Source organism: Collinsella sp. An271, from assembly GCF_002159695.1.
Taxonomy (GTDB): Bacteria; Actinomycetota; Coriobacteriia; order Coriobacteriales; family Coriobacteriaceae; genus Collinsella; species Collinsella ihumii.
This window is the reverse complement of record NZ_NFJE01000007.1, coordinates 1-115,343: the sequence shown is the minus strand read 5'-3', so window position 1 is coordinate 115,343 and position 115,343 is coordinate 1. Positions and strand designations below refer to the sequence as shown.

The following is a 115,343-nucleotide window of genomic DNA, read 5'->3' as shown; positions in this document are numbered from 1 at the left end:
ACCACTGCGGCGCGGCCGGTATGCTGGCGCATCTCACGGGTGCCAAGGTCCTCATGAGCCGCGAGGACACCGAGTTCATGCGCGCCTGCCCAGAGGAGACGACGCATCTCGATGCGCGCCTGCATGCGCAGCCGTTTGAGGTTGATGGCTACTTCTCGGACGAGCATCCCGTCGAGCTGGGGGACATATCGGTGCGCACGCTGCTGACGCCTGGCCACACCTGCGGCTGCACGTCATTTTTCTGGGAAGTCGAAAACCCCGCGAACGGCGAGCGGTATACCGTCGCCATGCATGGCGGCGTGGGCGCGAACACCATGAACGACGACTATTACCGGACAAGCGCCTACCTCACCCCGGCGCTGCGCACGCGCTTCATCGACGATGCCGAGCGCATCGCTGCCATTCCGGTCGATATCGCGCTGCCGAGCCACCCCAACCAGATCGAGATCATGGATTGCGCGGGAACCTATACGGATGAGGGCCAGCCGTACCGGGATGCGACGGTCTGGGGAGACTTCCTGCGCGAGCGCGTGCGTCAGGTTCGCGAATACGACCCGGGTCCGCAGGAGCTTCAGCGTGCGTAGGGCTCCGTCGAGTGGCGTGAGGGAACATTCCACGGGTGCATAAAGATGGTTTGCAGACCATGGGACGGGGCGTGGCGCCCGCCTATAGTCTGAACCATGATCGGATACGGGAATCAAGAACACCGCAAGGACACGTGCACACCGTAAGGACACGAAGAAGCACGATAAAGCTCCTACCATAGAGGTAGCGAGACGAGGCGTCTCCCAGAACCTGCTTTCTCTCCCCTGAGGCGGGCGGACCTCAGCTTTTTTGCCACTTTTCCTCCTTTCATGGCGAAAAGGCTGAAGCCGCCCGCCTTTTTGTGTTCTTCAGGTCCGCGTGTTTAGCCTGCGATCACATCAAAGCGTCCGCCAACGGACCGTGAGTGGAGGCTCCACTGAGCGAGTAGTGAATGCTCATAGGTCCGCCCGCACGGGTGCCTGGGCGGCAGGAGTGATGCTCACGCGCCCGTCCCCATGGGTAGGCGCGGCAGCCCGGCGCGAACGCAGTTAATCAGTGCTTCCCTTGCGTTACACTGGGCGATGTCGTCTTTCGAGCGGAGGGGCTCCTATGGGCAAGAACAAGGCAAAGGGCAAGCGCCGGTCGCATGCAGCGCCCGTCGACACGGCTGCCATGATGGCGACGCTGCCGCAGGTCGATGCGTTGCACGATGTGCCCACCTTCGCCGACATGCATATCGACGATGCGCAGCGGGCCGCGCACGAGTCGTTCTGCGCTGCGCTCGCGGCGACGGATGCGCAGGCGGCCTCCGAGATGCACATGGGATGCGTCGTGCGCCTCGACCGCGGGTTCCCGCTCGTCGCGACCGCAGAGCGCGTGTTCCGCGCCGAGCACGCGGTGAGCTTCGCCAAGGGGCGCTCCGAGGGGGAGCGCCTGCTTCCTGCGGTCGGCGACGTCGTGACGGTTCGGCTGGCCCCCGGCCACGATATGGGCGTGATCGAGCGCGTGCTCCCGCGCAGGACCTCGTTCGAGCGGTGGCGGGGCAAAAACCGCGGTGAGAGGCAGGTGCTCGCCGCCAACGTCGATACGATCTTCATCGTGCAGCCGCTCGGCGCCTCCCGCGACACCTCGACGCTCGTCCGCGACCGTATCGCCCGCTCCCTTGTGCTCGCCTACGATTGCGGCGCCGAGCCGGTGGTCGTCTTCACCAAGGCCGATCGCTGCGACGCGGACGAGCTCTCATCCATCTTGGCCGATACGAGGCGTCTTGTCGGATCCGAGGTGCGGGTCATCGTCACGTCCTCGATGGAGGGGACGGGCCTGGACGAGATTCGTCTCTGCGTGCCGCACGGCACCTGCGCCATGATTCTGGGCGAATCGGGTGCGGGCAAGTCGACGCTGCTCAACGCGTTGCTCGGGCACGAGGCCATGGCTACGGGCGAGGTGCGCGAGCGCGACGATGCGGGACGCCATACCACCGTCGCGCGCGTGATGGTGGCGCTGCCCGAACCCTGCGGCGTGATGACCGATGCGCCCGGCCTGCGCAGCCTTCCGCTGGTGGGGCATGAGCGCGGCCTTGCCCGCGCGTTCCCCGAGATCGTCGTGGCGGCCCGCGCGTGCCGGTTCAACGACTGCACGCATACGCATGAACCGGGCTGCGCCGTGCGCGAGGCCCAGCAGGCCGGCGACATCGACGGCATCCGCCTCGAGGCCTTCCTCGCGCTCGCATCCGAGATGCGCGTCAGCGCGCAGAGCCTCGACCCCGACATCAAGCTCTAGGGAAACACCGACCAATGAATGGGTCATTTGGGGACGGGTTCGTTCCAACCCATCGGCGGCTTGCGCTGCCGCCGATGGGTTGGAACGAACCCGTCCCCAAATGACCCATTCCTTACGGACATCTAACACGTCTGTTTGATATGGGAAAGTCCCTCGTCAGATGGCGAGGGACTTTCTTTTTTCGATTCGGATGACCCTTCGATCCCCTCGGACAATTGAATCGTTCCGCACGGCAGGACCGAACAGGCGATGCGCGTGGCGGATACCCAGCAGGTGCCGATGAGGGGAGCGCTTCGTGAAACGCAGTGTCAGGCTCGCGATCAGCGTGGTTACGGGAATCGCGGCGGCTGTCGTAGCGCTGGCCTACGCCTCGTCGGTGCGACAGGAGGCGCAGGCTGCGCAGCAGGAGGCCCTCGCGCGCTATGGCGGCGAGCTCGTGGCCGTTTGCGTGGCCTCGCGCAACATCGAACCGGGCGACATGATCGACGAGGGGAACGTGGTCGTCGAGGAGTGGGTGACCAGCCTGCTGCCTCCCGAGGCCATGACTTCGCTGGGCGATGTCGCCGGTCGCGTCGCGACCTCGCACATCCCCGAGCGGGCAGTACTCTCACCGGTCTATTTCGAGACGCAATCCGGCTCGCTGGAGATTCCTGCCGACAAGGTCGCGGTGTGCGTGGCGAGCGATCCGCAGCATGCGGTGGGCGGATCGCTCGCGCGCGGCGACACGGTGGATGTGTACGTGTCCGATGCCGAGATCGCCGACCGCCTGCTGTCGGCGCGCGTGCTGGACACAAGCGCGCTCGCCCAGGGCGGCGGCGATCTGAGCTGGGTGACGCTGGCGGTCGATCCCGAGCGGGTGTCCGAGGTGCTCGCGGCGATGTCCGCCGGCCAGATCACGCTGGTCGCTCCCGGACGGGACGGCGGCGTATCGGATGACGCCGCTGACGAGGACGATTCGGCGGCAACCGATGCGGGCGATACCGAGCGGGCATCTGGTGGCGATGCGGTCAGCGAGGCGTCCTCGGATCAGACCGATGAGGATGCGCACCGTGAAGAAAGTAGGGATGGGGGCTCTGTCGGCTCGTCAGAAGACGAGGGGGCTTCCGTGGAAGAGAAGCGTGGTGATGCTTGATGGGATCGATGTGGCTGGCGTGCTGCAACGGGAGCGAGGCGCCCCGGGTTCGGCACGAGATCGAGGCGCGCGATGCGGGCGCACGGCTGCTGCGCGTCGATGATGCGGCGAGCCTGCTCGCGGTGGCACAGGTCATGGCGGGGATCGCCGCCGGTGCGGCGGTCTGCGTGCATGATGGCGAGGACGCTGAGGGAGCTATCGAGAACCTGGTGCGCCTGGAGCGCGCCGAGACCGTTCTGGCGTTTGTCGACGAGGCGGATGCGGGGCTCATCGCCCGCCTCTTTTTTGCAGGAGCAACCGAGGTCATCGCTGTTGGAGACGTGTGTGTTGACGGCGACGGCGAAAGGGCGTGTGCGGGAGAGGGTCCCGAGCCAGTTCTGCGGCCGGAGCGTGCAAGCGGCGATGACCTCGAGCTCGAAGTTCCGCCGTGGGAGTGTGCCGAGCCTGCGCGCGAGGATATCGGGGAAGACGCGTATGCGCGGACGCCGGGTGATTCCGATGACAAGAAGACGGAGGGCGCGGATGCGCGACCCGTCTCGGCCGGACCGACGGCGCCGGACGCGCCTGACCGGGCCGATGGGGGCGGAAAGCCCGTTGCGCGAGATGCCTGCGAGCCCAAGCCTGCAGATGGCGGTGCCGCGGAGCCCGGGGAGGATGCGACGGCGTCGCGACCGGTGCCGGACGCGGTGACGTTTTCGCCAAGAACTGGCGGGGCGGAGGTCGGCGGCGCACCGTTGGTGGTCGCCATCTCCGGTTTGGGTGGGTGCGGAAAGACGACGGTTGTTTCGGCCATGGCGTGGCAGGCGGCGCAGATGGGGTTGCGCGCGGCGGTCGTCGATCTTGATCTGATGTTTGGAAACCTGCACAACCTCATGGGGGTCGAGCGGGTGTGCGACCTGGGGCGGCTGGTCGATGCCGACGGCAAGCCGGTATGCTCCCAGGAGATGATCGAGGCGACGGCGATGCGGATCGCCCCGGGACTCACCCTGTGGGGGCCGTGCTTTGCCCCCGAGTACGCGGAGCTCATGGCGGCTCCCGTCGAGGAGCTGATCGGCGTGCTGCGCCACGAGGCCGATGTGATCTTCGCCGACACGTCGGTATTCTGGGGAGATGCGGTGGCGTCGGCCGTGTCGAGCTGTAACCGCTGCCTGGTGGTGGGGAGCGGCAGCGTCTCGGCGGAGACCTCCACGGTGCGCGCCGTCGCCCTGGCCACGCGCATCGGGGTTCCCAAGACGCGCATGACATGCCTGTTCAATCGGTTCGGAGCTCCCGGCTGCGACGAGGAGCGCGCCATGCGCTTTGAGATGGCGGTCGCCCTGCGCTCGCGTGCGCGCATTTCCGATGGGGGCCAGACGGTGCACGACCTGCTGTCGTTCGGCAAGCTCGGCGACCTCATGGCCACCTCGAACCCATTTACCCGCGACGTGCAGACGACGACCTACGGTCTGCTCAAGGAGCTCGGTTGCCCCTTGGAGGGGTGGGAGGGCCAGCAGCAGGCGCTCGGCGCGCAGAACGGCTCGCGCTCTCGCATCAAACTGCCCTGGAAGCATGAGGAAGGGGCGGGGCAATGAGCGTTCTCGAGCGCGTGAGGCGCGCGGAGCGCTTCGACGACGAGGGCGTCGAGGGCCTGGAAGGCCTGATGGACGAGCGCCTGCGCGAGGTCAAGCGAACGGTTAAGCGCGAGATGATGGAGCGCATGGGCTTTGCCGAGGTCGCGCGCATGGCCAACGCAGCGGATGCCGCGCGGTCGCGCGAGGAGCTTCGGCCGGTGATCGAGGCGGTGCTCAACACGAGCGAGACGGCGGAGGTCGACGCGGCGGACCGTGCGCGCATCATCAACGAGGTGCTTGACGACGTGGTGGGGCTCGGCCCCCTGCAGCCGCTGCTCGACGACGAGAGCGTGACCGAGATCATGGTGAACGGCTGCACGTCGGCGTTTTTCGAGCGCGGCGGAACGCTGCATCCCATGCCCGACGTGTTCGAGAACGACGAGCAGATCCGCATCATCATCGATCGCATCATCTCGCCGCTCGGCAGGCGCGTGGACGAGCGCAGCCCGCTGGTGAACGCCCGTCTGCCGAGCGGCTACCGCGTGAACGCGGTCATCCCTCCCATCGCCATCGACGGTCCGACGCTGACGATCCGCAAGTTCTCGGACCGCATCAGCTCGCTGGCTCAGCTCGTCGAGATGGGTTCGCTGCCCGACTGGTACGCAAGGCTGCTGTCGTGCGCGGTGTCGCTCAGGCAGGATCTGGCGGTGGCAGGGGGTACCGGCTCGGGCAAGACCACGTTGCTCAACGCGCTGTCGTGCGAGATCGGCCTCGGGGAGCGCATCGTGACCATCGAGGATTCCGCCGAGCTCAAGTTCTCGCGGCACCCGCATGTGGTCCGTCTGGAAGCGCGCGAGGCGTCGATCGAGGGCGAGGGCGCGGTGAGCATCCGCGACCTGGTGACCAACGCGCTGCGCATGAGGCCCGACCGCATCGTGGTCGGAGAGGTGCGCGGCGCCGAGTGCATCGACATGCTGCAGGCCATGAGCACTGGCCACGACGGCTCGCTGACGACGCTGCACGCGGGCTCCGCCCGCGAGGCGATCGTGCGCCTGACGCTTCTGGCGCGCTACGGCATCGACCTGCCGGGGGACCTGATCGAAGAGCAGATCGCGATGGCCCTCGACGGCATCGTCATGTCGGCGCGCCTGCCGGGCGGGCGGCGCTACGTCTCCTCGTTTGCCGGCGTGTCGCGCGCGGAGGGCGGCGGCGTGGAGCTGACCGAGTACGTGGCCTTCGATGCGGCGACGCGGACGTGGGAGCTCGTATGCGAGCCGCCGTTTATCGAGGAGGGGCTGCGGTCGGGTTTGTTGAGCAGGGAGGAGGTGGAGCGATGGAGGTCCTTGTGTCCTGCTGCGTAGGCGCGCTCGTCATGGTGAGCGCGGGCATGGCGCTGGTGACGGCAGGTGCGAGTGCCGCCACCCCCTATGTGCTCCAGACGGCCGCCACGCCGCTCGAATCTTTATGCGGGATGGCCCGGCGCCTGGGGTCGGCGCTGCTGGGCGGCAAGAGCTCCTCCGTCGTACCCGTTGCGCGCGCGTTGGGCGAGCTGCGCTTTGCGGCGTGGGGCCGGACGCGCCCGCTTGGGAGTGCGGACGACGCGACGCTTCTGGGGCTGGTCGTGATGATGAGCGCGGTGTCCGGCGTGGTCGTATCGGTGGTGGCGCATGCGCTGCCGGCGCTGCCGATCGGATTGGCGCTGCCCTCGGTGGTCCTGGTGGTGCTGTCATCGCGCAGGGCCCATCGCGAGGCGGGCCGTCTGGAGGAGGCGATGCCCGAGGCGTTCGGGGCGCTCGCCATATCGCTGGGGTCGGGTCACTCCCTGTCGCAGGCCATGCGCTACGTGGGGAGCCATGCCGAGGAGCCCGTCCGCTCGGAGTTCATGCGTGTCTCGTTCGCGGTGGATTGCGGGATCTCGGCGGTGGATGCGCTCGACGCCATGTTGGCGCGCCTGCGCGCCCCGGGGCTCGACCTGGTGGTGCTCGCCCTCAAGGTCTCCCAGAGAACGGGCGCCCCGCTGAAGGATTTGCTCGCGGAGGCGACGCGTATGGTCAGCGCGCGCATCGAGCTGCGCCGGATGCTGGACGTCAAGACGTCGCAGGCACGTCTGTCGGCACGGCTGGTCGCCTGCATGCCGGTCGGGATGCTGGCGGTGCTCTCGCTGATCTCCCAGGATTTCCGCGCCGGCTTGGCGATGCCGATCGGTGCGGCATCGGTTGCGTTGGCGCTGGTGCTCAACGTGGCGGCGCTCGTCGTAATCCACAAGATCATGAAGGTCGAGCTGTGAGAGGAGGTCGGTATGCAACAGGTTCTATGGGTGGGCGCCGTTGGTTTGTCGGTTGCGCTCTGCGCGTGGTTCGTGCTGGAGCTGGATGGGCGGAGGCTGTTGGGGTCGATGCGGGCGAGCGCCGCGCGCGTGGACGCGCTGCGTGCGGCGCGCAGAGGAAGGGCGGCGGGCGCGACGGTGACGCTGGGGCAGGTATCCGAGATGGTCGACGTGATCAGGCTCGGGCTGTCCGCGGGGTTGTCGTTCGATGCCGCGCTGGGAATGTATTGCGAACACAGCCGCGACGCGCTCGCGTCGCGTATGGCGCGCGCCCGCCTGGGCTGGCAGATGGGCATGGAGACGAGGGAGGAGGGCCTCATGGCCGTGGCGCGCGACGTCGAGGTGCGGCAGCTCGAGTCGTTTGCGGTGTCGGTCGGGCAGGCCCATGCGTTGGGGGCACCGCTTGCCGACACACTGGCACGGCAGGGGCACGAGATGCGCGCGGCGCACCGTGCGGCCGTGGAGCGCGAGATCGAGCGGGCTCCGGTCAAGATGCTGATCCCCACCGGCGTGCTCATCTTGCCGGCGCTGCTGCTGTCTATCGTGGGGCCGCTCATCGCATCGAGCGGGGCGGCATGAGGTAAGGAGGGTTCATATGGAACGGATGACGAAGCTGATCGGGTGCGTGCGGACGCAGGCGGCCGAGGTCGGGACGCTGCTTCGCGAGGAGCGGGCGCAGGGCACCATGGAGTACGCGATCTTGGTCGCGGTGCTGGTGGTTGTGGCCATCGCTGCGATAACGGCGGTCGGCCCCATGATCGGCGACATGTGGACGGCGATCGAGGACGGCGTCACGGAAGCGACCGGTGCGGTCGGATAGGGGCGTCGGGCCTCGTCGCATGCGGTGGGCGCTTTTCGCGCTGCCGGCCGCATGCCTTGCCGTGGCGCTTGGGGCGCTGTGGTGGACTCAGGGCGTGGCGGATATCGTCGCGCCCTCCTCGTCTGAAGCGACCGGGCAGCGGGCTGAGGACGCCCCGGGCGAGCGGAGCGCCGTCGAGACGGTCGATTCCGATGTCGAGCGGATGTTCGAGCGGGCGGAGGTCGTGATGGAGAAGGCCGTCGAGTCATCCGCCGATTCGTTCATATCCGATCTTGGCGCCGGTGCCGAAAAGGGAGCCCAGGGCGCGGCGGTGCGATGGTCCGAGCAGCGCGATCTGGTCGGGCCCGCGCAGGATGTGCTGTACGCCTATGCGGAGCTTCCCGAGGCCGAGCTCATGAGCAGCGGATACCTCGACCTCGCGGGGAACGTCTGGGTGGCGCTGGTCCAGGGCGGCCGGGAGTGGGTCGACATGGTGTATCTGGCGTCCAACGAGGAGCGAAGCGAGACGGATGTGCATATCGTCCGCCTGCGGGCGGAGATACCGGATAGCTAGGAGGGCGGGATGAGGAGATGGGGGCAATCGACCGCGGAGTTCGCGAAATCCGGCGTCTCGCCGTGCGCGCCGCAGGGGAGCAGCGGGCCCAGGGGACCCTCGAGTACGCATTGGTGTTCTGCATGCTGCTCGCGATCGTGCTGGGTCTGGCGGCCATCTGGAAAGCGGGCGAGCAGGGCCTGTTCGCCCGCTTGGTCGAGGATGCGGCCTCGCACGGCCTCGACCCGCTTGGCGTCTTGGACATCTTGCTGTACTGAGCTTGCGCGCGAGCGGTCGGCGCAGGCGACCGTCGAGGCCGCCTTCCTGCTGCCGACGTTTCTGGTGCTGTTGCTGTTGGCGCTGCAGCCGGTGTGCATGCTCTACACCCGCAGCGTGATGGAGTCGGCCGCCTCCGAGACCGCGCGCCTGATGGTCACGGCGCAGGAGGACAACGACATGACGCTGAAGGCGTTCGCAGTGCGTCGTCTCCAGGCCGTGCCCGATCTGGACATCTTCCATGCGGGCGGGCCCGCCTCGTGGGACGTCCGCCTCACGCGCGCCGAGGACACCGGCGGGGCGGTCGGCGTGTCGATCAAGGGGTACGTGACGCCGTTGCCGGTGCTCGGCGCGTTCGCCTCGGCGTTCGGCAAGACGAACATCTACGGCGATGTGGAGATGGAGGTGACGGTGGCATATGAAGGACGTCCGAGCTGGCTGGAGGGCGATTACGAGACGTGGATGGAGATGTGGGAGGAAGAAGAGGCGTGAGAAGGGCTCCGGCGGGGGAGCGGCCCGCGTGCGCTGGGGCATCGACCTGTTCATAGAGGACGGCGCGTACACGACGCTTGCGGCGGCGGTCACCATATTGGTGGTGCTGACGCTGCTGTTCTCCTCGCTCACGGCGACATGGAGCATGTCGCGTGCGGGAGATGTGCAGGTCAGCGCTGACGCGACCGCGCTTGCTGGCGCCAACGTGGTGTCATCGTACTGCACGGCGGCGACGGTGATGGACGCGTGCGTGCTGAGCCTGGGGCTCGCCGGGTTCATCACCTCGGGGACGGGGCTCGTGCTCACGCTGATCCCCGGCGCGGAGGCGGCGGGTGCCGAGACGCTGCACAAGGGGATACAGATCCTGAAAACGCGCAACACGTTCTCGCAAAGCGTGGGCAAGGCGCTCATGAAGCTCGAGAAGGCCCTGCCGGCGATCATCGCCGCCAACGGGACGAAGACGTGCATGGCGCAGACGACCGATGCGGTCGCGTATATGGGGACCGCGATTCCCGTGCCGTGGAAGTCCGATTCCGATTTCGGCGCGCTCGAGGAGGATGTCGAGACCGATGAGCTCGAGGAGGCGGGCGAGAAGCTCGAGGAATCGGCGCAGGAGATGCAGGAGGCCGCGAAGAAGACCGCGGAGGCCAAAGAGGAGGCGTGGCGCGCCGATTGCGGCAAGGCGGGCAAAAACATGCAGGAGCGCGCGGCCAGCCTTTCGGGCCTGTCCGCCATGGAGAATCCCGATTACCAGTCGAGCGTGAGCTGGCAGCCAAAAATCGCGCTCGACCGCGCGCGTGCGTACTACCGCTGGCGCCTGAGCAACGAGAAGCCCAAGAACAACTCGACCGAAGAGAAGGCGAACTCGGCGGCGCGTCGGGCGTTCTACCAGTTCGCGCGCGATGAGCTGCGCGATGCCGCGGTCGAGCTGCGCGGCGACCATGTGGTCTCGACGGTGCCGCTGCTGCCGAGAAACACCGAGGAGATTCGCCAGAGCTCCCTGTACCGGCGCGCCATGTGGCCCTCGACGATAGAGGACGGCGGCGTCACGCTGCACTACGGAACCGACTGCCCGGGCGCCAAGGGGGACGCGGGGCCGCAGCTCTCGCTGGCAGATGTCGAGCTCGGCAACGCGGTCGAGTGCCCGGAATGCGCGTTCGGCGTGGGCGACGTGGGAAAGACCCCAGCGGCATCGACGTCGATCGACAACGGTTTCGAATACCATCTGCGCGCGTTCACCAAGGCGCTCGATGCGTACGTCGAGTGCCGGAACCGGGAGCTCGAGCTTGAGCGCCAAACGAAGGACGAGGCCGAAAACGCAGGCAACGTCTTTCAGGACATCGCCGACGAGCTGAGCGTGATTCGGCCCAAGATCGCCCCGCCGGGACGCTACGGCTGCATCGGGGTGGTCGGCTCGGGCGAGATCGTGTCGCCCGAGCTGCTCGAGACCGATTTCTCGGAGGCGGTCGAGCTGGGGGAGCGCGGGGCGGTGTCGGCGGCGGCGCTCGCCCGCGACGAGGCGACGCTGCAAAACAACGTGCTCGCGAGCTTCTTCTCCTCGCTGGAGCGCAATGCCGTGCTCGGTGGCGTGGCGGGCATCCTCGGCGCCGTCATGGACCTGTGGGGCGTCCTGCTCGTGGGGTACAGCGCCGCCGGCGAGGGGCTCACCTCGCTGTTCGACCAGTTCGTAGCCGGTGCGGGAGGAATCGGGCTGGGCCCTATCGCCACGTTTCTGCAAGATCTCCTGGGCGCCGCGATTGAGGGGCTCGGCTTGCAGCCTGTCGACATGAGCCTCAGAAAGCCGGTGCTCACGGACACGACGAACGTGCTCGCGCGCTCCGATATTCCCACGCTGTCCAACGTCCAGTCGCTGGTGCGCAGGATTCCGGTCGGCACGACCGATCCCGGCGACATCGCCGAGGCGTTGACGTATATGCCCGTGGCCGAGATCACCTCCTACGAGTTCAGCCTGGGCGAGATCGAGTTCCCGTGGGGCGGGTCGATCCCGTTGACGATTCGGGTCAAAGACGTGATAGAGGCGGTGGGAGGATGAGCGGGCTCAAGGGCTGGATGGGCGAGGAGCGGGCACAGGCGACCGTGGAGATGGCGATCGTCGCGCCCGTGCTGATCGTGCTCGCGCTGGTTGCCTACAACGCGATGATGTTCGCTTCGGCCGTGGCGCGGTTCGACCGCGTGGCGCCCGACGTGGTGCTCGCGCACGCCGTCTCCCCGGTGGGCGACGGGGGCGCCGATGCCGTGACGACGACGGTGGAAGAGCAGCTCGCGCAGGCGATGGCGGAGTGCGGCGTCGAGGTCGAGGTCGTGCTCGAGGGGGAGGACGACCAGGGGCTGGGATCGCTGCTGACGCTCGTGGGCGTCACGCGGACCTACCGGTGCGTGATGCGCTATGCGCCCTGGCCGTCCGCGCTGACGATCGCCGGCGTGGACATGGGGGCGCCGCTGTATCTGGAGCACGAGCGCGCGGTCGTCATCGATCCGTGGCGCCCCGGGGTGGTGATGTAGCGATGCGAGGCGAGAAGGGTCGTGAAGCGCTTGAGCGCGCGCTCGATGAGCTGGGCTGGAGGCCTGCGGAGCTGGTGGTGGCGCGTGGATTCGCGCCAAGGCTGCTCGGCATGACGGTGAGGGGCCCTGTGGGGAGGGGCGGCCTGCCGCTGGTCATGGCGTTCCCCTCGTGCCGGTCGGTCCATACGTGCTTCATGCGCTACCCGCTGGACATCGCCTGCGTGGACGTGCGCGGGCGCGTGCTGGCACTGTACGAGGGCGTGCGTCCGTGGCGGATGGTGTCGTGTCCCGGGGCGGAAGCGGTGCTCGAGCGCGCCTCGCTGCTCGGGGCCGACGGCGGGCGGGTGTCTTGGTGCCGTGCTCAAGACGAGGCGCCGCGAGCATGTGCGGGCGCAGCCCCGTCAGGGGCGCTCGGAGACGGTGCATGGGGAAGCATGCTCGTTGACCTGCGGAGATGGCGTACGGTTCCGCTGTGCCGAAATTTCTGAATTTTCCCCTTGACCCAATTTCGGCATTTGCTAAACTGTACTAGCCGTCGCTTGCGACAGGCGATGTGGCCAGATAGCTCAGTTGGTAGAGCAGAGGACTGAAAATCCTCGTGTCAGGGGTTCGAATCCCTTTCTGGCCACCCTTTGATTGATGAGCGTCCGGCGGAAACGCCGGACGCTTTTTTATTCCGCTCGCAAGGAGGGGTCGGGATGGCAGAGAGAATCCGCGGCGTCAATCTGTCCGGCTGGTTTATCCCTGAGCCTTGGGTCACCCCGTCGCTGTACGCGGCAACGGGGGCCTCGAACGACGTCGAGCTGCAGCAGGCCATGGGTTCTGCGACGTACAGCGACCGCCTGCGCCAGCACTACGAGACGTTCATCAGCGAATTCGATTTCAACCGCATGTCCGCCATCGGCTTCAATGCCGTTCGCCTGCCGGTGCCGTGGTACGTGTTCGGTTCGCAAAGCGATGCGCTCGCGCACATCCCGGCGGTCGATTACGTGGACCGCGCCATGGAGTGGGCCGAGAAGTACGATATGACCGTCCTGCTCGACCTGGCGACCGTGCCCGGCGGGCAGGGTGACTCCAACGAGAGCGCCACCACGCCCGAGACCACGGCGGACTGGCACTCGACGTCCAACGGCCGCCATGTCGCCCTGAACGTTTTGGGCAAGCTCGCCGAGCGCTACGGCACATCTCCGGCGCTGCTCGGCATCGAGCTGCTCGACTCCCCGATCATGAGCGTGCGGCGCGGCCTTTTCAACGTGACGCAGGGCATTCCGAGCCACTACCTGCGCAATTACTACCGCGATGCCTACGAGCTCGTGCGGGCCCACATGCCCGAGGACAAGATCGTGGTGTTCTCCGATTCGGGCCATCCCGAGATGTGGAAGCGCTTCATGAGCGGCGCCAAGTATCAGAACGTGTACATGGATCTGCACCTGTACCACTACCGCGACGACACCGCGGTGGACATCACGTCGCCCAAGGGCATCTCCCAGGCCGTCGCGCGCAACCGCCGACTCATCAAGGAGGCGCGTTCCTGCGGGTTCCCGGTAATCGTGGGCGAGTGGTCCGCCGCCGCCGTGATGTCGAGCTCGACGGTGACCCCGGAGGGTCGCGACGCGTACGAACGCGTCTTCATCTCGAGCGAGCTTGCCAGCTTCGGCGAGGCGGCGGGCTGGTTTTTCCAGACGTGGAAGACCGAGAAGCGCATCCCCGCGTGGGACGCGCGCGTCGCGCTCTCGCCGCTTGAGCGCGCGATGATCGACTAGGCGGGGGTATTCGGCATGCAGTCCGGGCGCCTCTATATCGTGGGCACTCCCATCGGCAACCTCGGAGACCTGACTCCGCGCGCGGCCGACGCGTTCCGCGCGGCCGACGCCATATGCTGCGAAGATACCAGGGTGACGGCGAAGCTTTTGGCCCACCTGGAGATCTCCCGCCCGCTCATCCGGTGCGACGAGAACGTCATCGCGGCGCGCGCCCCGGAGATCGTGGAGCGGGTGCTTGCGGGGGAGATTGTCGCCTTCGCCTCCGATGCGGGCATGCCGAGCGTGTCCGATCCCGGCCAGGTGCTGGTCGATGCCGCGCGCGAGGCGGGGGCGGATGTGGAGGTCATCCCTGGTCCCTCCGCGTGCGTGACGGCGCTCGTGGCGAGCGGCATCTCGTGCGAGCACTTCTTCTTCGAGGGGTTCTTGCCGCGCAAGAACGGCGAGCGCGTACGCCGCCTGCAAGAGCTTGCGCTGGTACCGGGCGCGCTGCTGTTCTATGAGTCGCCGCACCGCGTCGCGGCGTCGCTCGATGCCATCGCGCAGGTGTTTCCCGCGCGCACGGTCGCGCTGTGCCGTGAGCTCACCAAGCTGCACGAGGAGGTTCTGCGCGATAAGGCCCCGCAGCTTGCCGATGCGGTGCGCGAGCGCGGTGAGCTGCGAGGGGAGATGGTCGTCGTCGTGGCGCCGCCCACGGCAGACGAGCTGTCCGGTCTTTGCGGTGCCGTCGCGGCGGATGCGCATGTCGACCCCGACGAGGCGCTTCGCGCCGACATCGAGCAGGCGCTTGCCGCCGGCGAGTCGACCTCGGCGCTCTCGAAGCGCCTGGCGCAGCAGTATTCCCGCAAGAAGCGCGACGTGTACAACCTGATCTTGCAGATGGACGAGCAGCGGTAGGAAAGCTGGGGTTGCGGGCGCCCGCGGGGTGCCTGACGGGCGAGAAGGCGGCCGAGCGGCGTTTCTCGGCCGTTCGTGTCGCGCAGTTTTCGGTATAGATTCCCGATCGTGGCCAATTTACCCGTCGAACCGGGAAGTTCGTTCTGGACTGCAGAAAAAGACAATATAATGTATATCGTACTGGCGCGCTCGGGACGTCTTTTCCCGCAGGGCTGGCAAGAGGGCACAGCTACTCTTCTGGAAGCAGGCGGAATAATAACGTTTAATATTAAGCACTTAGATGACGAGCTCCGGTTCGATGGGTAAATTGACCACGATTCCGAAAAGATAGCGCACGACACCCGCTTAACGGCGCACATGTCCCGCAACATCCGCGGTCTCTCCTTTTTCTGCCCAAGCCGAAGGGGCCCGTGCTGTTTGCGTTACAATGGCGAATTGATTGTGAACCCACTGCAACGTCAATGAGGGGGAGGTCCGCGCGTCATGAGCACGAAACCGTCCTATTACATCACCACGCCTATCTACTACGTGAACGCCGCCCCGCATCTGGGCACGGCGTACTCCACCATCATGGCCGATGTCCAAGCGCGCTTCCGCCGCGCCATGGGCTACGACGTCATGTTCCTGACCGGCATGGACGAGCATGGCCAGAAGGTCGCCGAGGCCGCGGCATCGCACGGCCTGACGCCGCAGGAGTGGTGCGACTCCCAGGCTCCGCTGTTCCACGCGCTGTGGGAGGAGCTCGAGATCTCCAACGACGATTTCATCCGCACCACCGAGAAGCGCCAGGAGCATGCGGTCCAGTACCTGTGGGAGCGCATGAAGGAGGCCGGCTACATCTACAAGGGCAACTACGACGGTTGGTACTGCGTGCCCGACGAGACCTACTTCACCGAGACCCAGGTCGAGAAGGCCGACGAGGAGCGCGGCACCAAAGGCCAGCACCTGTGCCCGGATTGCGGCCGTCCGCTCGAGCGCATTCAGGAGGAGAGCTGGTTCTTCAAGCTCTCCGAGTTCCAGGACCGCCTGCTCAAGCTCTATGACGAGCACCCCGATTTCGTGCAGCCCGATTTCCGCATGAACGAGGTTCGCACGTTCGTCGAGGGCGGCCTGCAGGACCTGTCAGTCTCCCGCAACAACATCGATTGGGGCATCCCGCTGCCGTTCGGCGACGGCCATGTGACCTACGTGTGGTTCGACGCGCTTCTGAACTACATGACGGCGGTTGGCTACGGCGTGGACACCGACGAGGCCCGCGCCGAGCTCGCATACCGTTGGCCCGCGCAGACGCATATCGTGGGCAAGGACATCATTCGCTTCCACTGCGTGATCTGGCCGGCCATGCTCATGGCCATCGGTGAGGCCCTGCCCGAGCACGTGTTCGCCCACGGCTTCTTGACCGTCCGAAACGAGCAGACCGGCAAAGCCGAGAAGATGTCCAAGTCCCGCGGCAACGCCATCGCCCCGCGCGAGGTCATCGACCTCATGGGCGTCGAGGGCTACCGGTACTACTTCATGACCGACGTGGTGCCCGGCTCCGACGGCGCGATCTCGTTCGGCCGCATGAAGCAGGTCTACAACGCGGACCTTGCCAACAGCTGGGGCAACCTCGTGTCGCGGTCGCTGAACATGAGCGCTAAGTACTTCGACGGCTGCGCTCCGGCCAAGCCCGCCGCGACCGACGCGTTCGCCAACCCGCTCGCGCAGGTCGCCGACGGCCTGGTCGAGCGCTATGCGGCCAAGATGGAGACGTTCGCCTACGGCGAGGCGGTCAACGAGGCCATGGAGCTCATCCACGCGGCCAACCATTACATCGAGGATTCCGAGCCCTGGGCGCTCGCCAAGGATCCGGCGCGCGCCGATGAGCTGGCGTTCGTGATCTATAACCTGCTTGAGGCGATCCGCATCTCCGCCCATCTGCTCGCGCCGTTCATGCCCACCACGAGCGCCGAGGCCCTGCGTCGCATCTCGTGCGCCGATGAGGCCGCGACCGACGATCTGGTCGCAGCGTGCGCATGGGGCGGCCTTGCCGGCGGCCAGCCGGTCGAGAAGGGCGACGCGCTGTTCCCGCGCCTGGTCGACTAGAACGACATCGCTCAGTTCGCTTCGCACCCGCCTGTACCCCGCATCGCCTAGAGCCCGGGGTGCGGGCGGGTGCTTTTTGCATGCCGCGGGGGAGGGGTTCGCGCCCGTCGCTGGTGCTGCCGCCTCGCTTATTCATGAAATAGTAAGGGTGTCAAATAAACGAATCCTGGGCAAACGCCGAAAAGGGCTCCGCTGATTCATGAATAAGCGGAGCCTGGGGCCAAGGAGCCGCCGGCCAGCTCGTTTTGCATCCCCGGGTCAAGCGGCAACGGCCCGCGCGTGCAGCGGGCTCATCGGGCTTTTGTGGGCCCGCGGTTCGTGGGGGATAATAGGCGGGATACACCGGCATGATGACGACGGAGACGACATGACGACATCGCCTTTGGCAAATCCCGGCGCCACCCGGGCGCTTCTTGAGACCTATGGCCTGGCGACCAAGCACAGGCTCGGCCAGAACTTCCTGATCGATAACCACGTGATCGAGAAGATCATGGACCTGGCGGCCCTTGACGGATCCGAGCGCGTGGTGGAGGTCGGGCCGGGCATCGGCACGCTTACCTTGGCCCTGCTGCAGGATGCGGCGCGGGTCGTCTCGATCGAGGCCGACGGGGAGCTCGAACCCGTGCTGAGGACCCATGCCCTCGAGCACGACAACTTCGCCTACATCATGGGAGACGCGCTGCGCGTCGCACCCGAGCGGATCGCGGAGGCGTGCGGCGGGGCGCCCGAGATACTCGTGGCCAACCTGCCCTACAACGTCGCCGCGACCATCATCCTGCAGTTCTTCCAGACCATGCCGGACTTGCGCAGCGCCGTCGTCATGGTTCAGAAGGAAGTCGCCGATCGAATCGCCGCGCACCCGGGGACCAAGACATATGGCGGCTACACGGCAAAACTCGGCCTGTATGCGGGTGTGACGGGCCGGTTCGAGGTCCCGCCGCGCTGCTTCATGCCGGCGCCCCATGTGGATTCGGCCGTCGTGCGCCTCGATCGCCATGAGGTGCCGCTCGCGTCGGAAGCCTCCGATGTCGATCGCATCTGCGAGGTCATCGATGCCGCGTTTGCCCAGCGGCGCAAGACGATCCGCAACTCCATGTCGGCATCGGGTTTCGATAAGGCGGCGCTCGATGCCGCGTTCAATGCGTGCGGCATCGCGCCGACGGCGCGCGCCGAAACGCTCGGGGTCGAGGACTTCGTGCGTCTCGCGGCGTGCCTGAGCGGGAAGTGGTGGGAAGACAATGAGTAAGCGGCACGGACAGTCGGGCCAGGTCGGGCTCGTCGAGCAGGATGCGCAAGGTGGAAGCCTCAACCCGACGCTTCGCCTGAGCCTGGCGTATATGAAGAAAAGCAAGGTGTTCGAGCTGCCTTGGGCGGGGGCGCCCGTGGCCGATACCCATGCGCACCTCATGAGCTTTTGGCGCGTCGATCCCGTGTCGGCGCTTGCGCGCGCGGCGGCGGCGGGCGTGGGCCAGCTGACGACCATCTGGGATCCTTTGTCGGATGGCAGGCATGCATCGAGTGCCGCCGAGTTCCATGCGCTGCTCGAGGGCTGGATCGCCGAGGCCCGTGCGCTGTTCGCGCAGGGCGTGGCAGCGGGCGCGGTGGACGAGGCTCGTGCGATGCCCGAGCTGTTCGATCACATCTCGTATCTCGCCGGTGTCCACCCGTACGGCGCGCCGCGCTACACCGATGCGGTCCACGCCCAGGTTGCCGAGGCGCTTGACGATCCGTGGTGCCGCGGCATCGGCGAGATCGGGCTCGATTACCATTTCGACGCCGACGATGACATCGAGGCGGCGCCGCACGATATTCAGATCCATGCCATGGTCCGCCAGCTTGCGCTTGCCCACGAGCATCGGCTGCCCGTCGAGCTCCATCTCCGCCATGAGGACACCGACGATGAGCGCAGCTCGCATGCGGATGCGTATCGCGTGCTGAGCGAGGAGGGCGTCCCGGAGGCGGGATGCGTGCTGCACTGCTTTGGCGAGGATCGGGCCACGATGGAGCGCTTTGCCGGCCTGGGCTGCTACATCGCGTTCGGCGGTGCGGCGACGTTCAAGCGCAACGAGGATGTCCGCGAGGCGTTTTGCGCCTGCCCGCTCGACCTCCTGCTGTTCGAGACGGACTGCCCGTACATGGCGCCGGAGCCCATCCGCGGCCTTGAGTGCGAACCGGCTATGATCTGTCAGACCGCCTTGACGCTGGCGGCGGCGCGCGCCGAGCGCACCGGGGAGCGCGCAGAGGATATCCTGCACGCCGCGTGGGAGAACTCGAAGCGTCTGTTCGGATAGCGGGCGGAGCGTTTTGGACGGGGCGATCCCGCTCACCCCGTCCTTGGGTCCCAGTCCGCCTCGTCTTACGACCGCCCTGCGAGAATGTCTCGGCAGTGGGCGCGCAGATGCCGGATCGTGCCGCGCATGTCCTCCTCTTTGGCCTCGGGATGGATGGCGCAGATGCGCAGGTAGGTCTTGCCGGCGAGTTCCGTCGTGAAGACGCCCGCGTATCCGCTCGCCACGACGCGCCGCGAGATCTCGCGATTGAGCTCGTCGAGCTCGGCGTCGGGATAGCCGGCGGGGGCGAAGCGGAAATTGACCATGGCCATCTGGGCGGGTGAGACGATCTCGATGTCGGGGTCCTTGCGGCACTCGTCCTCGGCCCACCGGGCGAGCGTGAAACCGTGCTCCACGGCAGAGGCCAGGCCGTCGGATCCCATCGCCTGAAGCGTGAACCACAGCTTGAGCCCGCGTGCGGGGCGCGTGAGCTCGGGTCCAAGGTCCCATGGGTTGACAAGGTCGGAGCCGTTCTCCAGGTCTCGCAGGTACTCGGGGTGCGTGCTGTAGGTCTTGAGCAGGTGCGTGCGGTCGCGCACGAGCACCATGCCGCACGAATACGTCTGGAACAGCCACTTGTGCGCGTCCCATGACAGCGAGTCGGCGAGCTCGACGCCGTCGAGCATGTCGCGATAGCGCGTCAGGAGCACGCTTGCGCCGAAGGCGCCGTCGACGTGCATCCAAAGATGCTGCTCGCGACAGATGCGCGCGATATCGCGGAGCGGGTCGACCGATCCCGTGTTGGTGCTGCCCGCCGTGCCCACGACGGCAAACGGGATGAGGCCCGCGCGCCGATCCTCGGCAATGGCCCGCTCGAGCGCCGCGGTATCCATGCGCCAGGCGCTATCGCAGGGAATGGCGTGCACGTGGTCGCGCGGGATCCCGATGATGTGCAGCCCCTTGGCGACCGAGCTGTGCGTCTGTTCCGACACATAGGTCACGCCGCGGCCCCATTGCCCATCTGCCAGCATGGCGTCGCGCGCGGTCGCGAGCGCGGTGAGATTGGCCATCGAGCCACCCGAGACGAACAGGCCGCCTGCGGTCTCGGCGGGAAAACCCGCCTTGCCCGCGAACCAGGCGAGCAGCGTGTCCTCGGCCACGCATCCTGCCGGGTAGTTGGCGAAGCTGCCCGCGTGGCGGTTGTATCCTGCGGCGATGATGTCTCCAAGCCACGAGATGGCAGTGGTGGGGCCGGGGACGAAGCCGAGGAAGCGCGCATGGTCGGCGTTGTAGCCGTAGCCGATGACGTCGTGCTCCATCTCGCGCACCACGTCGTCGAGCTCGCGTCCTTTGTGCGGGATGCCGCGACGACGGATGGCGTCGAGCGTGTCCTGGGGCGCTTCGCAGGACACAGGCCCCTCCGATAGGTGGCGGGTGCGTGCGAACAGCTCGCAGACGAAGCGCACGGCGGCGAGCTCGACATCCGGCTCGGTGGCAGTCCCTTTTGCGTACATGGCGGCGTCCTTCCCTCGATGTGTGACGGTGACCATCGTTGCAGCCGATAAGCTATTTGTACAATTCATAGTTCTGATATATCGTTCAAATAATTTGATGGCAGATGGGAGAGGGCGGACGATGGAGCTCCGACAGGTCGAGACGTTTCTGAAGGTCGCCGAACTCGGGAGCTTCTCGCGCGCTGCCGAACGGCTCGGATACACGCAATCGGCGGTCACCATGCAGATCAAGCAGCTCGAACGGGAGCTGGGCGCCCGGCTGTTCGACCGCATGCCGCGCGGGGCGCGCCTGACCGACCAGGGGAGAGCGTTTGCCTTCCACGCGCGCGAGGCGATCGCGGCGCTCGAGCGCGCCGCCGCGTCGGTGCGCATCCCGGATGCGGACGCCGACCAGCTGGTCGGCACGCTGCGTATCGGCAGCGTCGAATCCGTCGCGACGGCCCTGTTGCCGACGCTGCTCGCCCGATTCCATGAGCGGCATCCGCGTGTGGAGCTCATCGTGTCGACGGCTCGTCTGGAGCGGCTCGCGGAAGGGGTGCTCGACAACACGCTTGACGTGCTGCTCACCATGGACCGCAAGCTCAGCATCGCGCGGCTCGAGCGCACCGTATTGCGCGAGGAGCCCATCGTGTTCGCGGCGTCCTTGCAGATGGCGCAGCAGATCGGGCCCGTGCGCATCGATGAGCTGGCCGGGCTGCCGCTCGTGCTGACCGAGCGCGGCGAGAGCTATCGGCACGAGCTCGAGTGCCTGCTTGCGGAGCGCGACGAGCAGCTGCATCCCGTGGTGGAAACCGGCAATACCGAGACGCTGGTCCATCTGGCGGAGCAGGGTGTGGGCATCGCGTTCCTGCCGCGCTTCTCGGTGGCGCACTCCCTGCGCAGGAAGAGCCTGGTCGAGCTCGCATGCGATATAGAGCCCATTTCCATGTGGATTCAGGCGTTCACGCACGAGGCGAAGCCCGTCTTCCGCGCCATGGCTGCCTTCATGGAGATGCTACGCGTGCACTTTGAGTACACCGCATGAGCGCGCATGCGTACTAAGTTTAAGGGTTAACAGGCGGTCGGCGCCGTATGGAGCGGTGGCCGGCGAGACGAGGGGATGCGGGCATGGCCGAGATCGAGAAGAGGGCTATCGAGCAGGATGGCGCCGCGGCTGGTGGCCAGGCGGCGTCAGTCGCCGATACGACGCATCGGCGCTCAGTCGACCGCGATATCATGCGCAGCCTGCCGGGTACGCATGCGATGTACGGCATGATCGCCGGCGCGATCATCGCCTATGCGCTCTCGCTGGTCGGCACGGCGATCGACAGCGATCTGCTGTTCCGCGGCGGCAACATGGTGTGCTTCAGCCTGCTGATCATCGGCGGTCTTACGTATTTCCATTCCTATACAACGGCAAAGCGGCTGACGCGCGAGCGTCGCGCCGAGCAGGGTGCACGTCGCTAGACGGCAAGGGGGACCACGGCTCATGAGCAAGAAGAAGAGCAATGTCGACAAGATTCGCGAGGCGAAGGAGCGCGAGCGCGCAAACGCCCGCGAGCGCTCGGTGGATAACGACATCCTGTTCTCGCTGCCGGTGACCAAGGTGATGCTTGCGGCGCTTGCCGTCGCCATCGTGCTGTACGTGCTGTCGTATGTGGGCGAGGTGTTCGGCGTGGGCGCGCTTCAGCACTATGGGCACGTGGCGAGCTACGTGCTGTTCGCGCTGACCTTCTTTTTGCTGGTGGTGGCCCGTGTTCAGGCAAAGAAGCTGACGAGGGAGCGCCGCGGGCAGTAAGTCGTTCGGGGCCTGATGACACAGAGCGGACCGTTTGGCACGCTAAAGGGGGTTAGTAAAAGCCTTTAGCGTGCCAAACGGTCCGTTCTGTGTCATCAGGCCCTTCTTCGCCCCTTTCGCAAGACACGGCGGCCGATCGGTGTTTCCGCAAATCGCACCGGCCCCGAATATGTTCTGGACGATGCCCTGACATTCCAAACACTGCGCCAACAAACGTGCGCCTTTTGGTGCGCGGCCGTCCCCAGCCCTTACATAGATGAAAAAACGCGTCGCTCTGCTTACGAAAACCGACATCGATTTGCCTGAATCCCTACTGAGCAAGGGGCGTGTTATCGCTCCCACAGAGGTCGCGTAAACATCAATCAGCGCTTTGCAACGAATCGCGTGCGGCGATCTTTGGGCCGCGAACGGTGCGTACCATCTTCTCCGTCGACTCACGAGGCCTTGCGCCCCGCGAGAGCATGCATTCAGTCAGCCGGGCATCCGGCATCCGAGAGGAGAAGAAGTGCGCAATCTCACCGAAACTCAGCTGTCTCGTCGTTCCTTCCTTGGCCTGTTCGGCGCCAGCGCCGTTGTGGCCGGCCTCGGCCTTGCCGGTTGCGGCGGCAATGATGCCGGCAAGGGCGGTGCCGCCACCGGCACCGATTCCGGTTCCGCCAGCACTGCGTCCGATGGCGAGACGCTCGATAAGATCACGATGGTGTGGCTGCCCAACGAGTCCGCCGCTGAGTTCGACGCCGGCCGCGAGGAGTTCGGCCGCGTCCTGTCCGAGTACGCCGGTGTCGAGGTCGAGCTCATGACCACCACCGACTACAACGTCGCCATCGAGGCCATCTCCTCGGGCAAGGCCCAGATGGCCAACCTCGGCGCCGAGGGCTACATCCAGGCTCAGGAGAAGAACGAGAACGTCCACGCCCTGTTCACCACCTCCGACACCGAGGGCACGCTCGATGGTGCCAAGTACTACAGCCGCATCGCCGTGCCGGCCGACCAGATGAGCGAGTACGAGGACGCCGAGAGCGAGACCGGCTACTCCATCAAGAACATCAAGGGCAAGCGCATGAGCTTCGTCTCCCAGACCTCGACCTCCGGCTTCAAGGTTCCCTGCAACGCCATCATGACCGAGTTCCCCGATGACGTGACCTCCACCGACGAGCTGGCCCAGCCCGGCTTCTTCTCCCAGGTCCTGTTCGGCAACTCCCACCCCGGTTCCTGCGTGAACCTGCTGCAGGGCGACGCCGACGTGGCCGCCTTCGACGATATCGACGTCGACATGTACCTCGCGGTGCCCGAGGGCGAGCGCGACGCCGTAAACCAGCCCGGCTCCGTCTACGGCGTTGCCGAGGGTGCCGCCCAGCCCTTCGACCGCGTCCAGGGCAAGGAGTTCGGCATCATCCAGTCCACGCCCGTCCTGAACGGACCCATCGTCTACAACGCCGACGTGCTTCCCGAGGACATCAAGGACAAGATCCTCGAGGGCATGACCTCCACCGAGGTCGCCGACAACGAGCAGCTGTTCGCGCCCGAGGACGCCGAGGGCACCGGAGCTATCTGGAGCAAGGGCGACACCGCCGGCTTCATCGCGGTCGATGACGAGTGGTACGACCCCATCCGCGCGCTTGCGTAAATCGGTTGGTTGGGGACGGGTTCGTCTCAACCCATCTCCCGGAGGTTCGCGCAGAGGCGCACGCCGAAGGGGTGTTCCCGGCATGCAAAAGTGCACGCGAAAGGTACGTCCCCAATTTGCACTTTGCGCCGGGCGCCCCGTGGCGGGCGCCCGCGTTTTCCCATGCAGGTCTGCAGGTATCTGAGCAAAAGAGATGGAGAAGCATGAGCACATCGAATCATCTGCTGGTCATCGACGATCTGGGCAAAAGCTACGAAGCCCGTCGTCGCGGCGCTGCGGAGGGGACCGCGAGCGCGCTTTCGGGCGTGAGCTTCACGGCGGACCCCGGAGAGTTCATCACCGTGATCGGTCCTTCCGGCGCCGGCAAGTCGACGCTGCTGCGCAGCATCAACCGCCTGATCGAGCCGACCGAGGGCACCATCACCTTCGATGGGCGCGACATCACCCACCTCGGCCGCGGCAAGCTGCGCGAGGTCCATCGCGAGATCGCGATGATCTTCCAGAACTACAACCTGGTGTATCGCCTGACCGCCATCCAGAACGTGCTGCACGGTCGGCTTGGGTACAAAAACGCGCTTGCGGGCAGCCTGGGCCTCTACACCGAGGAGGAGAAGCTGCACGCCTTCGAGCTGCTCGACGAGGTCGGATTGGGCGAGTTCGCCTACCGCCGCGCCGATCAGCTGTCCGGTGGCCAGAAGCAGCGCGTGGGCATCGCGCGCTCGCTGATGCAGGAGCCCAAGATCATGCTGTGCGACGAGCCGATCGCGAGCCTTGACCCCAAGAGCTCGCGCATGGTGATGGATACGCTGCAGCGCCTGACCCGTCAGCGCGGGATTACGTGCATCGTCAACCTGCACCAGGTCGATTTCGCGCTCGAGTACTCCGATCGCATCATCGGCCTGCGCGCCGGCCAGAAGGTGTTCGAGGGCACGCCCGACGAGGCGACGCCGCAGGTCATCCGCAGCATCTACGAGGGTCAGATGGACGAGGTCGTCGACGTCTCCATCAACGCGCCTGCGGCCATCCCGACCCTTGTCGGCGAGGGAATGGCCGTGTCCGCCGAGGCCGCGGGAGGTGCGCGATGAGCGCCGCGCAGGCGGCTGCGCGCACAAGCGACGCCGCGGCCCCCGACCTGTCTTGGTTCCGCCGTCGCCAGGCGCGCACCCTCGCCGCGCTGGTCGCGATCGTCGTGCTGTTCCAGCTGTGCTCGCTGATCTGCAACTTCAGCCTCGGATACGCGGTCAGCTCCATCCCGGCGGCGTTCGTGTGGATGTTCCAGAACTTCGTGCCGACGGTCGAGTCGCTCGCCAACCTGCCGATGGTGGTGGAGCAGACGATCTCGACGGCACTCGATTCCGTGGCCGCCACGGTCATCGCCGCGGTCTGCGGCATCGCGTTCTCGGTCCTTGGCTCCTCCTCGATCGGCGTCGAGTGCGCGCCCGTGCGCGGCGTGATCCGCGCGATCGCGAGCATCTTCCGCAACATCCCGATGATCGCCTGGGCGCTGCTGCTGCTCCTGTCGTTCAAGCAGAACGAGTTCACGGGCTTCCTCGCGCTGTTCTTGACGACGTTCGGCCAGCTCATGCGCTTCTTCTTGGATACGTTCGACGAGATCCCCACAGGGCCCGTCGAGGCGCTGCGCAGCTGCGGCGCCTCCTACTGGCAGGTGGTGTTCCAGGCGGGCCTGCCGCTCGCAGTGGCCGACCTCATGAGCTGGATGCTCTACATGGTCGAGACCAACATCCGCTCGGCGACGCTCATCGGCCTGCTCACGGGCACGGGCATCGGTTTCGTGTTCAACCTGTACTACACGTCGTTTCGCTATGACACGGCCGGCCTGGTCATCGTGGTGACCATCGTGTTCGTGCTGGTCATCGAGGCGATTTCGAATGCGGCGAGGAGGTCGATGATCTAATGACGAGCGCAACTCTGACCAAGGGCGCGGCCGATGTGCTCGAACGCGACGCGCGCGGACACATCCGCCTCACCTCGGTGCGCGAGCGCAACCTCTCGGTGCAGCTCACCCTCATCGTGCTCGTGGCGCTCACCGTGGTGACGTTTGCGCGCATGGGGTACGGCACGGTCGACCTGCTCGCGGCGGCATGCCAGGCGTTCGCCGATTTCGGGGCGATGATGCTGCAGCCCGCTCTCGACCCGCCGTTCGGCGCGGGCCACTTCACCTGGGGCACCGTGATCGAGAGCGCGGTCATCACCGTCGCGATCACCGCGATTTGCACCGTGCTGTCGGCCATCGTGTCGTTCTTCTTGGCGCTTGCCGCGGCGGCGAACCTCTCGAGCCCGGTCGCGTCCAACATCGTGAAGGGCTTCGTCGCCATCATCCGTTCCATCCCGACCATCTTGTGGGTGCTCGTGTTCACGGTCGCCATCGGACTCGGCTCGGAAGCCGCGGTGCTCGGCATCTCGTTCCACTCTATCGCCTATCTGGTGAAAAGCTACTCGGAGAGCTTCGAGGAGATCGATGAGGGCGTGATCGAGGCGCTGCGCGCGAGCGGCGCGAGCTTTTGGCAGGTCGTGTTCCAGGCCGTGACGCCCGCGACGATCACCAAGTTGCTGTCGTGGACCTTCATTCGCTTGGAGATCAATTTCACCAACGCCGTGGCCGTGGGCGCCTTCGCCGGCGCGGGCGGCATCGGATTCCAGCTGTATCAGGCGGGCAGCCGCTACTACAACCTCCATGAGGTCGGCGTGATCGTGTACGTCTGCCTGATCGTGGCCTTTGTGCTCGAGTTCGTGAGCGTGCGCCTGCGCAAGCGCTACATCCTGGCCGACTCGTAAGCCCACGGTCGATCGGGGCAGGTCCCCATCGTGACTACTAAGAAGTAAGGAGAACAACCGCACATGTTATCGAGACGGGCGAGGACCGAGATCCTCGTGGAGAGCGGGCCCGCGCTGGCGCATGACGCGGCGCGTGCCATCGAGCGCGAGCTCGAGGTGCGCGTGGTCGTGCCGCCGCGCCAGGGGCTGGTGATGAACCAGGTGCGCGAGACCGCGCGCAACAGCCGGTTTTACCTGGGCGAGGCGCTCATGAGCGAGTGCCGCGTGCGCATCGGCGATGTGGAGGGGCTCGGCGTGGTGCTGGGCGCCGACGGCGCGTTCGCGCGCAGCCTGGCGACCATCGACGCCGCCTATGCGGTCGAGCCGACGCCGCGTGTCGTGGCCGAGATCGATCGCAGGATCGACGACGCCGGGCGCGAGCTGGAGCGGCGTCGCGCGCAGGAGGCGGCAGTCGTCATGGGCTCGCGCGTGAGCTTCGATGAGATGGGCGGTCAGGATATGAGCGTGCAGGCGGTGGCGAAATGATGCGCGAGGTGTTTGAGCGCGAGTCCGCTGCCGACGATCGCGCGTTCTATCTGCAGCGCGCGTTCCGTGCGCTGCTCGACGCCATGGCGCGTCCCGGAGAGGTGACGGAGCTCGCTGCCCGTGCACAGGGCGACGTGGCGGATGCGGACGCCTCCGGGCTTCCCGAGTCCGCGCTGGTGCTGGCCGATGTGGTGCTGGATGCGGCGACATCGGTCGCGGTGGCGGGACCCGCGGGGGATGTCGCCGCGACGGTGCTCGCCCGCAGGACCCATGTGGCCATGCGCGATGCCCAGACGGCGGCCTTCGGCTTCGTGCCCGCATCGGTTCGCGGGCAACAGGCGCGGGCGTTCGTCACGGCGCTGTCTGCGGGAACGCTGCTCGACCCGCAGCTCGGCGCCACCTGCATCGTCGTGTGCGACACGCTGCTCGGCTCCGACCGCGACGGCTGCCTCACGGGCGCACGTGCCGGCGGGGCGGACGTGTCGTCTTGGGAGCTGTCCGGCCCCGGCATCCGCGAGACGGCGCGCATCGAGCTCGACCGTACGGAGATCGTGGAGGCCCGCCTCGAGCGCGGCGACGAGTTCCCGTGCGGCATCGACCTGGTCTTCGTCGATGCGGCCGGCCACGTGCTGTGCCTGCCGCGCACGACGCGCGTCCGTCGCCTGGATGAGGCGGCGCTAGAAGAAGGGGGTGCCGCATGGGGTATGTAGCGGTGACCGGAGGCGAGCAGGCCATCGCGACCTCGCTCGACCTCATCGAACGCAAGCGCGTGGCCGGCGAGCTCGCGCTCGACGTGGACACCATCTTGTCCTGCCTGCCCGAATTGGTTCAGCAGGTGGAATCCGAGGGCTCGCTGTGGGCGCCCGAGGTCGCGGCGACCGCCGTCAAGCAGGCGTGCGGATCGGTGGAAGAGGCGGTGTTCCTCATGCGCGCCTACCGCTCCACGCTTGAGCGGCTCTACACCTCGCGCGTGATCGACACCGACGAGATGCGCGTCGACCGCCGCATCTCCGCTGCGTTCAAGGACATCGAGGGCGGCCAGATTCTCGGCGCCACGCGCGATTACTCGCATCGTCTCATCGAGTTCGAGCTGGCCGACGAGACGCAGGCCTCGGTGCGCGACCGGGCGCGCGAGCTGGCGGAGCGCCTGGCAGGCACCGCCGTGCCTGCTACCCCCGACGCGCTTGCCCGCGTGCCCCGCGTGCTGACCTACCTGCGCTCCATCGACATGGTGCGCGACTGGCCGGTCGACGACACCGAGCCGGTCGACATCACCAAGACCCCGCTGTCGTTTCCCGCGCCGCGCAGCGTGATCCTGCAGGCTCTGTCACGCGGCCTCACGCAGGCGGTCATCGCGATCGGCTACGCGGCGATTCGCGGTTTCGGCCTGTCGCACCCCACGGTGGGCGAGCTGCGCCGCGGTTCGGTCGCCGTCGAGATCGACGCACCCGGCGCCGTGGCCGACGCGCCGGCGGAGGACGCCTATTACCTGGGCTCCATCCCGGTGACCGAGGTCGAGAGCCTGATCGTGGCCGACGAGGTGGACGAGCAGGGCGAGCACCGCTCGGCGCTCGACGTGGGCTACGGCCTGGTGGTGGGCACCGATGAGAGCAAGGCCATCGCCATGAGCGTGCTCGACCACAGCCTGCGGGCGGACGACGTGCGATTCCCCACGCAGGACCAGGAGTTCGTCCTCTACCACATCGACGGCGTCGAGGCGACCGGCTTCATCTCCCATCTCAAGCTGCCCCATTACGTGACGTTCCAGAGCAAGCTCGACTCGGCGCTGCGCTCTGTTGCCGAGAAGGGAGGCGAGGCCGATGCGTAAGAACTACAACTTCGCCTTCTTGGACGAGGGCTCCAAGCGCGAGATCCGTCGCGCCATCCTCAAGGGCGTGGCAATTCCCGGCTACCAGGTGCCGTTCGCGAGCCGCGAGATGCCCATCGGGCGCGGCTGGGGCACGGGCGGCCTGCAGCTGACGCTTTCGTGCATCGGGCCGGATGACGTCCTCAAGGTCATCGACCAGGGCTCCGACGCGAGCGTGAACGCCGTGTCGATTCGCGGCCTCGTCCACGAGACGACCGGCGTGGACACCACGACGGCCACGCAGGACGCCACGCTCATCCAGAGCCGCCACCGTATCCCCGAGCGCCCGCTCGCCCGCGACCAGCTGCTTGTGCTGCAGGTTCCTATGCCCGAGCCGCTGCGCACCTACGAGGCGCGCGAGACGGTGACCAAGCGCCTGCACGCCGAGGCGGAGTACACCGGTGCCTATCTGGAGCTGTTCGAGCAGATCGTGCGCTACGGCACCACGACCACGGGCGCCGACCATCCCGTGATGGTCGAGGGGCGCTACGTCATGGCGCCGAGCCCCATTCCCCGTTACGACAACGCCAAGCTCAACATGGCCGAGAACCTCACGCTGCTGGGTGCCGGACGCGAGAAGAAAATCTACGCGGTGCCGCCCTACACCCATGTCGAGTCGCTCGCCTTTGATGACTATCCCTTCGTGACCGAGGAGTTCGAGGGCGCGAGCTGCCATGTGTGCGGGGCGACGGGCGTGTACCTCACCCAGACCGTCGACCCTGTAACCGGTGAGCAGGTGTGGCAGTGCTCCGACACCGATTTCTGCGCGCAGCATGCCGCCGAACAAGAAAGCGAGGCGTGAGACCATGGTGACGCCACAGACAACTCCCGTGCCCGTCGAGCACGTCTTTTGCGATGACGCGCCCGTGCTCAAGGTATGCGGGCTCTCCAAGCGCTTCGGCGCCGGCTGCCCGTATTGCGCCGATCCCCGTGCCGAGCTCGAGCGCAACATCTGCCCCGTGTGCGGTACGGTGCACGCGGTTCGCAACGTGTCGCTCGAGGTGCATCCCGGCGAGATCCTGGGCATCGTGGGCGAGTCGGGCTCCGGCAAGTCGACGCTCATGCAGTGCCTCTACTTCGACCAGGACCCGACTGAGGGCGATATGCGTGTGGCCGCGTTCGACGGGGGCGCCGCGAACTGCTTCGACGTGTCGCGCCAGCAGCAGCGCTACATCCGCGACCGGATCTTCGGCATGGTCTACCAGAATCCCTACCTGGGTCTGCGCATGAATTTCTCGAGCCTCTCCAACATCGCCGAGAAGCAGATCGCGGCCGGCGTGCGCGACGTGCACCACATGGTGAAGCGCGGCGAGGAGCTGCTCGAGCGCGTGAAGATCCCTTTGCGCCGCAAGCAGGATCCGCCCCGTGCGTTTTCCGGCGGTATGCAGCAGCGCGTTCAGATCGCCAAGGCGCTCTCCAACGAGCCGCCGATGCTGTTCTTAGACGAGGTGACCACGGGTCTGGACCTGTCGGTTCAGGCGCGCGTGCTCGACCTGATCTTGCAGCTGCGCCGCGACCTGGGCGTGTCGATGGTCGTGGTCAGCCATGACCTGGGCGTGATCCGCCTGCTCGCGGACCGCACGATCGTCATGCTCGACGGCCAGGTCATCGAGCACGGCCTCACCGATCAGATCATGCAGGACCCGCAGCACGCGTACACGCAGGAGCTCGTCTACTCCCTGCTGTAATCCAGCTTTCTGTCCATGGGGGACGGGTTCTGAGGCAGGCAGTACGCCTGATGCGTGTTGACCCCGTCCCAAACGTATCACGCGATCCAAGGAGGTCGTTCCTTGTACGTCATTCGCAACGGAATCATCGTGCAGCCCGATCGGCTGCTGTTCGGCTACGAGCTCGTGGTAGTCGAGGACCGCATCGAGGCGATTCAGCGCCAAGGGGCGCTCGACGCCGAAGCGGCAGGTGCCGGCATCATCGATGCGCACGGGGGCTACGTGGTGCCCGGTCTCATCGATATCCATTCCGACTACATCGAGACGGTGATCTCGCCGCGCCCGACGGTGCTGATGGATTTCCCGACCGCGCTGTTCGAGGCCGAGCGCGAGCTGCTCGCCCACGGCATCACGACGATGTTCCACTCCCTTTCGGTGTACGGCAACGACAAGATGGACGTCAAGCCGGTACGCCAGTGGGACCGCACCGAGCAGATCATGGCGCTCATCTCGCGCGCCAAGCGCACCGAGGGCCGCAACGCCCATCTGATCCGCCATCGCCTGCACCTGCGCCTGGAGATCGATAACGTCAATCTGGTCGAGCAGGTCGAGCACCACCTGCGCGCCGGCGAGATCGACGAGCTCTCCTTCATGGACCACACGCCCGGCCAGGGCCAGTACCGCGACATGGAGATCTGGCGCAAGTCGTTCCGCGGCAAGTCGCTCTCCGAGCAGGAAGCCGCCGCCATGGCGGCCGACGCCCAGGCCGCGCCCAAGCTGAGCTACGAGCAGCTCAGCTACCTCGCCGGCATCGCGCGCGAGCAGGGCATCGCGCTGGCGAGCCATGATGACGACTCGATCGACAAGCTCGATCTCATGCGCGAGCTCGGCTGCACGATTTCCGAGTTCCCCATCTCGCAGGAGGTCGCCGCCGCCGCGGTCGAGCGCGGCATGTTCACGGTCATGGGCACCCCGAACATCCTGCTCGGCAAGAGCCATTCGGGCAACCTGTCCGCGCGCGATGCGGTGCGCGCCGGCGTGGCCCGCTGCCTGTGCTCGGACTACTATCCCACGGCTATGCTCCAAAGCGCGTTCGTGTTGCACCGCGACTTCAAGCTGCCGCTCGAGCAGGCGTTCGCCATGCTCACCATCAATCCCGCCCGCGCGGTCAAGATCGACGGTATGCTGGGCAGCCTCGAGGAGGGCAAGAAGGCCGACATCCTGGTGGTGCGCGAGGTCGAGGAGGGCCAGCGCTCCTATCCGGTCATCACGGCGACGCTGGTCGATGGTCGCGTGGTGAGTCGCATGTGGTATCCCGCCCTGCCGTCCATGTCGGCGCGCTTCGCCGTCGACGCGGCGACGCTCGAGGAGACTGTGACCGATCTGGAGGTGCGCTAGATGAATATCAGCTCGGTTGCCGTTTCCGGCGAGGCTCCGGCGCCCGCCGACGCCGTGCGCCCCATGCTCGACATCCAGGACCTGTCGAAGGGCTTTACCCTGCATGCCGCCGACCGCCGCGTGCGCGGCTGCGAGCACATCTCGCTTTCCATCGCCCCCGGCGAGTTCGTGGGCATCACCGGCCGCTCCGGTTCGGGCAAGTCCACGATCCTCAAGTGCATCTACCGCACGAATCTGCCCGAGACCGGCTCCATCTGGTACGACTCGGCCGCGTTCGGGATGGTCGACCTTGCGCGGCTTGATGAGCGCCGCGTCATCTACCTGCGCAATTACGAGATCGGCTACATCTCCCAGTTCCTCGATTGCGTGCCGCGCACCACTGCGCGCGAGATCGTGGAGGCGAGCGCCGCCGAGGCGTTCGACGACCCGCGGGTGATCGAGTCCGAGACCGTGCGCATGCTCGAGCATTTCGATTTTCCCCGCGAGCTGTGGGACCTGTATCCCAACACCTTCTCCGGCGGCGAGAAGCTGCGCTTGAACATCGCCCGCGCCATGGTGCGCCGTCCGCGCCTGCTGCTGCTCGATGAGCCGACGGCGAGTCTGGACAACGCGAGCAAGGTCAAGGTCCGCGATCTGATCGAGCAGCTCAAAGAGGGCGGCACCACGATGCTCGGCATCTTCCATGACCTTGAGTTCATGGAAGGCGTCTGCGACCGCGAGTACAATATGCAGGCCGGCGAGATGCGCTAGCGGTCGTCGCCGCATCAGATGCATACAGGGGAGGTGCGCATGGGCGAGGCCTGGGATATCCGCATGGCGCGCGAGGACGACGCGCCGTCGATTTATCGGTTGGTATGCGAGCTTGAAGGCCAGCAGTTCGCCTACGACGCGTTCTTTCGGTCCTTTGCGTCGCAGCTTTCCGATACCGCCGTGCACTGCCTGGTGCTCGAGGTGGACGGGCGCGTGGCCGGGTATCTCAACCTGCGCATCGATCACCATATACATCATGCGCATCCGACGGCGGAGATCCTCGAGCTCATCGTCGCTGCGGGCGAGCGTGGGGCCGGGCTGGGCGCTCGCCTTGTCGAGCGCGCCCGCCTGCTCGCGATATCCGAAGGGTGCGAGCTCATGGAGGTCGCTTCCAAATTCGAGCGGACGGATGCGCACCGGTTTTACGAGCGTTGCGGTATGGTGAAGACGCACTATCGTCTGACCATGCCGTTGCCGACGGAAGGGGAGTGACCATATGGAGCAGCCGATCAGCGTGCATGATGGGGTGTCGGTCGAAGGGGCCTTCGACCTGCATTCCCATTCGGTGTACTCGGATGGCTCGCATACGGTTGAAGAGCTGATCGCCCAGGCGCGCGCTGCTGGCCTTGCGGGTATCGCCGTGACCGACCACGACAGCCTGAGCCAGCTTGCCGCGGTTCGCGCCTGCGCGCGTGCGGAGGGGTTCCCGGTGCTCGCGGGCCTCGAGATATCGGCGGCGTGCGCGGCGACCGGCCGCAAGGTCCACATCCTCGGCTTTGGGCTGAGCGCCACGGCCGATGGGTCCGGCCCTGTCGAGCGGCTGGTCCGCAAGACGCTGCAGGCGCGGAGCGCGAACACCTTGTGGCAGGCATGGACGATACTCAAGGTCATGGCGTCGGCCCCGCAGCCCGTCGAGGCGCTCGAGCGGGCGGGCGCGGCTTGCGCCGACGCGATCGACGGCGCATTTTCGCTCGATGCCGTGTGGGGGGTGTGCCATGCCAGCACCGGTGTGTACAAGCAGCACATCATGGAGGCGCTTGTGCATCGCCCGTATCTCGATGAGATCTATCAGAAGGTCTACCGCAGCCTGTTCAAAGGTTCGGGCGTGTGCGCAAGCGACATCTCGTACCCCGAGGCGACCGATGCGGTGCGCACGATTCGCGAGCAGGGCGGCGTGCCGGTGCTTGCCCATCCCGGACAGATGGACTCCTGGTCGATCATCCCGGATCTGGTTGAAGCCGGGCTGATGGGCATCGAGGTCTACCACCCCGACCATGATGCCGGAGATGAGCAGCGGGCGCGTGAGGCCGCGGCGCATCACGGCCTGATGATGACGGGCGGCAGCGATTACCATGGACGCTACGGCGGGCCCGCGGGCATGGGCGCCTGCTTTATCGAGCCCGACGAGGCAGGGCGGGCCGTCGCCGACCTCTTCGCCCGTGAAGCCGGGCTCTAGGGAGTGCTGATTCAATGGCCTTCAAGCCCCGTAGAGCGGGGCGCCGTGCATGGCGAAGCGAGGTCCCGCGGCAAGGCTCAACCATTGCATCTACCAGGCCACCCTCTAACAGGGCCCCGTAACTGTACCCCGAACTGCGGGAGAGGGCCCCTCGAGGGGCCCTCTCCCGCAGTTCGGGGTACAGTTACGGGGCCCTGTTAGAGGGTAATCCCGCGGTTTTGCCGATGGTCCGGAGCGCATCGGGACATACATCAGCGTTTCTGGGGAGCGCTCGGTGCAGGCGATTCGTCGGTGCGGCCTGCAGATTCCGGGGCCCCGTATGCGCACGGTGGGGAAACCGCACCGCAAAACCCCAGAAAAGAGGGGGTCATTATATATTGAAAATGAATTTGGTATCAAATCGGGAAGTATAGATGTGAAACGGTCATATCTGACAAGCCTGTGACCTGCGGTTTCTCTGTTCGGTCGGTTCCAGAGGGCCCGGGAGGCGCCTCCGATCCGCCCGCAAGCGGCCCTTCTTGCCCACGAGTTGATACCAAATTCAAAACGAGGCACCCGCCCGCCTTGGTAAAACCTTTTACCAAGGTGCGGTTTCACACACGGGCGGATGCGGCTGCCTCCGCCAGGCCGACGGGGCTCCCCGCCCCATGCTATTTCATGAAAAACCTCCGCCAGACCGCCGTGGATACGGCTACCTGGCGGAGGTTTTTCATGAAATAGCAGGCGGTCCTAGGCGGCATCGAGTTCGGTTGCGGGCAGCGCCTGCGTGTAGATGTCCGCCTCGACGCTGGCGGGCTCTCCCGTCACGAGTCGAACGAGGCGGTCGAGCTGCACGAGGATCCAGCTGAGGGGATCGGGGGCGTCGACCGACTCGGCGGTCACGAGCTCGCACGATGCGATCTCGGTGCCATCTTGCGAGAGCGTGAGCGTGCCCGCGCTCTGTCCGTCCTCAACGTCGCCGCTGAGCGTATCGAACTCAAAGTCCTGTTCGATATCGCCGGCAAGGCTGAACACCGTGACCGTTTGGCCGGGGTCGGCGACCGTGATGTCCACGGTCTTGTCGGTCCAGTCGGCATGCGGAACGGCGGCGACGAGCGGCGTGCCGTCCGACGCCGTCTCATCGGTCGTGATGAGCGGGTATGCGACCGTGTGGTTGTAATACCAGTTGGCGAGCGCCAACGACTCCTGCAGGCGCACGTCGACGCCCTCGCAGCCGAGCACGACGGTGTACAGCTCGCCGCCCAGGTCGCGCGACCAGGCGCCTGCGAAGCAGTCGAGCGCCTCGTAGGTGCTGCCTGTCTTGCCGCCGATATTGCCCTCGGTGCCCAGCAGCGTGTTGTAGCGCGTCATGGTGATGGAGCGCTCGGTACCGTCGGCGCCGTTGACCGTGATGACGTTGTTGTCGCTGCCGTCGACCTGCCGAAACGTTTCGTTTTGCATGGCATAGGCGAGCATGGTCGCCACGTCGCGCGCGGTGGAGTACATGTCGCCCTCCCAGCCGTCGAAATCCAGGCCGTGAGGGTTGGTGAACTTGGTGTTCGTCATGCCCAACTCGGCGGCCTTGTCGTTCATGGCCTGAACGAAGGTTCCGACGAAATCGGTGCTCGCCGGGTCGAGTTTGGCGCCCACCGTGGCGGCGATGGCCATGGCCGCGTCGTTGCCCGAGGGGATGAGCAGCGCGCGCAGGGCCTCCTCCATGGTCAGGACATCGCCCTCCCGCAGGTTGGCGGACGACTGGCCGACGGTCGCTGCCGCGTGGTCGACCGTGACGGTGTCCTCGAGCGACGAGTTCTCGATCGCGACGATGGCCGTCATGATCTTGGTGATCGAGGCGATCTTGACACGGTCGTCCGCTGCGCGCTCGAAGTAGACGGTGCCGTCCTGACCCACGACGATGGCGTTACGCGCGCTGATGTCGGGGCGATCGTTGGCGGGGTCCTGGCGTTCGGATTCCGGCGTGCCGAGCACGATATCGGTGTCGAGCTGGGTCGCGCATGCGGGAGCGGGGGTCCAAATGACGGAGAGCGCCAGGGCCGCGCCCACAACGGCGCTGACGGCCCGTGCGGCAAAGGTTCGGAGATGATTTGAGGTATGCATGACGTTCGCTTTCTATGCTGAGTAGCAGAAGTATACATGGCTGGTACTTTTTTGGACGGGGCCGTTTTCGCCCATGCCGATGCAAGCGCGCCGGCATGGGCGAAAACGGCCCCGTCCAAAAAAGTACCAGCCTCGAGGTGCCGGCCGTGTGTCCGTGCGCTTAAAAGGTGCTTAAGCCCTCGTGCGCATGTCGTGGACGGGTCGCAGGCGGGCGATAATGAGTATGTGTCGGAAGGAGAACATGCGATGGATACCCATATCCTCATTGTCGATGACGAGAAGGCGATTACCGATCTCGTGGGCATTTACCTGCGCAACGAGGGCTATCAGGTGACCCTTGCGTATACCGGCGCCGAGGCTGCTAAGGCCATCTTGGAGCAGGATTTCGACCTCGCCGTGCTCGATATCATGCTGCCCGATATCGACGGGTTCGAGCTTCTGCGTACCATCCGTGCCGACCATACCTATCCCGTGATCATGCTCACGGCTCGCGGGTCGCAAAACGATAAGATCGAGGGCCTCTCACTGGGAGCCGACGACTACGTCGTCAAGCCGTTCAGGCCTCTTGAGCTCGTCGCGCGCTGCAAGGCACAGCTGCGTCGATATACCAGCTACGGCAGCCGAGCGCAGGAGGAGGGCTCAGCCGAGCTCACGGTCGACGGCCTGGTGATCAACCGTGACGCGCGCACCGTGATGGTCGACGAGCGTCCCGTGCGCTGCACGCCGCTCGAATACTCGATTCTGCTCTACCTGGTGGAAAACCGCGGCCGCGTCGTCTCGGTCGAGGAGCTGTTCCGCGCCGTATGGGGCGAAGAGTACATGTCGAGCTCGTCGAATACCGTGATGGTGCACATCCGCCACCTGCGCGAGAAGATCGGCGACGACGCCGCCAACCCGAGGTTCATCAAGAATATCTGGGGCGTTGGGTACACCATCGAGGGATAGCGTTTACGCAGGTAAATGCATGGTTTCTTAATGAATGGGATAGATGTTGCACCGAAATTGCACCGAACTGAGCCGTTGAATGCAACTCATGCTGATAGTTACAAGCCAAACTCGGTATGTCCCTTTAGCCTTTCTATTCGGGGTCATTCAATCCCTGAAAACGGGCTTGACCCGAACGGACCGTATCGAGCCATTTGAAAGTACTACGTTCCCCGAGGAGTCGAAAAGACCTAAAAAAGCTGTCTATTCCCCCAAGTGAGATAACCGGCCTTTTCTGCTGAAAAGTCGGGGTATAAGACCAGTTGCTAGAGACATTTGCCGCGGGTACAAAAACGGTTGATCAGCGTCTTCGCCCACTGCGTTTCTCATGACCGTGCCGTTTCTTACACGGATTCAATGCGAGCGGGGTAAAATCGGGGAACGTGGACGGAAAGGAAGGCCCCTATGTCTCCACAGCAGGTTGCCGAGTCGACCAAATTTGATTTGTGCAATGCATGCATACAAAGCTGCGCGAGCTCCCTTTGCGGTGAGCATCGACGGGCAAGAAGATGACTTCATTGTCATGCGGGCCTCAGACCTTGAAGGTGAGTTTCCTCTGACTGATGCGGAAAAATTGAACCTCCTTGCAGGGTACGATGATGTTGTGAGCGGACATGTGGTTGACGCCCGAGACATGATTGCGCGTATGCGGTGCACGTATGGCCTATAGGGTTGTAGTCGCTGAGACGGCGCAGCGTAATTTCGACAGTGCCATGGCATATATTTCCGGAGTGCTCGGAATGTCAAACGCGGCCATACGGCTGCTCGATGCATTTGAGGTGGCGGTCGATTCCCTTGAAGGTCATCCGTCCTTTTATCCCGTCCATCGCGAAGCTTCCGAGCTGATTGGTCGAGAGGTTCACTGGCGTAGCGCCGATCGATTCAATCAGCGCTATCTTCTTCAATGCGAAGCCCGATTGAATTAAGCAAGTCTTTCGTTTTCGTGTGCCATTCCGCTTTTTATACTTGAGCCATGCCGATACTTTTCATGTTTCTCAGTAATCTGGAAAGCGGGGTGCGCGATTGAAGCGTGAGGGACGTCAGCCGAGGTCATCCGAGCATGCACCGGTCAACCCGGTGACCGGCATGCCAAACACGCAGGGGAGCGAGGCGTGGAGCCCCGCCCCGCGCGCGTCCGAGCCGCAAGGAGCCGGTTCTCCGGTGAGTTCGGCGAGCGCCACGACGGTATCGACGGAGGCGAAGCCGCCCTCCTCGTTCACCTATGCGACGGGGACCCGTCCAACCGATTCGTCCGCCTCCGACGCCTCCCAGAACCAGGGCAACGCGCAGTCCGCGCGCGTGTTCGACCGCTTCCTGTCCATCGTCGAGCATCGCGTGCTCGCTATCGTCGTGCTCGTGCTGCTGGACTTCGCGGTCGTCGGGCTGAGCAACTTCATCCTGTTCTTCGCGCTGCTCTTTGTCGGGTACATCCTGATCGACCGCTTCGTCAACGCGCGCCGCATCGTGACGCTGGGCGGCATTCCGTGGCTGCTCATCTTGATGTGCGGGGCTATCGTGGCGAACAACATCGGCCCCGTCGCGTTCACCGTCGACTACCTCTTCATGTTCTGCGGCTTTTTGGCCGCCATCTCCGTGTGCGGCATCTTCTTCGTCGGCCGTGCGTTCTACGACTACGGCTACGAACGCGGTGAGACCGATGCCGACCGCATCGTTTCGCGACATATGCTCGATCGCCTTATCGACCATCCGGATGATTGGGGCACGGTTGACGGCGACTTCGTCGAGGTCGAGGGCGCGCTGAACCGCGTGCGCGACCGTCAGCGCGCCGCCGAGCAGGCGCTGCGCGATGAGTCGAGCCGCAAGGACGATCTGGTGACCTATCTGGCCCACGACCTCAAAACGCCGCTCGCGAGCGTCGTGGGATACCTGTCGCTGCTGCACGAGGCGCCCGATCTGCCCGAGGAGCAGCGCGTCCGCTTCACCGGCGTCGCGCTCGACAAGGCCCATCGGCTCGACGCGCTGATCGAGGAGTTTTTCGATATCACGCGCTTCGATTTCCACGACATCGTGCTCACGCGCGGCTACGTGGATCTGAACCTCATGCTCGCGCAGGTCGTCGACGAGTTCTATCCCACGCTGACCGAGCAGGACAAGCATGCGCGGATCGAGGTGCCCACAGGGCTCACGGTGCTCGTGGATGGCGACAAGATGGCGCGCGTGTTCAACAACGTCATGAAGAACGCGATCGCGTACAGCTACGAGGGCTCGACGATACTCATCTTTGCCGAGCGCGTGGATGCCGAGGTACATATCCGGTTCGAGAACCAGGGCGACCCCATCCCGGCGCCGAAGCTCAAGGTCATTTTCGAGAAGTTCTACCGCCTGGACGCGGCGCGCGCGACGAATCGCGGCGGCGCGGGTCTGGGCCTGGCGATCGCCAAGGAGATCGTCGTGGCGCATGGCGGAAACATCGCCTGCGAGTCCACGCCGGAGCACACCGTGTTCACCATCACCCTACCCGACGCGTGAGGGACGCCGGGCGGATCCCGTCGGCAGCTTACAGTTCCCTGACAATTCGCTTTCAGCTGCATGAAACGCGGCTCGTATCCTAGAGCGAGCTATGACAGCTTGCTTGAGGAGGTAGCGGGTTGAACGAAATGGATCAGGAGCGCTCCGCGACGGCCGACGTGATGGCGCAGGCCCTCGAAGAGGCACACAAGCGTGAAATGGGCACGATGCCCTCGCAGGCACCCAAACCCGAGAACCCGATTCGCATGTCGGTCGAGCATCTCGACCTGTACTACGGCGACCATCAGGCGCTGAAGGATGTTTCCATCGACATCCGCGACCGCGAGATCACCTCGTTCATCGGTCCGTCCGGCTGCGGCAAGTCTACGCTGCTGCGCTGCCTGAACCGCATGAACGACATGGTCAAGGATTGCCGCATCGAGGGCAAGATCACCCTCGACGGCGACGATATCTACCAGGATTACAACGTCACCCGTCTGCGTCAGCAGGTGGGCATGGTGTTCCAGCGCCCCAACCCGTTCCCGATGAGCATTTTCGACAACGTCGCGTACGGTCCGCGTGGCCTCGGCATCAAGAACCACGCCGAGCTCGAGGAGATCGTCGAGGAGTCCCTGACCGGCGCCGGCCTGTGGGACGAGGTCAAAGACAAGCTCAAGCAGTCCGGTCTGGGCCTTTCCGGCGGCCAGCAGCAGCGCCTGTGCATCGCGCGCGCCATCGCCGTCAAGCCCCAGGTCCTGCTGATGGACGAGCCCACCTCGGCACTCGACCCCATCTCGACCGTCATGGTCGAGCAGCTCGCCATGGAGCTCAAGAAGGACTACACGCTCGTGGTCGTGACGCACAACATGCAGCAGGCGTCGCGCATCTCCGACTCGGTGGCGTTCTTCCTCCTCGGCGAGCTCGTGGAGCACGCGCCCACCGAGGAGCTGTTCAGCGCGCCCAAGGATAGCCGTACGTCCGACTACCTGACTGGTCGTTTTGGCTGATTGTCTGCCGCCGCGGTGCGGCGACCCGTGTTCTTCCCGCGGCGGTGTATGATACTCGTAAATGCAGCGGAAATCGGAGACGCGCGATGATCTATTACGTTGAGGACGACGACAACATCAGGGGGCTGACGCTGTATGCCCTGCGTCAGCAGGGTATCGAGGCGGAAGGCTTTTCGTGCGACAGCGAGTTCAAAGCCGCCGTGGCCCGTCGTGTTCCCGATGCCGTCCTTCTCGATATCATGCTTCCCGATACCGACGGTCTTGAGATCATGCGCCGCCTGCGCGCCATGCCCGAGACGGCGACCGTGCCCATCATGATGCTGACGGCCAAAGACACCGAGCTCGATAAGGTCGTGGCGCTCGATGGCGGTGCGGATGATTACCTCACCAAGCCGTTCTCGCTCATGGAGCTCACCAGCCGTTGCCGCGCCCTGCTGCGCCGCGGCGGCATGTCCAAGCAGGTGAGCGACGTGCTGTCCGCCGGCGGCATCGTTTTGTCGCCCAGCCATCGTCGCGTGACGGTCGATGGCGAAGAGGTCAAGCTCACGCTTCGCGAGTTCGACCTGCTCGAGTATCTCATGCGCAAGCCCGGCATCGTGTTCTCGCGCGAGGCCCTGCTGCAAAGCGTGTGGGGATGGGACTTCGACGGCGGCTCGCGTACCGTCGACGTGCACGTCCAGACGCTGCGCCAGAAGCTTGGCGACCGCGCCACCTGCATCGAGACCGTGCGCGGCGTGGGCTATCGCTTCGCCGGCCAAGAGGCCTGATGACTCGCGAGCCGGGCGCGTGATTCCATGACGCCTAAAAACAGCACGCATCATTCCCTGTCCCGCCGTGTGTTCGCCACCGTGTTCGCGGTGGCCATGCTCGTCGTGGTCGTGTTCTCGCTCGCCGGCACCGCCTACGTGCAGGGCAGGTTGGTGACCTTGGCGCACGAGGAGCTCGACAACCAGTCCGGCGTCGTGGCGGCGGCGCTCAACAGCATGCCCGACGACAAGTTTCTGCTGAACCACCTCGACTTGAGCAATACGCGCATCACGCTGATCGACACCGACGGCACCGTGCTGTTCGATAGCGAGGCGGACGTGGAGGACATGCCCAACCATGCCAGTCGGCCCGAGGTCGTCGAGGCGTTCGAGACCGGACGCGGCGATTCGGAGCGCTCGAGCTCCACGCTCGGCGAGATCATGCTCTACGAGGCGGTCCGCCTGGATAACGGCACGGTTTTGCGCTTGGCGCAGGAGCAGGACGGATACCTGTCTATTCTGGTCGGCATGATGCCGCCTTTGCTCGGCCTCGTGGCGCTCGGCGTGATCGTGTCCGTCATGGCCGCGCGCCTGGAGTCGCGTGCCATCATCGCGCCGCTGCTCGAAGTCGATCTCGACCACCCCGTCCGCAACATCCAGGATGCCTACAGCGAGATGATCCCGATGCTCGACCGGATCGAGACGCAGCGCCAGGAGCTCAAGCGCCAGATGCGCGTCTTGGCGGACAACGACCGGATGCGCCGCGAGTTCACGGCCAACATCACGCATGAGCTGAAGACGCCGTTGACGGCGATTTCGGGATACGCCGAGCTGATCGCGAGCGGTATGGTTGCCGATGAGGAGGATCAGCGCGATTTCGCCCGCCGCATCCACAAGGAGGCCGGTCGCCTGACGGCGCTCGTCAACGATATCCTGACCTTGTCGAGCCTCGACGAGGCGGAGCGCGGCGACGCCGAGGTGTCCAACAGCGTGCTGGGTTCGCGCGAGCCGGTCGACCTGCCGCGCACGATCGACACGGTGTACCACCGTCTCGATACTGTCGCGGATGTCAACGGCATAACGCTGCAGCTGCGCGTCGAGCCGGCCATCGTGTTCGGCGTGCCGCGTCTGCTCGACGAGCTGGTGTACAACCTGGCGAGCAACGCCATCCGCTATAACAAACCCCACGGCTCGGTCACGCTGCGCTGCGGCATGGAGAGCGGCGCCCCCTATGTCAGCGTGGAGGACACCGGCATCGGTATCGCTCCGGAGGAGCAGGACAAGATCTTCGAGCGCTTCTACCGGGTGGACAAGAGCCGCTCCAAGGCGCGCGGCGGCACCGGGCTGGGGCTCGCCATCGTCAAGCATGCCGCCATGTTCCACGATGCAACGATCTCGGTCGACAGCACGCTGGGGGAGGGAACAACCATCACGGTGCGCTTTCCCAAGGAGGCCATGCAGATCGAGGACCTGATGTAGCGACCGCTCCGCACGTTGCATTTGATAATCTCTGCATTTTTAACGAGAACGTCGTCCGTAATGTATAAACCCATCGTTTATGCGGTTGTTTACGATACCATGTTGAAGGTTTACAAGATGGCAGCTGTTCTCGCGGGCCGTACGGTCTGCGCGGGCGAGCTGTCGTGTGCGCCGAGGACTCCCGGCGAGCAAGGGAATAGTGAAAGGTTCGTTCGATGACACTGCTCGAACTGTTCCAGCTGCTCAAGAAGCATATGCAGCTGGTGATTGTGCTTCCAGTTGCCTGTGCGTTGGTCATGGCCGTTGCCAGCTTCGCGGTCATGCGCAACACCTACACGGCCCAGACGAGCATGTACATCTTGGCGAGCTCGAGTGCGGCCCAGGGGCAGACGACCAACTACAACGAGCTCACGGCGAGCCAGCTTCTGGCCAACGACGTCGCCGCGCTGCTTGAGAGCGATCGAGTCAGGCAGGATGCCGCCGAGGCGCTCGGCCTCGAGGATCTCGATGACTTCGACATCAGCGTTGCGAGCGAGACGACGACCCGCGTCATCACCCTGTCGGTTGACGGTCCGGATGCCGAGAGCGCTGCCAGCGTCGCCAACGAGATGGCCCAGCAGGTTTCCGTCGTCGCCCAGGACGTCCAGGTCGCCGACAGCATCAACGTGATCGACGAGGCCGTCGCCCCCGATGCGCCGAGCGGCCCCAACCGCCTGCTCTACATCGCCGTCGCCTTCATGGCCGGTCTGTTTTTGGCTGTCGCCATTGTCGTCCTCATGGACATGCTCAACACGCGCGTCCGCAGCGCCGAGGACGCCGAGGAGCTGCTCGGTATCCCCGTGGTCGGTCGCATTCCTGCAATGAAGGGTGGTAAGTAACATGCCTAGGAGTAAAGCCACTGCCGATCGCCTCGTTGTTCAGAACGCGGCGAAGACCCTTCTTGCCAATATCCGCTTCGCAAGCCTTGACGACCCGATTCGCGTCATCACGGTCACCTCGACGGCGCCCAACGAGGGCAAGTCGACGGTTGCGCTCAACCTGGCGCAGGCCATCGCGACGAGCGGCAAGCGCGTCGTGCTGGTCGAGTGCGACATGCGCCGCCGCAGCATGGCCGACATGATCGGCGTCCATTCGCGCGGCGGTCTGTACGCCGTGCTCTCCGAGCAGATGCGTCTTGAGGATGCCGTCGTCGAGACCAGCCAGAAGAACCTGTTCTTCCTGGACTCCGAGCCGCATATCCCCAATCCCGCCGATATCATTGCTTCCCGTCGCTTCGCGAACCTGGTGAAGGCGCTGAAGTCCACGTTCCAGTACGTGATCTTCGATACGCCTCCCGTGGGCACGTTCATCGATGCCGCCGAGGTGGGTCATCTGTCCGACGGCCTCCTGTTCGTCATCCGCGAGAACTTCACCAAGCGCGCTGAGATCGTGGCGGCCGTCGACCAGCTCAAGAAGGCCGAGGTCAACATCATCGGCACGGTCATGAACTACTGCGAGACCGAGGTCAGCGACTACTACTACTCGTATTACACCAAGGACGGCAAGAAGGTTCGCACCTCCGACACCTCCGACGCAGCTGCGGCCGCTCCGGCGCGGGCTGCCGCCGACACGCGCGGTGCCGCTCAGGGCGTCGTTCCGTCGACCGGGCTTACCTCTAAGAGCCGCACGTCTCGCCGTTCGTAAGCGAGCCTGTCCTGACCATGCGCGATATCCACAGCCATATCCTTCCGGGAGTTGATGACGGGGCCGCGGACCTCGACGAGAGCCTTGCCATGCTCGAGGCCGCGAAGACCGCGGGCGTGACCAGCATCGTGTGCACGCCGCACTGCCGCGACCCCTACTTCGACTACGACGCCATGTGGGATGCCTATGAGCTGCTCGTCGCGCATGCGGACGGATTCCCCTTGCAGATGGGGTTCGAGGTCAACCATGCCAAGCTCATGGACCTTGGCATGGATTGGGTCGACTATCTGCACTTCGATGGAACGAACGAGTTCCTGCTCGAGCTGTCGACGCATGCGGGCAAGCTCGAGTTCCAGGAGTACGAGCGCACGATCTACGAGCTTCAGGGTCGAGGCTACGAGGTCATCATCGCACATCCCGAGCGGTATCGGGCCATCCAGGACGACCTCAACGTCGCCGTCCGCCTGATGCGCATGGGGTGCAAGCTGCAGGCGTCCGCGGACTTTATCGCAGGCGGTCGCCTGGGTCGCGAGAAGCGCCCCGCCAAGCTCATGTTCGACGAGTTCATGTACTCCTACATCGCGAGCGATGCCCATATCCCCGAGCATTACCGCTATCTCGCCGAAGCGCGTGCCAAGTTCCCCATCCGCGGTCGCCATATGCGCTAATTGGCCGGTTTGTCCGGTTGCTATCCTGGCATAGAAAAATACCTGAAATCAGTTGGATTGTTGCGTCCTGTTGCGCTCAATTGCGCCTTTTCTGCTCGATCTGAATACTTGCGCGCCCTATGGTTATAAAATCTAAGTCTGAATACATCAGGTTTGGGAACCGGAAAGGATGCATATGCGCGAGTTCAAGACAGAGAGCAAAAAGCTGCTCGACCTTATGATCAACTCCATCTACACCAACAAGGAGATCTTCCTGCGCGAGCTCATCTCCAACGCATCGGACGCTGTCGACAAGCTGAATTTCAAGAGCCTCTCCGACGAAAGCGTCAAGCTGGATGACGAGGACCTGGCAATCCGCGTGTCGTTTGACAAGGATGCGCGCACGCTCACCATCTCGGATAACGGCATCGGTATGACGGGCGAGGAGCTTGAGAAGAACCTCGGCACCATCGCGCATTCCGGAAGTCAGGAGTTCAAGGCGGAGAACGCCGAGAGCCAGGGCGACGCGGTGGATATCATCGGCCAGTTCGGCGTGGGCTTCTACTCTGCGTTCATGGTCGCCAAGCACGTGCGCGTCGTGAGCCGCGCATTCGGTTCCAACGAGGCTAACGTCTGGGAGAGCGACGGTCTCGAGGGCTATACCATCGAGCCGGGCGAGCGCGACGGCCACGGCACCGACATCATCCTGACGCTGCGCGACAACGAGCAGGGCGCCAACGGCGAGCCGGGCGAGGACTACGATCGCTACCTGTCCGAGTGGGGGCTGAAGGATCTTATCAAGCGCTACAGCAACTACGTTCGCTACCCCATTCAGATGATGGTCACCAAGAGCCGTCAGAAGCCCAAGCCTGAGGACGCGGGCGACGATTACAAGCCGGAGTACGAGGACTACCAGGAGCTCGAGACCATCAATTCCATGACGCCGATCTGGAAGAAGCATTCCTCCGATGTCGAGCAGTCCGACTACAACGAGTTCTACAAGTCCACGTTCCACGACTTTGAGGATCCGGCGCGCACTGTCAGCTTCCATGCCGAGGGCACGCTCGAGTACGACGCGCTTCTGTTCATCCCCGGCCGCGCGCCGTTCGACCTGTACAGCAGGGATTACGAAAAGGGCCTGGCGCTGTACAGCTCCAACGTCCTCATCATGGAGAAGTGCGCCGACCTGCTGCCGGATTACTACAACTTCGTCCGCGGCGTGATCGATTCGGCCGATGTGTCGCTCAACATCTCGCGCGAGACGCTCCAGCACGATCGTCAGCTGCGCGCCATCGCCCGCCGTGTCGAGAAGAAGATCACGAGCGAGCTCGAGAGCATGCGCGATGACGACCGCGACGCCTACGAGACGTTCTTCGAGAACTTCGGCCGCGGCCTCAAGTACGGCATCTATTCGAGCTACGGCATGAAGGCCGACGAGCTTGCTGACCTGCTGCTGTTCTACAGCGCGCGCGAGAAGAAGATGGTGACGCTGTCCGAGTACGCGCACGCCATGCCCGAGGGACAGAAGGCCATCTACTACGCTGCCGGCGATTCGCGCGAGCGTCTGGAGAAGATGCCGGTCGTGACCGGTGTGCTGGCGCGCGGCTACGACGTCTTGCTGCTTACGCAGGATGTGGACGAGTTCACCTTCCAGGCCATGCGCGAGTACGTGGCGAAGGACATGCCGAAGGTCTACGAGGACGACGCCGCCAAGGAGGCTGCCGCCAAGGCTGTGGCCGACGGTGCCGAGCCTGAGCTCGAGGATCGTCATCTGGAGCTCAAGAACGTCGCGACGGGCGACCTCGACCTGGCGACGGAGGACGAGAAGAAGGATGCCGAGGAGGCGACCAAGGAGAACGGCGACCTGTTCGAGGCCATGAAGGACGCCTTGGGCGACAAGGTCGAGAAGGTTGCGGTGTCCGCGCGCTTGGTGGGCGAGAGCGAGTCTCCGGCGTGCATCACCACGGAAGGCCCGCTGTCGCTCGAGATGGAGAAGGTGCTCCAGCGCGGTCCGGAGGGCGACCTCGACGGTCTGCCCAAGACTCAGCGCGTGCTCGAGCTGAACGCCAAGCATCCGGTGTTCGCCAAGCTCGTCGCCGCCCAGAAGGATGGCGACGCCGAGAAGGTCAAGCTGTACGCCGGCCTGCTGTACGACCAGGCCCTGCTGGTCGAAGGCATTCTGCCCGAGGATCCCGTGGCGTTTGCCGCGAGCGTCTGTGAGCTGATGTAGTCGGAGGCTCACGGATCGATCGCGCTCGCGGGTTGGTGAGGGGTTGGTGGGGGACGGGTTCGTTCCAACCCATGCCTGACGTCGCAACGGCTGGGCGCCCGTGCAAATCGGGGACGTACCTTCCGCATGCACGTTTGCACGCCGGGGACACCCCTTCGGCGCGCGAGCACGAGCTCTCCGTATCCACGGTGGCTTAACGGAGGCTCATACAATAAGGACCCCGAAGGTATTTCACCCTTCGGGGTCCTTTTCGTGTAGGGGCAAGGTTCAGGCTTTACGCCACGATGCACTGCTGCAGGTTCGCCTCGTCCAGGGCGTCCAAGAGGCGATGGAAGGAATCCTGCAGGTTGACGCCTTGATCCTGAGAGCGATGATGCTTCTGATCGGAAACGGTGGAGCCGAGGAGGCCCGTTCTCTGTGTCGGGGGGAAGGAGAAACCGTCTGCATGTTGGGATGGTTGCAATGGTAACCATGCTTTTGCTGCTCTTTGGGAAGGATGCATGCTCGGCCTCCTCGCTCATCCACCAAATGGCACATCCGGTGTTGCTGCTGGTTCGGATGTGTTGTCCTCATTATGACCAGCTGGCCTCGACACCATGGCTTAAGAGGTCCTTACGACTGTTTGTCCGTTCTGTGACAAGGTATCTGACCTGCGAAAACGGGCGGAATCATCGCCGCTTGCCTCATGCGAACCTCAAGAAAATGTGTACGCCCTGTGGGTGCGGGCGCTTCGTGCGGAGCCGCCTGCGTGCACAGGCGATCAATCGGCGTTTCCCCGGCTTGCGGAGTTGATCTGATCGATAACGCGCGCCATCGTCTCGTCGATGCGGTCGCGCTTGAGCTCGCATTCCCAGATGGTGATGGCGAGCCACCCCATCTGCTCGAGTTCGGCGACGGCTCGTGCGTCGCGCTCGACGTTACGGCGAAACTTGGCCTTCCAGAACTCCGTGTTTCGCTTCGGCGTGCTGGGATGGCAGTGCGGGCACCGGTGCCAGAAGCAGCCGTTGACGAAGATGGCGATCTTCCTGCCGGGGAAGGCGATGTCGGGACGGCCGGGCGCCTTCTTCCACTGTAGGCGGTACCCGGTGAGGCCGGCGGCGCGCAGGCGCTGGCGAACGAGCATCTCGGGTTTGGTGTCGGCCCGCTTGTTGCCCTTCATCGATTTCTTGATGGCGGCGCGCCTGCGGACCAACTCGGTCTCCGCAGCGCTCAGGTCCGAGGTGTCGATGCCGTCAAGCAGGTCTTTCTTGCGCTTCTTGCCCGGTTTGCGACCGGAGGCGCCCCGCCGCGGCGTGCGCCCCGCAGCTTCAGTCTCTTGCGCTGAGCGCCGCTGAGGTGCCTCGGCGGCATCGTCCAACTCGACCAGGGCCTGTACCAGCCCTTGGTCGGCGGGCATCCATTCGAGCGTTGCGAGCGAGCACCGGCTTACCCAGCGAAGGTCCATCTGGCGGTCGTTGCGCTGCGGTTCGGTGTTGTCGCCCGTCTCGTCGATGCGGCAGAAGAAGCACTCCATCGACAGGTGGAAGTCGTCGTAATCGTACTCGACGGTATAGAAGTTGCGCAGGCTGACGATGCGCACCTGCAGCTCTTCGGCCAGCTCGCGCACGCATGCCTGCTCGGGCGTCTCGCCGCGCTCGACTTTGCCGCCCGGAAACTCCCAGAGGCCCTGCATGGAACCGTATCCCCGCTGCACGGCGAGTACCTCGTCGCCCTTGTCGCGCCGAATGATTCCTGCTGCTACATGAACTGTTTTCACCGTATGCGATCCTATCCGAACAATCGATCGAAGGCCATTGTACACGACGCGGCATCTCGCATCTGCCTGAGGGAAACGCTGATCAATCCATTCCGCACCGGTCGGCTCCGTGCCGGGCGCCTGCGGGCTCAGGCTGCGTCGGCGCAGCACCACTGCGCCTTCCTCGCCTTCGCGCGCATCCGCCTCGCCACGGAACCGACCGCCGCGAAAGCAATTGACCAGCGTTTCCTTGGAAATGCCGATTCCGCTGCCTCCTTAAGCCTCCCTTAACCAACCTTACAAAACCGCAATCAAGGTGTAAGCCAAATCGATGGCTCCCGTTCGGCCGTGCTGCGACTATAGGGTCAGGAGGTGGTTGTCATGGAGGCAACGAACATGAACCCGTATCAGCGCAACCCGTATGATGTGAAGCAGAAAAAGCAGGGTGTCGGGATGAGTGCGCTCGAGATGGTCTTGTGGCTGCTGGTTATGGCAGCGCTCTCGATCGTCATGATCTGGCTGCTCTGGACCAATTCCAGGTAGCCGTGCGTCTTCTCGGGCGAGCCGGTCTGTTGCCGGCTCGCCCGCAATGAGTGAAAGGAGCGTTTGCCATGAGAAAGCAGACCGTGCAGGCCGATCACATCGATGCGACCGCGCCGCGCGTCCACATGACCCTGCCCATCACGCCGCGCGGGGGCGCCGAGGCGCCCCGCCACGCCGCACCGGCCGCGACGGCGCAGCCGGTGCTCGACGTGCGCCACGTCGAGAAGGTCTACGGCGCGCGCAACAACGTGACGCGCGCGCTCGCGGACGTCTCGTTTACCGTCGCGCGCGGCGAGTTCGTCGGCATTATGGGCGCGTCGGGATCGGGAAAGTCGACGCTGCTCAACTGCATCTCCACCATCGATGCCGTGACCAGCGGCAACGTGCTGGTCGGCGGCGTGGACGTCACGGGCATGAAGTCGTCCAAGCTGACGAAATTCCGTCGCGAGCAGCTCGGCTTCATCTTCCAGGACTCCAACCTGCTCGACACGCTGACCGCACGCGAGAACATCGCGCTGCCGCTTACCATCAGCCGTGTGCCGGCCGCCGAGGTGCTTCGCCGCGTGGAGGCCACCGCGCAGCGCCTCTCCATCGCCGAGGTGCTCGACAAGTATCCCTACCAGATGTCGGGCGGCCAGCAGCAGCGCGTCGCCGCCGCTCGCGCGCTCGTGACCGATCCGGCCATCATCATGGCGGACGAGCCCACCGGCGCGCTCGATTCCAAAAACGCGCGCCTGCTGCTCGAGTGCTTCGAGACCATGAATCACGACTACCAGGCGACGGTGCTCATGGTCACGCACGACAGCTTCGCGGCGAGCTACACGCATCGCGTGCTGTTCATCCGCGATGGCCGCATCTTCACCGAGCTGCGCCGCGGTTCGTCGACCCGTCAGGAGTTCTTCGAGCGGATCATGGAGGTCGTTGCCATGATGGGCGGTGAGGGTTCCGATGCTTTGTAAGCTCGCGCTGGGCAACGTGCGCCGGGCGGGAAGAGACTACCTGGTCTACCTGCTGACGCTCACGCTTGCCGTCACGGTGTTCTACGCGTTCAACACCATTTCCATCCAGGTCGACCTGGCCGATATCGCCAGCGAGGGCCTGGCGACCTCGCTCGGCGGCATCATCAGCGGCCTGACGGTGTTTCTGGCCATAGTCATGGGCTTTCTCATGGTCTATGCCAACAACTTCATCATGAAGCGACGCAAGAAGGAGTTCGGCCTCTATCAGATCTTGGGCATGAGCCGCGGCCAGGTGGCGCGCGTGATGGCGCTCGAAACCTTTATCGTGTCGGCGGCGGCGCTCGTGCTCGGCATCGTGCTGGGGCTTGCGCTCTCATGGCTCATGACCTTCTTCACGGCCTCGCTCTTCAAAACCCAGATCGCCGACTTCCATTTCTTCTTCTCGATCAGCGCCCTGTTCATCACGGTGGTCTGCCTGCTGGCGATTTTTGCGGTCACGCTCGTGTTCAACCTGCGCGTGGTGGCGCGCGCCCGCGTCATCGACCTGATGAGCGCCGGGCGGCAAAACGAGGCCATCCGGACGCGCAACCCCTGGGTCGCCGCGGCGGTCTTCCTTGTCGGCCTAGCGGCGATCGTGGTGGCCTACGTGCGCCTGCTGAACGATGGCCTGCCCTACGACGGATCGCCCGAGGGGATGCAGAAGTTCCTGATCACCACCGTGACCGTCGTGATCGGCACCATCCTGTTCTTCTTCGGGCTCTCGGGCTTTTTGCTCAAGGCGCTGCAGGCGGCACGCGGTCTGTACTGGCGCGGCCTGAACATGGTGACCATGCGCCAGCTCGCCGCCAAGGTGAACACGGTGAGCTTCTCGATGGCCATGATCGCGATGCTGCTGTTCTTGGCCATCACCTCGGTGACCGCGGGCATGTCGCTCGCCGACGTGATGAACACCTCGGTGGAGCGGGGCACGCCGGTCGACTACACGACGGTAGTCGTCTACTACAGCGGCTCTACCGTGGACGAGCTGAACGCCGATCCCACGGTGACGGGCGGCGAGGGCGGCGTGGTGTTCGCCGAGGCCGAAGAGCCCGTGGACGTCATGGAGATGAGCCGCCGGCAGACCGTCAACGCGGGGACAGACGATGCGAAGCCCTTCGACCTGGCCTCGATTGCCGGAAGCTCCATCCAGGTGGACCTCTTCGAATCCACGCCGCGCGGCGCCGACATGCCCGTCGTGAACCTGTTGGACCTCTGCGAGGAGGTGGACGAGGAGCTTCCCCAGGGCATCGACGAGACCGGGGTGTCCGGACTCGGCCTGACGGTGATGCGTGAGAGCAACTATAACGAATACCTGAGGTTCCGCGGGATGGACCCCATCGTCTTGGGCGAGGACGGCTATACGATCCTGTCCGATATGGGCGAGAGCGTGAACCGTATCTACGACAAGGTGCTGGGCGAAGGCGTTGAGCTGACCATCGGCGGGCGCGTGCTGTACCCGGTGCAGGACCGCGTGAACGAGGACGCGAGCACGTTCGTCAACGCGATGTTCGGCATGAACTCCGGCACGATCGTGCTGCCCGACAGCCTGGTGGATCAGCTGGACCTGCCGCCGTACCAGAGCTATCTCATGCTCAACTACGCCGACGGGGTGAACCCCGACGACGCCGACGCCTACATCGGCGAGTACCGTGAGTACGGCGACATCACCGATACCGCGGGCAACCTCGTCGGCGCGTGGGGCGTCGAGGCGACGCGCACCTCGACCTACGAGAGCGTGGACTCCATGAACGGTTTGATTTCGTATCTGGCGATCTACATCGGCTTCGTGCTGGTGGTGGCGTGCGCGGCGATTCTCACCATCCAGCAGCTCTCGGGCGTGTCGGACGCCAGCAAGAACTACCGGATCCTGGCGGAGCTCGGCACCTCGGACCGCGAGATCTCGCATTCGGTGCTGGTGCAGCAGACGATCTTCTTCGTCTTCCCTGTGGTGGTGGGCGTCGCCCACTCGATCGTGGCGCTGTCGATCATCATCGATCTGGTCGAGGTGTTCGGCGGCCTGACGATCGGAGGCACCGTCGGTTTCACCACGTTGATCTTCCTGATCGCCTATGGCGGCTACTTCTGCGTGACCTACCTCATGAGCAAGGGCATCGTGCGCGACGCGATCCGCACGCGCCACGCGCAGTAGGGGGCTTAAGCGTATGTTCGACCATGTCACATGGGCGGCAGTCATTTGGAGCATCACCGACACGTGGCTGCCGCTCATGGGCTGGGCCGCCGCCGGCGCCGTCATCTGGCTCATCGTCCGCCTGTGGCGCCGCTCGTAGCCCCGCCCCTCCCTGCGAGTGCAAATGTGGGGACGTACCTTCCGCGTGCACTTTTGCACGCTGGGGACACCCCTTCGGCGCGCGCTCTTGCATGAGCCCCTGGCAGGTCTCCGTATCCACGGTGGCCTGCCAGGGGCATTCAGGGCGTCGGAAGATATGTGAGAGGATATCGATGAAACGCGTGATTGCGGTTGTGGCTGTGGCCATCTGCCTGCTGCTTGGCGGCGCGGGGTTTGCCGTATCGAAGCTGGGCGAGCAGTTCGGGAATCAGTTCGGTGATGTCGCGCTGTCGGCACCGCTGACGGGCGGCGTGTACTATACGAAGATCGACAACGGCTGCGTGGTGCGCGACGATGCCGATCCCGATATGCCGTACCGCTACGAGCTTACGGCGTATGCGGAGGACGGGTCGCAGACGACCACGGTGTTTCATACGAGCCGTGAGCTGCGCGACGGCGCGTACCTGCGCCTCGACGCGGCATTTCTGCGCGGCATGATCTCCTGGGAAGAGGTGCAGACGGACGAGCTGCCTGCCGCCGTTCTTGACCGGCTGCAGTAGATTGGAGTGCAAATGTGGGGACGTACCTTCCGCGTGCATTTTGCACGCGGAAGGTACGTCCCCACATTTGCACTCGCGCAAGGGGCTTGGGCTTTTCGGCCCAGATTGCCCAGGGTTGCGCTACTCACTAGAAACCAGGAAGAGCCTAAAAACACAACGAGCTAGAAAAAACGCCCGCCGGCGCTCATGCCGACGGGCGTTTTCGGTACCTGGGTTGAAAGCTCTTTAGCAGGCCAGACGACCGAACTCAGAGGAGGTCTTGGGGGAGACGTGAGCGGTGTGGCCAAGGTAAGGGGTGTTGGAGACGCCGGGAACGTTGATCTCGTTGGAGAAGAGGTTGACGATAGCCTTGGCGGTGGACTGGAGCAGATTGATGGCGGCCATAGTTCTTCCTTTCATACCGCGTGTTATGGTTGCGTGCGCGCCGTTTACAGTGGGATTCAGCGCGCTCGCCGATTTGCCGATGGCAAGTGTAGTCGGTCGATTTTTGCCTTTCAAGGGTGTTTGGAAACGATTCTGAAATGATTCAAGATTCGTACATAAACCGCAGGTCAGAGGCGCATTTTGCCTGCATTCGCTCCAGTGCGGGATAGCGATGGAGTGCGTCGTTTTGCTTTCTGGACGCGCCAGCGGGGCAGTTTTGCCGCCTATGATCACAATTCCTTCACACATGTGTGCTACTGCGAAACACGGCAGGCGCCCCACACATAACAGCGCCCCGCGCGAGCAATCGCGCGGGGCGCTGCGCCCGTTGGTAGACCGAGTCGTGCTATCAGCGAGCAGATAGATTGAAGAGGGCCTAGATGGATGCTGCGTATGGACGCATAGGCCACGTCTCGGAAGGGGTACGCACGCTCTTGGCGGAGCTTCCCGCCTTCTTCGCTGCTTCCAGAAACGCCTCGTATGAACGCTTAAGGTTGAGTCGCTGGTCCTTAGAGCGCTTGGGGCGTGTGGTCGCTGCCTTGCTCTGAGCGGTGGTTTCCACGGTCTTCACGAGGTGAGGGTCCTCTTTTCTCTCGGGTGCGGCGCGCATGCAATCATCTCCTGTTCAGCGTTGCCGGCGCTTAAATCCTTAAGCAATCCGACGGTCGGTTACGTGCGCCAATAGAAATGTACCTCAGGGTGAGGACAATAATCTGAAGAACCGATTAAGGTTGATTTCGTGCCGCGAACGGTCCCTTTTCGGGTGGGGGCGGTCAAGGTTGTGGATGATTCGAGGATACAGTGTCTACCTGCGGAAACTCATACATTCCCGCAGGTAGACAGGGGTGTTCGGAGGGCTCTTTTCCCGGCGTGGGCGCCTTGGCGGGATGTGTCCGTTTTGAGGCGGCCGGGCGCCGAGCCCGCCCTGATGGCAGGTCCTGCGCCCGGGTGCCGGGGATTCTACACGATATAGAGCCTGGCGGTACGGGCCGTGCGCATGAAGAGCAGCTGTCCCAGAATCGCGGCCACGACGCCGACGCCGATCGCCGTCGCGTGCGCCGCCGCAATCGAGGCCATGTCGGGAATCAGCGCCACGCAGAGCGCTCCGAACCCGAATTCGCAGACCATTCCCCCGATCACGCTCACCGTGATGGGCATGCTGCGCTTCACGATCTCGTTGGCCGAGGTCCATGAGAAGTTGGGGCGGGCGGCGTCGATGGCGATACCCACGTTGGCCCACAGGTGGAACAAACCCAGGCTCACGATGAGCAGCTCGATTGCGATAAGGGGCTCGATCTGCCCGGAGACAAGCAGGATGACCGTGCTCAGCACCAGCGAGCACCCCACCGGAATGAGGTTGGAGGCGAGCTTGGACCAAAGGATTGTGCGCACCGAAAGCGGCGCGCTCGCCATGATCCATGCGCAGCGCCCCTCGAGCGAGACGGAGATGGTGGAGCTGGCACCCGTGGAGGCGCAGAAGGCGAAGACCCACGGAATCACGAGGTAGATGCGGTTCCCCATGTGGGCGAGCGTGTCTTGGTCTATTCCGTCGATGGCGCCGGACATCAGGATGCCGCGCAGGCCCATGACCGACAGGACGATCGCGATGGCGACCATGAGCAGGTAGCCGAACAGACAGTTGAACGCATAGGAGGGAATGCCGAGCAGCGTGCGGAACTCTTTCACGACGATCGCCGTGAACGGCGTACGGCGTGCCCCGACGGCCGCGCGCCCGCGCGCCCGGCGCCTTCTGCCGGCCAGCATGCCGTTGATGCGCAGGTAGAAGCGCTGCATGACCTCGACGCACGCTGCGGTGACGCCGATCGACGCCGTAGCGAACAGGGCAAAGGAGAGCACGTCGTGGCTTGCGATGCCGGCGGCTGCCCAGGCGGCGGGAGGGTAGGCGCTCGTGATGGCCGATTCCAGCACGGTGGCAACCTGCAGCGTGGCCGCGACGGTCGCCTCGTGGTCGACACCGGCGGTAAACGAGAAGCCGTAGGCGCCCATCACGAACGCGAGCATGGCCAGAAGGGCGAGCGTGATGTAGACGATGCCGGCATGACGGAAGCGCGCCGCAAGCGCGGTGACGGCGAAGGCGGCGAACGTGGCGAGCGCCGTGGGCGCCAGCGGGGCAAGGACGACGCTGAGCGCAGCCAGGACGATGGAGACGGCATTCGCCCCCGTCATGACGAGGTAGACCGCGTACATGGGAACCATGAAGATGGCCGCCACGGCGATAGCGCTGCCGAACAGCGTCGCCATGCGGGCGATCACGACGGTGCGCCGTGGGACGGGAAGCGACATGATGAGGTCGTAATCGCGCGTGCCGAACAGCGTGCCGCGCGCCTTCATGAAGGTGAAGAACACGCCCGCGAGCGATCCTGCGGCCACGGCGAAGGGCGGGATGACGTTCGCCATCCCCGAAACGGCGAGACCGATGGCCATGAGCGCCGTGTAGCCGGCGAATACGGTCACGAGCAGCAGGGCGAGCAGCGCGACGAACACGAGCCTGCGCGCACGGGCGGCGCGGGGCATGCCCTGGGCATTCGGGGCGAACGAGTTGAGCAGGCCGAGGACCTGCACATGCATCAGGGTAAGCATATCGCGCATGGCGATCACGCCTCCTTCTCGACGAGCTCGAGGAAGACGTCTTCGAGCGAGGAATCGCCGCGCACCTGTTCGGTGGTGCCGCTTGTCAGCAGCTCTCCGCCGCGGATGATGGCGACCTTGTTGCAGAGCTTCTCGACCACCTCGAGCACGTGCGACGAGAAGAACACCGCGCCGCCGCGTGCAGCGAGCTCGTGCAGAATCGCCTTGAGCTCGTGGGAGGCCACGGGATCGAGGCCCACGAAGGGCTCGTCGAGCACAAGCAGGCGCGGTTCGTGGATGAGCGCGCCGATGAGCACGAGCTTCTGGCGCATGCCGTGCGAGTAGGTGCCCACCGTGTCGCCGAGCGCGTCGGTGAGCTCGAGGCGCTCGGCAAGCTCGCCGATGCGACGGGTGCGCTCGTCGTCGGGGACGCGGAAGATGTCGGCCATGAAGGTCAGGTACTGCATGCCGGTCATGAACTCGTAGACGTCGGGGTTGTCGGGCACGTAGGCCAGCGCGCTTTTTGCCTGCAGGGGCTTGCGGACCACGTCGTGCCCGCAGATGCGGATGCGGCCGCCGTCGATGGCCTGCGCGCCCACGATGGAGCGGATGAGGGTGGTCTTGCCCGCGCCGTTGTGGCCGATAAAGCCGTAGATATCGCCCGCTTCGACGCCGAGCGAGAGGTCGCGGACCGCGACGGTGTCCCCGTAGCGCTTTTGGAAATGCTCCACGCTGAGGACGGGAAGCGAACTAGGGGTAGGGGTGGTCAGAGCAGAGCCGTTCATGTCTGCCTCCAAAAGGTTCGATGAGGTTGTCGGTGAGAGATGGGGTGCGTGATTTTTTAGGGACAGTCCCTAAAAAATCACTCGGTGCGGTCGCGGTCCTTGGGTTTGGGGAGGCGGCCGTAGCGCTTGAGCGCATCGCGCAGGATCCATTCCACCTGGCTGTTGGCGCTGCGCATCTCGTCGTCGGCCCAGCGCTGGACTGCCTCCCAGATCGCGGGGTCGATGCGGAGCGGGTATTGCTTGCGTGCCATGGTGGTCACCTGCTCGGTGGTGGGTGGTTGCGGGACGGGGCCGATCGATTCGGTCCCGTCCCGATGCGTGTCAAACTGGATTAGTAGATCGAGCTCGTGTTGAGAACCGGGTGCGCTTCGGACTCGCCGCAGAGCACGACCATGAGGTTCGAGGCCATCTGGGCCTTGCGCTCCTCGTCGAGCTCGATGGTGCCGCCGTCGGCAAGCTCCTTTACGGCCATGTCGACCATGGACACCGCGCCCTCGACGATCTTCTTGCGGGCGGCGATGACGGCTTCGGCCTGCTGGCGGCGCAGCATCGCCTGGGCGATCTCGGGTGCGTAGGCGAGGTGCGTCAGGCGCGCGTCGTCCACGGTCACGCCGGCAGGGGAGAGCCGCTGCGTGAGCTCGCGCTTGAGCGCCTCCGAGACCTCTTCGATATTGCTGCGCAGCGTGATGGCATTCGTGTCGTCGGAGTTGTCCTCCAGATGGTCGTAGGCGTACACGCTCGCCACGTGGCGCAGTGCGGTCTCGGCCTGCGTGGCCACGAACTGCTCGTAGTTGTCAACATCGAACAGGGCTTTGGCGGTGTCCTCGACGTGCCACACCACGACGTTGGCGATCTCGATGGGGTTGCCCATCTTGTCGTTGACCTTCAAGATCTCGCCGTTCAAGGTGCGTGCGCGCACGCTCACCTTGGTCGAGATCGCCTTTGCGCCCACGTTCGCCTTGGCGTTTTTCAGACCGCCCTCGGCGTCGAGCTCGACGCGGAGGCCGCTATCGGATCCTCCCATGGAACGGCTGTAGAAGGGGTTCGCCCAATGGAAGCCCTCGCTGCGCACGGTGCCCTTGTAGTCGCCGAACAGGATGCAGACGCGCGCCTGCCCGGGCTGCAGGGTGAAGAAGCCCGCGACGGGGAAGATCCAGATCACCACGGAAAGCACGATGGCGAGAACGAGTCCCGCGATGGAGAGGGGCGACACCGGCACCCCTGCGCTGTCGCAGGCGGCCATATCGCTGATCGACAAGACGTACAGCGCGACGATCAGAGCGAACAAGACGATGGTGATGACAAGCATGCTCCAGCCGGACTTGGCCTGCATCTGCTTTTCCACGCTCATGGTAGTTCCTTTCGAACCGTGCATCCGCGTTTGCGTGACAGCCCGGATGCTGCCCTGGATTGCCTCGGGGAAGGGCAGACCCCGACGAGCGCCTCGATCGGTCTCGTTGATTGCATTGTGATATCACATTGGTATCCAGTCAAGTACCGTCTGCCGATTCGGCGAACGGCCGGTGCGGGCTGGCCCGGCAAAACGGACCGTTCCTCCTGCCCTTGATACGTTTGGGGGAATAATTTGGGTACTATGGCTACATAAGATTGAATCAGCAGGGGGAATGATGGTAGGAGTTGTGCTGGTCTCGCACTCAAGAGCGCTGGTCGAGGCTCTGCGGGACTATACCAAGATGATCGCGCCCCAAGCTGCCGTTGCGGTGGCGGGGGGCATGTCCGACGGTTCGTTCGGCACGAGCTACGTGTCGGTGTTTCAGGCGATCGACGAGGTGAACGGGCCGGATGGGGCGATCGTGCTCGTCGATATGGGCGCTGCCGCCATGGTGGTTAAGATGGTCCTGGCCGATATGAACGACGAGGGTGTCCGCATGGTCGACTGCCCGTTTGTGGAGGGGGCCGTCGAGGCGACCGTTCAGGCACAGTCCGGCATCGAGCGCGACGTGATCGTCGAGTCGCTGAAGTCCCTCTCCAATCTGCGCAAGTTCTGAGTGCGGTGCGCCTGGCGTGCGCATGGATGCTGGGGCTTCTGCGGGGTGAAATGCCGGAAAGCCCGACATTTCACCCCGATATTAATATTAGGCAGCGTATACACAGCATAAAAATACATTGCCATTCTGAAAAAGGGACTTATGGGTACATACATCGCAGCCCTTCGAGTATCCCTCTGTAATAAACATATAAAATATGAAGTCTTATAACGAATATATGCTTCATTCTGGGTGCTACTCAGCGAGTCGGAGAACTTGTACCCAAAAGTCCCTTTTTCGTTTTGATGGGCGGGAGCATCCCCCCGCAGCGTCGCCGCACGCGCCCTCTCCGCGTGTTTCTTGTGTGAGCAGAAAGTAAACACTTTCTAACATATCTATCTTGACCAGCATATGTTATCTTCGTCTAACATCCGGTGAGTAGAAAAATGGCACTAGCTGAATAACATATTCGCCAGGGGGTACAAGCTCGCAATGAGATGCGCCCGAACAGACATTTTGGCTGCTCACCGGCGTTACATTCATATGCGCGCGCAATCGCGCGCACGACCGCGAGGAGCGTGGTTGAACCAATGGAAGCATGGGAAGATTTTGCAGGAGGTATCTGGCAGAGCGAGGTGGATGTCCGCGACTTCATCCAGCGGAACTACACGCCCTATGAGGGAGACGACTCCTTCCTGGCCGGACCGACCGAACGCACGAAGACGCTGTGGGGCACGGTGCTCGGTCTGCTCGAGGAGGAGCGCGCAAAAGGAGGCGCGCTCGATATCGAGACCAAGGTCGTGACGGGCATCACGGCATATCCTGCCGGCTACATCGACGCCGAGCACCCCGAGCTCGAGACCATCGTGGGCCTGCAGACCGACCGCCCGCTCAAGCGCGCGCTGCACGTCAACGGCGGCATTCGTATCGCCTGCCAGGCGGCCGAGCAGCACGGCTACGAGATCGATCCGGAGATCGTCGACATCTACACGAACAAGCGCAAGACGCACAACCAGGGCGTCTTCGACGTCTACAAGCCCGAGATGCGGGCTTGCCGTTCCGCGCACATCATCACCGGCCTGCCCGATGGATACGGTCGCGGCCGCATCATCGGCGACTACCGCCGTGTGGCGCTCTACGGCCTGGATTTCCTCATTCGCGACAAAGAGGCCCAGAAGGCTGCGACGCCCCACACCATGACCGAGGCGGTGATTCGCGACCGCGAGGAGCTTGCTGAGCAGATTCGCGCCCTGCACCAGCTTAAAAAGCTCGGCGAGATCTACGGCTTCGACATCTCGCGTCCGGCCCAGAACACGCAAGAGGCCATCCAGTGGATGTATTTGGCGTACCTCGCCGCGGTCAAGGACCAAAACGGTGCCGCCATGTCCATCGGCCGCACCTCGACGTTCATCGATATCTACGCCGAGCGCGACCTGCGCCGCGGCACCTTCACCGAGGAGCAGATCCAGGAGTTCGTCGACCACTTCATCATGAAGCTGCGTATGGTCAAGTTCGCGCGCACGCCGGAGTACCAGAACCTGTTCTCGGGCGATCCGCAGTGGGTGACCGAGTCCATCGGCGGCATGGGCGTGGACGGGCGCACGCTCGTCACCAAGATGAGCTTCCGCTACCTGCATACGCTGGAGAACATGGGTACGAGCCCCGAACCCAACCTGACGGTGCTGTGGTCCACGCGCCTGCCCCAGAAGTTCAAGGAGTTCTGCGCCAAGACCTCAATCGCGAGCTCGTCGATCCAGTACGAGAACGACGACGTGATGCGCGTCTACCACGGCGATGACTACGCCATCGCCTGCTGCGTGAGCTCCATGCGCGTAGGCAAGGAGATGCAGTTCTTCGGTGCGCGCGCGAATCTGGCGAAGTGCCTGCTCTACGCGCTGAACGGCGGCATCGACGAGGTGTCCAAAAAGCAGGTCGGCCCCAAGTACCGCCCCGTCGAGGGCGACACGCTCGACTACGACGACGTGATCGCCAAGTACAAGGACATGATGCGCTGGCTCGCCGGCGTGTACGTGAACACACTGAACATCATCCACTACATGCACGACAAGTACTGCTACGAGGCGATCCAGATGGCGCTGCACGACCACCATGTGCACCGGTGGTTCGCCACGGGCATCGCGGGCCTTTCGGTCGTGGCCGATTCGCTGTCCGCCATCAAGTACGCCAAGGTCCATCCGGTGCGCGACGAGGACGGCGTCATCGTCGACTTTGAGATCGAGGGCGACTTCCCCAAGTACGGCAACGACGACGACCGCGTGGACCGGATCGCGCACGACGTCGTGCACGAGTTCATGGAGTTCGTGCGCCGCAACGAGACGTATCGCAACTCCGTGCCGACCACGTCGGTGCTCACCATCACGTCGAACGTGGTCTATGGCAAGAAGACCGGCGCGACGCCCGACGGCCGCAAGGCGGGCGTGCCGTTTGCGCCCGGCGCAAACCCCATGCACCGTCGCGACAGCCACGGCGCCATCGCCAGCTTGGCGAGTGTGGCGAAGCTGCCGTTCCGCGACGCGCAGGACGGCATCTCCAACACGTTTTCCATCATCCCCGGCGCGCTCGGCAAGGAGGACCAGGTGTTCTTCGGCGACATCGACCTGGGGGAGATCGAGTTCGAGAACCCCGTTGCGTCCTGCGACGCGTGCAACTAAAGCATCTGCCGATATTAGGAGGTATTTCACATGAAGGTTTCCGATGTGGCTCAGGCTCAGGCCGACAATCTGGTGAACATGATCGACGCGTATGCCGAGAAGGGCGGCCACCATCTGAACGTCAACGTGTTCAATCGTGACACCCTGCTCGACGCGCAGGCCCATCCCGAGAAGTACCCGCAGCTCACCGTGCGCGTGTCGGGCTATGCGGTGAACTTCCACAACCTGACGCGCGAGCAGCAGGACGAGGTCATCGCGCGCACGTTCCACGAGAGCATGTAGCGCGCCGTCCGCCATGCCGGGGGCACCGTGCCAGGCGGTGCCCCCGGTCCGGCTTTTGAGCCGTGCGGCAGCGAGCTTCGATATGCGGGATCTGCGACTCGACGTGCGCGATATCGGCTGTATGCTCGGTATGATAGATACGGTGTGTTGAGGCTTGGCAGAAAGGAAGCGCCATGAACGAGCTCGCGTTTGCGGTTGTGGGGACCAGTACGATTGCCGACAGCATGGTGGACATGATCCATCAGTGCTCCCGCGCCCGGTACCGCGGCAGCATGTCGCGCGACGCCGCTCGTGCCGCCTCCACCACCGAGCGCCTGGGTGGCACGACCCCGTACACCTCGATCGAAGAGGTGTGCCGCGACGCCGCGGTCGACGCGGTGTACATCGCAAGCCCGAACGCCCTCCATGTCGACCAGGCGCTCGCGTGCATTCGCGCCGGCAAGCACGTGCTGGTGGAGAAGCCCCTGGCGCCGAATGAGCGCCTGGCGCGCCTCGTGTTCGACGAGGCCGCGGCGCACGGCGTGGTTGCGTTGGAGGCGATGCGCTCGGTGCACGATCCCGCCTACGAGACGCTGCGCGCCGCCGTGGAGCGTATCGGCCGGGTCCGCCGCGCCAGCCTGCGCTTTGGCAAATACTCCTCCCGCTACGATGAGGTTCTCGCCGGCAGGCAGACGAACATCTTCGACGCGCGCATGGCGAGCGGATCGCTGATGGACATCGGCGTGTACTGCGTTGCCGCCATGGTGCATCTGTTCGGCGCGCCGGAGGACATCAGCTGCACGCCGGTGCTCATCGCCGATGCGGAGAACGAGGCGACCGGAGGGGTCATCGATGGCGCGGGAACCATCCTCGCGCGCTATCCCGACAAGGTCGTGGAGCTGTCGTACTCCAAGATCTCCCAGGACCTGCTGCCGTGCCAGATCGAAGGCGAGCTGGGAACCGTCACCTACGGCGGCGTCTCGGTGCCCTCCCGCGCATCGGTGCGCCTGCGCGGTCAGGCCGTGCGGGGCGCCTGGACGGCCGAGGCCCAAAGCACGGGCGACGAGACCGAAGACCTCGCTCTCGCCGCGTGCGACAACAACATGTGCTATGAGCTCGACGACTTCTGCGCCTGCGTGGCAGGGGAGATGGATGCCGCACGGTATCGCGACATCACGCTTGCCTCGCTGGCCATCATGGATGAGGCGCGCCGCCAGGCGGGCATCGTGTTCCCCGCGGATCGATGACGGCGGGCCCATCTCATTGGTAGGTGGATTATGGAATCAAGCTATACCCTAGGACGCATTCATTCGATTGAGACTATGGGGACCGTCGACGGTCCGGGGATCCGCTTCGTGGTGTTCACGCAGGGGTGCCCCATGCGCTGTCTGTTCTGCCACAACCCGGATACGTGGAAGACGGGTGCCGGTGCCGGGACGCTCATGTCGGTCGAGCAGATCGTTGACGAGTTCGAGAGCAACCGCGCGTTTTACCGCAACGGCGGCATCACCGTCTCGGGCGGCGAGCCGCTGCTGCAGCCCGAGTTTTTGGCCGACCTGTTCGGCGCCATGCACGCCCGTCCCGCCGGACGCGTGCACACCTGCCTCGATACCTGCGGTTATGCATTCGATCCCGACCGCCCCGAGCTCACGGCCCGCGCGCTCGATGAGACCGACCTGGTGCTGCTCGACATCAAACATGCCGATCCTGCCGGCCACCGTGCCCTCACCGGGCGGGACCCCGGCCGCATCCTGGCGTTCGGCGACGAGCTGGCGCGTCGAGGTATCAAGACCGTCATCCGCCATGTCGTGGTGCCCGGATACACCGACACGGTCGAGGAATGCGAGGCGCTCGGACGCCTGATTGCCCCGTGGCGCAACGTCGTCGGGCTCGAGATGCTGCCCTATCACACCATGGGCGTGGCCAAGTACGAGCAGCTGGGTATCGCCTACCCGCTCGCCGGCGTGGAGCCCATGGACAAGGCGCGCGTGCCCGAGCTGCGCGAAGCGGTGCTGCGCGGCATGCGCGAAGCGCGCCACCGATAACGGCGCTTTGAATGGGTTGATTGGGGACGGGTTCGTTCCAACCCATGGGGGGGTGCAGCGCGCCGTCAATGGGTTGGAACGAACCCGTCCCCAATCAACCCATCCTGCCAAGAAGCTACCTGCCGAGCCGCCTGAGGATGAAGTTCACCAGCGCGGCTGCATCGTTGATGCTGATGAACGGCGGCAGCTCGCGAACCGCATCGGCCTGCTCCGCCTCGCGCGCCGCCCGTGCGCGGAAGTTGCGCTCCACGACATCGTTGCAGGCGATGGCCAGCGTGTTCTCGTCGATGAGGTCATAGGACGTGTCGCCCCGCAGCCGGTCGACGCCCGAGCGCGTCACCACGATATTGGGGAGGCCGGCCGTCTTGTATCCCTCGACGATCACGATGTCCACGTCGGTATAGTGGGTGAGCAGGTCACCCACCGGCACCTCGTTCTCGGTGTAGGCGTATTCGGCGTATTGGCCGGGCGCGACCAGGCCCACATGGCGGCTGCCCGCCTGCGCGTGGCGCCAGGAGTCCTTTCCCGGCTGGTCGATATCGAACCCTTTGTGTCCGTGGTGCTTGATGGACCCGACGCGCAGCCCGCGCTGCGTGAGCCGCTTGATGATCTTTTCCACCAGCGTGGTCTTGCCGGAATTCTGGTATCCGATGAACGCGATGGCGGGAGCCGCGGCTTTTGCGCCGGGGCCGCCCGGCAGGGGAGAGGCGGGTTCCGGCTCCACGGGATCGGCCGTCTCGGCGCTGTCGGGCACCGCGTCCGTCGCGGGTGCCGTATCCGTCGCGGGTGCCACGGCAGACGCGTCGGCCTGCTCGGCGCGCTCCCAGACGCCCGACCTGCCGCCTTCCTTATGCAGCAGGCGCACGTCGACGATCTCCATGCCGCGGTCGACTGCCTTGCACATGTCGTAGATCGTCAGGCAGGCGACCGAGGTCGCGGTCAGCGCCTCCATCTCGATACCCGTGACGCCGGTGACGCCCAGCGTGGAGGTCACGCGAAAGCCGACGCGTCCGTCGGCTCGCGCGCCGTCGCCCTGGGCGGGAATGGGCTCGATATCCACCTTGCTTTTGGTGATCATGAGCGGATGGCACATGGGGATGAGGTCGCTCGTGCGTTTGGAGGCCATGATGCCGGCCACGCGCGCGCAGGCGAGCACGTCGCCCTTCTTCGCACGGTCCTCGAGGACCATGGTCTGCGTCTCCGGGTGCATGAGGATGGACCCTTCGGCGACGGCGAGGCGCTGCGTGACCGCCTTGTCGGACACGTCGACCATGCGCACGTCGCCCTTCTCGTCAACATGGGTGAGCGTATCGCGATACGCGTCGCGCGCCGGGGAGGCTGCGGCGTCGGTGTTGCCGGCATCCTGGTGCCCGTCTGCCGTCGGGGCGTCCGGTGCGCCTTGCTGGCCGGGTCCGTCTGTCTCCACGACGGCAGTGGGGTATTTCTCGCCGGTCGCCCGCTTGATCATGGGCTTTTTCGTCGATCTTTTGGTCATGGTCAGCCTCCGATCTGCGACATGAAGCGTGCCGTGCCGTCTGTCGTCTTGTGTTCTTGCGGCTTGTGCGCGATGGCGTCGCGATAGATTGTCAGGACCTGCTCGTCATCACCGGCGCGCAGCGCGTCGCGCACCGGGTACTCGTCATCCGAAAACAGGCAGGGGCGCAGCTTGCCGTCGGCGGTGAGGCGCAGGCGGTTGCAGCGCGAGCAGAAATGGTTGGACATGGCCGAGATGAAGCCCACGGTGCCCCGAGCGCCCGCAAAGCGCCAGTATTGCGCGGGTCCTGCGCCCGACGGGCCGTTTTGGTCCGCGGGCACGAGCGCGCCCAGCCCGGCGCGCTCGCCGGCAGCGGAGATCTGCGCGCGCAGCTCGTCGGAGGGCACGATGTCGCTTTCGTCCCACGCCTCGGGATGGAGCTCGGGAGCCGTGCCGGATACGCCCGGAGGGCAATGCGGCTCGTTTTTGCACGCGCCGATCGTCTCCTCGTTGCCGATGGGCATGTACTCGATAAACCGAACGTGCACGGGGCGTTCGACGGAAAGGCGGGCAAGGCCGAAGACATCCTGCTCAAGGCGGCGCACCACGACGGTGTTCACCTTGACGGGGTCGAACCCGTGCGCGAGGGCGGCGTCGATGCCCGCCAAGGCCTGCTCGAGACGACCCAGGCGCGTGATGCGCGCGAACTGGTCGGCATCGAGCGTGTCGAGCGAGATGTTGACGCGGTCGAGACCGGCCGCGCGCAGGTCGGACGCCATGCGGGGCAGCAGCGCGCCGTTGGTCGTCAGCGAGATGTCCTCGATGGTCGGGATGGCGCGTATGGACCGGATGAGCGGCACGATGCGGTGGGACACGAGCGGCTCGCCGCCGGTCAGGCGGATGCGCCGGATGCCCTCGCCGGCCACGAGCTCCACGAAGCGGGCGATCTCTTCCGCCGTGAGCAGCTCGGCGTGGTCGCGGGCGGGAACGCCGTTTTCCGGCATGCAGTACACGCAGCGGTAATTGCACTTGTCCGTGACGGAAATGCGCAGGTAGCTGATGCTGCGGCCAAAGCTATCGTGAAGATCGTGGGTCGTCACGGGTTCACCTTTCGGGCGGACGATGGTTCATGCAAGAGGATAACACCGCCGGCGGCGGCCGTGGTAAGCTGGGCTGCATGAGAATCGCGCCGTCGATTGGGAGGACCCATGGACAAGATTGCCAGCTTCACCGTCAACCATCTGGTGCTGAAGCCGGGTGTGTACGTGTCGCGCGTCGACCGGGACCCGCAGACGGGAGGCGCGGTGACCACGTTCGACCTGCGCCTGACCGAGCCCAACCGCGAACCGGTCATGAACACCGCGGAATGCCATACGATCGAGCACCTCGGCGCCACGTTTCTGCGCAACCATCCGGAATGGGCGCCGCGCGTGGTGTACTTCGGTCCCATGGGGTGCCGAACGGGCTTTTACCTCGTGGTGTTCGGCGAGGTGAGCTCCGAGGAGATTTTGCCGCTCGTGCGCGAGCTGTTCGCGTTCGTTCGCAACTTTACGGGCGAGATTCCCGGTGCCCGCCCTGAGGAGTGCGGCAACTACCTGGACCAGAATCTGCCCATGGCGCGCTGGCTCGCCGAGCGCTACCTGGCACGCGACCTCGCGAATGCAGACGAGACGCGGCTGCATTACCAGTAAGGAGCTAACCCGGCCGCGGCGCATATCGGGGCGATGCACATGGGGGGACGTACCTTTCCCGTGCATGAATGCACGGGAAAGGTACGTCCCCCCATGTGCGTCGCCCCGATATGCGCTGTGCGCTATGGCGCCAGCAGCGGTCGCGGCAGGTGCGTGTAGGGCAGCGACCGCTTGAGGAAGTCCGCGCTCTCGTCGTAATGCGCGGCGAAGATGCAGCTGAAGAGCGCATCGAGCACGAACTGCACCGAGATGTGGCTCGCGAACTGCGTGATGCGCTCCTGCAGGTTCTCGCGGTCGCCCACCAGCAGGTACACCGCGAAGCCGGGATGGCGTCGCTTGGCCGCCGGCGTCCCGATGTATACGACGGGCGTCTGCTGCTTCGCGAGGATGCTCAAGCGCGACTCCAGGTCCGGCGAGAGCCCGGAATACGAGATGACCACGGCGGCGTCGTGCTCGTCGGAGGCGAGCGCGTGGCGGAACTGCTCCTCGATGCTTTCGGGGCAAAACGCTTCGCGGCCGATGGACAGCAGGCGGTCGCAGAACATCCGCGCGGGGTAGAGATTGTGCGATTGCGTGTAGATGCCGATGCGTGCAGCCGCCCCCAGCAGCTCGGCGGCGCGCCGCAGCTCGCTCACGTCGAGGACGTCGCAGGTGTCGCGCATGGTCGCGGTGTACAGCGAGCGCATCTGCGGCACGATGCGCTCCGGACGCTCTCCCGGACCGAAGGGGAAGTTGAAGTCCACGTCCGACGCGTCGGCCTCGCGCGCCGCGACCGACCGAGCGACTTCCACCTTCAGCTCCTTGAAGCCCTCGAGCCCGATCTTTTTGCAGAAGCGGTGCACGCTGGCGATCGACACGTTCGCCGCGCGCGCGAACTCCTTGATGGAGACCGACTGCAGCCGGTCGCCCATGGCAAGTACCGCCTGGGCCATCTGCTGCTCCACGGGGGTCAGGTTGCGTGCCTTGCGGATACGGTGTTCGAGCATCATGTCCTCATGCCCTTTCCAAGAGGTGTCAAGAAGTATCATACGCCCATCTGGCCTGCATTCTTAGGATGAAAAGAAGTTTCCGTCTCGGCGAGTTGCCTTGTGGATGCCCACCGGTGCGGGCATACTCGAGCCAGCGAGAGAGATGCCGTCCGCAGGCGCGCCTGCGGGGCCGCAAGGCGATTCGGACCCGGGCGAACGCGGGGCGGATGCGGCTTCGCGGGAGACGCGGAGCGTATGCAAAGCGGAGCGGGCGGCACCTCTCTTCGACGCGGGCACGGTGCGCCGCGTCGGCAGATGGCTCGAATGAGCCGGTCATCGAGATCGAGAAGAAAGGACGATCCATGGGCTTTCCGGACGGGTTTCTGTGGGGCGGCGCGACCGCTGCCAACCAGTGCGAGGGCGCGTACAACGAGGGCGGCCGCGGCCTGGCCAACGTCGACGTGATCCCGCACGGCGAGGCGCGCTGGGCCGTCATGGCCGGCGAGCGCAAGATGCTCGATTTCGAGGACGGCTTCTACTATCCCGCGCAGCAGGCCATCGACATGTACCACCACTACAAGGAGGACATCGCCCTGTTCGCCGAGATGGGCTTCAAGACCTATCGTTTGTCCATCGGCTGGAGCCGCATCTTCCCGAACGGCGACGAGACCGAGCCCAACGAGGAGGGCCTGGTCTTCTACGAGGATCTGTTCCGCGAGTGCAAGAAGCACGGCATCGAGCCGCTCGTGACCATCACGCACTTCGACTGCCCCATCCACCTCATCAAAGAGTACGGCGGCTGGCGCAACCGCAAGCTCATCGACTTCTACAAGAACCTCGTGACGGTGCTTTTCACCCGCTACAAGGGCCTGGTGAAGTACTGGCTCACCTTCAACGAGATCAACATGATCCTACACCTGCCGTTCATGGGCGCGGGCCTGGTGTTCGAGGAGGGCGAGGACCGCGAGGCCGTGGAGTACCAGGCCGCGCACAACGAGCTCGTGGCGAGCGCCTGGGCCACCAAGATCGCGCACGAGATCGACCCGGACATGATGATCGGCTGCATGTTGGCCGCCGGCAGCTACTACCCCTATAGCTGCGACCCCGCCGACGTGCGCGATGCGCAGATTAAGAACCAGGAGAACTACTTCTTCGTGGACGTGCAGAGCCGCGGCTACTACCCGGCCTACGCCAAGAAGTTCCTGGAGCGCCGCGGCATCGACGTCGGGATGACCGCCGAGGACGAGAAGGTCATGGCCGAGAACATCGTGGACTTCATCTCGTTCAGCTACTACTCCACCCGCTGCACCGCCGCCAACCCGCCCGAGGGCGGCGAGGGCCAGGGCAACGTCTTCAAGGGCGTGGAGAACCCGTACCTGGCCAAGAGCCAGTGGGGCTGGGCCATCGACCCGCTGGGCTTCCGCATCACCATCAACGACCTGTACGACCGCTACCAGAAGCCGCTGTTCGTGGTGGAGAACGGCCTGGGCGCGAAGGACGAGGTCAATGCGGACGGCACCATCGACGACGACTACCGCATCGACTACCTGCGTCAGCACATCGAGGCCATGCGCGACGCCATCACCGAGGACGGCGTCGAGATGCTCGGCTACACCACCTGGGGCCCCATCGACCTGGTGAGCGCCAGCACCGGCGAGATGTCCAAGCGCTACGGCTTTATCTACGTCGATCGTGACGATGCCGGTAACGGCACCCTCGCGCGCAGCCGCAAGAAGAGCTTCGACTGGTACAAGAAGGTCATCGCTTCGAATGGCGAGGACCTGGCCTAAAGGTTAACGAACCTGATCGGTTCCCCGTAGCACCCGACCTTCGCCTTCAATCGTCGCTCGCCGCACACAAGGCGTGCTCGCTCCTCTTTCAGGCGAATCTCGGGCACTACGGGGAACCGTCTCCGTTGTCGTTTCTCAACCCGACCGGCCGGACTGAGGTGCCGCACCTTGCCGTTCAAGCCTTCGGGCGCCGCACGCTAGGCGTGCGCCCTCGGCTTTCGCGGCAATCTGCGGCACCTCAGCCGGCCGTTTCCTTTGTTGTCCTCTCTGGGGACGGGGGTGCCAGAGGACATTTTGTCCTCTTTTGGGACAGGCCTGTGAAACGCAGCAGACAGACCGTTCCGTCCCAGGCGAGGTGCCTATAAAACGACGCAAAGGTTTCTCTAGAAAGGATATTGCACATGGCAGTTGTGTTCCCTAAGGGCTTTTTTCTGGGGCGGCGCCACCGCTGCCAACCAGTTCGAGGGCGCGTGGAACGTGGACGGCCGCGGTCCGTCTGTTGACGACCACTTCTTGGGCGGCAGCTACGAGAAGCCACGCGAGATCACGATCGACATCGACCCCGACAAGTTCTACCCCAACCACGACGGCATCGACTTCTACCATCGCTATGCCGAGGATATCGCGCTGTTCGCCGAGATGGGCTTCACCATGTTCCGCATGTCCATCTCCTGGAGCCGCATCTTCCCGACCGGCATGGAGGACGAACCCAACGAGGCCGGCCTCGCCTTCTACGACAAGGTCTTCGACGAGTGCAAGAAGCACGGCATCGAGCCGCTCGTGACGCTGTCGCACTACGAGATGCCCTACGCGCTCGTCGAGAAGTACAACGGCTGGGAGAGCCGCGAGCTCATCGACCTGTTCGTGAAGTACTGCGCCGCCGTATTCGAGCGCTACCGGGACAAGGTGACCCACTGGCTCACCTTCAACGAGATCAACTGCGGCACCTCCGACATGGGTAACCTGTTCGAGACCAGCATGATCCGCGGTTTCGAGGGCCCCGCGTCCGAGGCCAAGACCACCGCTCAGCAGCGCTTCCAGGCCCTGCATCACCAGTTCGTGGCGTCCGGCCGCGTGGTGCGCCTCGCGCACGAGAGGTACCCGCAGTTCAAGATGGGCAACATGGACTGCTTCATCCTGAGCTACCCGGCGACGTGCGACCCGGCGGACATCTGGGCCTGCGAGCTCGAGATGCGTCAGATGAACTGGTACTGCTCCGACGTGCAGGTGCGCGGCTACTACCCGTCCTACGCCCGCCGCTACTGGCGCGAGAACGGCATCGAGCTCAACATCGCCGAGGGCGACATGGACGACATCGCCGCCGGCAAGGTCGACTTCTACACCTTCAGCTACTACATGTCCAACATCGTGGGCACCCACGATGTGGAGCAGACGCAGGGCAACATGACCTTCGGCGGCAAGAACCCCTACCTCGAGAGCACCGAGTGGGGCTGGCAGATCGACCCGACCGGCCTGCGCTACGCGCTGGACGCCATCTACGACCGCTACCAGATCCCGCTGATGGTCGTGGAGAACGGCATGGGCGCGCGCGACGAGGTCGCCGAGGAGGGCGGCGAGAGGCGCGTCCACGACGGCTACCGCATCGAGTACCTGAAGAAGCACGTCCGCGCCATGGGCGAGGCCGTCGACGACGGCGTCGACCTCATCGGCTACACCTGGTGGGGCCCCATCGACCTCGTCTCGGCCGGCACCGGCGAGATGCGCAAGCGCTACGGCTTCATCTACGTCGACAAGCACGACGACGGCACCGGCACCTACGAGCGCATCCGCAAGGACAGCTTCTACGCCTACCAGAAGATCATCGAGAGCAACGGCGCGGAAGGCCTTGAGTAGGCTTTCCTGACGACCGGCATCCTGTAGCGCCCCACTTTGTCCTCTCTGGGGACGGGGGTCGTAGGGGACATTCTGTCCTTTCCTGGGACAGGCCTCGAACGGCGGGATAGCGTCAAACGTTACTTCCGCGGCGGCCAACCTGTCCCAGATGGCGCCAAAGTGGCGCGTGGCACCCCCCCCGTCCCCAGAGACGCCACCCGCGGCGCCACTCGGAGGCGCCCCATCCGCACGGCGCGCGCCAACGGCCACAAGGTCCTCATGTGCACCGGTCGCAGCAAAGCCGAGAACCCGCCGGAGCTCACCGAGATCGGCTTCGACGGCATGATTGGCGGCAACGGCAGCTACGTCGAGGTCAACGACCAGATTGTCATGCACGTCCACATCGACGCCGACCAGTGCCGCCACATTGTGGACTGGTGCCACGCACGCGGCCTCGAGTTTTACCTCGAGTCCAACAACGGCCTGTTCGCCAGCGAAAACTTCCGCGCGGCGGCGCGCCCGGTCCTGCAGCTCTACATGGGCCGTAAGGGCGTGGAAAACGCCGGCCAGCTCGAGACCGATGACGTCATGCACGGCGTGATTTACGGCGGCGAGCTCTATCGCGACGACGTGAACAAGGTGAGCTTCATCCTCTCCAGCTATCAGGACTACCTCGACGCGGTGCGCGATTTTCCCGATATGAAGGTGGGTACCTGGGGAGGTGCCGGAGAGACCGCCCTGTTCGGCGACATGGGCGTGAAGGATATCGACAAGGCGCGCGCCGTTCGCGTGGCCGTCGAGGCCCTGGGTGCCGACATGGCCGACACCGTCGCCATGGGGGACGCGAAGGTCGACATCCCCATGTTCGAAGCATGCGCCACGAGCGTGTGCATGGGCAGCGGCGGCGAGGAGGCCCGCGCCGCGGCCGACTTCGTGACCACTCGGGTGGATGATGACGGCCTTTGGAACGCTTTTTCGCATCTGCATCTAATTTAGTTGTGTAAAGTATGGCAATGTGGAACGTCGCGTGAGACCACGCATCTCGTAAGGAAAAGGAGTGATCCACATGGGCCTGTTCGATATGTTCAAGAAGAAGCCCGAGGCCCCGGCTGCCCCTGCGGCACCTGCCACCGTCTCCGCCGAGGAGGCGGCCGACGTGCTGTGCGCACCGGTCGTCGGCCGCGTCATCAAGATGACCGATGTGCCCGATCCCGTGTTCGCGGGCGAGGTCGTGGGCAAGGGCTGTGCCATCTGGCCCGATGAGGAGATCGTCTACGCGCCCATCTCCGGCACGGTGACCGTCACCATGGGCCATGCTATCGGCATCACGGGTGCCGACGGCATCGAGGCGCTCGTCCACATCGGCGTCGATACCGTCGACATGAACGGCAAGGGCTTCACCGGCTATGTCAAGCAGGGCGACACCGTCAAGGCCGGGCAGCCCGTCATCAAGATGACGAAGGCCGACATCGCCGAGGCGGGGCACCCGGATTGCGTCGTGCTCGCCGTGTCCAACACCGCGGAGTTCGCCGACGTCCAGCTTACCGCCGAGCCCGAGTCGACCGTTTCGGCCGGCGCCGCCGTCGTGAAGGTCGTTCGCTAGGGAAACGCTGGTCAAGACATTTCGTCCCGGATCATTTCGCGCCGGTCGCCTCGCGGTACCGCTCGGATTGACGGTACGCATATGGCACGCCGCCTCGCCGAGAGTACGCCATAGTCACGCTTTTCGCCCGAAAACGTGACTATGGCGTACCGTCGATGAGGCGGCGTGACTACAGCGTACCGTCAATAGCTCACCCGGACCTTTTCGGCGGAGCCGCTTCCGTACCGGGCCCGCTTATCCGGTCAAAACGACCCCGTCTCCAATTGCTGCGCCGAGCTGCCGGCAGTTGGCGTATAGTGAACAGAGGGTCAAAAGCCCGCATTGAGCTTATGAAGCAGGAGGTATCGCCATGATCAAGTTCCAGCATCTTATCGAGGCAGAAGAGGGTCTGCACGCTCGTCCGGTCGCCGATGTCGCGTACACGCTGAACAAGTGCTCGAGCGACGTCCAGATCACCTTCAACGGCAAGACGGCCTCCGGTCGCGACCTGATGGAGATGCTCGGGCTGAACGCCAACAAGGGCGACCTCATCGATGTCCTGATCGTGGGCGGCAACGAGGAGGAGACCAAGGAGGCCCTTCTGAAGGTGCTCCCGTAGGCTGTTTGCGGCAGGACTTGTCGGCCATCGGTGCCGAACAATCGTGTTACACAGGGCGCTCCATCACGGTGGAGCGCCCTGCTTGCGTATAATGGTGGACGTTCGACTACAGCTACGAAGATAGGAGTGCCCATGGCGCTCAGCAAAGACGACGTGCGCGGTATCGCCGAGTACGCGCGCATCGCCCTCGAGGGCGATGAACTCGAGCAGATGACCGCGTACCTCAACGACGCGGTGGACATGCTCGCACCGGTGCTCGAGTACGATCTGCCGGATATCGAGCCCACGTTCCATCCCATCGGCGACCTCGCCAACGTCATGCGCGAGGACGCGGAGCTGGGGCAGCGCGATCTGCCGCTCGATGTGGCGCTCGAGAACGCGGCGAGCACGCATGACCGTTTCTTCCGCGTGCCTTCGATTCTGGGAGAGGGGGGTGAGCGCTGATGCCGACGAGTTTCGATACCCTGTCTGCCGCGCGCATCGCCGCGGGCATCGCCGCGGGCGAGTTCTCCGCGCGCGAGGTGGCCGAGGCCTCGCTCGATGCCATTCAGGCTCGTGACGGGGCGGTGCAGGCGTTTTTGCAGGTGACGCCCGAGCTTGCGCTCGCCGCCGCCGACCGTATCGACGCGGCGCGCGCCGCAGGCGACGCCCTGCCGCCGCTCGCGGGCGTGCCGTTCGCCATCAAGGACAATATGAACCTGGTCGGCACGCGCACCACCTGCGCCTCGCACATGCTGGAGGGGTACGAGAGCGTGTACACGGCAACGTGCGTGCAGCGCATGCTCGATGCCGGGTGCGTGCCGGTGGGCAAGGCCAACATGGACGAGTTCGCGTTCGGCTCCTCGACGGAGAGCTCGGCGTTTCGCCCCACGAACAACCCCTGGGATGTCGAGCGCATCCCGGGCGGCTCGTCGGGCGGCTCGGCCGCCTCGGTCGCGGCGGGCGAGGTCCCGCTCGCGCTCGGCTCCGATACGGGCGGCTCCATTCGCCAGCCCGCGGCGCTGTGCGGCGTGGTGGGCATGAAGCCGACCTACGGCGCCGTCTCGCGCTACGGCGTGGTCGCCTTCGGAAGCTCGCTCGACCAGGTGGGACCCTTCGGCCGCACGGTCGAGGACGTGGCGCTCGCCATGAATGCGCTGGTGGGCGCGGGCCGCGACCCGTACGACGGGACGAGCCAGGACTGCGCGGTCGACTTCTGCGAGCATCTGCACGACGGGGTCGAGGGCCGTCGCGTGGGCATCATCCCCGCGTTCATGGAGGCCGAGGGCTTGACCGACGAGGTCCGCAGCGCCGTCGAGGGGGCTGCGCGTGCCCTCGAGGCGCAAGGGGCCAAGCTGGTCGAGGTCGACCTGCCGCATCTCGATGCCGCCATCGCCGCCTACTACGTCATCGGCCCTGCTGAGGCGTTCTCCAACCTCGCGCGCTTCGACGGCATCCGCTACGGCTACCAGGAGCCCGCCTGCCCCAACCTCGATACGCAGAGCTCGCGCTCGCGTGCCCACGGCTTTGGCGCAGAGGCCAAGCGCCGCCAGCTGCTGGGTGCCTACCTGCTGTCGAGCGGCGTGTACGACAAGTACTACTACGCGGCCCAGAAGGCCCGCACGCTCATCACGGCCGACTATGCCGCCGCCTACGAGGCGTGCGACGTCATCTTGATGCCGTCCTCCCCGCGCACCGCGTGGAAGCACGGCGAGATCTCCGATCCCACGCAGATGTATCTGTCGGACCTGTACACCATATCCATCAACATCGCCGGCAACGGCGGCGTGTCTGTGCCCTTGGGGCTGGGGGCAACCTCGAGGCTGCCGGTCGCGGCGCAGCTCGTGGGTCCGGCGTTCAAGGACCGCACCCTGCTCACGTTCGCCGCGGCGCTCGAGCGCGGCTTTGCCGATGGTCAGACGGGCGAGCCGGCGCTCTCCGTTGCGCCCGATTTCGCCGGGAAGGGGGGTGAGCTGGCATGAGGGAGCTCTCCGAGGTCCTCAAGGATTGGGAGGCCGTCATCGGCCTGGAGATCCACACCGAGCTCACGACGCTCGATACCAAGATGTTCTGCAACTGCAAGCTCTCCCATGATGACGAGCCGAACGCCAACGTGTGCCCGGTGTGTCTGGGCCTGCCGGGTGCCCTGCCCGTGCCGAACAAGAAGGCCATCGAGAGCATCGTGAAGGCGGGGCTTGCCACCAACTGCCAGATTCAGAAGCGCTCGATGTTCTATCGCAAGCACTACTTCTATCCCGACATGGCCAAGAACTTCCAGACCACGCAGGGCCCGGTCGCCTTCGCCATGCACGGTCGCCTCGATCTCGAGGTGTCCGGCCGCGGCGCCGCCGAGCGCCCCGCGTGCGCGTTCGGCGAGGCGGAGGGCTTGAGCCTCGCGAGCGCGAGCGCGAACGCCGAGGGCCTCTCGACCGCCATGGCGGCCCAGATGCGCGAGGGCGGCGAGTCGTCCGGCGGCGCGCTGTCCGCCATGAGCGGCTACGACACCGCGAACCTCGCGCTGCCCGAGCGCCATGAGGACGGCTCCTACACCGTGCCCATCCGCATTCTGCGCATCCATATGGAGGAGGACGCGGCGAAGATGGTGCACGTGGGCGGCGAGGAGGGCCGCATCGCCGCGGCAAGCGAGAGCCTCATCGACTACAACCGCTGCGGTACGCCGCTGATCGAGCTGGTTACCGAGCCCGACCTGCGCACGCCCGAGGAGGCGCGCCTGTTCATGGAGAAGCTGCGCCGCATCTTCCTCACACTCGGCATCTCCGACTGCTCCATGGAGCACGGCTCCATGCGCTGCGACGGCAACGTCTCACTGCGTCGCCGCGGCGAGACCAAGCTCGGGACCAAGACGGAGCTCAAGAACCTGAACTCCTTCAAGGCCCTGCACGACGGCCTCGCCTACGAGATCTGCCGCCAGGCCGAGGTGCTCGAGGAGGGCGGTATCATCTACCAGGAGACGCGCCATTGGGAGCCGGGCCGCAAGCGCACGGTGGTGATGCGCGTCAAGGAGACCGCCGACGACTACCGCCTGTTCCCCGACCCCGACCTGGCGCCGTTCGACCTGTCCGACGAGTTCATCGAGCACTGCCGCGCTGAGATCCCCGAGCTCCCCGATGCCAAGCGCGACCGCTACGAGGCCGATTTCGGCATCAAGCGCGCCGACGCCGAGCAGATCGCCGGCGATCCCGAGACGGCCGGCTTCTTCGAGGCGGCCGCCGCGGGCCTGTCGGGCAAGCCGGCGCAGGCCGTGGCGAACCTGATCGTGAACGAGCTCGCGGCCTACCTCAAGGGCACAGGCGCCGGCCTGGCCGAGAGCGGCATCGCGCCGGCGCAGATCGCCTCGCTCGCCAAGCTGCTCGCGGAGGACGCCATCAGCTCCAACCAGGCGCACGAGGTCTTCGGACTCATGGCCGAGTCCGGCGAGGACCCCGAGAAGATCGTGGACGAGCGCGGCATGCGCCAGGTGAGCGACGCCGGCGCGCTGCAGCCGATCGTCGACGAGGTGCTCGCGCGCTGCGCCGACCAGGCACAGCAGTACCGCGACGGCAACCAGAAGGTGCTCGGCTTCTTGGTGGGCCAGTGCATGAAGGCGAGCCGCGGCCAGGGCAATCCCAAGCTGTTCAACGAGCTGCTGCGCAAGAGCCTTTCCTGATGGGTCTCGCGGTCCGGCGCTCTCGCCGGGTTCTCATCGCTGATAGGGCGGCACCGGGATTTTCCGGTGCCGCCTTTTGCGTTCAACCGGCCCGGGCCAGGAGATGCCGTCCGGGACCCTGTCCGAGGAGGCTGAGACCTGTCCGCGAGCGCGCGTGGCTGCGCGAGGCGCTGCTTCCCCTGTATAGGAACAGCCTGATCGGGGCGAGCCGTGTGCTGAACGGGGCGGGGAAGGGTGCTCGCCTGCCGCGTGGGCGGCGTGGGTAAACATGCGCACGTGCATATCGGGGACGTCCCCGATATGCACTACAAGGTGCCATAGCAAGAAGCGGCAGCGTCGGGGTGACGCTGCCGCTTCTGACGCAAGCTGTCTTTGTGCCGTGGAGGTAGGGAACCGCCCTAGAGCGTCTCGACGGCGGCCTTGATGGAGCGGACCTCGGCCATGCGCGCGGCGGCCTCGAGGTTGCCGGTGCTCTCGATGGCGGCAAGAGAGCGGTAGATCCAGGCGTTGACGCCCTGGTGCGTGTTGGTCTTGGGCTTGACGGTGCAGGCGATGTCGTGCAGCTCGCCCAGAAGCTGGGTCTTGATGCTGCCGAGCTCCGTCACGTCGATCACGGGGTGGGCGGGCACGCCGCGCTTCTCGCTCACGTGGTCGATGAGGCCGGTCACGGTGGTCACCTGGTCGTTGCGCTGGTCATCGGTCAGGCGGTCGTTCAGGGAGGAAAGCCCGTCGATGACGACGGTGGCGGGGTGGCCGCAGGGGACGAAGTCCTCAATCTCGTCCATGGCCTGGGTAATGGTAGCGCCGAGACCGACCAGGGCACCGGCGAGCTGTGCGTTCTGTGCGTTCATGCGTGTAAACCTCCTAGGTGAGGGTTAGACAAGATGCGAGTGGGACGATAGCGTGTGCGGTAAGCGTGTTTCAAGATTTGTGAGCCATTCTTCACGTGTGTGAAGAAGCGGTTAAGTGCTCCAAGAATTGCCGTCTGCAATGAAAAGCGCAGGTCATCGATGGTGTTTGGGGTGTTGCGACCGTCATGCCCACAGTGACCGTTCGCCGAATAAACATGTTCGTTGACCGAAATTGTTCAGTGCTCAGGCGGCAAATATGCATCTTCATCTGCCTGCAAATGGGTTGGTTGGGGACGGGTTCGTTTCAACCCATCGACGGAGTGATATTCGCCATGGGCGACATCCGCGATGAGGAACAGGGCAGGTAGGGCGCCGTTTTCGCTCGCCAAAAGTAACCAAGACGGTCTAAAAACTGTCCGAATTCGCCAAAATCTAATACACGTGTTCGGTAGTCAAATACACAAAAAATGGGCTTCTACCTGCTGAAACAGGTAAAAGCCCAGTTCGCGTTTGGTGGAGGCGCGGAGAATCGAACTCCGGTCCACGAAAGCCCCCTGATCGGCATCTCCAGGCTCAGTCGCTGGTTTAGATTCGGACGCGTTGCGCGCAGCGACACGCTCGCGGCGTCCTAACCGGTTCGATCTTAGCCCGCGCCATACCGATTACGTGCGCGGGAGCGTTCCCCTCAAATGACATCGGGTCCGGGCCGGGGAACCTCCCGAGCGCGACGTGCCGCTAATTAATTAAGCAGCAAGAGCCAGCTGGGGCTCGTAAGAAGAATTCTTGTCAATTCATTTTGACGGTACCCCTGTTTAACGTGGCGAGGAGACCACGGCCTGCTTCCTCTCTCAGAGCTATCGTGTCGAAACCAGTCGCCCCCTCAACGGGAGGTCGTGGGCGGCAAGAGCCGCTCGACCTTTTCAAATAACGCACGGCCGCACAGGCTCGTGGAGTACGTATTCTACCACGCATCGGGATTCTTATGCATGGGGCGCGCGTGCGGGGCGGATGCGTGGGCGGGTTGGTCTGATACGCGTTGGGTATCTGGTTTGTGGGTAGAAGAGGGGAAACGAACGGCGGCATAGGTGGAAAAGGGGCGCGCGGAATGGATCAGCGGGCGGCAAACGCGGGCAAGACGGCGATCATCCTCGAAGGCGGCAGCTTCCGCGGGCAGTTCACGGCGGGCGTCCTCGACGTGCTGATGGAGCACAACGTCCAGCCCGATGCCTGCTATGGCGTGAGCGCGGGCGTCCTGAACGGATTGAGCTACAAGTCCCACCAGATTGGTCGTCCCAACCGCGTCAACCTCGCATTTTGCAATGATGAGCGCTATATGGGCGCCAAGTCCTTCGCGCGCAGCGGCAGCTTCATCGGCTACGACTTCATGCTGAACGACGTGCAGGACCGTCTCGATCCGTTCGACAACGAGGCCTACCTGAAGAACCCGATGCCGCTGGTGGCGGTCGCGACCGACATCGTCTTCGGGACGGCGGCGTACCTGGAGGTCAAAAACGCCGTGCTCGACATCGACGTCGTGCGCGCCACCACGTCGCTTCCGCTTATGACGCAGCCGGTCGAGATCGACGGCCATCTGTACCTCGACGGCGGCGTGGCCGATTCGGTGCCCATCGAGCACGTTCTCGAGGGCGCGGGCTACGATCGCGCGGTGGTCGTGCTCACGCAGCATCGCGCATACAAAAAGGGGCCGTATGAGATGATGGCGGCCGCCCGTGCGCGCTATGGGGAGTATCCGTATCTGCTCGACGCCATCGAGAGCAGGCATGAGCGCTACAACGAGCAGCGCGAGCATATCTGGGCCTACGAGAAGGAGGGGCGCGCGCTCGTCCTCACCCCGCCCCGTCCGGTCGAGGTGGGGCACATCGAACACGACACCGCCAAGCTGCTCGACCTGTATATCCAAGGCAGGCAGGAGGCGGCGCGCCGCCTTGACGAGATCGTGTCGTTCCTCAAGTGAGCCGGCGCGCTCGCAAGCTGGACCGCTTGAGGAACGCCCGGGGGAGCGGCTTGAGCGCCACATGGCCCTGCCGAACCGCGCCGAACCATGCGATGAACATGTGCAGAAACTCTGCGCGACGGCAAAACGCGCATTGACCCCGCATCCGGGCGCGCTATAATTCTTCAGTCATTTGCAGAGCCCCGTGAATCTCTGTTAAGACACGTACTGTACATGGAGGAGTCAAGTGATTCAGAAGTCGACTCACTACTTCAAGCAGGGCGAGGTTGCTCGCAACTGGGTCCTCGTCGATGCCGAGGGTGCTGTCCTGGGCCGTCTTGCCACTCAGATCGCCATGATCCTGCGCGGCAAGAACAAGCCTCAGTTCACCCCGAACTCTGACTGCGGTGACTTCGTGGTTGTCATCAACGCCGATAAGGTCCAGCTTACCGGCAACAAGGCCAACCAGAAGGTCTACTACCGTCACAGCGGCTACAATGGCGGTCTCAAGGCTGAGAGCTTCCGCCAGGCTATGGAGAAGCACCCCGAGCAGGTCATCGAGCGCGCCGTCCGCGGTATGCTGCCCAAGACCACTCTCGGCCGTGAGCAGCTGAAGAAGCTCAAGGTCTACGCCGGCCCCGAGCATCCGCATGCTGCACAGAACCCCACGAAGATTGAGCTGGAGGGCTAAAGATGGCTGAGAACACCGTTGTTTACTACGGCACCGGCCGTCGCAAGAACGCCGTTGCCCGCGTCCGCATCGTCCCTGGCACCGGCAAGGTGACCATCAACAAGCGTGACGCTGCTGAGTATTTCGGCCGCAAGCAGCTGGTCGAGAACGCTCTCGCTCCCTTCAAGGTCACCGACACCGCCGGTAGCTTCGACGTCATCGCCCTGTGCGACGGCGGTGGCATCACCGGTCAGTCCGGTGCTCTGCGCCTGGGCATCGCCCGCGCTCTGCTGAAGGCTGGCGACTATCGTGCCGACCTCAAGCGCGCCGGTTTCCTTACCCGCGATGCGCGCGTCGTCGAGCGCAAGAAGTACGGTCTCAAGAAGGCCCGTCGCGCTCCGCAGTTCTCCAAGCGCTAAGCTTTTTGGATTTGCATCCACAGGACAGGGCTTGCCGTTTTCGGCGAGCCCTGTTTTTATGTCCGCCGTCAGCGCAGTGCAGGTACGGGGCGCCGTATGCCTTCATGCGATTCCGAAATGGACAAAATGCTCTGTGCGGGGATTGCCCTTTGCGGTAGGATTATGTTAATAACTCAGTAGCTCTCTGGATTGTGTTGAACAGGGGGATCATGTTCAGCGAGTTTCTCAAGTCATTTGGCTTGCGAAAGCGGAATAATGTGCTCCTTTCGCCTCTAGCGGGTAAGGTAATCCCATTATCCGAAGTTAATGATCAGACGTTTGCAGCTGGCCTTTTGGGCCAAGGCGTTGCTATCGAGCCGACCGGAAACAAGGTCGTCGCTCCGTCCGATTCAAAAATCGAAGCCATTTTTCCCACGGGTCATGCGCTCGCCCTGCACACCGATGAAGGGCTCGACGTGCTGATCCATGTTGGGTTGGACACCGTCAAACTCGATGGAAAGTACTTCAACGTCAAGGCTCAGGTGGGGCAGTCCGTCAGAAAGGGCGACGTCCTGATCGAGTTCGACCGCGAGGCGATCGAGCGCGAGGGGTACGACGTGACCGCTCCCATCTTGATCTGCAACTCCGTCGAATTCTCGAGCATCCGGGGCAACGTGGGTGATACCGTCAAGGAGCTCGACACGTTGATCACCGCACGGGAGCGGTAGGGTTGTGTTCAGTCGGTCTTCCGGATGGCGGGGGATCGAGCAATAGGGGATCGAGAGAAAGGGCCCTGCATGATTACCATCGTACGCGCGCACGACTATAACGATATGAGCCGCAAAGTGGCGAATATCATCTCTGCGCAGATCATCCTCAAGCCGAATTGCGTGCTGGGCCTTGCGACCGGCTCCACCCCGATCGGCGCCTACCAGCAGCTGGTCGAGTGGTACAAGAAGGGCGATCTCGACTTCTCCCAGGTGTCCTCCTACAACCTGGACGAGTATCGCGGCCTCGCCGGAGACCATCCGCAGAGCTACCGCTACTTCATGGACACCAACCTGTTCGATCACGTGAACATCGATAAGTCGAAGACCTTCGTGCCCGATGGCATGGCCGAGGACTACGAGGCCGCCTGCGCTGCGTACGACGCGGCCGTGGCTGCTGCCGGGTATCCCGATCTCCAGCTGCTCGGCATCGGCAACAACGGCCACATCGGCTTCAACGAGCCCGACGACCACTTCTCCAGGGGCACGCATCTGGTCGACCTGACCGAGTCGACCATCGAGGCGAACAGCCGTCTGTTCGACAGCATCGACGAGGTACCGCGCCAGGCGTTCTCCATGGGCGTGCAGACTATCATGAACGCAAAGATGATCCTCGTTGCCGCCAACGGTGAGAAGAAGGCCCAGGCCGTGCACGATATGTGCTTCGGTCCGATCACCCCGAGCTGCCCGGCATCCATCCTGCAGCTTCACACCAACACGGTCCTCGTCGCCGACGAGGAGGCCCTCTCCAAGTGCGGTGAGCTCGCCTAACGCAGCGTTTCGCCCAGCGATTGCACAGCGCCCCGAACCACGGCGGTTCGGGGCGCTTTTTGTTACCGGCACCACATCTTTCGGAATTCTGAAATCAATCCGAAAGAATTCAATAAAAAATATTGCACTATGGAAACAGAGTGCTATGGTATATCTACAACAAAACAAGATATGAATGAAGATGAGCAAAAGAAGATAAGTGCATCGTCATTTGAATCACGTTGGGAGGAACCATGGCACACGAACAGGAAGAGCGGATCATCGAACAGGCAATCGACGACGGCGCGTGCGAGCGCGAGGCGCATGCCGCGTGCTCGGGGCTCATCATCAAGCGGCGGCGTCTGGTCGATCAGATCATGATGAAGCTGGGGGAGTCCGGAGCGGCGATTCTGTGCGCGCCGCCGGGATTCGGAAGGACCGCGGTCCTGCTGCAGTGCGTCTCCCATGCGCAAAACGATGCAGTGCGGCGGGAGACGCATCTGATCGATGCGGGGCGCCTTGATACCGGGCGCCTTGTGGAGCGCTTGGGCGAACTCGCCTTGCGCACCCCGTCGACGCTCAGGCCCCTTGTCGCCATCGACGACATGCCCAAAGTCGATCGGCACGGTGAGGACGCCGTCATCGACCGCCTCAATGAGCTGATGCGTCAGGGATACGAGCTGCTGCTGGTGTGCACACCTGGAAACCGCGGCTTGCCTGAGGCGCTCCCCGGCGCATGCCTCATCTCCTCTCGGGACCTTACGGTGCAGCCGCGCGAATACTCCGAGTGGGCTCGGCTCTATTCGATTTCGCGGTCGCTCGACGTCTACGAGCTGACCGGGGGCATCCCGTCTCTCGTCACGATGCTGCAGTTCTCAACGGATCGCTCCTACGGCGGCGCGCTGCTCGAGCAGGCGATCTGTGCGCTGTACCGTAAGGTCCTGAAGGAGCTGCGTCGCGAGCGCGACGCGCTATACCGCCCCGCCTGCATGATGCTGCTGCTCGGCGGCGGCACGGTGGGGGACTTCGAGCGGTGCGGGGTGAAGATCCATCGCGAGACCATGGAGCGCCTGGCGCGCGACTACCCGATGTTCGGCCTGGACGGCTCGCGGCGCACGTTCTCGTGCCTGGGGAAGGGAACCTCCGAGTACGATGACCTGCGGCGCGAGATCGCCGAGCGGCGTCCGACCTTCGCCTCGCGTGCCGCCCGGATGCTCATGAAGACGGGCAGGGTCGATGCGGCCGTGGCGCTGGCGGAGCTCGTGCTCGACGAGAAGGGCACGCTGTCGCTCGTCGGGCAGTTTCCCGTCCAGTTCGCCCTGGCGGGGCACGCGCAGTTCGTGCAGCGCGTACTGTCGACGCCGGAGCGTCTGATCGGGCGCGACATGACGACGGGGGCGCTGCTCGGCGCCTATGCGTCGGCGTTGACGCTCGGCGACTACCGCATGGCGCGCAATGCGGCAGCCGAGCTGCGCAAACGTCCGGAGCGCATCGTGCAGGACGTGGACGCGCAGACGTGGGGGAGCGCTGTCATGCTGGCGGATGCCTGGGGGAGCGTGAGCGGGACCGCGCTGCCGGATCTGGGCGGGGCGAATACTCACGAGCCAACAGGGGACGCGTTGCTGCTGAAGGAGCATGCGGAGATCTACCGTGAATTGATCGGCGGCGCCGGGAGCCCTGCATGGGACCGCGCGGAGCGCCTGATGCGCGCGGTGAAATGCGACAACGAGGTCAACATCCCGCTGCTTTTCCTGCAGGCGGACCGTTGCATGGATGCCGCCCTGCACGGTCGGGGCGTCGAGCCGCATGAGCTCGAGCGCCTGGAGCAGGGCATCAAGGTCCTGACGGCGCGGCACCTCGTTCCCGTCGCCGTGCGCATCCGGCTGGCCGCGAACATCGCGCGCCTCTACGATGGCGAGCCGCTGGTCGACGAGCGCTGCTTCGCGGAGGCGGGGACGATGGCGGTGCGCGAGTCCGATCTGATGACGCAGCTGTTCTGCCTTGCTGCCGAGGGCTGGCAGTCGTTGGCGGTCGGCCAGGCGATCAACGCGCATTTCCGTGGACAGCAGGTGCTGAAGCTCGCCGACGCGGGCCAGGTGTTCTTGCGCTCCTGGGGCACGATGCTGGAGCGCACGTCGTACTTGCGCCACACGTCGCGCATCAAGATTCGCGAGGAGGCCGAGGTCATCGATCTGTCTCAAGACGAGTGCGACACCACCGAGGCGTGGGCCGTGGCGCTGCACCTGTCGGCTGCCCAGTTCGATTCGGAGCTTTCGGCGTGGTATTCCCGCCACAAGGACGAGATGCGCCACGAGCGCTTCTGGCCCACGGCCCGTCATGCGATGGCGCTGATGGGGAGCCGTGCCGAGTCGCTGCGCCATCTGCTTCCGCGGGAGGTCTCCCAATCCGCGCGGTCCGCGACGGCGCGCAGCGTGCCGAGCGAGGCGGCGTTCGAGGTGATCGATGGCGGGCGGATTCCCGAGACCGGCGAGGTCGTCATCAACCTGTTCGGGGGATTCCATGCGGAGCGCAACGGCCATACGCTCACCGACGTGCTCTGGCGCCGCAAGAAATCCGGTGCGCTCGCCGCGCATCTGGTGCTTGCGATGGGGTCGTTCGTCAGCCGCCGCACGATCATCGACGAGCTGTGGCCGGACGCGGACTACTCGCACGGCCGGGAGAGCCTCTATGTGACACTGTCCTCGCTGCGAGCGGCCGTGAAGCAGCAGGCGGGCGGCCCTCAGTACGTGCTCACGCAAGGCGATGGCGTGGCGTTCAACGCGGAGTTCGTCTACTCCGATGTGCGGCAGTTCGATGCGCTGGCCCGCGCGGTGCTCGTCGGCAGCGAGGCCTCTTCTGCGCAGCAGGTGATCGAGACGTGCCTGAAGATCGAGCAACTCTACCGAGGTCCGCTCTATGTGCCCGACTGCGGCGATCCCACGTATTTCGTCGAGATGCGCCGCGTGTTCCTCACGAAGTTCATCGACTGCATGGTGGCCGGCATCGACAAGGCGCTGCAGATCGAGAACAACTCGTGCGCCTCCTGGCTGGTCGAGGCTGCGCTCAAGCAGGCCCCGACGCGCGAGGATGTAATCCGCCGCGCCATGACCGTGTACGATCGGTGCGGGCGGCGGCGCGAGATCGTGGAGCTCTATAACGGGCATCTGCACTTTCTGCAACATGAGCTGCAGGATTTCCCTGAGGAGGAGACGCGCGAGATGTACGAGCGCATCATCAATCGCCAGCAGCGCGTCGCGATGATTTAGGAAGGCACTTAATCAGTGCTTCCCTGGGGAAACGGGTCATAGGGGGACGGGTTCATTGCAACCCATGGCGGCACTCCGCCATGGGTTGCAATGAACCCGTCCCCCTATGACCCATCCTTGCGGAAGATGTTATGCGAGCTCGATCTTGTCGATGTCCTTGCGGGAGCTTGCGCGATACAGCGAGAAGCGGTGACCGATGATCTGGACCACGTCGGAGCCCGTCTCCCCGGCGAGAATGGAGGCAGCCTCGCGTGCCGTGAGCCCGGAGCCGTCCTGGACGGCGCACTTGATGAGCTCGTGCGCCTCGAGGCTCTCCTCGGTCTGCTCGATAAGGCCTTCGTTGATGTCGCCGCGACCGATGTAGATCTCGGGATTGAGGTGGTGGGCCAGGCTGCGGAGCTGGCGGACCTGCTTGCCGGTAAGTGCCATGAGCGGTGCTCTCTTTCTACAGAACCTATCGAATGAACGTGGTGAGGGGCACCACGCGGATATCATGCGCCGATGCGCGCTGGTACACGATATAGCACTCCTGCGACAAATGCCAGCTCTCAGCCCATTTTTGTCGCGTTTTCACGGGGAATGCGCCTGAGCGGCGCGCCGTTGCAGCCCGATAGGGGAAGGACCGGCGCGTTGTCGGTATACTGTACCGAATTGTCCGAACGCCGTGCCGTCGAGGTGCGGACCCAACGATCGAGGAGCATATCATGGCTGATTCTCCGCGCCCTGCCCGCCGCCGTCCGACCGGTGTCCATGCGCCGATCAACGCCGCCGAGGCGGCCAAGCGCGCGGCGCACGTTAGGCCGGGCGAGGAGGACGCGCTGCGGGCCGCCGCTGCCGGGACGCGGCGACCTCGTGCCGCGGGTACGCGTGCGCAGGGCCGCAGCCCTCGTGTGCTCACCTTCGCTGCCGTCGGCATCGGTGCGGCGCTGGCCCTCGTCCTCGCGTTCGTGCTCATACGGGCCATCATGGGCGCGCTACTCGCGCCCGACGCACGCGATGCCGTGGAGTCGACGCAGCCTGCGGCCGAGAATCAGGCGGTGACGATCGATGCGGACGACCTGGGCTCGGCTTCGATCGCATACGGCCGCACGGTGTATGCGGTGCGCTCGTTTGACGACGGCGTCATGCGCGTGGTGCGCAGCTCGACCGATGCCCCCGACTCGTTCGTTTCGCTGTTCGATATCTCGGGCACCCCTGTCGGCCTGGCCGTATACAACGGAACGATCTACGCTGTGGCCAACCTGGATGGCTCCTATACGGTTTGCGCCTATGTCGACGCCGACGGCTCGGTGCCCGTGCAGATCGCCGAGGAGTCGGGTACCGCGTCGGATGTGGCGCTCGACGGCTCTCAGCTCAAAATCACCTGTACGGATGGTAAGGCGTTCGAGCTCGATCTGGAAAACCGCTGATCGATTCAAGCCGCATGCGTGCGGACCGATTCCGTGCATTCCAGCCGGGTGATACTCTCATGGTTGCAGCTCGGGAGGCTCCGGTTCGCCGGTGCTCCAGGCGATGAAGGCCCACCGCGTGATGCGCTCGTGATCGAGCATGTAGCGGCCCTGAGGCCTGCCCTTTGAGCCCGGTTCCCCGGCATGGGGGTTGTCGACCATGTGCTGGGCGAGATAGGAGCGGAGCTCGTCGACACGATGCTCGTTGCCGTCTTCAAGCATGCGCGCGAAGTCGGCGACACCGTCCTCGAGCGAATCGAACGTGTCGCGCCGAGGTGAGTCGATGTAGCTCACTTCGGGCCTGAGCCCCATGCCGACGAGGATGTTGAAGGCGTAGATGTAGTCGGTACCCCGGGTGACCGATGCACCGATGGCGCGCATGATGTGCTCGTCGAGATGCGGGCTGGCGCCTGCGATCAACGTGATGCAGCAGCGCCGGCGCGCCGCGACGGTGAGCTTGGTGAGCGCGGCCTTGAGGTCGCGGGTCGCGATGGAGCGGCTGGCGATTGCGACGTCGACGGACCGGGGAGCGATCCCCGCGGCTTCCCAATCGTCATCCCAGGCAAGCTGCAGCGTATCGATGCGATCGTCCAGGCCTCCGTAGTAGCGGATGCCCTCCTGCAGCGTCTCGAGCATCCGCGAGGAGAAATCGGCGGCAACGACGTTGTGCCCCGCCTGCGCCAGCGGGATGGCGAGCGATCCCGCGCCGCACCCCATGTCGAGCACGGACTCCTGCGGGCGGATGTCTGCGAGCGCGAGGAAATCTTGGGCATACGGATGTGTCTCCCGAGGACGGAAGTGCCGAGCGCGGGCATCCCATTGCGCCGGATCGTCGGGAGTCCGACGCAGCTCCTGCCGCCTCATCCACTCCTCGTTCCAATCCGTCTCCAGCAACAAACTCCGCATCTCCCGCCCCCTTTACAAAAACGCGCGGCGCCCAAGCGCCGCGCACCATATTCAATCAAGCTCAAGAACCCTGGCACACGCCGCCATCGCGCCCGGCGCGGCGGCCGCTGCCCCGCGCCGCATGTGGCTGCGGGTTCGGCGCCATGGTAGCAGGCTTCCCGGCACATCGTCCGCCGCGAGTTCCGCACGAGCAGAAGGCGCCAGTGGCGCCTTCGTCGCGAGCAGGACTGTCCGAAGCGCCGGATGATGTGCCGGGAAGCCCCGGTAGCGCAAGGGATCAGTTCTTCAGCGAGTTGAGCGGCGCGGGGAAGCGGCCGCCGCGATGGGCGAACACGGTGCCGGCGTGTGCGTTCACCGGCATAATGGGGGCGCGCCCGAACAGGCCGCCGTACTCCACGGCGTCACCCACGCCCTTGCCGATGGCGGGGATGATGCGCACCGCCGTCGTCTTGTTGTTGATGACGCCGATGGCCATCTCGTCGGCGATGATGCCCGCGATGGTCTCGACGTTCGTGTCGCCGGGGATAGCGATCATGTCGAGGCCCACGGAGCACACGCAGGTCATGGCCTCGAGCTTCTCGAGCGACAGCGCGCCCGCCTCGACGGCGGCGATCATGCCGGCGTCCTCGGACACGGGGATGAACGCGCCGGACAGGCCGCCCACGCTGGAGCTCGCCATGACGCCGCCCTTCTTGACGCAGTCGTTGAGCAGGGCGAGCGCCGCGGTGGTGCCGGGGCCGCCGCAGGTGCCCACGCCGATGATCTCCAGGATGCGCGCCACGGAGTCGCCGATGGCGGGCGTCGGGGCGAGCGACAGGTCGACGATGCCCTTCTCCACGCCCAGACGACGCGCCGCCTCTCGGCTCATGAGCTCGCCGGCGCGCGTGATCTTGAACGCGGTCTGCTTGATCTTCTCGGCGACGTCCATCATGGATGCGCTCTCGGGCAGCTCCTCGAGGGCGGCCGCCATGACGCCGGGGCCGGAGACGCCCACGTTGATGACGGCGTCGGCCTCGCCCGATCCGTGCGTGGCGCCCGCCATGAACGGGGAGTCCTCGACCATGTTGGCGAACACGACGAACTTGGATGCGCCCACGGAGTCGCGGTCCGCGGTGAGGCGCGCGGAGTCGAGCACGGTCTGGGCCACCATGAGCACGGCGTCCATGTTGATGCCGGCGCGCAGGCTTGCGACGTTGACGCTGGAGCACACGCGGCTCGTCTGGGCAAGCGCCTCGGGGATGCACTCGATCAGACGGCGGTCGGCGTCGCCGATGCCCTTCTGCACCAGCGCGGAGTATCCGCCGAGGTAGTCGATCCCGAGCGTCTCGGCGGCGCGGTCGAGCGCGTGGGCGAGCGGGATGAGGTCCTTGTCGGGGCAGGCGGCGGCGATCTGCGCCACCGGCGTCACGGAAACGCGCTTGTTGACGATGGGGATGCCGTATTCGCGCTCAAGCGTCTCGGCGGTGGGGACGAGGCGCTCCGCCGTGCGCGTGATGCGGTCGTAGACCTTGGTGCACATGCGGTCGAGGTTCTCGTCGGCGCACCCCATGAGCGAGATGCCCATGGTGATGGTGCGGATATCAAGATGCTGTTCGGAGACCATGCCGTGTGTTTCGGCGATTTCTGCAGGCGTGATGGCCATGGGCGCTCCTTGTCCGGTTGGTGGTTCGTGCTCTCTATTCTAGCGTGGAGCGTCCCTGCGCGCTGTGCGCACTTTCGGGACGCGTTTTCGCGGGTGGACGGCCGTCGGTTTCAGCGGGGAAGACCCGATAGGCGAGTCCTTCAGGTGCAGAATGTATATTCCCATCCAGAAACTGCATAAAAATGCGGCATTCGGCGCGTTTTACGGGGAGGCGATTCGGGCGGGGTCGTCGTATTCACTCCTTTGCGGGGTCGCTCGAGCCTTCCGCTCTATACCGTGTCGACAGGTGCGGAAGGCTCCGATCGGCGTTTCACGAGCGCCTGCCGCCAAGGACCTCCTCGGCGATGCGGGCGGTCTCGGCGGCGTCTTTGGCGTAGTAGTCGGCCCCGATGCGCGCGGCGTATTCCGGCGTGAGGACCGCGCCGCCCACGAGCACCTTGATGTCGGGCACCTCGGCGCGCAGCAGCCGGATAGTTTCCTCCATGTTCTTGACCGTGGTGGTCATGAGCGCCGACAGGCCCACCAGGCGGATGCGCCGCTCCTTCACGGTCTTGACGATCTCGTTCGGGTCGACGTCACGCCCCAGGTCGAACACGGTGAAGCCGTAATTGTCGAGCAGCATCTTGACGATGTTCTTGCCGATGTCGTGGATGTCGCCCTTGACGGTCGCGAGGCAGATGGCGCCCTTGTCGGCGATCGTGCCGGAGCCCATGTGCGCGCGGATGGTGTCGAAGCCCACGCGCGCGGCCTCGGCGGATGCCATGAGCTGCGGCAGGAAGTAGGTGCCCTGCTCGAACAGGACGCCCACCTCGTCGAGGGCGGGGATGAAGCGCCGGTTGATCAGCTCGAGCGCGTCGGTGGTCTCCAGGAGCTTCTCGGTTGCCGCCGCCATCTCTCCTTTGCGGCCGGTGAGGATGAGCCTGCGGATGGCGTCGCCGCTCTCGGTGTCGACGGTGGGCCTTGGCGCCGCGGCGCCGGCGGCAGAGGATGCACCCGCCTTGTAGGGGTCGGTCCATCCTGCGAAGTGGTCGATATATGCCGTCGAGCCCTCGTCTTCGGCGTTCAGCACGCGGAACGCGCGGACGGCGTCCATGTAACGCTCGGATCCCGGATTCATGATTGGGGCGTCCAGACCCGCGCCGAACGCAGCGGACAGAAACGTCGCGTTCAGCACCTCGCGGGCGGGCAGCCCGAAGCTGATGTTCGAGACGCCGAGCGTGCACGCGACGCCCAGGCGCTCGCGGACGAGCGTGACGGCGCGCAGGATCTCGAGCGCCTGCGCCTGGTTGGTCGAGGCGGTCATCACCAGGCAGTCGATGAGGATGCACTCGCGTCCGATGCCGTAGCGCGCCGCCTCGTCGACGATGCGCTCGGCGATGGCCGCGCGCTGCTCGGCGGTGGCGGGGATCCCCGTCTCATCGAGGGTGAGGCCGATGATGTTCGCGCCGTAGTGGGCGGCGATGGGCAGCACGGCGTCGAGGCTCTCGCGCGTGCCGTTCACCGAGTTGATGATCGGCTTGCCGGCATAGCGGCGCACGGCGGCCTCGATGGCGCGCGGGTCGGTCGAGTCGATCTGCAGCGGCAGGAGCGTCGACGCGGAGAGCTGCTCGCAGATGCGGGGCAGCATCTCGACCTCGTCGATGTCGGGCAGGCCGACGTTGACGTCGAGGATGTCGGCGCCCTGCTCCTGCTGGCTGATGCCCTGTCCCACGACGTAGTCCACGTTGCCGTCGCGCAGCGCCTGCTGGAGGCGCTTTTTGCCCGTGGGGTTGATGCGCTCGCCGATGACCGCGATGCGCCGGCTGCTGCGCGGCAGGCTCACGACGGACTGCGCGCTGGTGACCGTGAGGGCGCGCTCGACGGCGCGCGGCGCGGGCGCGCGGTCCGCGATCAGGCCGGCGAGCAGCCCGATGTAGTCGGGGGTGGTGCCGCAGCAGCCGCCGATGACGGCGACGCCGTCGTCCACCATGTCCGCCACCGCGGCGGCGTAGGTCTCAGGATCGATGTCGTAGACGGTCCTGCCGCCCTCCGTGCGCGGAAGGCCCGCGTTGGCCTGCACCATGACGGGCTTCTCCGTGACGGCGAGCATGCGGCGCGCGAGCGGGCGCAGCTCGGCGGGGCCGAGCGAGCAGTTGATGCCGACGACGTCGGCGCCCAGGGCGTCGAGCGTGATGGCGGCCGCCTCGGGGGAGGTGCCCAGGAAGGTGCGCCCGTCCTCCTCGAAGGTCATGGTGGCGAAGATGGGGAGCTCGGAGTTCTCGCGCGCGGCGAGCACAGCGGCTCGGATCTCGGCGAGATCGGTCATCGTCTCGATGACGAACAGGTCGGCGCCCGCATCCACGGCGGCGCGCACTTGCTGGGTGAACAGGCGGTACGCCTCGTCGAACGAGAGCGTGCCCATGGGGCGCATGAGCGTGCCGAGCGGTCCGATATCGGCCGCAACGTAGCGCGCGCCGGATGCGCGGGCGCAGCGGACGCCCGCCGAGAAGATCTCCTCAACGCTCGCGGCACCCTTGAGCTTGAGGGCGTTGGCGCCGAACGTGTTGGTGGTCACGACCTCGCTGCCGGCGGCGACGTAGGCCGCGTGGATTGCCGTGATGGCGTCAGGGTCCGAAAGGTTCAGCAGCTCGGGCAGCTCTCCGGCCGCAAGGCCCGCCGCCTGCAGCATGGTGCCCATGCCGCCGTCGAATAGCAGGTGCCTCGATCCCGCGAGCACGCGGGCGAGCGCATCGTCTGCGCAGGCGGCGGCGCGCGGCCTAAAGGCCTGGCCTGCCTGAAGCGCTGCGGTGACGGGTGCGGTGGTGTCGAGCGAATAGTTCATATGGGACTCCGGGTCGGGTGTGTGTCATGCGTAGCAGGTTGTTCCGTGGGCGCGAAACGCGCAGTCGCCGCGCAGGTTGCAGATGGCGCACGAGGGGCGCTCGCCGCTTCGTTCGGTCGCGTCCGTTCCGTCGATGATGCCGATGAGCGCCGTCACGCTCTTCGAGGGGAGCAGCAGGTGGGTCGGCGTGGTCGTGAGGCCGATCAGGCGGCCGGCGTTGAGGCTGGCCACGATGGCGTCTTGGGCGGCGAGCGGGCAGTCGCCGTAGCCGCACGAGAAGCGCCAGGTGCAGGCGCGTCCCGCTGCTGCGGCCTCGCGGCGCACGATATGCTCCATGGCGTCGACGGCCGACTCCACGTATGCCGAGGCGGCGGCATCGTAGAGGGCGGCATCGAGCGGGCGCTGGCCGCTCAGCAGGCGCAGACGCCGCTCGGTGCCCATGCCGAGCGTGCATGCGACCACCGCGCAGGCGGATGCGTCTTTCAGGTGCCGGAAGATATCTCGGCCGCGCAGCTCGATCGTGGTTCCCGTCAGGCGGATGCACGGCATCCCCGCCTCGTCGACGCCGGTCGCATTGACGGGAAACGCCTGGATGACGCCATGGGGGTCGACCGTCTGCTCGATCTCGCGCGCGATGCTCTCGATGCGCTCCGACAGCTCGCCATCGACCTTTTGCCCCGCATGGCCCAGGTACCGCAGCATCTCGGCGCGGTCGATGCGAAGCTCCTCTTTGGTGTCCGGCCGGTACAGGACGGGGCCCGCTAGCAAGGAGAGGCCGGCTGCCTTCTGGGTGCGCGCGGCGTCCGTGCGGTCCGTGTCCGCCATCAGATGCGCAGCGCGCTCATGCACGCGCGGGCGACGTCGGGCCGGTTCATCGTGTAGACGTGCAGGCCCTCGGCGCCGTGCGCCTTCAGGTCCTCCAGCTGGCGGCATGCGTATTCGATGCCCGCCTGGCGCAGGCTCTCGGGGTCGTCCTCGTAGCGCGCGAGGATCTTGATGACGGGGGAGGGCAGCGAGGCGGCGCAGGTGAAGACCATGCGGGTGATCTGTTGCTTGCTCATGAACGGCATGATGCCCGCCGTGATGGGGACGGTGATGCCCGCCGCGTCGGCGAGCTCGAGGAAGCGGTAGAAGTAGTCGTTGTCGAAAAACAGCTGCGTGACGAAAAAGCCCGCGCCCGCATCCTGCTTCTGCTTGAGGTGCTTGACCGAAGTCGGCAGGTCGTCGCAGGTCAGATGCCCTTCGGGATAGGCTGCTCCGCCCACGCAGAAGCCGGCGTTCACCAGCGCCGGGATGAGGTCCTTCGCGTAGGGGAAGGCGATGTCGCCCGCCTCCGCCTCGGACATCCCCGCCGGCAGGTCGCCGCGCAGCGCCAGCACGTTCTCCACGCCCGCGGCGCGGAACTCGGAGATCTTCTCAGCGAGCGTGTCGTGCGTGAGCGAGATGCAGGTGAGGTGCGCGACAGACGGGATGCCGAACTCCGTGGAGATCATCGAGGCGATGCGCGCGGTGGCGTCGGAGTTGCCCGAGCCACCGGCGGAGTAGGTCACGCTGATGAAATCGGGTCCATCCGTGGCGAACTGTGCGGCGACCTCGCGGGCGCGCTCGAGCGTGAGCTCACCTTTGGGGGGAAACATCTCGAACGAGACGGGCTGGGCGCCGGCCGTGCGCGCATCGGCGAATATCTGGTCGATTCTCATGGTGCTCCCCCTTGTGCAGCGTGATGCATTGAAGAGGCATCATACACCGCGCGCACGTGTTGCGGCAGCATCGTTCGCGCCGAAACGCGTTGTTCACGGTGGTGCAAATCGGGGGACGTACCTGCCGCGTGCACTTGCGCATATCAGAGACGTATCTGTTGCGTGTATTAGTGTATATAGAATGTACTTGTGGATGCAGAAATGCATATTGGACGTACCTATTGGGGGTACAGAAATGCATGGAGAAGGTACGTCCCCCGATTTGCACGAGTGCACGCGGCAGGTACGTCCCATGATATGTCTGTTGTATGCAGAAAAGTATATGAAATGTACATGTGGGTACGAAAATGCACCCCCAAGGTGCGTCCCCGATATGCGCTAATGCACGCAACAGGTACGTCCCCCGATTTGCGTCCCCCGATTTGCACCCCCAGGCCGGGTCGCGGACGCGGGCTTGGGGGTGCGGTCACATGGCGCTAACGGGCGCCCAGGGCGTCGGTGACCTCGCGGGCGCAGGCGACGCCGTCGGCGATGGCGTTGACCACGAGCGATGCGCCGGACCGGGCATCGCCGCAGGCCCATACGCCGTGCGCGGGCTCGACGGCTCCCGCCGCGCACGCGCATCGATGGCTTCCGGCCTCGGCCATGACGGGCAGCTGCCTGCCGGCGCCGGGTTCGGGCACGGTCGCGCCCAGCGCCTCCACCACGCTGCGCTGGGGGCCGGTGAACCCGCAGGCGATGAGGACGAGCTGAGCGGGCAGCTCGCGCTCGGTTGCCGCGACGGGCGCCGGCGAGCCTTCCGACCAGTCGACATCGACGATCTTAAGCGCGCGGACCCGCCCGTCGTCGTCGACCAGCACGGCGCGCGTGTCCACGGACCACGAGCGCATCTCGCCGCCCATGAGCTCGATCGCCTCCTGCTGGCCGTAGTCGGTCTTCTTGACGTTGGGCCATTCGGGCCAAGGGTTGCCCGGGTCGCGCTGCTCGGGCGGCTCGGGCATGACCTCCAGCTGACGGACGCTGCGCGCGCCCTGGCGGACGGCGGTGCCCACGCAGTCGTTGCCCGTGTCGCCGCCGCCGATGACCACGACGTCGAGGCCGCGCGCGTCGATGGCGGGCGCGGCCTTGTCGAGGACGGCGCGGGTAGAGGAGGTGAGGTAGTCGACGGCTATCGTCACACCCGCCGCGTCGATGCCGGGGACGTCGAGCGTGCGCGCGGCGCCCGCGCCGCAGGCGATGACGACGGCGTCGTACGCGGAGGCGAGCTCGGCGGCAACGGCGGGATCCGCCGCATCGGTGTTCAGCATGAAGGAGATGCCGCGCTCCTCCATGAGCGCGCATCGGCGCTCCACGATGTCCTTCGGGAGCTTCATGTTGGGGATGCCGTACATGAGCAGGCCGCCCGGACGGTCGGAGCGCTCGACGACCGTCACGCGGACGCCGGTGCGCGCGAGCTCCCAGGCGCAGGCGAGGCCTGCGGGGCCCGACCCCACGACGGCGACGCGCGGCGCGTCCGCGCCCGCTGCGTCAAAGGCGGCGGGGCCTCCGTGCTCCCACTCCCAATCGGAGATGGCGCGCTCGGTGTCGTGGATCGCCGTGGGCTCGCCCTCGACAGACCCCAGGTTGCAGGCCGCCTCGCAGGGGGCCGGGCAAACCCGGCTCGTGAACTCGGGCAGCGGGCTCGTGAGCGCCAGGCGCTCGGCCGCCTCGCGCCAGCGCCCGCGCCATACGAGGTCGTTCCACTCGGGGATGAGGTTGTGCAGCGGGCAGCCGCTCGAGCGCGCCCGTCCAAAGGGATGGCCCGCCTGGCAGAAGGCGACGCCGCACATCATGCAGCGGCTTGCCTGCACGCGGCGCTCGCCGCAGTCGAGCTCCCGATAGAGCTCATCGTAGTCGTGCACGCGCTCTGCGGCCGGGCGCAGCTCGTGCACCTTGCGTCCGTGTGCGAGAAACGCTCCCGGCTTACCCATGGCGCTTCACCTCCTTGGCCCCCGTCACGACCTCGAAGGCCGTCTCGAGCGCCTCCTCATGCGTCGCGCCGTCGCGCTCCGCGTCTTTCACGATCTCCATCACGCGCTCGTACTCCACGGGCACCACCTTCACGAAGTGCGCCGCGATCGCGTCGAAGCGGTAGAGCATCTTGATGCCCAGCGGGCTTTGCGTGGCGCGCACGTGGGCCACGATCAGCTCGCGGATGGCGGCGAGCTCCTGCTCGCTCGGCGTGCGCAGCGCCACCGTGTCCTGGTTGCAGTGGGAAGCGAGCGTGCGGTACTCGTCGTAGACGAAGGCCACGCCGCCCGTCATGCCGGCGGCGAAGTTCGCCCCCACCTCGCCCAGGATGAGCACGGTGCCGCCCGTCATGTACTCGCAGCCGTGGGCGCCTACGCCCTCGACCACTACGGTCGCGCCGGAGTTGCGCACGCAGAAGCGCTGGCCGGCGCGTCCGTTCACAAAGCCGCGCCCGCCGGTCGCCCCCATGAAGGCAACGTTTCCCACGATGATGTTCTCGTCGAACTTGTAGCTCGCCGTCTCGGCCGGGCGGACCGACACGGTGCCTCCCGAGAGCCCCTTGCCGAAGTAGTCGTTCGCGTCGCCCTCGACATTGAGCTCGACACCCTTCGGAAGGAACGCCGCGAAGCTCTGGCCCGCGGAACCCGTGCAGTCGATGGTGATGAGCCCGTCGGGGAGCCCGTCGGGATGGGCGGCGGTGACGGCGTGCCCGAGCATGGTGCCCACGCACCGGTTGACGTTGGCGATGTCGGCATGGAAGCGCAGAGGGCGCAGATGGCGGCGCGCGCCGGCGGTGTAGGGGACGAACAGCGTGGCGTCGAGCGTGCGCTCGAGCTGCACGTCGGCGGCCATCGAGGGCATGAAGTGCACCCCGTCCGCGCCCGGGATCGTCGAGCCGAACTCGCAGACGGCGGGCGCGAGCACGCAGGACAGGTCGACCAGCTCGCTTTTCCAGTTGCCCGGGGCCGCGACCTGGCGCAGGCACTCGGGGTGGCCCACCATCTCGTCGACGGTGCGGAAGCCCAGGCGCGCCATGACCTCGCGCAGCTGCTCGGCCACGAACAGCATGAAGTTCTCCACGTGCTCGGGTTTTCCGGCGAAGCGGTGGCGCAGGCGGCAGTTCTGCGTAGCGATGCCCGCCGGGCAGGTGTCCTGATGGCAGTCGCGCTGCATGAGGCAGCCCATGGCGATCAGCGGCATGGTCGCGAAGCCGAACTCCTCGGCGCCCAGAAGGCAGGCGACCGCCACGTCGGTGCCGTCCATGAGCTTGCCGTCCGCCTCGAGCACCACGCGGGAGCGCAGGCCGTTGCGCACGAGCGTCTGCTGCGTCTCGGCGAGTCCCAGCTCGAGCGGCAGGCCCGCATGCCAGATGGAGTCGCGCGGGGCGGCGCCCGAGCCGCCGTTGTGCCCGGAGATGAGGATCTTGTCGGCGGCGCCCTTGGCGACGCCGGTGGCGATGGTGCCCACGCCCGCCTCGGAGACGAGCTTGACGCTCACGCGGGCATCGGGGTTTGCGCACTTGAGGTCGAAGATGAGCTCGGCGAGGTCCTCGATGGAGTAGATGTCATGATGCGGCGGGGGCGAGATGAGCCCGATGCCTGGGGTGGACTGGCGCACCCGCGCGATCCAGGGGTACACCTTCTTGCCGGGCAGGTGCCCGCCCTCGCCGGGCTTGGCGCCCTGGGCCATCTTGATTTGCAGCTCGCGCGCCGAGGAGAGGTAGCGGCTCGTCACGCCGAACCGGCCGCTTGCCACCTGCTTGATGGCGGAGCAGGCCGAGTCGCCGTTCGGAAGCAGGTCCTCGCGCCGCGGATCCTCTCCGCCCTCGCCGGAGTTCGAGCGGCCGTGCAGCCGGTTCATGGCGATGGCCATGCACTCGTGCGCCTCCTGGCTGATGGACCCGTAGCTCATGGCGCCGGTGTTGAAGCGCGTGACGATGCTGCGCGCGTCCTCCACCTCGTCGAGGGGCACCGGCGTGCGCGCGGAGAAGTCGAAGTCCATGAGGTCGCGCAGGCGCACCGCGCGTCCCGGACGCCTGAGGTGCTCGCTGTAGGCGAGAAACGTGTCGTAGGAATCCGAGCGCACGGCCTGCTGCAGCAGGTAGATGGTATCGGGGTCGATGAGGTGGTCCTCTCCGCCGACCGGGCGCCACATGGTGAGGCCGAGGCTCGGCAGCGCGTCGGGCGCCGGCGAGGTGCGCAGGGCGCGCGCGGCGTCGAAGCGCTCATCGAGCTCGCGCTCGACATCGCGGATGCCCAGGCCGCCGACGCGCGAGACGGTGCCGGCGAAATAGCGCTCCACCAGGCCCTCGTCCAGGCCGACGGCCTCGAAGATCTGCGCGGAATGATAGCTTTGCACCGTCGAGATGCCCATCTTGGACATGATGGACACGATGCCCGCGACGGCGGCGCGGTTGTAGTTGGCGATCGCCTCGTCCGCGTCGAGCGCATGCCCGTCCGCTGCCGCAAGGTCGCCCTCCTGCGCCATGCGGGCCACGAGGCCGTGCGCCATGTAGGGGTAGATGCCGCTGGCCGAATAGGAGATGAGCGCCGAGAAGTCGTGCGCGGACAGCGCGTCGCCGCATTCGATGACGATGTCGGCGAACGTGCGCAGGCCGGCGCGCATGAGGGCGTTGTGCACGGCGCCCACCGCGAGGAGCGACGGGACGGGTACCTCGTCGCGCTCGGTGCGGTCGGACAGGACGACGATGTTCACGCCGCCGCGAACCGCGTCGATCACGCTCGCGCTCAGGCTCTCCAGGGTGCGCTCGAGCGCGCCCGGCGCGTCGTCGCGCCGGTACTTGGCGACGAACGTGCGCGCCTCGAAGCCGGCGCGGTCGACGTCGCAGATGCGGCGGAACCCCTCGCGCGTGAGCAGGGGCGCGTCGAGCCGGATGAGGCGGCAGGAGGCGCGGCAGTCCTCGAGCAGGTTGCCGTGATTGCCCAGATACAGCACGGTCGAGGTCACGAGGCGCTCGCGCAGCGCGTCGATGGGAGGGTTCGTGACCTGCGCGAACAGCTGGAAGAAGTAATCGAAAAACGATCGCGTCTTGAGCGAGAGGCAGGCGAGCGGCGCGTCGATGCCCATCGATGCGAGCGGGGTGGAGCCGGTGGATGCCATGGGGCGCAGCACCTCGTTGATGTCGTCCCAGTGGTGGCCGTAGCGCGCGGCGTCCTCGGCGCGGGGCACGAGGTCGGTCCCCGCCGCATCGATGTCGGCTCCCGCCGCGCCGCGGGCGTCGCGGATGTCGAGGTCGCCAAGCGAGAGCGTCTCGTCCGAGATCCAGTCCGAGAAGGGCTTGAGCTTGGCGTATCCGTTGCGGATCTCGTCGTTGTAGCGGATGCGCCCCCGCTCGAGGTCGACCTCGAGCATCTCGCCCGGGCCCAAGCATCCGCTCGTGAGCACGTTGGCGGGATCGATCTCGAGCGCGCCGACCTCGGAGCACAGCAGGAACCTGTCGTCGCGCGTAACGATGTAGCGCGCGGGGCGCAGGCCGTTGCGGTCGAGCGCGGCGCCCAGCGTGCGCCCGTCGGTGAATGCGATGGCCGCCGGGCCGTCCCAGGGCTCCATGAGCATCGACTGGTAGGCGTCGTAGGCGCGCCGCGCCGGCGAGAGCTCGTCGTTGCGGTCCCACGGCTCGGGCATGAGCAGCGAGACGGCGCGCGTGAGCGGTCGGCCGTTCATCACCAAAAACTCGAGGACGTTGTCCAGGATGGCGGAATCGGAGCCCTCGCGGTTGATGATGGGCAGCACGCGCTCGAGCTCGTCTTGGAAGATGGGGGAGTACAGGTTCGGTTCGCGCGCGCGGATCCAGTTGACGTTGCCCTTGAGGGTGTTGATCTCGCCGTTATGGATGATGAGGCGGTTGGGGTGCGCGCGCTCCCAGCTGGGCGTGGTGTTGGTGGAGTAGCGCGAGTGGACGAGCGCCACGGAGGTCTTCACGGCGGCGTCGTTCAGGTCGGTGAAGAAGCGGCGCATCTGCGTGGCCACGAGCATGCCCTTGTACACGATGGTGTGTGCGCTCATGGAGCAGATATAGAAGATCTTGCCCTCGAGCGCGTGCTCGGCGTCGGCGCGCTTCTCGATCACGCGGCGGCACACGTACAGGCGGCGCTCGAACGCGTCGCCGCGCTCGACGTCGTCGGGACGGCCGAGGAACGCCTGCTTGATGGTGGGCATGCACGCCCGCGCCGTCTCGCCCAGGTCGTGCGCGTCGACCGGCACGTCGCGCCAGAACAGCACGGGGATCCCCTCCTGCGCGCAGCCCTCCTCGAAGGCCCGCTCGGCCGCCCTCACGCCATGTTCGTCCTGCGGCAGGAAGAGCATGGCCACGCCGTAGTCGCCCTCGGCGGGCAGCAGCTGGCCGCAGCGCTGGGCTTCCTTGCGGAAGAATCGGTGGGGGATCTGGAACAGGATGCCCGCTCCGTCTCCCGTGTTGCGCTCGAGGCCCGTGCCGCCTCGGTGCTCGAGGTTGACGAGCACCGAGAGCGCGTCGTCGAGTATCTGGTGGCTTCTCGTGCCGTCGATGGCCGCGAGCGCGCCGATGCCGCAGGCGTCGTGCTCGAACTGCGGCCGGTAGAGGGTCTGATGGTTCATATATCCTCCCATGCGATGTCCAAGACAGGGGGCGATTGCACACCGGGCGCGCGTGCGCGGCGCGGGTGCGGCGATTTATGGTAGGCGGATGCGGTTGCAGCCGGTTTTCCCGGAGGTTTCCGTGCGGTTTCGATTTGGCTACAAAATGGGGTCGTATCGCGCGGCTCACGCCGACGTTTTCTTTCTACACACCGTATGAGCTGGGAAAACGACGCACAGAGAGCGAATCGTCCGGCGTCGGGGGCGTCGCGTTTCGGCCCGTGCGGCCGTCTTCAAACGGTCATAGGACTGTATCAATGCGGCAACCCGTATGAAATTGCCTCGAAATCCGCTGCCTGTAATCTACAATTCGTTCGTTGGGACAAAACGCCGGTAGCACGAACCCGGCGTCATACGAAGGGAGCCCCTATGGCCGATACCGAGCTTACCAGTCGATTCGGTACCATGGTCTTTTCGGAGGACGTGATGCGCAAGCGTCTGCCGAAGGACATCTACAAACGCCTTGCCGCCACGATGGATCAGGGCGCGCCGCTCGACCTGGACGTGGCCAACGCCGTCGCGCACGCCATGAAGGAGTGGGCGATCGAGAACGGCGCCACCCATTTCGCGCATTGGTTCCAACCTCTTTCGGGAATCACGTCCGAGAAGCACGACAGCTTCCTCGAACCCAACCACGATGGCACCGCCATCACCAAGTTCACCGGCAAGAACCTCATCCAGGGTGAGCCCGACGCCTCGAGTTTCCCCAACGGCGGCCTGCGCGCCACCTTCGAGGCCCGCGGCTACACCGCGTGGGACCCCACGAGCCCCGCGTTCATCAAGGACGAGGTGCTGTGCATCCCCACGGCGTTTTGCGGTTACAACGGCGAAGCCCTCGACAAGAAGACCCCGCTTCTGCGCTCCATGAAGGTGCTCGACACGCAGGCCAAGCGCGTGCTCGCGCTGTTCGGCAAGCACCCCAAGCGCGTCGTGCCCAACGTCGGCCTTGAGCAGGAGTACTTCCTGATCAAGAAGGACGCCTACCGCAGGCGCCGCGACCTGGTCATCTGCGGCCGCACCCTCTTCGGCGCCCCGCCCTGCAAGGGCCAGGAGCTCGAGGAGCACTACTTCGGCGCCATCCGCCCGAGCGTGTCCAAGTACATGAAGGCGCTCGACGACGAGCTGTGGGCGCTCGGCATTCCCGCCAAGACCAAGCACAACGAGGTCGCTCCCTGCCAGCACGAGCTCGCGCCCGTGTACACCGAGCTCAACGAGGGCATCGACAACAACATGCTCGTCATGGAGAAGATGAAGCTCGTGGCGTCGAGCTTCGACCTCACCTGCCTTCTGCACGAGAAGCCGTTCGAGGGCATCAACGGCTCGGGCAAGCACAACAACTGGTCCATCGGTACCGAGGACGAGAACCTCATGGATCCCGGTGACACCCCGCTCGAGAACCTGCAGTTCGTGGTGTTCCTCACCGCGGTGATCGAGGCGGTCGACAAGTATCAGGACCTGCTGCGCATGTCCGTGGCGAGCTGCGGCAACGACCACCGTCTGGGCGCCAACGAGGCGCCTCCGGCGATCGTGTCCATCTTCTTGGGCGACCAGCTCACCGAGGTCGTCCAGAAGATCATGGACGGCAAGGCGTCCGTCCACGCCACGCACGGCGTGCTCGACCTGGGCGCCGACGTGCTGCCCAACCTCGAGCAGGACAACACCGACCGCAACCGCACCTCGCCGTTCGCCTTCACGGGCAACAAGTTCGAGTTCCGCGCGGTCGGCTCCGAGGCCAATCCGAGCGACGCCAACCTGGTGCTCGACACCGCGGTCGCCGAGTCGTTGAAGGAGTTCGCCGACGCGCTCGAGGGCACGCCTGAGGACGAGTTCGCCGCCGCCGCGCTCGAGTACTGCAAGAAGACGCTCAACGAGCACCGCCGCATCCTGTTCTCCGGCGACGGCTACTCCGACGAGTGGCAGAAGGAGGCGGAGCACCGCGGTCTGGCCAACCTGCGCACCACGGCCGACGCGCTGCCGATGATGGTGTCCGAGAAGAACCTCGCGCTGTGGGTCGGCATGGGCGTGCTGTCCGAGACGGAGGCCTTCAGCCGCTACGAGGTCAAGGTCGAGAAGTACAACAAGCTCATGAACATCGAGGCCACGACGATGATCCGCGAGGCGCGCCGCACCTACCGTCCCGCCATCTCCGCCTACGCGACCAAGGTCGCCAAGGGCCTCGAGATCATCCGCTCCGCCGGCGCGGAGGCGGCGATGACCTGCGAGCAGAACACGCTCAACAAGCTGTGCGCCGGCATCACCGAGATCAACGAGTCCATCAAGGCGCTCGACGCGCTGCACCAGAAGGCCGAGGGGCTCGTCGACGCGCAGGAGCAGGCCAACTGCTACGCGCACGAGGTCATTCCCGCCATGAACCGCCTGCGCGCCGCCGTCGACGCCATGGAGGAGATCGTGGCCGCCGACTACTGGCCCGTTCCGACCTACGACGAGATCCTGTTCTACGTGTAGGCTGACGACTGTAGCCGAGTCGGCGTAAACCGCGCTGCGAAACCCTCCCCGGTAATTCATGAATTACCGGGGAGGGTTTTCACGTTTGCGCAGGATCGCTGCGTTTAGGGCGGCGCTTTTTCATGAATCTCTGCTGGACCACTGTGGATACGGCGTACCGAGAGGGGGCCATTGCGATGCCGAATGATTTCAAGATGAAGACCTCCGGCATCCTGCTGTATCCACGATGGCCTAACAGAGGTTTTCATGAACGGAGCGCGCGGTTGACGTTCGTTTTGCGCTGGATGGCATGTGCGACGCGTCCCGCGTGCGCTGGGGTGCGCCGCTATACTGGGGGTGCGGTGCGTGCGCGGATGCATGCGCCGGGAGAGCGAGGGAGGCTCCTATGAGGTTCGTATTATCCGGTGACTCCGATTGCCCTATCGCCCGTATCGCGCTCGGATATGGGGAGTCGGTCAAGATGGAGTCGGGCAGCATGGTCTACTCGCGCGACGTTGAGATCAGCGGCGGGCTCAATTCGAAGAAGAAGGGGCTCGGCGGGGTTTTGGGCGCGATCGGGCGTAGCATCACGAGCGGCGAATCGATGTTCATCACCACCGCCACCGGCACGGGTGACAAGGGCGAGATCGCGATCGCTCCGCCCATCCCGGGAAAGATCGTCGAGCTGGTCGTCGATGCCGACCGTCAGTACTGCCTGAACACCGGAGCGTTTCTTGCGTGCGACAACAGCGTCGAGAGCACCATGGTGAACCAGGGCATCTCGAAGGCGTTTTTCGGTAACACGGGTGGCCTGTTCGTCATGGAGATGAGCGGCTCCGGCTCCGTGCTGGTCTCCGCGTTCGGCGACATCCTCGCGCTTGACGTGGTGCCCGGCACGCCGCTGACCGTGGACAACGAGCACGTGGTGGCATGGGACGCCGGTCTCGACTACCACATCGAGGTCGCGAGCGGCATGTTCGGCTTCACGACGGGCGAGGGCCTGGTCAACACCTTCACGGGCTCCGGCCGCGTCTACATCCAGACGCGCAACCTGGGAAACCTGGCCCAAGCGCTGCATCCCTACCTGCCCTCGCCTTCCAACTAGGCGCACCTGGCACTTTTGGAACGGGGGCCCGAGGCGGCAAAAAGCCCGGCTTCCGAGACGGAGACCGGGCTTCATTCGTCGATGGTGCCCCCAACGGGATTCGCGGTCGCCTGCGGCGCCCGCGGCTTCGGGGCCCTGCGGGCCCCTCGCACGCTCGCTGGGAAACGCTCGCGCGTTTCCGCAGCCTCGCGACCCCAGCGGGTTCGAATCCCGGCGCCGGGGCGGCAAAAAGCCCGGCTTCCGAGGCGGAGACCGGGCTTCATTCGTCAATGGTGCCCCCAACGGGATTCGAACCCGTGATCTTCGCCTTGAAAGGGCGACGTCCTAGGCCGCTAGACGATGGGGACAGCGGAAAGAAGTATAGCAGAAATAGAGCTGTTGAGCATAGCGGGGGATAGAACACGGCGAACACACGAATGCGCCGCTTCCGCGCGTCGGCATCGGTATACTGGCGGTGTTGAACAGCTTGTTTTCGATAGGAGGGTTCATATGGATGCTCGTCAGATTGCGCGCGTCGGCGTTGCGGTCGCGCTGCTTTCGGTGTCTGCGTGGATTACGGTGAGCTTCGGTCCGGTTCCGTTCACGCTGCAGACGATGGCCCTGGCCATGCTTCCGGCCATCTTGGATCGCAAGGGGGCCTGTGCAGCGGTTGCGGTGTACTTGCTTCTCGGAGCGGTCGGCCTGCCCGTCTTCTCCGGCTTCGGGAGCGGTATCGGGCAGATCGCCGGCATGACGGGCGGATTCTTGTGGGGCTTTCTGATCGGAACCATTGCGGGCACCTCGGTCAAATCCGTGCTTCCCGATCGCGTTCCCCAGTTTGCTCAGGTCGTTATCGCCGATATCGTGATGCTGCTCATCTCGTATGCCTGCGGCACCGCTCAGCTCATGATCGTCGGGTCCATGGGGCTTGTGCCCGCGCTTGTCGCGGCGGTCCTGCCGTTCGTGGTGTTCGACCTCATGAAACTGGCGGTCGGCACGAGCATCGGATGCACGGTCGCTAGGGCTCTGGGCGTCATCCGCTCGCATGCATAGCGGCGGGTCTTCCGCCAATCGGTCGCAAAAGCGCGGCGGGCACTCTGCTCGCCGCGCTTTTTCGTTTTGCGGATGCGGTTGCAGGAAGGATGCCTGCGGTCTCGCCTCTCTGTTGACGGCGCTCTTCGAGCGCGCCTTCGACGCTGCAGGGGCAGATCAGTCTCTCGCCTGGCGCGCGGCTTCATAGCGCGCGGCGGCGCGCTCCTCGATAGACAGGCGAGCGCGCGGCGTGTAGATCACTTGGCTGGGGCAGAAGCCGCAGCACAGGTCGCAGCCGGCGCATGCGTCCGCATCGACCTCATACGCGGGGGGCTTGAACGCGAGCGCGGGGCACGCGGTAATCTGGAAGCAGCGATGGCAGCCGACGCACATGTAGCGGTCGACTTCGACGGGCTCGAGGGCGGCCGAGCGCTGCAGCTGCGCGCAGGGGGAGGCGAAGATCGCGGCATGGACGCCGGGTGTTGCGGCCTGTTCGCGCAGCACCTCGACCGTGCGCTCGATGTCGAACGGATTGAGGACCGCCGCATCTTCCGCACCGACCTCGAGCGCCTTGGCGCCCAGCCTCTCGATGGCCGCGCGCTCGAGATAGCCCCGGCTCGACGCCATGACAGCGAGGATGGCCGACGTGCCCTCCCCGGCAAGGCCGGTAAGGTTTGCTGCGGCATCGTCGGCGGCAAAATCCGTGTCGAGCACGATGTGCACGCACAGGGGCGCCGCCGGCTCCTCAGGTGCGCCCGAGGGCACGTCCTGGATATAGCGGGGGAGGAGCTTCTCCATGCCGCCCGGGCAGGTCGCGGCGGCGGGGTGCACGTGCCCCACGGCCGCGCATCCGATGTTTCCACAGATCACACGGCCGCGGATGCGACGCGTGGCCTCCTTGATGGCCACATAGGCCGCGCGGTGGGGGCATCCTGCGCACAGGACGCCTTGCTGGGGATTACGCATCGGCGCGGTCCTCCTTCTTTTCCGTATCGGGAAGGTACGGCTCGCGGCTGAGCAGCTCGAGCTCGAAGTTGAGCGCGCAGCCTGCCATGGGATGGTTGAAATCGAACACGGTGTCTCCGTCGTCCTCAACCTTCACGACGCGCGCGAGCTGCTGGTAGCCGTCGGAGTTCATGAGGTAGATCATCTCGCCGGGCACCAGGTCCTCGTAGTTGGGGATCTGGATGGTCGGCATGTAGTACACGAGGGCGGCGCTGCGCTCGCCGTAGGCGTCTTTGGGCTCGAGATGGACCTTTTTGGTCTGGCCCGGCTGCATGGAGAGCACCGCGGCCTCAAACCCGGGGACGACCTCGTGGTTGCCCTCGACATAGGTGAGCGGCGTGCGCCCGCGCGTGGTGTCGAACACCTCGCCGTCATCGAAGCTGCCTGTATAGTGAACGGTCACCACGTGCTTGAGCGAATAATCGGCCACAGATACCGCCTTGACTCGGTGTGGATGTGCAAACATACCAACTCTATCACGTGCGGAGGCACTTTTTGGGACGGGGTCATTTTTGCTCAGATGTGGGTACATGCAGAAAATTGCATAAATCTACCATCAATATCCAAAATAATGCGAGAGTTGACGCATCTGGCAAGCTCGCGATTTGGGCGAGGCCGAGTTTATCACTGTTTTTGAGGCAGCTTTGCCCAGTAACCGCATAGCCTCTAGCATTTCCGCAGGATTCAACTGGGCAAATGCTGAGGGGTGCGGCGCCTGTGAAGAAATGTCACTCAAAAACAATGACAAACTCGTATTCACTGTTTTTCATGGAGTCTTGCGGGCGTGAAAGTCTCTGACCATTCACTTCTGCACGCGGCGGCACCCTCGCGCGAGCGCGCTGTCGTGCTTCTCGAGAAGGACGAGCGAAGCCGATGACACAAAGCGGACCGTTTGGCACGCTCTGTGCCATCGGCCCTCCCGTCTCTCCTTTTCCAGAGGAGGGGGGGAGACCCGATCGGCGTTTCCCTAGAACCCGTAGCGCTGGGCGAACTGCTCCGAGGCTTCTTCGATGCCGTCGACCGAAGCCGCCCAGGTCACGAAGTCGGGCGTGTCCACGATGATGCCGTCGGCCTCCCATACGGCCTGGTGCGAGAGGTCCCACGGGTCGCGCGGCGCGGGCCGCACGGGCAGATAGGGCGTGAGGTACGTGGGGTTGAGTAGGAAAAACGCACCGCCTTCGCAACGCGTCGCGAAGTCGCGCAGCGCGCGGCGCGCGTTCTTGCGTCGTCCGAGCTTGTAGAACAGCAGCGTGCGGCCCAGCAGGTACCACGGCGAGTCCTCGATGGTGTGCTCGGGACCAGCCTCGTGGGAGAGCTCGAAGAAATGCTCCTCGTCCTCAAGGCGCGCGAGCGCGAGCAGGACCGTGCCGATCGCGCGGTTGTCGTAGCCTTGCGAGCGCATGACGCGCCGCGCGTAGTCGGCGGCGGCACGGTAGCGCGCGCTCGCCAAGCTGAGCTGCGCGATAGCCTCGAGCGTGTGCAGCCAGCCGATCATGATCGGATCGATGCGCGTGCGCTCGGCGGCATCCATGCCGTCCAGTTCGCTCTCACGCCAGTAGTGCTCGGCTTCCAGATCGAACCCCGGCACGTTGCACAGGTGGGTGCGGACGGCGTCTTCGAGCTTCATCAAATCGTTCAGGCAGGAGTCGATGGGGACGTCGGCAAGCAAGATGTCGACCAGCTGAGCGTCCACGCACAGCTGGTCGGTCCGCGCGATCTCGTGCATCGCCTGGCGCGTCTCGTTGAACAGGCGCTCGCGCTGGCGGTCGAAATCATCGTCGGGAAGGTCCTCCATGCGGTCGAGCTCGCGCATGAGGTGCTCATGGGTGCGCGCGTAGGATACCAGCGCCCGAGCATGGTCGTCGGCTGCGAACTGGGCGGGGTTGCGCGCGATCTCCTCGTGGACGAGCTCGAGGGCCGCGGGCGTGAGCCCGTCATGGGTCTTGAGGTACTCGTGCTCCAGGAAAACGGGGATGTACTCGCGCGGTTCCATCAGTTGTCGCCTCCCGATCCGGTGCGTCCCGGCTGTCCCGCCGCCGAAGAGGTCCTATCCGCCAGGGCGCGCCGCACCATCTCGTGGTTGGCGACCCACGAGGCGAAGCAGGCGTTGTCGGGTGTGCCGATGCCTTCCTGCAGCAGCGGTGTCGCCTCGCTGATGGCGAGGATGAGCTCGTCTTGGCTGCCCGGAACCACGTTGACGCGCGAGAAGATGCCGTCGGGGAACTCCGCCTGGTAGTAGAGCGGCTCGGCGGCGTCCGGGTACGTGCGCATCAGCTGGTGCAGACAGCGGTCGGCCGAGGTGTAGTCGAACGAGCGGTACGCGGCGCTCAGCTCGGCAAGAAGCGTCCACGCGTCGAGCGACTTCTCGGCCGCGTGATGGCGACGGCGCAGCGGGCCCACGATGCCGTAGGCGATGGCGTGCCGTGCGCGGTAGGACTTGATGTCCTGATGGTTCGCCTCGAGCTTTGCCATGGCGAGCATGCCGGTGTGGCGGATGCCCGCCGGGTCGGTCGGCGCAAACGTCAGGCTCTGCTCGGCGACGCTCAGCGCCAGCCGGTACTGTCCCGAGATCACGGCGCGCGAGGCGAGCGCGGCAAGCCAGCGCTCGAGCGGGCGGCGTGCGAGGTCGCTCGCATATTCGCGCGCGTACACGTCGCGCGCCTCGTCGACCGTGCTCTCCAGGTCGCGCTCGACCGCCGAGCGGTTGTCGAGCAGGTAGCTCACGTATTCGTCGTTGGACGCGGCGTCGAGGGCGGCAAGCATGCGCTTGGCGTCCCAGTTGCTCGCGTCGAGCTCGATGGCCTCGTGCAGGTAATGCTCCGCGCGCTGCTCCTGGCGGTCGATCTCCGCCTCGTCGGTGAGGAAGGGGATGTGGTAGTCGAGGATCTCGGTCGCCTTCGCCATCAGGTGGAACGACCGGTCGCGGTCGCAGGCGATGAGTTTTGACGGGTCCTCCCGGAACTGCTCCATCCCGCGCTCGATGAAGATGTTGTCGTTGAGCGGGTAGACCCGCTCGCGGCGCATGGCCTCCAGGATGAGGCGCAGGCAGTCTTCTTGAATGGGGTCGAACGCCACGGCGCCTCCTCTCATTTGCGGTGCATGTCGTAATACGTCAGTGTACCGCGAGCGCACTGCTTGCGTCTATGGAGGGAGCATGCAGGTTATGCGAGGCGCGTCGCGTCCTGCTCGCGTTCGACGATCTCGACGACCACGCCGTGCGGCAGGCATACGATCTGTTCCCCCATCTCGTCAATGGGGTCGTGGTCCGCGCAGACCTGGTTGCTGCAGTTCGCGTATGTCACGTCGACGCATCCGCCGGCGATGCGCACCGTGTTCGCCCCCTTGTCCGCATCCGCGCCGCTGCCGGTTCCCGGCGTGGTCACGGTGTAGGAGACATCGGAGTCCAGGGGGTCGGCGCGGTAGAAGCCGTCTTGCGACTGGCAGACGACGACGGCCGTGTCCGCGGGGCCCGTAACGAGGCGGGAGCAGGCGAACCATCCGAGCGCCACGGCGAGCACCGCGCCGATGAGAACGAGGTCGGCGCGCCGGCGGCGCTCTGTGGGGCGGATGTCTGACACGGGGCTCCTTGCATGGCGGTCAAAAGGAAGCATCCATGGTAGCACGGAGGTGAGGGCAGCTGGTGCGCGGGCTGGCGGGGCGTCGCGCCCTTGTCGCCCTACTGCGAAGAAGCGCCAGCATGCGGGTCCATCCGTCCCTCGACAAGGCCGCGGGATGGATAAAGCCGCGCTGCAAGAATGGACAAAATGGCTATATCCGCTTTGTTTCCAAAGCGTTACAATTACTTCGGGCTCACGGGTCCGAAGCGGCCGATCCGACCGCGCCTACATGGTCCTTACGGGGACATTGGGTCCCCGTCAGATGTGCAAGCCGGCAGGGCTTGCTGATTTGGAGGCAAAGAATGGGACGTTTTACCAATCCTCGCGACCTGTATTACGGCGAGGGCGCTCGTCATGAGGTGAAGAACCTCAAGGGCTCCCGTGCCATGATCGTCACCGGCGGCGGCTCCATGCGTCGCGGCGGCTTCCTGCAGGACGTCGAGGCGGACCTCAAGGAGGCCGGCTTCGAGGTTGAGATCTTCGAGGGCGTCGAGTCCGATCCTTCCGTCGAGACCGTCAAGCGCGGCGCTGAGGCCATGGAGAAGTTCCAGCCTGACTGGATCATCGGCATCGGCGGCGGCTCGCCCATCGACGCTGCCAAGGCCATGTGGCTGTTCTACGAGTATCCGAACGAGACCTTCGAGGAGGCCATCGTTCCGTTCAGCTTCCCCGAGCTGCGCACCAAGGCTAAGTTCTGCGCCATCGCTTCCACTTCCGGCACCGCTACCGAGGTCACCGCGTTCTCCGTCATCACCGACTACGAGAAGGGCATCAAGTACCCGCTGGCCGACTTCAACATCACCCCTGACGTCGCCATCGTCGACCCCGAGCTCACCTACACCATGCCGCAGAAGCTGTGCGCCCACACCGGCATGGACGCCCTGACCCACGCCATCGAGGCCTACGTCTCCACCGCCAGCTCCATGTTCACCGACGCCAACGCGCTGCACGCCATCCGCGAGATCGTCGAGTGGCTGCCCAAGTCCTATCAGGGCGATCATGAGGCCCGCCAGCACATGCACGAGGCTCAGTGCATCGCCGGCATCGCCTTCTCCTCCGGCCTGCTCGGCATCGTGCACTCCATGGCCCACAAGACCGGTGCCGCCTTCACCGGCGACCACATCATCCACGGTTGCGCCAACGCCATGTACCTCGGCAAGGTCATCCAGTTCAACGCCAAGGACGCCCGCGCCAAGAGCCGCTACGCCTACATCGCCAAGGAGGTCCTGCACCTCGCCGGCGAGACCGAGGACGAGCTCGTCGCCTCTCTGGTCCAGTGCATCCGCGACCTCAACGACAAGCTGGACATCCCGCAGGGCATCAAGAACTACGGCAAGGGCGGCGTGAAGGCCGACGAGTCCATCATCGACTACGCCGAGTTCGAGGCCAAGAAGTCCGACGTTGCCGCTAACGCCATCCTCGACGCCTGCACCGGCTCCAACCCGCGCCAGCCGTCCCAGGAGGAGATGGAGAAGCTGCTCGAGTGCGTCTACAACGATCAGGACGTCGACTTCTAATCCATCTGACTGAGCAAATCCAGTCACTCACGCCCCCGACAAGGCAGCACCCTTGTCGGGGGCTTTTGTGTCGAATGGGGACGGGTTCAAATCAACCTGCCTGAACATGAACGCCGTGCTGTCGAATGGGGTCATGGATGGTCTTCCGCAAGACCACCGCGGACGCGACTGTCCCTACGATCCCGGCGGGGCGGGCAGGCGCCCCGTACCCCCGGTCCACACTTTTTCATGAACGTAGAAGGAACGATCTGGCGTTCCCGCAGGAAGGAGAAAATAACCCCCGCACTTTTTCATGAATTACCTCTTGTTCTCCTATTGCTTCGGACTGGCATATTGATATGGCAGGGTGCTGGAAATATGGGATAATCAGGCAAAGTCTACTTGGGGAGTTGACCATGCATCATAAATTAATGCGTAGTTGCTGCGCTTTGTCCGCTTCGGCGACTCTGCTCGCTTCGCTTGTTGCTCCTAGGGTTGCGTTTGCCTCTCAAGAATTTACCGATGTGAACAGTGAGGGCTGGTATGCGGGTGAGGTTGCCTGGGTGGCCGATGAGGGAATCATGGGCGGCTATGGCGACGGCAGTTTTGGTGTGGGCAAAAGCCTTAAGCGTGCTGAATTCGCCCAGCTACTTGCCTCATGGGCAGAGGCGTCCGAAAAGGGTGAGCTGCAGGATACTACGGGGCTGCCCGATCTGATCGAGGGCGGCCAGTGGTACACCGGTGCCGCTAACTGGGCGGTTAAGGACCGGGTAATCATGGGCGTGGACCATCCTGATGGGTCGGTTGCTTTTGATCCCGACGTCCCGGCGACGCGCGAGATGGTAGTCACTATTCTCTGGCGCATGGCCTCGCAGCTTGGTGTCGATACCTCCAACGATGGGGCTGCCCTTGCTGCCATGCCGGATGCCGATGAAGTTTCCGAATGGGCGCGAGAGGCGATGGCGTGGGCGGTCGACCGTGGCATTATCACGGGTGTCGTGCGTGACGATGGCTCGTGGATTGAGCCTGGTCGTACGGTTTTGCGCGAAGAGATAGCCAAGATTGTCCATGTTGCCGATGAGGTGACCGGAGGAGTATTCGAGGGATTTGCTGCCGATGACCTGGTGCCTGCAAAAGCTGCTATCGGCGGTGTGGTCTCTCTCGGCGGCAGGGATCTCGTTGCTGGAGATTTTTCTTTCGAGCTTCGGGATGCAGAGGGAAATGTCGTAGCTACGGCGAAGAATGATGCTGAGGGCGCGTTTGAGTTCAGCGTGGATATCGATCGCACCGGCGTTTTCCAATATACAATCGCCTCCGTTCCCGGTGACCTTGATGGTGTGACGTATGACGAGAAGGAATGGCCGGTTCAGGTCGTCTCCAGTTCAGAAGATGGGGTCCTCAGCGCAACGGTGGCCTATCCTGACGGCGAGCCGACATTTGAAATGACATATGAAGGTTCGACTGACGTGCCTGAGCCTAGTCCAGATCCCGACCCCGACCCCGACCCTGATACTCCTGTCACGGAGGACGGCATTACGTTCGAGGTTGTCGAAGAAGGCGACGAGGGTGCCGAGTATGGTGCCGGTGCTTACGTGACAACCGTCGAGAGCGAGAACGGTGCGGTTGTTGTTCCAGCTGAGCTTAATGGAGCTCCGGTCGTCTCCATCTCGCTGGCGAATGAGCCGTCCATAACCTCCATCGATGTGTCTGCGAGCGGTGACACTCTGAAGAACCTTGAGGTTACCGGTGGCGAGCTGGAGGAGTTGAGCCTAGCTGGCTGCACTGCACTCAAGCAGCTGAATTGCTCGGGAAACGTGCTGGTACAGCTAGACGTTTCGGATTGCGCGTCGCTCGATAACATTGACTGCTCAAACAACTATCTGCAATCGATTGCGCTTCCGAGAAACGCTGGTTCGGCTTCCGTTTCCCTTTTGACGCAGTCGGAGGTTGAGCTTAAAGAGCTGGATTGCTCCCACAACCAGATTTCAGCGCTCGATCTTTCTGGTATCGACTCTTTGGTAAAGGTGGATTGTTCTTACAACCGTATTGAAGATCTTTCCAGCATTCAAGAGTGGGCGTCGGTGGAAGGCCATGAGGCGGTTTACGAGCCCCAGTTCTGGGATTCCGGCGATAAGACGGGTCTAAGCTACGAGCTGCAATATACGGACGCGGGCTATATCGAGGCCCATGTCACCGGCTGCTCCCTCCCGGACGGGGGCGGGGACGTCGTCGTGCCCGGCACCATCGAGGGCTGCCCGGTCGTCTTGGTCGCGATCGACGCGTGGGACGACGGCGGCGAGGCCCTGGTCGACGTGTCCGCCTGCGAGCGCCTCAGGGAGCTCAATGTCTATTCGCATTCCGACATCCGCCTCGACGCGTCCGGCTGCGCGGAGCTCGTCAGAGTCGGCTTGTCGGGCGGCCATGCCGCCCGGATCGACCTGGCCGGCTGCGCATCCCTGGCCGAGCTCTACCTCGAGGGCCCTATCGATTCGATTGACCTGTCCGGCGCGCCGGCCCTGGAGAGGCTCAGCCTGCTCTCGACCCGCCTCTCCGCCCCCCAGCTGGCGGAGGCCCTTGAGGACACCCCGGCGCTCGAGTACCTCAGGTACTCGGGGACCGGCGGCGACCTCGTCCTGCCCGGCCTCCCGGCGCTGACCTCCCTCGAGTGCCC

General features: G+C 65.0%; 101 protein-coding genes, 2 tRNA genes and 1 other RNA gene (1 of these 104 running past the window's edge). 77 read left to right on the top strand and 27 right to left on the bottom strand.

The annotated features are described in order from the left end of the window. The 20 genes from B5F74_RS07770 to B5F74_RS07675 form a co-directional block, all read left to right on the top strand. On the top strand, nt 1–584 hold the 3' portion of the coding sequence (locus B5F74_RS07770) for an MBL fold metallo-hydrolase (RefSeq protein ID WP_087201415.1). 277 nt of this gene lie to the left of the window's left edge; the window shows 584 of its 861 coding nt (coding positions 278–861); its start codon lies off the left edge, out of view; the stop codon is at nt 582–584. 550 nt (nt 585–1,134) lie between these two features. After that, nucleotides 1,135–2,304 (top strand): ribosome small subunit-dependent GTPase A, encoded by a 1,170-nt coding sequence (rsgA, locus tag B5F74_RS07765; RefSeq protein ID WP_087201413.1) that lies wholly within the window; start codon nt 1,135–1,137, stop codon nt 2,302–2,304. A gap of 295 nt (nt 2,305–2,599) precedes the next feature. After that, entirely contained in the window at nt 2,600–3,436 is an 837-nt protein-coding gene (gene cpaB, locus B5F74_RS07760; RefSeq protein WP_087201411.1) for a Flp pilus assembly protein CpaB, read from the top strand. Next, complete coding sequence (locus B5F74_RS07755) at nt 3,436–5,007, top strand: P-loop NTPase (protein WP_087201409.1); 1,572 nt, start codon at nt 3,436–3,438, stop codon at nt 5,005–5,007. The genes cpaB and B5F74_RS07755 overlap by 1 nt, the downstream gene beginning before the upstream one ends. A gap of 68 nt (nt 5,008–5,075) precedes the next feature. Next, nucleotides 5,076–6,347 carry an ATPase, T2SS/T4P/T4SS family gene (locus B5F74_RS07750; protein ID WP_239283423.1) on the top strand — a complete coding sequence of 424 codons (1,272 nt, stop codon included), beginning with the start codon at nt 5,076–5,078 and terminating at the stop codon, nt 6,345–6,347. Beyond that, the gene (locus B5F74_RS07745) at nt 6,320–7,273 is read left to right on the top strand and encodes a type II secretion system F family protein (RefSeq protein ID WP_239283418.1); all 954 of its coding nucleotides are present in this window, start codon (nt 6,320–6,322) and stop codon (nt 7,271–7,273) included. The genes B5F74_RS07750 and B5F74_RS07745 overlap by 28 nt, the downstream gene beginning before the upstream one ends. A gap of 12 nt (nt 7,274–7,285) precedes the next feature. Further along, nucleotides 7,286–7,891, top strand: a complete 606-nt coding sequence (locus B5F74_RS07740) for a type II secretion system F family protein (protein ID WP_087201403.1) — start codon at nt 7,286–7,288, stop codon at nt 7,889–7,891. A gap of 16 nt (nt 7,892–7,907) precedes the next feature. Further along, nucleotides 7,908–8,132 carry a class III signal peptide-containing protein gene (locus B5F74_RS07735; RefSeq protein ID WP_239283417.1) on the top strand — a complete coding sequence of 75 codons (225 nt, stop codon included), beginning with the start codon at nt 7,908–7,910 and terminating at the stop codon, nt 8,130–8,132. Between the two features lie 19 nt (nt 8,133–8,151). Continuing rightward, complete coding sequence (locus B5F74_RS07730; protein ID WP_087201401.1) at nt 8,152–8,685, top strand: hypothetical protein; 534 nt, start codon at nt 8,152–8,154, stop codon at nt 8,683–8,685. A 17-nt stretch (nt 8,686–8,702) separates the two neighbouring features. Beyond that, complete coding sequence (locus B5F74_RS07725; RefSeq protein ID WP_066830136.1) at nt 8,703–8,942, top strand: hypothetical protein; 240 nt, start codon at nt 8,703–8,705, stop codon at nt 8,940–8,942. Further along, on the top strand, nt 8,914–9,432 hold the full coding sequence (locus tag B5F74_RS07720; RefSeq protein ID WP_239283416.1) for a TadE/TadG family type IV pilus assembly protein: 519 nt from the start codon (nt 8,914–8,916) through the stop codon (nt 9,430–9,432). Before B5F74_RS07725 ends, B5F74_RS07720 begins: the two co-directional genes overlap by 29 nt. A gap of 28 nt (nt 9,433–9,460) precedes the next feature. Beyond that, complete coding sequence (locus B5F74_RS07715; RefSeq protein WP_087201397.1) at nt 9,461–11,485, top strand: hypothetical protein; 2,025 nt, start codon at nt 9,461–9,463, stop codon at nt 11,483–11,485. After that, nucleotides 11,482–11,955 (top strand): hypothetical protein, encoded by a 474-nt coding sequence (locus B5F74_RS07710; RefSeq protein WP_087201395.1) that lies wholly within the window; start codon nt 11,482–11,484, stop codon nt 11,953–11,955. The genes B5F74_RS07715 and B5F74_RS07710 overlap by 4 nt, the downstream gene beginning before the upstream one ends. Before the next feature lie 2 nt (nt 11,956–11,957). After that, nucleotides 11,958–12,443 carry a DUF192 domain-containing protein gene (locus tag B5F74_RS07705; RefSeq protein ID WP_087201393.1) on the top strand — a complete coding sequence of 162 codons (486 nt, stop codon included), beginning with the start codon at nt 11,958–11,960 and terminating at the stop codon, nt 12,441–12,443. A 67-nt stretch (nt 12,444–12,510) separates the two neighbouring features. Beyond that, a tRNA-Phe gene (locus tag B5F74_RS07700) sits at nt 12,511–12,583 on the top strand. A 70-nt stretch (nt 12,584–12,653) separates the two neighbouring features. Further along, a complete protein-coding gene (locus tag B5F74_RS07695; RefSeq protein WP_066830117.1) occupies nt 12,654–13,718 on the top strand; it encodes a cellulase family glycosylhydrolase in 1,065 nt (354 codons plus the stop codon). Nucleotides 13,719–13,733: 15 nt separating this feature from the next. Further along, the gene (gene rsmI, locus B5F74_RS07690; RefSeq protein ID WP_087201391.1) at nt 13,734–14,612 is read left to right on the top strand and encodes a 16S rRNA (cytidine(1402)-2'-O)-methyltransferase; all 879 of its coding nucleotides are present in this window, start codon (nt 13,734–13,736) and stop codon (nt 14,610–14,612) included. 483 nt (nt 14,613–15,095) lie between these two features. Continuing rightward, nucleotides 15,096–16,697 (top strand): methionine--tRNA ligase, encoded by a 1,602-nt coding sequence (gene metG, locus B5F74_RS07685; RefSeq protein ID WP_087201389.1) that lies wholly within the window; start codon nt 15,096–15,098, stop codon nt 16,695–16,697. 367 nt (nt 16,698–17,064) lie between these two features. Continuing rightward, complete coding sequence (rsmA, locus tag B5F74_RS07680; protein ID WP_087201387.1) at nt 17,065–17,943, top strand: 16S rRNA (adenine(1518)-N(6)/adenine(1519)-N(6))-dimethyltransferase RsmA; 879 nt, start codon at nt 17,065–17,067, stop codon at nt 17,941–17,943. Beyond that, nucleotides 17,936–18,988 (top strand): TatD family hydrolase, encoded by a 1,053-nt coding sequence (locus B5F74_RS07675; RefSeq protein WP_087201385.1) that lies wholly within the window; start codon nt 17,936–17,938, stop codon nt 18,986–18,988. Before rsmA ends, B5F74_RS07675 begins: the two co-directional genes overlap by 8 nt. Nucleotides 18,989–19,053: 65 nt before the next feature. On the opposite strand, the gene B5F74_RS07670 is transcribed toward B5F74_RS07675, so the two are convergent. After that, the gene (locus B5F74_RS07670) at nt 19,054–20,481 is read right to left on the bottom strand and encodes an aminotransferase class I/II-fold pyridoxal phosphate-dependent enzyme (protein WP_087201383.1); all 1,428 of its coding nucleotides are present in this window, start codon (nt 20,479–20,481) and stop codon (nt 19,054–19,056) included. Between the two features lie 121 nt (nt 20,482–20,602). Here B5F74_RS07670 and B5F74_RS07665 point away from each other — a divergent pair, with 121 nt between their 5' ends. From B5F74_RS07665 to B5F74_RS07590, 16 genes are all read left to right on the top strand, one after another. Beyond that, entirely contained in the window at nt 20,603–21,505 is a 903-nt protein-coding gene (locus tag B5F74_RS07665) for a LysR family transcriptional regulator (RefSeq protein ID WP_158095725.1), read from the top strand. A gap of 83 nt (nt 21,506–21,588) precedes the next feature. Next, on the top strand, nt 21,589–21,927 hold the full coding sequence (locus tag B5F74_RS07660; protein WP_087201376.1) for a hypothetical protein: 339 nt from the start codon (nt 21,589–21,591) through the stop codon (nt 21,925–21,927). Between the two features lie 22 nt (nt 21,928–21,949). Further along, nucleotides 21,950–22,258, top strand: a complete 309-nt coding sequence (locus tag B5F74_RS07655; RefSeq protein ID WP_087201374.1) for a hypothetical protein — start codon at nt 21,950–21,952, stop codon at nt 22,256–22,258. Between the two features lie 505 nt (nt 22,259–22,763). Further along, the gene (locus B5F74_RS07650) at nt 22,764–23,885 is read left to right on the top strand and encodes a phosphate/phosphite/phosphonate ABC transporter substrate-binding protein (protein ID WP_204212503.1); all 1,122 of its coding nucleotides are present in this window, start codon (nt 22,764–22,766) and stop codon (nt 23,883–23,885) included. A 203-nt stretch (nt 23,886–24,088) separates the two neighbouring features. Beyond that, nucleotides 24,089–24,970 (top strand): phosphonate ABC transporter ATP-binding protein, encoded by an 882-nt coding sequence (gene phnC / locus B5F74_RS07645; RefSeq protein WP_087201372.1) that lies wholly within the window; start codon nt 24,089–24,091, stop codon nt 24,968–24,970. After that, nucleotides 24,967–25,800, top strand: coding sequence for an ABC transporter permease subunit (locus tag B5F74_RS07640; protein ID WP_087201370.1), 834 nt, complete (start codon nt 24,967–24,969; stop codon nt 25,798–25,800). The genes phnC and B5F74_RS07640 overlap by 4 nt, the downstream gene beginning before the upstream one ends. After that, nucleotides 25,800–26,681: an ABC transporter permease subunit gene (locus B5F74_RS07635; protein ID WP_087201368.1), complete on the top strand. Its 882-nt coding sequence runs from the start codon at nt 25,800–25,802 to the stop codon at nt 26,679–26,681. Before B5F74_RS07640 ends, B5F74_RS07635 begins: the two co-directional genes overlap by 1 nt. A 63-nt stretch (nt 26,682–26,744) precedes the next feature. Beyond that, the gene (locus B5F74_RS07630; protein ID WP_066830086.1) at nt 26,745–27,206 is read left to right on the top strand and encodes a phosphonate C-P lyase system protein PhnG; all 462 of its coding nucleotides are present in this window, start codon (nt 26,745–26,747) and stop codon (nt 27,204–27,206) included. After that, entirely contained in the window at nt 27,203–27,916 is a 714-nt protein-coding gene (gene phnH / locus B5F74_RS07625; RefSeq protein WP_087201366.1) for a phosphonate C-P lyase system protein PhnH, read from the top strand. Before B5F74_RS07630 ends, phnH begins: the two co-directional genes overlap by 4 nt. Further along, complete coding sequence (locus tag B5F74_RS07620) at nt 27,904–29,034, top strand: carbon-phosphorus lyase complex subunit PhnI (protein ID WP_087201364.1); 1,131 nt, start codon at nt 27,904–27,906, stop codon at nt 29,032–29,034. The genes phnH and B5F74_RS07620 overlap by 13 nt, the downstream gene beginning before the upstream one ends. After that, nucleotides 29,027–29,875 carry an alpha-D-ribose 1-methylphosphonate 5-phosphate C-P-lyase PhnJ gene (locus B5F74_RS07615; protein ID WP_087201362.1) on the top strand — a complete coding sequence of 283 codons (849 nt, stop codon included), beginning with the start codon at nt 29,027–29,029 and terminating at the stop codon, nt 29,873–29,875. Before B5F74_RS07620 ends, B5F74_RS07615 begins: the two co-directional genes overlap by 8 nt. A gap of 4 nt (nt 29,876–29,879) precedes the next feature. Continuing rightward, complete coding sequence (locus B5F74_RS07610; protein ID WP_087201360.1) at nt 29,880–30,761, top strand: ATP-binding cassette domain-containing protein; 882 nt, start codon at nt 29,880–29,882, stop codon at nt 30,759–30,761. Nucleotides 30,762–30,863: 102 nt separating this feature from the next. Then, complete coding sequence (locus B5F74_RS07605) at nt 30,864–32,138, top strand: alpha-D-ribose 1-methylphosphonate 5-triphosphate diphosphatase (protein WP_066830072.1); 1,275 nt, start codon at nt 30,864–30,866, stop codon at nt 32,136–32,138. Then, nucleotides 32,139–32,888 (top strand): ATP-binding cassette domain-containing protein, encoded by a 750-nt coding sequence (locus tag B5F74_RS07600; RefSeq protein ID WP_204212499.1) that lies wholly within the window; start codon nt 32,139–32,141, stop codon nt 32,886–32,888. 39 nt (nt 32,889–32,927) lie between these two features. Then, nucleotides 32,928–33,380 (top strand): GNAT family N-acetyltransferase, encoded by a 453-nt coding sequence (locus B5F74_RS07595; RefSeq protein ID WP_158095724.1) that lies wholly within the window; start codon nt 32,928–32,930, stop codon nt 33,378–33,380. Nucleotides 33,381–33,384: 4 nt separating this feature from the next. Continuing rightward, nucleotides 33,385–34,344: a PHP domain-containing protein gene (locus B5F74_RS07590; RefSeq protein ID WP_087201356.1), complete on the top strand. Its 960-nt coding sequence runs from the start codon at nt 33,385–33,387 to the stop codon at nt 34,342–34,344. Between the two features lie 729 nt (nt 34,345–35,073). On the opposite strand, the gene B5F74_RS07585 is transcribed toward B5F74_RS07590, so the two are convergent. Further along, nucleotides 35,074–36,441 carry a serine hydrolase gene (locus B5F74_RS07585; RefSeq protein ID WP_087201354.1) on the bottom strand — a complete coding sequence of 456 codons (1,368 nt, stop codon included), beginning with the start codon at nt 36,439–36,441 and terminating at the stop codon, nt 35,074–35,076. Nucleotides 36,442–36,687: 246 nt separating this feature from the next. Here B5F74_RS07585 and B5F74_RS07580 point away from each other — a divergent pair, with 246 nt between their 5' ends. From B5F74_RS07580 to htpG, 10 genes are all read left to right on the top strand, one after another. Then, a complete protein-coding gene (locus B5F74_RS07580) occupies nt 36,688–37,386 on the top strand; it encodes a response regulator transcription factor (RefSeq protein ID WP_087201352.1) in 699 nt (232 codons plus the stop codon). A 698-nt stretch (nt 37,387–38,084) separates the two neighbouring features. After that, nucleotides 38,085–38,351 carry a hypothetical protein gene (locus tag B5F74_RS12225; RefSeq protein WP_143753827.1) on the top strand — a complete coding sequence of 89 codons (267 nt, stop codon included), beginning with the start codon at nt 38,085–38,087 and terminating at the stop codon, nt 38,349–38,351. Nucleotides 38,352–38,586: 235 nt separating this feature from the next. Further along, nucleotides 38,587–39,915: an ATP-binding protein gene (locus B5F74_RS07575; protein ID WP_239283415.1), complete on the top strand. Its 1,329-nt coding sequence runs from the start codon at nt 38,587–38,589 to the stop codon at nt 39,913–39,915. A 206-nt stretch (nt 39,916–40,121) separates the two neighbouring features. Next, nucleotides 40,122–40,901 carry a phosphate ABC transporter ATP-binding protein PstB gene (gene pstB, locus B5F74_RS07570; RefSeq protein WP_066830347.1) on the top strand — a complete coding sequence of 260 codons (780 nt, stop codon included), beginning with the start codon at nt 40,122–40,124 and terminating at the stop codon, nt 40,899–40,901. Nucleotides 40,902–40,987: 86 nt separating this feature from the next. Then, nucleotides 40,988–41,668 carry a response regulator transcription factor gene (locus B5F74_RS07565; protein ID WP_066830068.1) on the top strand — a complete coding sequence of 227 codons (681 nt, stop codon included), beginning with the start codon at nt 40,988–40,990 and terminating at the stop codon, nt 41,666–41,668. Nucleotides 41,669–41,695: 27 nt separating this feature from the next. Continuing rightward, nucleotides 41,696–43,126 carry an ATP-binding protein gene (locus tag B5F74_RS07560; protein WP_087201350.1) on the top strand — a complete coding sequence of 477 codons (1,431 nt, stop codon included), beginning with the start codon at nt 41,696–41,698 and terminating at the stop codon, nt 43,124–43,126. A gap of 215 nt (nt 43,127–43,341) precedes the next feature. Beyond that, nucleotides 43,342–44,004, top strand: coding sequence for a Wzz/FepE/Etk N-terminal domain-containing protein (locus B5F74_RS07555; RefSeq protein WP_066830063.1), 663 nt, complete (start codon nt 43,342–43,344; stop codon nt 44,002–44,004). 1 nt (nt 44,005) lies between these two features. After that, complete coding sequence (locus B5F74_RS07550; RefSeq protein ID WP_087201347.1) at nt 44,006–44,809, top strand: CpsD/CapB family tyrosine-protein kinase; 804 nt, start codon at nt 44,006–44,008, stop codon at nt 44,807–44,809. Between the two features lie 17 nt (nt 44,810–44,826). Next, on the top strand, nt 44,827–45,477 hold the full coding sequence (locus tag B5F74_RS07545; RefSeq protein ID WP_087201345.1) for a CpsB/CapC family capsule biosynthesis tyrosine phosphatase: 651 nt from the start codon (nt 44,827–44,829) through the stop codon (nt 45,475–45,477). Nucleotides 45,478–45,652: 175 nt separating this feature from the next. Further along, nucleotides 45,653–47,686, top strand: coding sequence for a molecular chaperone HtpG (gene htpG / locus B5F74_RS07540; protein WP_087201343.1), 2,034 nt, complete (start codon nt 45,653–45,655; stop codon nt 47,684–47,686). Nucleotides 47,687–48,446: 760 nt separating this feature from the next. Here htpG and vsr read toward each other — a convergent pair. Then, nucleotides 48,447–49,442: a DNA mismatch endonuclease Vsr gene (vsr, locus tag B5F74_RS07530; RefSeq protein WP_087201339.1), complete on the bottom strand. Its 996-nt coding sequence runs from the start codon at nt 49,440–49,442 to the stop codon at nt 48,447–48,449. A 360-nt stretch (nt 49,443–49,802) separates the two neighbouring features. On the opposite strand from vsr, the gene B5F74_RS12400 reads away from it, so the two are divergent. From B5F74_RS12400 to B5F74_RS12395, 5 genes are all read left to right on the top strand, one after another. Beyond that, a complete protein-coding gene (locus B5F74_RS12400) occupies nt 49,803–49,964 on the top strand; it encodes a hypothetical protein (RefSeq protein ID WP_154018718.1) in 162 nt (53 codons plus the stop codon). A gap of 68 nt (nt 49,965–50,032) precedes the next feature. Continuing rightward, nucleotides 50,033–50,923 (top strand): ABC transporter ATP-binding protein, encoded by an 891-nt coding sequence (locus B5F74_RS07525; RefSeq protein ID WP_239283414.1) that lies wholly within the window; start codon nt 50,033–50,035, stop codon nt 50,921–50,923. After that, nucleotides 50,913–53,111, top strand: coding sequence for an ABC transporter permease (locus B5F74_RS07520; protein ID WP_087201337.1), 2,199 nt, complete (start codon nt 50,913–50,915; stop codon nt 53,109–53,111). The genes B5F74_RS07525 and B5F74_RS07520 overlap by 11 nt, the downstream gene beginning before the upstream one ends. A 13-nt stretch (nt 53,112–53,124) precedes the next feature. Further along, nucleotides 53,125–53,250, top strand: coding sequence for a hypothetical protein (locus tag B5F74_RS12715; protein WP_255375109.1), 126 nt, complete (start codon nt 53,125–53,127; stop codon nt 53,248–53,250). Between the two features lie 172 nt (nt 53,251–53,422). Beyond that, on the top strand, nt 53,423–53,809 hold the full coding sequence (locus tag B5F74_RS12395) for a YxeA family protein (RefSeq protein ID WP_158095723.1): 387 nt from the start codon (nt 53,423–53,425) through the stop codon (nt 53,807–53,809). Nucleotides 53,810–54,034: 225 nt separating this feature from the next. On the opposite strand, the gene B5F74_RS12390 is transcribed toward B5F74_RS12395, so the two are convergent. The 5 genes from B5F74_RS12390 to B5F74_RS07490 form a co-directional block, all read right to left on the bottom strand. Then, complete coding sequence (locus B5F74_RS12390; RefSeq protein WP_158095722.1) at nt 54,035–54,193, bottom strand: hypothetical protein; 159 nt, start codon at nt 54,191–54,193, stop codon at nt 54,035–54,037. Between the two features lie 999 nt (nt 54,194–55,192). Next, on the bottom strand, nt 55,193–56,842 hold the full coding sequence (locus B5F74_RS07505; protein WP_143753826.1) for a hypothetical protein: 1,650 nt from the start codon (nt 56,840–56,842) through the stop codon (nt 55,193–55,195). Between the two features lie 5 nt (nt 56,843–56,847). Further along, the gene (locus B5F74_RS07500) at nt 56,848–57,606 is read right to left on the bottom strand and encodes an ABC transporter ATP-binding protein (protein ID WP_087201329.1); all 759 of its coding nucleotides are present in this window, start codon (nt 57,604–57,606) and stop codon (nt 56,848–56,850) included. A 77-nt stretch (nt 57,607–57,683) separates the two neighbouring features. Further along, entirely contained in the window at nt 57,684–57,857 is a 174-nt protein-coding gene (locus tag B5F74_RS07495; RefSeq protein WP_087201326.1) for an Arc family DNA binding domain-containing protein, read from the bottom strand. Between the two features lie 80 nt (nt 57,858–57,937). Beyond that, nucleotides 57,938–58,957 carry an SPFH domain-containing protein gene (locus B5F74_RS07490; RefSeq protein WP_087201324.1) on the bottom strand — a complete coding sequence of 340 codons (1,020 nt, stop codon included), beginning with the start codon at nt 58,955–58,957 and terminating at the stop codon, nt 57,938–57,940. A gap of 274 nt (nt 58,958–59,231) precedes the next feature. Between B5F74_RS07490 and B5F74_RS07485 the strand changes: the two genes are divergently transcribed. From B5F74_RS07485 to pflA, 5 genes are all read left to right on the top strand, one after another. Next, nucleotides 59,232–59,615 carry a dihydroxyacetone kinase gene (locus B5F74_RS07485; RefSeq protein WP_079989059.1) on the top strand — a complete coding sequence of 128 codons (384 nt, stop codon included), beginning with the start codon at nt 59,232–59,234 and terminating at the stop codon, nt 59,613–59,615. A gap of 569 nt (nt 59,616–60,184) precedes the next feature. Next, nucleotides 60,185–62,266: a formate C-acetyltransferase gene (gene pflB / locus B5F74_RS07480; RefSeq protein WP_087201322.1), complete on the top strand. Its 2,082-nt coding sequence runs from the start codon at nt 60,185–60,187 to the stop codon at nt 62,264–62,266. A 30-nt stretch (nt 62,267–62,296) separates the two neighbouring features. Continuing rightward, complete coding sequence (grcA3, locus tag B5F74_RS07475; protein WP_066830022.1) at nt 62,297–62,548, top strand: autonomous glycyl radical cofactor GrcA3; 252 nt, start codon at nt 62,297–62,299, stop codon at nt 62,546–62,548. A 173-nt stretch (nt 62,549–62,721) separates the two neighbouring features. Next, nucleotides 62,722–63,774, top strand: a complete 1,053-nt coding sequence (locus tag B5F74_RS07470; RefSeq protein ID WP_087201319.1) for a Gfo/Idh/MocA family oxidoreductase — start codon at nt 62,722–62,724, stop codon at nt 63,772–63,774. A gap of 30 nt (nt 63,775–63,804) precedes the next feature. Continuing rightward, a complete protein-coding gene (pflA, locus tag B5F74_RS07465) occupies nt 63,805–64,572 on the top strand; it encodes a pyruvate formate-lyase-activating protein (RefSeq protein WP_087201317.1) in 768 nt (255 codons plus the stop codon). A gap of 115 nt (nt 64,573–64,687) precedes the next feature. On the opposite strand, the gene moaC is transcribed toward pflA, so the two are convergent. After that, entirely contained in the window at nt 64,688–66,067 is a 1,380-nt protein-coding gene (moaC, locus tag B5F74_RS07460; protein ID WP_239283413.1) for a cyclic pyranopterin monophosphate synthase MoaC, read from the bottom strand. Between the two features lie 2 nt (nt 66,068–66,069). Beyond that, nucleotides 66,070–67,146, bottom strand: a complete 1,077-nt coding sequence (gene moaA, locus B5F74_RS07455) for a GTP 3',8-cyclase MoaA (protein WP_239283412.1) — start codon at nt 67,144–67,146, stop codon at nt 66,070–66,072. A gap of 108 nt (nt 67,147–67,254) precedes the next feature. Here moaA and B5F74_RS07450 point away from each other — a divergent pair, with 108 nt between their 5' ends. Further along, nucleotides 67,255–67,737, top strand: a complete 483-nt coding sequence (locus tag B5F74_RS07450; protein WP_087201312.1) for an S-ribosylhomocysteine lyase — start codon at nt 67,255–67,257, stop codon at nt 67,735–67,737. Between the two features lie 122 nt (nt 67,738–67,859). Here the strand turns inward: B5F74_RS07450 and B5F74_RS07445 are convergent, their stop codons facing one another. Further along, nucleotides 67,860–68,726: a MurR/RpiR family transcriptional regulator gene (locus B5F74_RS07445; protein ID WP_087201310.1), complete on the bottom strand. Its 867-nt coding sequence runs from the start codon at nt 68,724–68,726 to the stop codon at nt 67,860–67,862. 341 nt (nt 68,727–69,067) lie between these two features. Between B5F74_RS07445 and B5F74_RS07440 the strand changes: the two genes are divergently transcribed. From B5F74_RS07440 to gatB, 8 genes are all read left to right on the top strand, one after another. Continuing rightward, nucleotides 69,068–70,495 carry a 6-phospho-beta-glucosidase gene (locus B5F74_RS07440; protein ID WP_087201308.1) on the top strand — a complete coding sequence of 476 codons (1,428 nt, stop codon included), beginning with the start codon at nt 69,068–69,070 and terminating at the stop codon, nt 70,493–70,495. A gap of 408 nt (nt 70,496–70,903) precedes the next feature. Further along, nucleotides 70,904–72,349 (top strand): glycoside hydrolase family 1 protein, encoded by a 1,446-nt coding sequence (locus tag B5F74_RS07435; RefSeq protein WP_087201306.1) that lies wholly within the window; start codon nt 70,904–70,906, stop codon nt 72,347–72,349. Between the two features lie 159 nt (nt 72,350–72,508). After that, nucleotides 72,509–73,324 (top strand): HAD hydrolase family protein, encoded by an 816-nt coding sequence (locus B5F74_RS07430; protein ID WP_239283411.1) that lies wholly within the window; start codon nt 72,509–72,511, stop codon nt 73,322–73,324. Between the two features lie 70 nt (nt 73,325–73,394). Next, nucleotides 73,395–73,931 (top strand): PTS glucose transporter subunit IIA, encoded by a 537-nt coding sequence (locus B5F74_RS07425; RefSeq protein WP_087201303.1) that lies wholly within the window; start codon nt 73,395–73,397, stop codon nt 73,929–73,931. 349 nt (nt 73,932–74,280) lie between these two features. Further along, nucleotides 74,281–74,529, top strand: coding sequence for an HPr family phosphocarrier protein (locus B5F74_RS07420; protein WP_087201300.1), 249 nt, complete (start codon nt 74,281–74,283; stop codon nt 74,527–74,529). Between the two features lie 132 nt (nt 74,530–74,661). Then, nucleotides 74,662–74,973 (top strand): Asp-tRNA(Asn)/Glu-tRNA(Gln) amidotransferase subunit GatC, encoded by a 312-nt coding sequence (gene gatC, locus B5F74_RS07415; protein ID WP_066829986.1) that lies wholly within the window; start codon nt 74,662–74,664, stop codon nt 74,971–74,973. Beyond that, nucleotides 74,973–76,490 (top strand): Asp-tRNA(Asn)/Glu-tRNA(Gln) amidotransferase subunit GatA, encoded by a 1,518-nt coding sequence (gene gatA, locus B5F74_RS07410; protein ID WP_087201299.1) that lies wholly within the window; start codon nt 74,973–74,975, stop codon nt 76,488–76,490. The genes gatC and gatA overlap by 1 nt, the downstream gene beginning before the upstream one ends. Beyond that, entirely contained in the window at nt 76,487–78,175 is a 1,689-nt protein-coding gene (gene gatB, locus B5F74_RS07405; protein ID WP_087201297.1) for an Asp-tRNA(Asn)/Glu-tRNA(Gln) amidotransferase subunit GatB, read from the top strand. Before gatA ends, gatB begins: the two co-directional genes overlap by 4 nt. 398 nt (nt 78,176–78,573) lie before the next feature. On the opposite strand, the gene B5F74_RS07400 is transcribed toward gatB, so the two are convergent. Further along, nucleotides 78,574–79,026: a hypothetical protein gene (locus tag B5F74_RS07400; RefSeq protein ID WP_066829980.1), complete on the bottom strand. Its 453-nt coding sequence runs from the start codon at nt 79,024–79,026 to the stop codon at nt 78,574–78,576. 511 nt (nt 79,027–79,537) lie between these two features. Further along, nucleotides 79,538–79,906, bottom strand: a transfer-messenger RNA (tmRNA) gene (ssrA, locus tag B5F74_RS07395). A 225-nt stretch (nt 79,907–80,131) separates the two neighbouring features. On the opposite strand from ssrA, the gene B5F74_RS07390 reads away from it, so the two are divergent. The 6 genes from B5F74_RS07390 to B5F74_RS07365 all read left to right on the top strand — a co-directional run bounded on the left by B5F74_RS07390 (nt 80,132) and on the right by B5F74_RS07365 (nt 86,831). Next, complete coding sequence (locus B5F74_RS07390) at nt 80,132–81,001, top strand: patatin family protein (protein ID WP_087201295.1); 870 nt, start codon at nt 80,132–80,134, stop codon at nt 80,999–81,001. 226 nt (nt 81,002–81,227) lie between these two features. Further along, a complete protein-coding gene (rplM, locus tag B5F74_RS07385) occupies nt 81,228–81,671 on the top strand; it encodes a 50S ribosomal protein L13 (protein WP_066829974.1) in 444 nt (147 codons plus the stop codon). A gap of 2 nt (nt 81,672–81,673) precedes the next feature. Beyond that, nucleotides 81,674–82,069, top strand: a complete 396-nt coding sequence (gene rpsI / locus B5F74_RS07380) for a 30S ribosomal protein S9 (RefSeq protein WP_066829966.1) — start codon at nt 81,674–81,676, stop codon at nt 82,067–82,069. 209 nt (nt 82,070–82,278) lie between these two features. Further along, nucleotides 82,279–82,776, top strand: coding sequence for a PTS glucose transporter subunit IIA (locus B5F74_RS07375; protein ID WP_066829963.1), 498 nt, complete (start codon nt 82,279–82,281; stop codon nt 82,774–82,776). A gap of 69 nt (nt 82,777–82,845) precedes the next feature. Next, nucleotides 82,846–83,586 carry a glucosamine-6-phosphate deaminase gene (gene nagB, locus B5F74_RS07370; RefSeq protein WP_066829960.1) on the top strand — a complete coding sequence of 247 codons (741 nt, stop codon included), beginning with the start codon at nt 82,846–82,848 and terminating at the stop codon, nt 83,584–83,586. Nucleotides 83,587–83,819: 233 nt separating this feature from the next. Next, nucleotides 83,820–86,831, top strand: a complete 3,012-nt coding sequence (locus B5F74_RS07365; RefSeq protein ID WP_087201293.1) for a BTAD domain-containing putative transcriptional regulator — start codon at nt 83,820–83,822, stop codon at nt 86,829–86,831. A gap of 129 nt (nt 86,832–86,960) precedes the next feature. Here B5F74_RS07365 and B5F74_RS07360 read toward each other — a convergent pair whose 3' ends face one another. Next, nucleotides 86,961–87,260, bottom strand: a complete 300-nt coding sequence (locus B5F74_RS07360; RefSeq protein ID WP_066829950.1) for a YhbY family RNA-binding protein — start codon at nt 87,258–87,260, stop codon at nt 86,961–86,963. Between the two features lie 275 nt (nt 87,261–87,535). Between B5F74_RS07360 and B5F74_RS07355 the strand changes: the two genes are divergently transcribed. Beyond that, the gene (locus tag B5F74_RS07355; RefSeq protein ID WP_087201291.1) at nt 87,536–88,240 is read left to right on the top strand and encodes a hypothetical protein; all 705 of its coding nucleotides are present in this window, start codon (nt 87,536–87,538) and stop codon (nt 88,238–88,240) included. A gap of 57 nt (nt 88,241–88,297) precedes the next feature. Here the strand turns inward: B5F74_RS07355 and B5F74_RS07350 are convergent, their stop codons facing one another. The 7 genes from B5F74_RS07350 to gltB form a co-directional block, all read right to left on the bottom strand. Continuing rightward, nucleotides 88,298–89,185 (bottom strand): class I SAM-dependent methyltransferase, encoded by an 888-nt coding sequence (locus tag B5F74_RS07350; protein ID WP_143753825.1) that lies wholly within the window; start codon nt 89,183–89,185, stop codon nt 88,298–88,300. A gap of 277 nt (nt 89,186–89,462) precedes the next feature. Further along, nucleotides 89,463–90,827 (bottom strand): PFL family protein, encoded by a 1,365-nt coding sequence (locus tag B5F74_RS07345; RefSeq protein ID WP_087201288.1) that lies wholly within the window; start codon nt 90,825–90,827, stop codon nt 89,463–89,465. A gap of 310 nt (nt 90,828–91,137) precedes the next feature. Next, nucleotides 91,138–93,648, bottom strand: coding sequence for a homocysteine S-methyltransferase family protein (locus B5F74_RS07340; RefSeq protein ID WP_087201286.1), 2,511 nt, complete (start codon nt 93,646–93,648; stop codon nt 91,138–91,140). Nucleotides 93,649–93,672: 24 nt separating this feature from the next. Beyond that, entirely contained in the window at nt 93,673–94,473 is an 801-nt protein-coding gene (locus B5F74_RS07335) for a hypothetical protein (RefSeq protein ID WP_239283409.1), read from the bottom strand. Then, nucleotides 94,473–95,348 carry a methylenetetrahydrofolate reductase gene (locus B5F74_RS07330; protein ID WP_087201284.1) on the bottom strand — a complete coding sequence of 292 codons (876 nt, stop codon included), beginning with the start codon at nt 95,346–95,348 and terminating at the stop codon, nt 94,473–94,475. Before B5F74_RS07330 ends, B5F74_RS07335 begins: the two co-directional genes overlap by 1 nt. Nucleotides 95,349–95,824: 476 nt before the next feature. Then, a complete protein-coding gene (locus B5F74_RS07325; protein ID WP_087201282.1) occupies nt 95,825–97,318 on the bottom strand; it encodes a glutamate synthase subunit beta in 1,494 nt (497 codons plus the stop codon). Continuing rightward, nucleotides 97,311–101,954, bottom strand: a complete 4,644-nt coding sequence (gltB, locus tag B5F74_RS07320; RefSeq protein ID WP_239283408.1) for a glutamate synthase large subunit — start codon at nt 101,952–101,954, stop codon at nt 97,311–97,313. The genes B5F74_RS07325 and gltB overlap by 8 nt, the downstream gene beginning before the upstream one ends. Before the next feature lie 408 nt (nt 101,955–102,362). On the opposite strand from gltB, the gene B5F74_RS07315 reads away from it, so the two are divergent. Then, nucleotides 102,363–104,459: a glutamine synthetase III gene (locus B5F74_RS07315; protein WP_066829933.1), complete on the top strand. Its 2,097-nt coding sequence runs from the start codon at nt 102,363–102,365 to the stop codon at nt 104,457–104,459. 385 nt (nt 104,460–104,844) lie between these two features. Continuing rightward, on the top strand, nt 104,845–105,543 hold the full coding sequence (locus tag B5F74_RS07310; protein WP_066829924.1) for a TIGR00266 family protein: 699 nt from the start codon (nt 104,845–104,847) through the stop codon (nt 105,541–105,543). A 270-nt stretch (nt 105,544–105,813) separates the two neighbouring features. Here the strand turns inward: B5F74_RS07310 and B5F74_RS07305 are convergent. Beyond that, nucleotides 105,814–105,890: transfer RNA gene (locus tag B5F74_RS07305), tRNA-Glu, on the bottom strand. 142 nt (nt 105,891–106,032) lie between these two features. On the opposite strand from B5F74_RS07305, the gene B5F74_RS07300 reads away from it, so the two are divergent. Further along, on the top strand, nt 106,033–106,575 hold the full coding sequence (locus tag B5F74_RS07300; RefSeq protein WP_087201277.1) for a biotin transporter BioY: 543 nt from the start codon (nt 106,033–106,035) through the stop codon (nt 106,573–106,575). A 156-nt stretch (nt 106,576–106,731) separates the two neighbouring features. Here B5F74_RS07300 and B5F74_RS07295 read toward each other — a convergent pair whose 3' ends face one another. From B5F74_RS07295 to B5F74_RS07275, 5 genes are all read right to left on the bottom strand, one after another. Continuing rightward, nucleotides 106,732–107,520 (bottom strand): hypothetical protein, encoded by a 789-nt coding sequence (locus tag B5F74_RS07295; protein ID WP_087201276.1) that lies wholly within the window; start codon nt 107,518–107,520, stop codon nt 106,732–106,734. After that, a complete protein-coding gene (locus B5F74_RS07290) occupies nt 107,513–107,989 on the bottom strand; it encodes an FKBP-type peptidyl-prolyl cis-trans isomerase (RefSeq protein WP_087201274.1) in 477 nt (158 codons plus the stop codon). The genes B5F74_RS07295 and B5F74_RS07290 overlap by 8 nt, the downstream gene beginning before the upstream one ends. A gap of 537 nt (nt 107,990–108,526) precedes the next feature. Continuing rightward, the gene (locus tag B5F74_RS07285) at nt 108,527–109,552 is read right to left on the bottom strand and encodes a hypothetical protein (RefSeq protein ID WP_087201272.1); all 1,026 of its coding nucleotides are present in this window, start codon (nt 109,550–109,552) and stop codon (nt 108,527–108,529) included. Beyond that, nucleotides 109,552–110,634, bottom strand: coding sequence for a hypothetical protein (locus tag B5F74_RS07280; protein ID WP_087201270.1), 1,083 nt, complete (start codon nt 110,632–110,634; stop codon nt 109,552–109,554). Before B5F74_RS07280 ends, B5F74_RS07285 begins: the two co-directional genes overlap by 1 nt. An 86-nt stretch (nt 110,635–110,720) precedes the next feature. After that, a complete protein-coding gene (locus B5F74_RS07275; protein WP_239283407.1) occupies nt 110,721–111,137 on the bottom strand; it encodes a NusG domain II-containing protein in 417 nt (138 codons plus the stop codon). Nucleotides 111,138–111,478: 341 nt separating this feature from the next. On the opposite strand from B5F74_RS07275, the gene B5F74_RS07270 reads away from it, so the two are divergent. Together B5F74_RS07270 and B5F74_RS07265 are read left to right on the top strand one after the other, a co-directional pair. After that, entirely contained in the window at nt 111,479–112,693 is a 1,215-nt protein-coding gene (locus tag B5F74_RS07270) for an iron-containing alcohol dehydrogenase (protein WP_066829905.1), read from the top strand. 503 nt (nt 112,694–113,196) lie between these two features. After that, the coding region (locus B5F74_RS07265) for an S-layer homology domain-containing protein (RefSeq protein WP_204212497.1) at nt 113,197–115,343 on the top strand (2,147 nt) is incomplete at its 3' end.

Excerpts from the sequence above, each read along its gene's own strand:
- rsgA (WP_087201413.1), top strand. The coding sequence starts at position 1,135 with ATGGGCAAGAACAAGGCAAAGGGCAAGCGCCGGTCGCATGCAGCGCCC.
- B5F74_RS07755 (WP_087201409.1), top strand. The coding sequence starts at position 3,436 with ATGGGATCGATGTGGCTGGCGTGCTGCAACGGGAGCGAGGCGCCCCGG.
- B5F74_RS07750 (WP_239283423.1), top strand. The coding sequence starts at position 5,076 with ATGGACGAGCGCCTGCGCGAGGTCAAGCGAACGGTTAAGCGCGAGATG.
- B5F74_RS07745 (WP_239283418.1), top strand. The coding sequence starts at position 6,320 with ATGGAGGTCCTTGTGTCCTGCTGCGTAGGCGCGCTCGTCATGGTGAGC.
- B5F74_RS07740 (WP_087201403.1), top strand. The coding sequence starts at position 7,286 with ATGCAACAGGTTCTATGGGTGGGCGCCGTTGGTTTGTCGGTTGCGCTC.
- B5F74_RS07735 (WP_239283417.1), top strand. The coding sequence starts at position 7,908 with ATGGAACGGATGACGAAGCTGATCGGGTGCGTGCGGACGCAGGCGGCC.
- B5F74_RS07730 (WP_087201401.1), top strand. The coding sequence starts at position 8,152 with ATGCGGTGGGCGCTTTTCGCGCTGCCGGCCGCATGCCTTGCCGTGGCG.
- B5F74_RS07725 (WP_066830136.1), top strand. The coding sequence starts at position 8,703 with ATGGGGGCAATCGACCGCGGAGTTCGCGAAATCCGGCGTCTCGCCGTG.
- B5F74_RS07710 (WP_087201395.1), top strand. The coding sequence starts at position 11,482 with ATGAGCGGGCTCAAGGGCTGGATGGGCGAGGAGCGGGCACAGGCGACC.
- B5F74_RS07705 (WP_087201393.1), top strand. The coding sequence starts at position 11,958 with ATGCGAGGCGAGAAGGGTCGTGAAGCGCTTGAGCGCGCGCTCGATGAG.
- B5F74_RS07695 (WP_066830117.1), top strand. The coding sequence starts at position 12,654 with ATGGCAGAGAGAATCCGCGGCGTCAATCTGTCCGGCTGGTTTATCCCT.
- rsmI (WP_087201391.1), top strand. The coding sequence starts at position 13,734 with ATGCAGTCCGGGCGCCTCTATATCGTGGGCACTCCCATCGGCAACCTC.
- metG (WP_087201389.1), top strand. The coding sequence starts at position 15,096 with ATGAGCACGAAACCGTCCTATTACATCACCACGCCTATCTACTACGTG.
- rsmA (WP_087201387.1), top strand. The coding sequence starts at position 17,065 with ATGACGACATCGCCTTTGGCAAATCCCGGCGCCACCCGGGCGCTTCTT.
- B5F74_RS07675 (WP_087201385.1), top strand. The coding sequence starts at position 17,936 with ATGAGTAAGCGGCACGGACAGTCGGGCCAGGTCGGGCTCGTCGAGCAG.
- B5F74_RS07670 (WP_087201383.1), bottom strand. The coding sequence starts at position 20,481 with ATGTACGCAAAAGGGACTGCCACCGAGCCGGATGTCGAGCTCGCCGCC.
- B5F74_RS07665 (WP_158095725.1), top strand. The coding sequence starts at position 20,603 with ATGGAGCTCCGACAGGTCGAGACGTTTCTGAAGGTCGCCGAACTCGGG.
- B5F74_RS07660 (WP_087201376.1), top strand. The coding sequence starts at position 21,589 with ATGGCCGAGATCGAGAAGAGGGCTATCGAGCAGGATGGCGCCGCGGCT.
- B5F74_RS07655 (WP_087201374.1), top strand. The coding sequence starts at position 21,950 with ATGAGCAAGAAGAAGAGCAATGTCGACAAGATTCGCGAGGCGAAGGAG.
- phnC (WP_087201372.1), top strand. The coding sequence starts at position 24,089 with ATGAGCACATCGAATCATCTGCTGGTCATCGACGATCTGGGCAAAAGC.
- B5F74_RS07640 (WP_087201370.1), top strand. The coding sequence starts at position 24,967 with ATGAGCGCCGCGCAGGCGGCTGCGCGCACAAGCGACGCCGCGGCCCCC.
- B5F74_RS07635 (WP_087201368.1), top strand. The coding sequence starts at position 25,800 with ATGACGAGCGCAACTCTGACCAAGGGCGCGGCCGATGTGCTCGAACGC.
- B5F74_RS07630 (WP_066830086.1), top strand. The coding sequence starts at position 26,745 with ATGTTATCGAGACGGGCGAGGACCGAGATCCTCGTGGAGAGCGGGCCC.
- phnH (WP_087201366.1), top strand. The coding sequence starts at position 27,203 with ATGATGCGCGAGGTGTTTGAGCGCGAGTCCGCTGCCGACGATCGCGCG.
- B5F74_RS07620 (WP_087201364.1), top strand. The coding sequence starts at position 27,904 with ATGGGGTATGTAGCGGTGACCGGAGGCGAGCAGGCCATCGCGACCTCG.
- B5F74_RS07615 (WP_087201362.1), top strand. The coding sequence starts at position 29,027 with ATGCGTAAGAACTACAACTTCGCCTTCTTGGACGAGGGCTCCAAGCGC.
- B5F74_RS07610 (WP_087201360.1), top strand. The coding sequence starts at position 29,880 with ATGGTGACGCCACAGACAACTCCCGTGCCCGTCGAGCACGTCTTTTGC.
- B5F74_RS07600 (WP_204212499.1), top strand. The coding sequence starts at position 32,139 with ATGAATATCAGCTCGGTTGCCGTTTCCGGCGAGGCTCCGGCGCCCGCC.
- B5F74_RS07595 (WP_158095724.1), top strand. The coding sequence starts at position 32,928 with ATGGGCGAGGCCTGGGATATCCGCATGGCGCGCGAGGACGACGCGCCG.
- B5F74_RS07590 (WP_087201356.1), top strand. The coding sequence starts at position 33,385 with ATGGAGCAGCCGATCAGCGTGCATGATGGGGTGTCGGTCGAAGGGGCC.
- B5F74_RS07585 (WP_087201354.1), bottom strand. The coding sequence starts at position 36,441 with ATGCATACCTCAAATCATCTCCGAACCTTTGCCGCACGGGCCGTCAGC.
- B5F74_RS07580 (WP_087201352.1), top strand. The coding sequence starts at position 36,688 with ATGGATACCCATATCCTCATTGTCGATGACGAGAAGGCGATTACCGAT.
- B5F74_RS12225 (WP_143753827.1), top strand. The coding sequence starts at position 38,085 with ATGGCCTATAGGGTTGTAGTCGCTGAGACGGCGCAGCGTAATTTCGAC.
- pstB (WP_066830347.1), top strand. The coding sequence starts at position 40,122 with ATGCCCTCGCAGGCACCCAAACCCGAGAACCCGATTCGCATGTCGGTC.
- B5F74_RS07565 (WP_066830068.1), top strand. The coding sequence starts at position 40,988 with ATGATCTATTACGTTGAGGACGACGACAACATCAGGGGGCTGACGCTG.
- B5F74_RS07560 (WP_087201350.1), top strand. The coding sequence starts at position 41,696 with ATGACGCCTAAAAACAGCACGCATCATTCCCTGTCCCGCCGTGTGTTC.
- B5F74_RS07555 (WP_066830063.1), top strand. The coding sequence starts at position 43,342 with ATGACACTGCTCGAACTGTTCCAGCTGCTCAAGAAGCATATGCAGCTG.
- B5F74_RS07550 (WP_087201347.1), top strand. The coding sequence starts at position 44,006 with ATGCCTAGGAGTAAAGCCACTGCCGATCGCCTCGTTGTTCAGAACGCG.
- B5F74_RS07545 (WP_087201345.1), top strand. The coding sequence starts at position 44,827 with ATGCGCGATATCCACAGCCATATCCTTCCGGGAGTTGATGACGGGGCC.
- htpG (WP_087201343.1), top strand. The coding sequence starts at position 45,653 with ATGCGCGAGTTCAAGACAGAGAGCAAAAAGCTGCTCGACCTTATGATC.
- B5F74_RS12400 (WP_154018718.1), top strand. The coding sequence starts at position 49,803 with ATGGAGGCAACGAACATGAACCCGTATCAGCGCAACCCGTATGATGTG.
- B5F74_RS07525 (WP_239283414.1), top strand. The coding sequence starts at position 50,033 with ATGAGAAAGCAGACCGTGCAGGCCGATCACATCGATGCGACCGCGCCG.
- B5F74_RS07520 (WP_087201337.1), top strand. The coding sequence starts at position 50,913 with ATGCTTTGTAAGCTCGCGCTGGGCAACGTGCGCCGGGCGGGAAGAGAC.
- B5F74_RS12715 (WP_255375109.1), top strand. The coding sequence starts at position 53,125 with ATGTTCGACCATGTCACATGGGCGGCAGTCATTTGGAGCATCACCGAC.
- B5F74_RS12395 (WP_158095723.1), top strand. The coding sequence starts at position 53,423 with ATGAAACGCGTGATTGCGGTTGTGGCTGTGGCCATCTGCCTGCTGCTT.
- B5F74_RS12390 (WP_158095722.1), bottom strand. The coding sequence starts at position 54,193 with ATGGCCGCCATCAATCTGCTCCAGTCCACCGCCAAGGCTATCGTCAAC.
- B5F74_RS07505 (WP_143753826.1), bottom strand. The coding sequence starts at position 56,842 with ATGCGCGATATGCTTACCCTGATGCATGTGCAGGTCCTCGGCCTGCTC.
- B5F74_RS07500 (WP_087201329.1), bottom strand. The coding sequence starts at position 57,606 with ATGAACGGCTCTGCTCTGACCACCCCTACCCCTAGTTCGCTTCCCGTC.
- B5F74_RS07495 (WP_087201326.1), bottom strand. The coding sequence starts at position 57,857 with ATGGCACGCAAGCAATACCCGCTCCGCATCGACCCCGCGATCTGGGAG.
- B5F74_RS07490 (WP_087201324.1), bottom strand. The coding sequence starts at position 58,957 with ATGAGCGTGGAAAAGCAGATGCAGGCCAAGTCCGGCTGGAGCATGCTT.
- B5F74_RS07485 (WP_079989059.1), top strand. The coding sequence starts at position 59,232 with ATGATGGTAGGAGTTGTGCTGGTCTCGCACTCAAGAGCGCTGGTCGAG.
- pflB (WP_087201322.1), top strand. The coding sequence starts at position 60,185 with ATGGAAGCATGGGAAGATTTTGCAGGAGGTATCTGGCAGAGCGAGGTG.
- grcA3 (WP_066830022.1), top strand. The coding sequence starts at position 62,297 with ATGAAGGTTTCCGATGTGGCTCAGGCTCAGGCCGACAATCTGGTGAAC.
- B5F74_RS07470 (WP_087201319.1), top strand. The coding sequence starts at position 62,722 with ATGAACGAGCTCGCGTTTGCGGTTGTGGGGACCAGTACGATTGCCGAC.
- pflA (WP_087201317.1), top strand. The coding sequence starts at position 63,805 with ATGGAATCAAGCTATACCCTAGGACGCATTCATTCGATTGAGACTATG.
- moaC (WP_239283413.1), bottom strand. The coding sequence starts at position 66,067 with ATGACCAAAAGATCGACGAAAAAGCCCATGATCAAGCGGGCGACCGGC.
- B5F74_RS07450 (WP_087201312.1), top strand. The coding sequence starts at position 67,255 with ATGGACAAGATTGCCAGCTTCACCGTCAACCATCTGGTGCTGAAGCCG.
- B5F74_RS07445 (WP_087201310.1), bottom strand. The coding sequence starts at position 68,726 with ATGATGCTCGAACACCGTATCCGCAAGGCACGCAACCTGACCCCCGTG.
- B5F74_RS07440 (WP_087201308.1), top strand. The coding sequence starts at position 69,068 with ATGGGCTTTCCGGACGGGTTTCTGTGGGGCGGCGCGACCGCTGCCAAC.
- B5F74_RS07425 (WP_087201303.1), top strand. The coding sequence starts at position 73,395 with ATGGGCCTGTTCGATATGTTCAAGAAGAAGCCCGAGGCCCCGGCTGCC.
- B5F74_RS07420 (WP_087201300.1), top strand. The coding sequence starts at position 74,281 with ATGATCAAGTTCCAGCATCTTATCGAGGCAGAAGAGGGTCTGCACGCT.
- gatC (WP_066829986.1), top strand. The coding sequence starts at position 74,662 with ATGGCGCTCAGCAAAGACGACGTGCGCGGTATCGCCGAGTACGCGCGC.
- gatA (WP_087201299.1), top strand. The coding sequence starts at position 74,973 with ATGCCGACGAGTTTCGATACCCTGTCTGCCGCGCGCATCGCCGCGGGC.
- gatB (WP_087201297.1), top strand. The coding sequence starts at position 76,487 with ATGAGGGAGCTCTCCGAGGTCCTCAAGGATTGGGAGGCCGTCATCGGC.
- B5F74_RS07400 (WP_066829980.1), bottom strand. The coding sequence starts at position 79,026 with ATGAACGCACAGAACGCACAGCTCGCCGGTGCCCTGGTCGGTCTCGGC.
- B5F74_RS07390 (WP_087201295.1), top strand. The coding sequence starts at position 80,132 with ATGGATCAGCGGGCGGCAAACGCGGGCAAGACGGCGATCATCCTCGAA.
- rpsI (WP_066829966.1), top strand. The coding sequence starts at position 81,674 with ATGGCTGAGAACACCGTTGTTTACTACGGCACCGGCCGTCGCAAGAAC.
- B5F74_RS07375 (WP_066829963.1), top strand. The coding sequence starts at position 82,279 with ATGTTCAGCGAGTTTCTCAAGTCATTTGGCTTGCGAAAGCGGAATAAT.
- nagB (WP_066829960.1), top strand. The coding sequence starts at position 82,846 with ATGATTACCATCGTACGCGCGCACGACTATAACGATATGAGCCGCAAA.
- B5F74_RS07365 (WP_087201293.1), top strand. The coding sequence starts at position 83,820 with ATGGCACACGAACAGGAAGAGCGGATCATCGAACAGGCAATCGACGAC.
- B5F74_RS07360 (WP_066829950.1), bottom strand. The coding sequence starts at position 87,260 with ATGGCACTTACCGGCAAGCAGGTCCGCCAGCTCCGCAGCCTGGCCCAC.
- B5F74_RS07355 (WP_087201291.1), top strand. The coding sequence starts at position 87,536 with ATGGCTGATTCTCCGCGCCCTGCCCGCCGCCGTCCGACCGGTGTCCAT.
- B5F74_RS07350 (WP_143753825.1), bottom strand. The coding sequence starts at position 89,185 with ATGCGGAGTTTGTTGCTGGAGACGGATTGGAACGAGGAGTGGATGAGG.
- B5F74_RS07345 (WP_087201288.1), bottom strand. The coding sequence starts at position 90,827 with ATGGCCATCACGCCTGCAGAAATCGCCGAAACACACGGCATGGTCTCC.
- B5F74_RS07340 (WP_087201286.1), bottom strand. The coding sequence starts at position 93,648 with ATGAACTATTCGCTCGACACCACCGCACCCGTCACCGCAGCGCTTCAG.
- B5F74_RS07335 (WP_239283409.1), bottom strand. The coding sequence starts at position 94,473 with ATGGCGGACACGGACCGCACGGACGCCGCGCGCACCCAGAAGGCAGCC.
- B5F74_RS07330 (WP_087201284.1), bottom strand. The coding sequence starts at position 95,348 with ATGAGAATCGACCAGATATTCGCCGATGCGCGCACGGCCGGCGCCCAG.
- B5F74_RS07325 (WP_087201282.1), bottom strand. The coding sequence starts at position 97,318 with ATGGGTAAGCCGGGAGCGTTTCTCGCACACGGACGCAAGGTGCACGAG.
- gltB (WP_239283408.1), bottom strand. The coding sequence starts at position 101,954 with ATGAACCATCAGACCCTCTACCGGCCGCAGTTCGAGCACGACGCCTGC.
- B5F74_RS07315 (WP_066829933.1), top strand. The coding sequence starts at position 102,363 with ATGGCCGATACCGAGCTTACCAGTCGATTCGGTACCATGGTCTTTTCG.
- B5F74_RS07310 (WP_066829924.1), top strand. The coding sequence starts at position 104,845 with ATGAGGTTCGTATTATCCGGTGACTCCGATTGCCCTATCGCCCGTATC.
- B5F74_RS07300 (WP_087201277.1), top strand. The coding sequence starts at position 106,033 with ATGGATGCTCGTCAGATTGCGCGCGTCGGCGTTGCGGTCGCGCTGCTT.
- B5F74_RS07295 (WP_087201276.1), bottom strand. The coding sequence starts at position 107,520 with ATGCGTAATCCCCAGCAAGGCGTCCTGTGCGCAGGATGCCCCCACCGC.
- B5F74_RS07285 (WP_087201272.1), bottom strand. The coding sequence starts at position 109,552 with ATGGAACCGCGCGAGTACATCCCCGTTTTCCTGGAGCACGAGTACCTC.
- B5F74_RS07270 (WP_066829905.1), top strand. The coding sequence starts at position 111,479 with ATGGGACGTTTTACCAATCCTCGCGACCTGTATTACGGCGAGGGCGCT.